General features: G+C 47.8%; 75 protein-coding genes, 1 tRNA gene and 1 rRNA gene (1 of these 77 running past the window's edge). 44 read left to right on the top strand and 33 right to left on the bottom strand.

The features are described from left to right. Positions 1-299: 299 nt before the first annotated feature. A 5S ribosomal RNA gene (rrf, locus tag BFC18_RS13740) occupies positions 300-415 on the top strand. 86 nt (positions 416-501) lie between these two features. Here rrf and BFC18_RS13735 read toward each other — a convergent pair. From BFC18_RS13735 to BFC18_RS13700, 8 genes are all read right to left on the bottom strand, one after another. Further along, positions 502-8,004 carry a choice-of-anchor L domain-containing protein gene (locus tag BFC18_RS13735; RefSeq protein ID WP_070126106.1) on the bottom strand — a complete coding sequence of 2,501 codons (7,503 nt, stop codon included), beginning with the start codon at positions 8,002-8,004 and terminating at the stop codon, positions 502-504. A 237-nt stretch (positions 8,005-8,241) separates the two neighbouring features. After that, a complete protein-coding gene (locus BFC18_RS13730; RefSeq protein ID WP_070126105.1) occupies positions 8,242-8,784 on the bottom strand; it encodes an acyloxyacyl hydrolase in 543 nt (180 codons plus the stop codon). Between the two features lie 162 nt (positions 8,785-8,946). Further along, complete coding sequence (locus tag BFC18_RS13725; RefSeq protein ID WP_070126147.1) at positions 8,947-12,021, bottom strand: error-prone DNA polymerase; 3,075 nt, start codon at positions 12,019-12,021, stop codon at positions 8,947-8,949. A 1-nt stretch (position 12,022) separates the two neighbouring features. Next, positions 12,023-13,423, bottom strand: a complete 1,401-nt coding sequence (locus BFC18_RS13720; protein WP_070126104.1) for a Y-family DNA polymerase — start codon at positions 13,421-13,423, stop codon at positions 12,023-12,025. Continuing rightward, positions 13,416-14,099, bottom strand: a complete 684-nt coding sequence (locus tag BFC18_RS13715) for a hypothetical protein (RefSeq protein ID WP_070126103.1) — start codon at positions 14,097-14,099, stop codon at positions 13,416-13,418. Before BFC18_RS13715 ends, BFC18_RS13720 begins: the two co-directional genes overlap by 8 nt. Positions 14,100-14,171: 72 nt before the next feature. Further along, positions 14,172-14,666: a hypothetical protein gene (locus BFC18_RS13710; protein ID WP_070126102.1), complete on the bottom strand. Its 495-nt coding sequence runs from the start codon at positions 14,664-14,666 to the stop codon at positions 14,172-14,174. Positions 14,667-14,694: 28 nt separating this feature from the next. Then, positions 14,695-15,021 (bottom strand): DUF1820 family protein, encoded by a 327-nt coding sequence (locus BFC18_RS13705; protein WP_070126101.1) that lies wholly within the window; start codon positions 15,019-15,021, stop codon positions 14,695-14,697. A gap of 48 nt (positions 15,022-15,069) precedes the next feature. Continuing rightward, positions 15,070-15,639, bottom strand: a complete 570-nt coding sequence (locus BFC18_RS13700) for a TetR/AcrR family transcriptional regulator (protein ID WP_070126100.1) — start codon at positions 15,637-15,639, stop codon at positions 15,070-15,072. 133 nt (positions 15,640-15,772) lie between these two features. Between BFC18_RS13700 and BFC18_RS13695 the strand changes: the two genes are divergently transcribed. Further along, on the top strand, positions 15,773-17,407 hold the full coding sequence (locus BFC18_RS13695) for a M28 family metallopeptidase (RefSeq protein WP_070126099.1): 1,635 nt from the start codon (positions 15,773-15,775) through the stop codon (positions 17,405-17,407). 86 nt (positions 17,408-17,493) lie between these two features. Here BFC18_RS13695 and slmA read toward each other — a convergent pair whose 3' ends face one another. After that, positions 17,494-18,081 carry a nucleoid occlusion factor SlmA gene (gene slmA, locus BFC18_RS13690; RefSeq protein ID WP_070126098.1) on the bottom strand — a complete coding sequence of 196 codons (588 nt, stop codon included), beginning with the start codon at positions 18,079-18,081 and terminating at the stop codon, positions 17,494-17,496. Between the two features lie 114 nt (positions 18,082-18,195). Beyond that, positions 18,196-19,401: a bifunctional phosphopantothenoylcysteine decarboxylase/phosphopantothenate--cysteine ligase CoaBC gene (gene coaBC, locus BFC18_RS13685; protein ID WP_070126097.1), complete on the bottom strand. Its 1,206-nt coding sequence runs from the start codon at positions 19,399-19,401 to the stop codon at positions 18,196-18,198. Positions 19,402-19,546: 145 nt separating this feature from the next. On the opposite strand from coaBC, the gene radC reads away from it, so the two are divergent. The 9 genes from radC (at position 19,547) to mutM (ending at position 26,772) form a co-directional block, all read left to right on the top strand. Further along, a complete protein-coding gene (radC, locus tag BFC18_RS13680) occupies positions 19,547-20,224 on the top strand; it encodes a RadC family protein (protein ID WP_070126096.1) in 678 nt (225 codons plus the stop codon). Positions 20,225-20,392: 168 nt separating this feature from the next. Continuing rightward, positions 20,393-20,746, top strand: coding sequence for a hypothetical protein (locus tag BFC18_RS13675; RefSeq protein ID WP_070126095.1), 354 nt, complete (start codon positions 20,393-20,395; stop codon positions 20,744-20,746). A gap of 123 nt (positions 20,747-20,869) precedes the next feature. After that, entirely contained in the window at positions 20,870-21,553 is a 684-nt protein-coding gene (locus BFC18_RS13670) for a YjbF family lipoprotein (RefSeq protein ID WP_070126094.1), read from the top strand. Further along, the gene (locus BFC18_RS13665) at positions 21,550-22,281 is read left to right on the top strand and encodes a capsule biosynthesis GfcC family protein (RefSeq protein WP_070126093.1); all 732 of its coding nucleotides are present in this window, start codon (positions 21,550-21,552) and stop codon (positions 22,279-22,281) included. Before BFC18_RS13670 ends, BFC18_RS13665 begins: the two co-directional genes overlap by 4 nt. Beyond that, a complete protein-coding gene (locus tag BFC18_RS13660) occupies positions 22,278-24,383 on the top strand; it encodes a YjbH domain-containing protein (protein WP_083273088.1) in 2,106 nt (701 codons plus the stop codon). Before BFC18_RS13665 ends, BFC18_RS13660 begins: the two co-directional genes overlap by 4 nt. 297 nt (positions 24,384-24,680) lie before the next feature. Further along, positions 24,681-24,917 carry a 50S ribosomal protein L28 gene (rpmB, locus tag BFC18_RS13655; RefSeq protein ID WP_070126092.1) on the top strand — a complete coding sequence of 79 codons (237 nt, stop codon included), beginning with the start codon at positions 24,681-24,683 and terminating at the stop codon, positions 24,915-24,917. Positions 24,918-24,928: 11 nt separating this feature from the next. After that, positions 24,929-25,084, top strand: a complete 156-nt coding sequence (gene rpmG, locus BFC18_RS13650) for a 50S ribosomal protein L33 (protein WP_012516577.1) — start codon at positions 24,929-24,931, stop codon at positions 25,082-25,084. Positions 25,085-25,476: 392 nt separating this feature from the next. Further along, complete coding sequence (locus BFC18_RS13645) at positions 25,477-25,959, top strand: hypothetical protein (protein WP_070126091.1); 483 nt, start codon at positions 25,477-25,479, stop codon at positions 25,957-25,959. 3 nt (positions 25,960-25,962) lie between these two features. Beyond that, positions 25,963-26,772 carry a bifunctional DNA-formamidopyrimidine glycosylase/DNA-(apurinic or apyrimidinic site) lyase gene (mutM, locus tag BFC18_RS13640; protein WP_070126090.1) on the top strand — a complete coding sequence of 270 codons (810 nt, stop codon included), beginning with the start codon at positions 25,963-25,965 and terminating at the stop codon, positions 26,770-26,772. Between the two features lie 37 nt (positions 26,773-26,809). Here the strand turns inward: mutM and coaD are convergent, their stop codons facing one another. Next, entirely contained in the window at positions 26,810-27,295 is a 486-nt protein-coding gene (gene coaD, locus BFC18_RS13635; protein WP_070126089.1) for a pantetheine-phosphate adenylyltransferase, read from the bottom strand. 60 nt (positions 27,296-27,355) lie between these two features. After that, complete coding sequence (locus BFC18_RS13630) at positions 27,356-28,069, bottom strand: 3-deoxy-D-manno-octulosonic acid kinase (RefSeq protein WP_070126088.1); 714 nt, start codon at positions 28,067-28,069, stop codon at positions 27,356-27,358. Between the two features lie 93 nt (positions 28,070-28,162). Here BFC18_RS13630 and BFC18_RS13625 point away from each other — a divergent pair, with 93 nt between their 5' ends. From BFC18_RS13625 to glpG, 8 genes are all read left to right on the top strand, one after another. Further along, a complete protein-coding gene (locus tag BFC18_RS13625; protein WP_070126087.1) occupies positions 28,163-29,176 on the top strand; it encodes a glycosyltransferase family 9 protein in 1,014 nt (337 codons plus the stop codon). A gap of 179 nt (positions 29,177-29,355) precedes the next feature. Further along, positions 29,356-29,745, top strand: a complete 390-nt coding sequence (locus BFC18_RS13620) for a hypothetical protein (protein WP_083273087.1) — start codon at positions 29,356-29,358, stop codon at positions 29,743-29,745. Continuing rightward, complete coding sequence (locus tag BFC18_RS13615) at positions 29,742-30,929, top strand: hypothetical protein (RefSeq protein ID WP_083273086.1); 1,188 nt, start codon at positions 29,742-29,744, stop codon at positions 30,927-30,929. Before BFC18_RS13620 ends, BFC18_RS13615 begins: the two co-directional genes overlap by 4 nt. Before the next feature lie 2 nt (positions 30,930-30,931). Beyond that, positions 30,932-33,412, top strand: a complete 2,481-nt coding sequence (locus BFC18_RS13610) for a putative bifunctional diguanylate cyclase/phosphodiesterase (protein WP_070126143.1) — start codon at positions 30,932-30,934, stop codon at positions 33,410-33,412. Between the two features lie 144 nt (positions 33,413-33,556). Beyond that, positions 33,557-34,750, top strand: a complete 1,194-nt coding sequence (locus BFC18_RS13605; protein ID WP_070126086.1) for a glycine C-acetyltransferase — start codon at positions 33,557-33,559, stop codon at positions 34,748-34,750. Continuing rightward, complete coding sequence (tdh, locus tag BFC18_RS13600; RefSeq protein ID WP_070126085.1) at positions 34,751-35,773, top strand: L-threonine 3-dehydrogenase; 1,023 nt, start codon at positions 34,751-34,753, stop codon at positions 35,771-35,773. A gap of 5 nt (positions 35,774-35,778) precedes the next feature. Continuing rightward, on the top strand, positions 35,779-36,090 hold the full coding sequence (gene glpE / locus BFC18_RS13595; RefSeq protein ID WP_070126084.1) for a thiosulfate sulfurtransferase GlpE: 312 nt from the start codon (positions 35,779-35,781) through the stop codon (positions 36,088-36,090). A 2-nt stretch (positions 36,091-36,092) separates the two neighbouring features. Beyond that, on the top strand, positions 36,093-36,956 hold the full coding sequence (glpG, locus tag BFC18_RS13590) for a rhomboid family intramembrane serine protease GlpG (RefSeq protein ID WP_083273084.1): 864 nt from the start codon (positions 36,093-36,095) through the stop codon (positions 36,954-36,956). A 19-nt stretch (positions 36,957-36,975) separates the two neighbouring features. Here glpG and BFC18_RS13585 read toward each other — a convergent pair whose 3' ends face one another. Further along, positions 36,976-37,389: a flagellar basal body-associated protein FliL gene (locus tag BFC18_RS13585; RefSeq protein WP_070126082.1), complete on the bottom strand. Its 414-nt coding sequence runs from the start codon at positions 37,387-37,389 to the stop codon at positions 36,976-36,978. A 173-nt stretch (positions 37,390-37,562) separates the two neighbouring features. On the opposite strand from BFC18_RS13585, the gene BFC18_RS13580 reads away from it, so the two are divergent. Next, positions 37,563-38,102, top strand: coding sequence for a chorismate--pyruvate lyase family protein (locus tag BFC18_RS13580; protein WP_083273083.1), 540 nt, complete (start codon positions 37,563-37,565; stop codon positions 38,100-38,102). Positions 38,103-38,104: 2 nt separating this feature from the next. Beyond that, complete coding sequence (gene ubiA, locus BFC18_RS13575; protein WP_070126081.1) at positions 38,105-38,986, top strand: 4-hydroxybenzoate octaprenyltransferase; 882 nt, start codon at positions 38,105-38,107, stop codon at positions 38,984-38,986. Positions 38,987-39,055: 69 nt separating this feature from the next. Here the strand turns inward: ubiA and ubiK are convergent, their stop codons facing one another. Next, positions 39,056-39,316, bottom strand: coding sequence for a ubiquinone biosynthesis accessory factor UbiK (gene ubiK / locus BFC18_RS13570; RefSeq protein ID WP_070126080.1), 261 nt, complete (start codon positions 39,314-39,316; stop codon positions 39,056-39,058). Between the two features lie 119 nt (positions 39,317-39,435). Between ubiK and rep the strand changes: the two genes are divergently transcribed. Continuing rightward, positions 39,436-41,451 (top strand): DNA helicase Rep, encoded by a 2,016-nt coding sequence (rep, locus tag BFC18_RS13565; RefSeq protein ID WP_070126079.1) that lies wholly within the window; start codon positions 39,436-39,438, stop codon positions 41,449-41,451. Positions 41,452-41,471: 20 nt separating this feature from the next. Here rep and BFC18_RS22165 read toward each other — a convergent pair whose 3' ends face one another. From BFC18_RS22165 to BFC18_RS13550, 4 genes are all read right to left on the bottom strand, one after another. Continuing rightward, positions 41,472-41,771, bottom strand: coding sequence for a type II toxin-antitoxin system RelE/ParE family toxin (locus BFC18_RS22165; RefSeq protein WP_083273082.1), 300 nt, complete (start codon positions 41,769-41,771; stop codon positions 41,472-41,474). Continuing rightward, complete coding sequence (locus BFC18_RS13560; protein ID WP_070126078.1) at positions 41,768-41,971, bottom strand: addiction module protein; 204 nt, start codon at positions 41,969-41,971, stop codon at positions 41,768-41,770. Before BFC18_RS13560 ends, BFC18_RS22165 begins: the two co-directional genes overlap by 4 nt. An 86-nt stretch (positions 41,972-42,057) precedes the next feature. Then, on the bottom strand, positions 42,058-44,655 hold the full coding sequence (locus BFC18_RS13555) for a sensor domain-containing phosphodiesterase (protein WP_070126077.1): 2,598 nt from the start codon (positions 44,653-44,655) through the stop codon (positions 42,058-42,060). Positions 44,656-44,832: 177 nt separating this feature from the next. Continuing rightward, on the bottom strand, positions 44,833-45,231 hold the full coding sequence (locus BFC18_RS13550) for a c-type cytochrome (protein WP_070126076.1): 399 nt from the start codon (positions 45,229-45,231) through the stop codon (positions 44,833-44,835). Between the two features lie 355 nt (positions 45,232-45,586). Here BFC18_RS13550 and BFC18_RS13545 point away from each other — a divergent pair, with 355 nt between their 5' ends. The 6 genes from BFC18_RS13545 to BFC18_RS13520 are packed head-to-tail and all read left to right on the top strand — an operon-like array spanning position 45,587 to position 52,173. Beyond that, on the top strand, positions 45,587-46,951 hold the full coding sequence (locus BFC18_RS13545; protein WP_245680385.1) for an O-antigen ligase family protein: 1,365 nt from the start codon (positions 45,587-45,589) through the stop codon (positions 46,949-46,951). A 13-nt stretch (positions 46,952-46,964) separates the two neighbouring features. Beyond that, positions 46,965-47,894: a glycosyltransferase family 2 protein gene (locus BFC18_RS13540; RefSeq protein WP_070126075.1), complete on the top strand. Its 930-nt coding sequence runs from the start codon at positions 46,965-46,967 to the stop codon at positions 47,892-47,894. After that, a complete protein-coding gene (locus BFC18_RS13535) occupies positions 47,895-48,845 on the top strand; it encodes a sulfotransferase family protein (protein WP_070126074.1) in 951 nt (316 codons plus the stop codon). A gap of 7 nt (positions 48,846-48,852) precedes the next feature. Next, positions 48,853-49,779: a glycosyltransferase family 2 protein gene (locus BFC18_RS13530; protein WP_070126073.1), complete on the top strand. Its 927-nt coding sequence runs from the start codon at positions 48,853-48,855 to the stop codon at positions 49,777-49,779. A 53-nt stretch (positions 49,780-49,832) separates the two neighbouring features. Next, positions 49,833-50,678, top strand: a complete 846-nt coding sequence (locus tag BFC18_RS13525; RefSeq protein ID WP_070126072.1) for a sulfotransferase domain-containing protein — start codon at positions 49,833-49,835, stop codon at positions 50,676-50,678. A 19-nt stretch (positions 50,679-50,697) separates the two neighbouring features. Next, the gene (locus BFC18_RS13520) at positions 50,698-52,173 is read left to right on the top strand and encodes a lipopolysaccharide biosynthesis protein (protein ID WP_070126071.1); all 1,476 of its coding nucleotides are present in this window, start codon (positions 50,698-50,700) and stop codon (positions 52,171-52,173) included. 8 nt (positions 52,174-52,181) lie between these two features. Here BFC18_RS13520 and BFC18_RS13515 read toward each other — a convergent pair whose 3' ends face one another. From BFC18_RS13515 to BFC18_RS22045, 4 genes are all read right to left on the bottom strand, one after another. After that, positions 52,182-52,973 carry a hypothetical protein gene (locus BFC18_RS13515; protein ID WP_070126070.1) on the bottom strand — a complete coding sequence of 264 codons (792 nt, stop codon included), beginning with the start codon at positions 52,971-52,973 and terminating at the stop codon, positions 52,182-52,184. After that, positions 52,970-53,932 carry a hypothetical protein gene (locus tag BFC18_RS13510; protein WP_070126069.1) on the bottom strand — a complete coding sequence of 321 codons (963 nt, stop codon included), beginning with the start codon at positions 53,930-53,932 and terminating at the stop codon, positions 52,970-52,972. Before BFC18_RS13510 ends, BFC18_RS13515 begins: the two co-directional genes overlap by 4 nt. A 104-nt stretch (positions 53,933-54,036) precedes the next feature. Next, positions 54,037-55,650: a right-handed parallel beta-helix repeat-containing protein gene (locus BFC18_RS13505; RefSeq protein WP_070126068.1), complete on the bottom strand. Its 1,614-nt coding sequence runs from the start codon at positions 55,648-55,650 to the stop codon at positions 54,037-54,039. A 78-nt stretch (positions 55,651-55,728) separates the two neighbouring features. Next, the gene (locus BFC18_RS22045) at positions 55,729-56,265 is read right to left on the bottom strand and encodes an acyltransferase (protein ID WP_070126067.1); all 537 of its coding nucleotides are present in this window, start codon (positions 56,263-56,265) and stop codon (positions 55,729-55,731) included. Positions 56,266-56,502: 237 nt separating this feature from the next. Between BFC18_RS22045 and BFC18_RS13495 the strand changes: the two genes are divergently transcribed. Beyond that, a tRNA-Arg gene (locus tag BFC18_RS13495) sits at positions 56,503-56,579 on the top strand. Between the two features lie 76 nt (positions 56,580-56,655). On the opposite strand, the gene BFC18_RS13490 is transcribed toward BFC18_RS13495, so the two are convergent. The 4 genes from BFC18_RS13490 to BFC18_RS21725 form a co-directional block, all read right to left on the bottom strand. Further along, entirely contained in the window at positions 56,656-57,315 is a 660-nt protein-coding gene (locus BFC18_RS13490; RefSeq protein ID WP_070126066.1) for a hypothetical protein, read from the bottom strand. After that, entirely contained in the window at positions 57,308-57,733 is a 426-nt protein-coding gene (locus BFC18_RS13485) for a hypothetical protein (RefSeq protein ID WP_070126065.1), read from the bottom strand. The genes BFC18_RS13490 and BFC18_RS13485 overlap by 8 nt, the downstream gene beginning before the upstream one ends. Positions 57,734-57,740: 7 nt before the next feature. Then, the gene (locus BFC18_RS13480) at positions 57,741-58,820 is read right to left on the bottom strand and encodes a hypothetical protein (RefSeq protein WP_139139015.1); all 1,080 of its coding nucleotides are present in this window, start codon (positions 58,818-58,820) and stop codon (positions 57,741-57,743) included. 328 nt (positions 58,821-59,148) lie between these two features. Continuing rightward, positions 59,149-59,304, bottom strand: coding sequence for a hypothetical protein (locus BFC18_RS21725; protein ID WP_170826606.1), 156 nt, complete (start codon positions 59,302-59,304; stop codon positions 59,149-59,151). A gap of 119 nt (positions 59,305-59,423) precedes the next feature. Here BFC18_RS21725 and BFC18_RS13470 point away from each other — a divergent pair, with 119 nt between their 5' ends. Continuing rightward, positions 59,424-60,554: an HNH endonuclease gene (locus tag BFC18_RS13470; RefSeq protein ID WP_070126062.1), complete on the top strand. Its 1,131-nt coding sequence runs from the start codon at positions 59,424-59,426 to the stop codon at positions 60,552-60,554. Here BFC18_RS13470 and BFC18_RS13465 read toward each other — a convergent pair whose 3' ends face one another. Continuing rightward, positions 60,555-61,160, bottom strand: a complete 606-nt coding sequence (locus BFC18_RS13465; protein ID WP_070126061.1) for a class I SAM-dependent methyltransferase — start codon at positions 61,158-61,160, stop codon at positions 60,555-60,557. It abuts the gene before it with no gap. A gap of 198 nt (positions 61,161-61,358) precedes the next feature. On the opposite strand from BFC18_RS13465, the gene BFC18_RS13460 reads away from it, so the two are divergent. Then, positions 61,359-61,787 (top strand): DUF3010 family protein, encoded by a 429-nt coding sequence (locus BFC18_RS13460; protein ID WP_070126060.1) that lies wholly within the window; start codon positions 61,359-61,361, stop codon positions 61,785-61,787. A gap of 892 nt (positions 61,788-62,679) precedes the next feature. Then, positions 62,680-63,522, top strand: coding sequence for a DNA ligase (locus BFC18_RS13450; protein ID WP_070126058.1), 843 nt, complete (start codon positions 62,680-62,682; stop codon positions 63,520-63,522). A 73-nt stretch (positions 63,523-63,595) separates the two neighbouring features. Here BFC18_RS13450 and BFC18_RS13445 read toward each other — a convergent pair whose 3' ends face one another. Then, complete coding sequence (locus BFC18_RS13445; protein WP_070126057.1) at positions 63,596-63,847, bottom strand: hypothetical protein; 252 nt, start codon at positions 63,845-63,847, stop codon at positions 63,596-63,598. Next, positions 63,841-65,574 (bottom strand): SulP family inorganic anion transporter, encoded by a 1,734-nt coding sequence (locus BFC18_RS13440; RefSeq protein ID WP_211481030.1) that lies wholly within the window; start codon positions 65,572-65,574, stop codon positions 63,841-63,843. Before BFC18_RS13440 ends, BFC18_RS13445 begins: the two co-directional genes overlap by 7 nt. A gap of 244 nt (positions 65,575-65,818) precedes the next feature. Between BFC18_RS13440 and BFC18_RS13435 the strand changes: the two genes are divergently transcribed. From BFC18_RS13435 to BFC18_RS13405, 7 genes are all read left to right on the top strand, one after another. Then, positions 65,819-66,718: a LysR family transcriptional regulator gene (locus BFC18_RS13435; protein WP_070126055.1), complete on the top strand. Its 900-nt coding sequence runs from the start codon at positions 65,819-65,821 to the stop codon at positions 66,716-66,718. Positions 66,719-66,809: 91 nt separating this feature from the next. Beyond that, a complete protein-coding gene (locus tag BFC18_RS13430; RefSeq protein ID WP_070126054.1) occupies positions 66,810-68,039 on the top strand; it encodes an amidohydrolase family protein in 1,230 nt (409 codons plus the stop codon). 22 nt (positions 68,040-68,061) lie between these two features. After that, the gene (gene mhpA, locus BFC18_RS13425) at positions 68,062-69,639 is read left to right on the top strand and encodes a bifunctional 3-(3-hydroxy-phenyl)propionate/3-hydroxycinnamic acid hydroxylase MhpA (RefSeq protein ID WP_070126053.1); all 1,578 of its coding nucleotides are present in this window, start codon (positions 68,062-68,064) and stop codon (positions 69,637-69,639) included. Next, positions 69,636-70,064, top strand: a complete 429-nt coding sequence (locus BFC18_RS13420) for a GlcG/HbpS family heme-binding protein (RefSeq protein ID WP_070126052.1) — start codon at positions 69,636-69,638, stop codon at positions 70,062-70,064. Before mhpA ends, BFC18_RS13420 begins: the two co-directional genes overlap by 4 nt. Next, positions 70,065-70,952: a VOC family protein gene (locus BFC18_RS13415; RefSeq protein ID WP_070126051.1), complete on the top strand. Its 888-nt coding sequence runs from the start codon at positions 70,065-70,067 to the stop codon at positions 70,950-70,952. It begins immediately after the preceding gene. Positions 70,953-70,974: 22 nt separating this feature from the next. Continuing rightward, positions 70,975-71,799 (top strand): fumarylacetoacetate hydrolase family protein, encoded by an 825-nt coding sequence (locus tag BFC18_RS13410; RefSeq protein ID WP_070126050.1) that lies wholly within the window; start codon positions 70,975-70,977, stop codon positions 71,797-71,799. 18 nt (positions 71,800-71,817) lie between these two features. Next, positions 71,818-72,678, top strand: a complete 861-nt coding sequence (locus BFC18_RS13405) for an alpha/beta hydrolase (RefSeq protein WP_070126049.1) — start codon at positions 71,818-71,820, stop codon at positions 72,676-72,678. A 108-nt stretch (positions 72,679-72,786) separates the two neighbouring features. Here BFC18_RS13405 and BFC18_RS13400 read toward each other — a convergent pair whose 3' ends face one another. Beyond that, positions 72,787-73,401, bottom strand: a complete 615-nt coding sequence (locus BFC18_RS13400) for a glutathione S-transferase family protein (RefSeq protein WP_083273080.1) — start codon at positions 73,399-73,401, stop codon at positions 72,787-72,789. A gap of 6 nt (positions 73,402-73,407) precedes the next feature. Continuing rightward, positions 73,408-74,724, bottom strand: coding sequence for a glycoside hydrolase family 1 protein (locus BFC18_RS13395; protein ID WP_070126047.1), 1,317 nt, complete (start codon positions 74,722-74,724; stop codon positions 73,408-73,410). A 258-nt stretch (positions 74,725-74,982) separates the two neighbouring features. On the opposite strand from BFC18_RS13395, the gene BFC18_RS13390 reads away from it, so the two are divergent. The 5 genes from BFC18_RS13390 to BFC18_RS13370 all read left to right on the top strand — a co-directional run bounded on the left by BFC18_RS13390 (position 74,983) and on the right by BFC18_RS13370 (position 79,990). After that, positions 74,983-75,471 (top strand): hypothetical protein, encoded by a 489-nt coding sequence (locus BFC18_RS13390; RefSeq protein WP_070126046.1) that lies wholly within the window; start codon positions 74,983-74,985, stop codon positions 75,469-75,471. 89 nt (positions 75,472-75,560) lie between these two features. Next, positions 75,561-76,721, top strand: a complete 1,161-nt coding sequence (locus tag BFC18_RS13385; protein WP_070126045.1) for a ThuA domain-containing protein — start codon at positions 75,561-75,563, stop codon at positions 76,719-76,721. A gap of 1 nt (position 76,722) precedes the next feature. Beyond that, on the top strand, positions 76,723-77,289 hold the full coding sequence (locus BFC18_RS13380; RefSeq protein ID WP_070126044.1) for a gluconate 2-dehydrogenase subunit 3 family protein: 567 nt from the start codon (positions 76,723-76,725) through the stop codon (positions 77,287-77,289). Between the two features lie 11 nt (positions 77,290-77,300). Then, positions 77,301-78,995: a GMC oxidoreductase gene (locus tag BFC18_RS13375; protein WP_211481029.1), complete on the top strand. Its 1,695-nt coding sequence runs from the start codon at positions 77,301-77,303 to the stop codon at positions 78,993-78,995. 71 nt (positions 78,996-79,066) lie between these two features. Continuing rightward, entirely contained in the window at positions 79,067-79,990 is a 924-nt protein-coding gene (locus tag BFC18_RS13370; protein WP_070126042.1) for an alpha/beta hydrolase, read from the top strand. A 121-nt stretch (positions 79,991-80,111) separates the two neighbouring features. On the opposite strand, the gene BFC18_RS13365 is transcribed toward BFC18_RS13370, so the two are convergent. Then, the gene (locus BFC18_RS13365; protein WP_083273078.1) at positions 80,112-83,450 is read right to left on the bottom strand and encodes a glycosyl hydrolase; all 3,339 of its coding nucleotides are present in this window, start codon (positions 83,448-83,450) and stop codon (positions 80,112-80,114) included. A gap of 69 nt (positions 83,451-83,519) precedes the next feature. Further along, a protein-coding gene (locus tag BFC18_RS13360; RefSeq protein ID WP_170826605.1) for a TonB-dependent receptor plug domain-containing protein crosses the window boundary here: on the bottom strand, positions 83,520-85,546 show its 3' portion. 583 nt of this gene lie beyond the right edge of the window; only the last 2,027 of its 2,610 coding nucleotides appear in the window; the start codon falls outside the window, past its right edge; it ends in the stop codon at positions 83,520-83,522.

Below are 85,546 nucleotides of genomic sequence, written 5' to 3'. Positions count from 1 at the left end.
GTTGCAAGGCATTAAGCTAACCTGTACTAATTGCCCGTGAGGCTTAACCATACAACGCCTAAATGGCTTTATCATTTAGAAGTTGATGGTCATGACTGACTAATTAAGAAGTTAGAGTAGCGTTACTTAAGATTGATGAAAATATCGTTTTCCAGAATTGTTAATTCATTGATGACTACATCAGTGAAATTAAGATTCAGCTTAAAAGTTTATAAAGGCTGATAGACATACTCCGGAGAGTACTGTTTGTCCTCCTTGCGCAAAAGCCGAGAAAAAGCATTCGGTTTTGCACGACTTTGCCTGACGGCAATAGCGACGTGGTCCCACCTGATCCCATTCCGAACTCAGAAGTGAAACGCGTTAGCGGCGATGGTAGTGTGGGGTTTCCCCATGTGAGAGTAGCACACCGTCAGGCTCCCAATTACGAAAAAGCCCGCTCATCTGAGCGGGCTTTTTTCGTTTTGTCCTTTAGCTTAACGTGTTAAGTCATTCCGTTATGAACTAATTATCATCGGTAAAGCGATAGACGACTTGTAGGCTTCCTATTCTTGCGTCTTCATCGTAACTGACTAGATCTAAACGAATGCCCCATTCATCATTTATTTGCCAGTGTGCTCCCACACCAATTTTGAGCTGTACCTGCTCAACTTGCCGGTGATGTTGCTCCAAGTTTCCTTTTGTTGTGAGGAGTCCCGCACCGCCCTTTATGTATACATTCCATCTACTTTGCGGCTTCTTAAGCCAATAAAGAATATCAGCTGACAACCCTTTGTAATCGATCAACAAGTCATCTGTTATTGAAGGATTTAAGCTCGACAGCTTTGCTTCTCCTAAAATGGCGTAGTTGACTTCGATTGACCACTTTGGTTTTAACATGTAGCCAACGCCAGCCAGCGCTGATGAATTACTATCATCATAGACACGCCAGATTGTTCCGTTATTATCTGGGTAAAGTCTGCTCACACCATAACCGCCGAACACGTAAAAGTGACTCTTTTCCAATTGAGGGCTTAATGCTGAATCGCTCTCGCTCTCTGCTTTACTGCATAAGGAGAAAAGCGAAATCATGCACAGTAAAAGTACTTTCTTCCGTCGCACCAATGCGATTGCAAATCCTAGTATTAGTAAAGTCGCAGACATACTTCCTGATCCTGTATAAGTTGATTCCACTTTGTCGTGAGCCTGTAAACGGTCGTTTATGCCATCCTGATTAAAGTCTCCATTCTCCTTATCATCATCGATACCATCATTATCACTATCTTTCTCAAGATAATTGGGAATGCCGTCTCCATCGGTATCTGTCGTTCTTTCGATATTATCGGGAATGCCGTCACCATCAGAGTCTAAGTCCAGTCTATTAGGTATGCCGTCGCCGTCTGTGTCTATATCGCCTTCCTCAATGTCCGGTATCCCATCGTTATCGGAGTCAGTATCTGCATAATCAGGAATACCGTCGCCGTCGCTATCACTTCTTCCTTCCTTCGCATCTTCGATGCCATCGCCGTCGCTATCGTTATCCCGATAATTGAGTAAGCCGTCGCCATCAAAATCGCTCGTACTGACCAAATTGTCATCCACGCCGTCGTTATTGCTGTCTGTGCCAAAGGTGTATGTAACATCGATCGCATCGTCAATGCCGTCGTTATCTCTGTCTACACCACTAAGAGGCACGAGAGATTGTTCTTCTGCGTCAGTTAGCCCGTCATTATCACTATCGGTATCTAGGTAATCAGGAATACCATCACCATCTGTATCTGGGATTACAAATTGATCATCGACACCGTCGTTGTCTGCATCAATACCTCCGGTACTGTCGACATCATAAGCGTTATCTATTCCGTCGAAGTCATCATCAATCCCAGTGGCAGCCGGTCTATCCGTTTCCACAACATCAGGAATACCATCATTGTCACTATCGGCATCGCGACTATCAATAATGCCGTCACCGTCGGAGTCAATGGTCCCTTCTGTAATATCTGCTAGGCCATCATTATCATCATCATTATCTACAGCATTGGCTGCACCATCGAAATCGATGTCGTTGTTTCCACCGGCACCTTTGATGGTGAGATCGCTATCCACAGCATCGTCGATGCCGTCGCCATCTATATCGCCGGTAAGATCAATACGTCCGTCTCCATTATTATCAAACCGCGACTCAGGGGTTCCATCAATGTCGTAATTACCGTCGTTATTCGAATCGAGGTCTCGGAAGTCAGGAATACCGTCGCCGTCCGAATCAACGGGGTTAGTAATTATTGATACAGGACTGTCGGCAATACCATCTCGGTCAGCATCGGTACTGCTTGCTTCGAGTGAATCGAACCGTCCATCGTTATCACTGTCCAAGTCGAACATGTCGATAATACCGTCGCCATCTGTGTCTATCGTAACGCCGCCATCTGCGTAGCCGTCTCCGTCAGTGTCGATGCCCGTATAGTCACTGTCAAAAGCGTCATCAATCCCATCTCCGTCATTATCGAATCCAGTTGCGTTTGCTTCGACACCATCGGAGATACTGTCATTATCACTGTCTGCATCAAGGTGATCCGGGAGTTGGTCGCCATCGTGGTCAGGCACGACGAGAGCGAGGTCATTTATTCCATCGCCATTGGCGTCAGGCCCCGAGTTAAAGTCGGCATCAAATTGATCATCAATACCGTCGGCGTCTTCATCAACACCGCCTGTGCTATCCACATCATAGACATCGGGAATGCCATCTTGGTCTGAGTCGATGAAAGACGACGCTATTTCAACTCGGTCGGGCACGCCATCTCCATCTGCATCAACCGATTGATAGTCAGCTACGCCATCACCATCGGTATCTATACCGCTCACACTGTCGTCAATACCATCATTGTTTGTATCTTGACCGCCAGTGCTATCTGCATCAAGATAATCGTCTATGCCATCGCCGTCACTGTCTGCGCCTGTTAGACCAAATTCATAACCGTCCGGTAATCCATCGTTGTCAGAGTCAGCATCGAGGTAGTCTGGTGTGCCGTCACCGTCGGTATCGTTTGTTCCCTCAACGATGTCTGGCACTCCGTCGTTGTCTTCATCAATGCTGGTATCTAGATAGTCTGGTGTACCGTCTAAATCTGAGTCAGATGTTCCTTCCAGCGCATCACTGATACCATCATTATCTGAATCTGTATCAAGGTAGTCCGCTGTTCCGTCTCCATCGCTATCAATCTGGCCTTCTACTGAGTCGGGAATACCGTCGCCGTCGCTATCTGTGTCGGCGTAATTAGGTATTCCGTCTACATCAATATCGCCATTGCCTTCATCTACGTCAGATAAGCCGTCGCCGTCTGTATCTACCTGGTTGTCGAGATAGTCTGGAGTACCATTTTCATTGCTGTCGGTTAGCGTAACATTGTCATCGACGCCGTCGTTGTTGGCATCGGTGCCACCAGTCTGGTCAACATCAAAAGCATCGTCGATACCGTCTCCGTCGGAATCAATACCGCTAATCATTGCTTCAGTAGAGTCAGGGATCCCATCATTGTCGCTGTCAGCGTCGCGATAATCCGCTGTGCCGTCATTATCAGTCTGCGACGTTCCCTCAACAGCATCCGGTACACCATCTCCGTCTGCATCGCGATCAAGATAATCTGGCGCACCATCGCCATCGGTGTCGGTGGGAATGTAATTGTCATCTACGCCATCATTATTGGTATCGGGGCCGCCCGTCTGATCGACGTCCAGGCTGTCTGGAATGCCGTCACCATCGGTATCCGGGCCGCTAACGTTGGCTTCTTCACCGTCACTGATGCCGTCGTTATCACTGTCGCTGTCGAGGAAGTCGGGCACACCGTCATTGTCGAAATCGAGAGCGTAAGGGTTGGTGTTATCATCAATGCCGTCTCCATTGGCATCAGTACCGCCCGTCTGATCAACATCAAAAGCGTCATCAATACCATCGGCGTCGGAATCGGAGCCACTGGATTGCATTTCTACGCTGTCTGGAAGGCCGTCACCATCACTGTCTTTATCACGATAGTCCGCAATGCCGTCGTTATCGGTATCAGGTATAGCGGTTATAGCATTATCATCAATGCCATCACCGTTAGCGTCGGCGCCACCAGTCTGATCAACATCAAAAGTATCGGCTATTCCATCCCCATCAGTATCTGTGGTGGTTGCCTGTGCTTCGAAGGTGTCAGGTAATCCATCATTGTCGGCATCTTTGTCCTGAAAATCTGGCGTGCTATCACCATCTGCATCGGAAGCGACGACTGTGTCATCGAACCCGTCATTATTAGCATCAGGCCCACCGGTAAAATCAGCATCAATGTAATTGTCGATTCCGTCGCTATCGCTGTCAGCGAAAACCGCTCCAGATTCAACATAGTCAGGAAGTCCATCACCGTCAGCATCCAGTGACAAGTAATCAGCACTGCCTGTTCCTGTCGTATTGGTTGCTTCGGCGTTGTCATCTACACCGTCATTATTCGCATCAGGGCCACCTGTCACAGATGCATCAATATCATCCGGAATACCATCATTATCCGCATCGATACCGCTACTGTTTGTTTCAAGGCGATCGGGAATATTGTCAGCATCACTATCACTGTCGAGGTAATCAGGTGTTCCATCTCCATCAGAATCTGTTGGATTGGTTTGTGGGTTGCCGTCGGCATCACTATTCGCGTCTTCTAGTGCGGTGGCTATCCCATCGTTATCATCATCAGGGTCGAGCGCATCGATTATGCCGTCGTTATCTGTGTCGGTGGGGTTACCGGGGTCGCTTACTTCGACATTGTCAGGAATACCATCGCCGTCTGTATCCGGATTATTAGGGTCGGTCCCTAGCGCGGCTTCAACGTTATTTGTCAGGCCATCATTATCGCTGTCGTAGCTGACGAACGCGCTGTTGCCGATATTATTATTGGCTGCTACATCAGTCGCCACATCATCCGGAACGGTTATCGTAATATTACCGCCTCCGTCCGGGGTGACGGTTACCTGATAAGACGAACTGCTGTTAGTGGTAAAGGACGATAGCGTAGCATTGGTAACCTGGATATCGCTCAATGTGAAACCAGAAACAGCCTCGGTAAAGGTTAAATCAATGGTAAATGGACTGCCGTCAGCGATAACTGCAGGTACATTGCTGATTGCTACCTGAGGCGCCACTGTATCTTTATCACCTTCGGCTTGGGTTGCCACGCCGGTATTCCCTACAGCATCGGTTTGGCTCGCATTGATAATGACCGTATCGTTGCCATCTGTAATATTCTGACTATCTACCGTGGCACTCCATGCCCCCGCATTACATGCAACGGTTTGTGTTTCAGGAGTGCCATCTGTTACTGTCACCTCAACGTCGCCATCGCCGGAAGTACATGTCCCTGAAACTGGATAGCTGGTTTGATTCTGTATATTGGACCATCCCGGTGAGTCAATCGTAACGACAGGAGGGGTTGTATCTTTCGTAACCGGGACCGGGCCAGCTGACGCCTGATTCCCTGCATTGTCAGTATGTGTTGTGCTAACTGTGAAAGCAGGATCTCCGTCAGGAATGGATGAAACATCAAATGTCGTAGACCATACTCCACTGGCACAGTTTAGTGTTTGACTTGCACCATTTGATAAATTCACGACAACGTTATTTGTGCCGTCGACTTCACAGGTGCCTGATACTGGCCATGAAGTTTGATTCGCAGGAGTAACGGTAGGTGCGCTTACAATGGCTACCAGGGGTTGAACGGTATCTTTATCCCGTTGTACTTGCGTAGCGTTTGTGACGTTGTTAGCCGGATCGGTGTGCGTTGCATCTATGACTATTTGGCTTGTCCCGTCGGAAATGCTGCTCACATCAAAGGTTGCAGTCCAACTTCCACCACTACAATCCACATCCTGATCGGATGGCGATGCGCCACTTATTGCCACATTGACATTGTCAGTCCCATCGTCCGAGCAGCTGCCAGATACCACATAATTGGTACGATTACTGATATTGGCCGTGGGTGCGGTATCGATGGAAACAGTGGGTGCTGAAGTATCTTTGTCAGCCTGTTTCTGAGAAGCATTTCCTGTATAGCCGTTCACATCGGTTTGTTCAGCATCGATAGAGATGACATTGCTGCCATCCGAAATACCAGTAACATCAAATGTGGTACTCCAGGTACCGCCCGCAGAACATGACGCTAAAGTTTGATTCCCACCATTGAGGCTTACAGTAACGTCGCCGTCTCCGGCCGTACACGTACCTGTTACCGGATAGCTTGCCGAGTTGCCGACATTTGCTGTTGGTAGATTATCAATAGTCACCACAGGATCGGTTGTATCTTTATCTGCGGAAACTGGCGTGGCGTTTCCTTGGTTGCCACTAAAATCTGTTTGACTCGCTGTTGTGACTACCTGATTGCTGCCATCGGCCACACCGCTCACGTCGAAGTTGGCAGTCCAGGTACCATTTGATAAACATGATACATCTTGAGAAGAAGGGGAAGCGCCGGAAATACCTACCGTAACGTCACCATCACCTACTTCACAAGTTCCGGTTACGGGATAATTATTTTGGTTGGACTTTATGGCTTTTGGGGTCGGGTCAATTACAACAACGGGAGGGGTTGTATCAGTTCCGCCAGAAATATTAAACCGATAATCTTCTACTTCACCCGAGCTAAAACTCCCGGCGCTGTCGGTATTCGTAATTGATTCGCTACTTTCAACTATTCTGAAGCGCGCATAAGTTGTTCCGTCTGTCACGTTAGGACCGGTTGTATTCAGATTACTCCAGGTCAGCGTGGTGATTGTCTCGTACGTGCCATCCGGAATGGTGACCTGCGCCGCTTCGTCAGCATCAAATTGTCCGTTATGGTCAAAATCTATCCAGCCAATTAATGTAGAATTCTGTCCAGTAATTGCGGTTGTTTCGACATCTACAGAATAGCTGCCGCCAATGGTACTGGCGTTCAACTGAGGAAACTGTTCCACACCATCGTCGTCATCGTCTAGTGCAGCGCCTGCGCTATCGTCGACTCCGTCTTTGAATCCATCTACTTCACCACTTACCTGTTTCCCCAGGTAGACACCTTCTTTAATGGTGTGAACTGCACCGCCGGAAGCATTTAATGTGAAGTATGTATCTGGCGCATCACCCCAGTCACCGCCGGGTTCAGCTCTTAAACTTTGTGCTTTAAAGAATGCCCAGGAGTCGTAACTGGCATCTCCTTTGTCGGCAATACCTACTAATACAGGTGTTGTTGTTTCTGGCGTAATTGGGGCTCTACATGTGAGTCTTTTGGTGTAACCATCCATCTGAGTCGCAGCGCCAATTCCGCCATCGTCGGTGTCATTATTGATGAACAAGAAGCTATTGGAAGTGCTGTTTACTGTATTGACGTTCAATAGCTGGCCATCTGGTGTTTGAACACAATTCACACCAGGGCTGTTACCTACAATGATGACCATAGCATCTGCGAATGTTCCGCCAGCAAATTCCGTGTATTCATCAGAGCCGAAGATAAAATCAATAATTAAAGTATCATTCCCGGCTTCTGCAAACGCGTCGAAAGTGAGCTCTACGCGATCATATGCTTCATCGTCAGGTGATGAGCCATACTTAGGGTCAGTGACACTGCCTCCTGAAAACTCATCAGTGGTATTCGTTCTGTCATCGTCGTCGTTCAAACCGGTTTGCGAAACAACACCCAATACCCCCCTGGTTCGACCGGTTGTCATAATGGCACCAGAGCCAAAATTATTGCCAAATAAAAACTCGTATCCGGTGAAAAGACCTAACTGTTGATATTTATCAACAGAGCCATCAGTAACGGCTGAAAATTGTGGATTGGTGAGGGTAAATCCATTCCCTTTAATTTCGTTGATGATGTCGTTAACGGTGACATTGGAGTTGTCGAACTCGGTAACAACCTCATTGTTAAATCCAGTGACGGATTCCTGGGCGTTCGTATAGCCAGATATACTGGCAAGAATGGTTAGGGTAAGCAGGGAAGCACGAGGATGGCGCGTCGATCCAAGTAGGGGCATTCTGACACCTATTAACGAAAGATGAATGAGTGGCGTTATATAGGTATAGGAGAGCGTAGAAATATTGCCAAATGCTAATGGTCAATATTCTTAATATTGATAGCTCTAAAAAAGGCATGAGGTCGTCGAGTGAATGGAAATCTCTGTTTATTTAGAGAAGGCAAGTACACTCATTTGTGTATGAGTCAATATACTTGCCAACGTTGTATCGTGGGCCTGTGCGACTAGATGAGTCGTTTAAAAATGATAAGAATAAGACACGTTCAGAAAATCGAGTCCTGGATTATCGCTGTTTAAACCACCATTTGAGTAATGCATATAGCGTAATGCTATCTGGTTATTCTCTTGTTCATCAAGACTCAGCAAAAAGCCTAAACGATCCTCAAACTGATAATGTGAACCAATATTTTTTCCTGCAAAGTGTCTGTCGTTGACTAAACTGGCGCCAATGCCTGCTTCAAGGTAAAGAGGATACTTGTCATACACGGATGTAAGTTGTTTTACGATAACAGGGGAAATGGCGACGGCAAGGTTGGTGGCATGACTGTTATCTTCACCATACTCCCAAATATTAAAGCTGGCTTCCCAATAAAGTTTAATATCGCCAAACCAATCAGTGTAAAGGTCGTAGGATAACGGGCGATAGGCAAGTCGAACTCCGTCAATGTTGTCTGAGCCGTGCAAGTAATCGACAGCGACAGCTTGCCTGCCGGCATGGGCACTTAGTGAAAAGGCTGTGAGTATGATTGCGATGAATAAGTTTCGACGAACAAAAAGCATGATTCCTCCTCAGGTATTTCCATACAAAAGGCAAAATACAGACCAGAGGAACGTGCATTTAAAATCAATAACTTAATGTTACGCTAGTACATTAACATTCGTTAGTGTTTGTAAATTTGGGTAAAGATCAGAAAATATTTCATTGCCTAGTCAACTTAAAGATTAGTGAAAGTCTCTTGATCGAACGTTAATAGAGTCCAACCAATCTGTTCGATCAGTAAGTTTGCCGGCAATAATATGAATAACGCCTTCTGGCGAACGTTCGAGAATGCCATCTACCTGCAACAGTTGGGCTTTCAGGTAGGCTTGTTGTTGATGTCTGGCTGTGTTTTGCCACACCACAATATTCATATTGCCGGTATGGTCTTCCAAAGTGAAAAATGTCGCGCCTGAGGCCGTACCGGGTGACTGCCTACACGTTACGCAGCCAATAACATGTATAACCGAACGGTTGTCACATTCATTAAGTTGATTAGCCAGACGAAGATTTTTTATTGTATATTTTCTCAGTACTACCTCTATTGGGTGATGTTTCAGTGATAATGATGTAGATGCATAATCTTCAAGCAAAGAATCGGTGTCATTTGGCAAAAAGTCGAAAGGCAATTGTTCGGCACTATTACTGAACAAAGGTAGGGAAGTGTGTCTGTCCATCATTTGCCATCTTGCCTGATAACGGTTCCCTGCAATAGAAGAGAAAGCATCTGCACTGGCAAGTGCTGATAAATCTTTTTCAGATACGGCCTGCTGTTTAATGTGATCGAGGGTTTTAAATCCTACAGAAGGCCTGTTCGTCAAAAGTGTTTGTATTGCTTCGGAGGATAAGTTCTTTACCAGGTTCATGCCCAGCCTTATTGCTTTGTCCCCATTATTAAATACTAAGGTATGCTCTGCTTCAGATGCATTTATACATACCGGTAGCACGGGGATATGGTGTCGCCTGGCATCTTGAATCAGTTGGCTGGCAGAATAAAATCCCATGGGAAGACTATTCAGCAGCGAAATATAAAATTCAGCTGGGAAGTAATGCTTCAACCAACAGGACACGTAAGCAAGCACTGCAAATGACGCGGAATGTGACTCGGGAAAGCCATACCCACCAAACCCTTTGATTTGCTCAAATAGTTGTTCGGCAAAACTTTCAGAGTAACCTCTACCTGTCATGCCTTTTATAAGTCTGTCTCGAAACTCATAAATACGACCGTCTTTTTTCCAGCTTGCCATTGCACGGCGAAGCTGGTCGGCTTCACCCCCAGAGAAACCAGCGGCAACCATGGCGAGTTGTATTACCTGTTCTTGAAATATCGGCACGCCCATGGTTCTTGAAAGCACACTTTTTACTTCCTCTGAAGGATAAGACACGCTTTCTCTGCCGTGTCTACGTAGCAAGTAAGGATGCACCATGTCTCCCTGAATAGGGCCAGGCCTTACGATAGCTATTTGAACAACTAAATCATAATAGCAGCGTGGCTTAAGTCGGGGCAGCATGGTCATTTGTGCCCGTGACTCAATCTGAAAGGTACCCACGGTGTCGGCTTCGCAGATCATATCGTATACCTGTTGGTCGTCACCTAATCGCGTAATAAAAGGAATGGATACTTCCTGAGGATATTGTTCATTTATCAGGGCAAACGCTTTGCGAATAGCGGTAAGCATACCAAGGGCGAGCACATCGACTTTCAAAAGCCCGAGGGTTTCAAGATCATCTTTATCCCATTGAATTACTGTTCGCTCAGACATCGCCGCATTTTCCACGGGCACCAGTTCATAAAGTGGTCCGGCTGAAATGACAAAGCCGCCAACATGCTGAGAAAGATGACGGGGGAACCCGACAATTTGTTCCACTAAACTGATTAATTGCTTAACCTTGCTGTTAGCGGACGACAGGCCGCAGTTTTCAATTTGCGTTTGCCAGGGAACCGTACGGTCACGGCGATTGATGTTTTTAATCACATAATCGAGCTGCGACTCAGCAAAGCCTAGAGCTTTACCCACTTCACGGAAGGCGCTTTTAAAACGAAAGGAAATCACGGTGGCAGCAAGGGCGGTTCGCTCCCTGCCGTACTTACTGTAAATATATTGAATGACTTCTTCGCGGCGACTGTGCTCAAAGTCTACATCTATATCGGGTGGCTCATCCCTTTCTTTGGAAATGAAGCGTTCAAACAATACGTTTATTTGCCGGGGATCGACGGCAGTAATCTCCAAGCAATAACACACCACTGAATTGGCCGCTGAACCGCGCCCTTGATACAAAATGCGGTTATCTCGGGCGAACTGAACAATATCGAAAATCGTCAGGAAGAAGTATTCGTACTGTTGTTCTTCAATGAGTTGTAGTTCTTTTTCAATGGTGGCGCGGATTGCGGGTGAAATCCCTTCAGGAAAGCGACGAAGAATACCTGCCTCAACACACTCTCGCAGGTAAGAGATTGCGGTGTAGCCATCAGGGACTAATTCCGATGGATACTGATAACGAAGCTCATCTAAGTTGAATGTGCATAGTGAAGCAATTCGCACACTTTCTGCCAGCCACTTTGAAGGCAGCAGTTTTTTTAACTTGATCAGTGGTCTTAAGCTTTGTTCAGCATTGGAAATCGCACTTTGTCCTAGCTTTTCTACTGTGGTGTTTTTTCGAATGGCGTGCATAACCTGCTGCAAAGCCAGCCGATCATTGTGATGGAATAAAGCATGACTGCACGCGGTGATGGGCAGCGCATAGTCTGTATGTAAACGCTCGTATTCAGCAAACCGGGTGTGATCATAACCATCCAGGCGTCGCTGCACGCCAATCCAAACTCTTGATTGATGATGCCTCAGTAGCCACTTAGCCCAGTGGTTATTCAATTCAGGATCTTTATCAGGAAGCCAGATGATGAGGCAGTGTTGAATGGTTTTTAAATCCCATTCAGCCAGTTGGTACTCGCCCTTTGGGCTTCGTCTTCTCGCATTTGTAATGATGCGGCACAGTTCGCTATAGGCCGCTTTAGTTGGACAAAGTAATACACAGGTTAATGTGTCGCTAAGGGTAAATAAACTGCCCGTTATTAACTTAACCGGCAAATTGTGGCGTTTAATTTCACTATGCGCTCTAACAACGCCCGCCACGGAACATTCGTCGGTTATAGCCAATGCTTCGTAGCCGATAAACGATGCGGTTGTTACCAGTTCTTCCGGGCTGGATGCGCCGGTAAGAAAACTGAAATTACTTTGGCAAACCAGTTCCGCGTATCGCATGTCAGGCATACCAGCCATTTAAGAACCAGTTACCATTTTCCCTGAAGATTTGAATGCGCTGACCGTGTTGATTTCTGCCGATGAAGTAGTCACGTTTTTCTTTGTTTCCATCCCACCAACCTGACTCAATTCTGACTGGCCCAAATTCAATCTTTGGAGAATCGGTAAGCGGCTGCGGGTGTTTCAGCAAGTAGGTTGGGGTAAATTCTTCGAGATTGTCCTGCGTATTATCGGACTCACTTTCAACACCCGATGTAAAACGGTGATCCTGTAATGTGTGAGGTACCGATATCGCGTCTTCGCCCAGTCTTGCTGCCAGTCGACCGAATAGAAGTTGGCGGGCAAAAAGATGTTTTCTTGAATTGAAAAAATCAGCGGTGTCTGCCGCATAAGATCGTGGCTTTTCACTGCTAAATTCAAAATGCGTAACGGGTGCCGGTAGCTCCAGGGTTTCAAGCTTGAGTTTTATAAGTTGCTGCCACTCTGAAAAACTAAAACGGACATCAGATTTGCGGACTGATATTGGCATTTCAGGCGCTTCGCGAAAATACAGAGTAATGTTAATCGCCTGGCTACCGGCATTCCGCAGGCGCAAAAATAATTCCATATCTCTGAGGCATTGGTCGAGGTATCGCTGCAAACGTGTGGCATCTTCTACTTCGTAAGTTAAGAGTACTGAATGAGAAAAGTTTGCGGGCGGATGATAGAACAATCGCTGAGGCTGACTTTCACCGCGTAGCGCAAAAAGGTATTTCAGCAGCTCGCTATCGAAACGCTTACCTAACTCGGTAGGAGGCAATTTCAATAGCTCTCCTGCATGACGAATTCCGGCTCGTTGAAGGGCGTTGGCGTGTTTATCTGCGATGGACAAGGCTTGTACAGGTAATGCAGCTAATATGTTCTCTATTTTCTTATCGCATAAGAGAAAAGAACTCTGCCCCCTTTTTGCAAGTGCTTCAGCGTTCTCCGGGCTCCAGCCACAAGCAAAAACGAAGTTAACTTCTCTGTGATGCAACGTATTCTTTATTGCTAGCCAGATTTGTTGATAATCGCCGTAATACCGGACTAAATTATCAATACGAATAAAAAGACGACAGGGTGGCTGCAAGGAAATTTCAGCCGCGCATTGATAGAGACTTGCTGCCAGAAGCCGAAGTTGTGAATGTTCTATCTCTTCGGCATAGTCGATGACAGTGAGGTTTTCACATAATGCCGCAGCATGGGCTAGCCCCATACCGACTTCAATACCCACTTTACGGGCACAGCTATTTACCTGCAGCACATTGTTGCTAGCCTGATGGTAAGCCACTGCTGGTTGTTGATCAGGCACACTGCCATTCGCCTTGGCGTTATCAAGGGTTAACCGAAAGAAATGCAGGCACAGCCATCGTTGCCTAGCCATGAAGGGCATCGTCTTCTGCATGCATGGAATACTTACGCATCAGGCTATTGATTGTGGTGTTATTTGGCGTGAAGCTGACAGGCACGACAATATTTTGCTTCGGCCAGCCGCCCTGAAGCTTGCGTATATCGACCTGCAGACCTTGGTCTATAGCCGTAATAGTCAAATCCAGCGGTACCGGCAGAGCTGCGGATCGTTGATTTTCGGGTTCAAAAATGACCACCAGACACTCATGCTGTACAGCGGCCACTTGTAGGCGTCTAGCCTGGGCTGCGTTGATATGTTCGCACCAAAGCAGTAATACCGAGCATGAAGCTGATTTTATGGCCTCTTCAGCCGCCCAGAGGCTTAATTCAGAGGAGGTCGACACCACATGCACATTTTCCGGCACGACATTTACCCTGCGTAGACTATTTGTAATCAAAACCCCCGGAGGATTTACAAACAGGTAAAAAGCATTTTCGCTTGTTTGGGTAAACACGTTTTTTAGCAACGAAAGCTCGCCAATGCCGGTGCGCCCACTTATACGCACAACGCCGTATTCAGGGAAGCCTCCAAGAATAACTTCATCCAGCGACAAGTATCCCGTGGCCAGCCTGCGAGACTGACCGATAGGAGCTTGATTTCCACGCCATATAGCGGGGTGCTTTTCAACTAAAGAAAGGAGACTTGCCATATAAATTACCTGTATGCATATACAGTATTATAGGCAGAAGAATGGATTGATCAATACGTGTCTGATGGGAATTTATTCTTGTGGGCTAGATGCCCGAGGCGTCATTAAAGACAGGGTCATGATATCGCAGGCTTTTATAAAGCCATCAGCATGATTTTGTACCCAACTTATGCGCACATCATTTGGTTGCTCCTGCATCATGGCTTTAATATCATCCATGCTGACTTCTGAGTCTCTGATTGCAACGGTGAGTGCTTGTTCAATAGAAAGGCCCTTTTCACAGGCATCAAATATTATTTTGGCTGATGAGCTCGTGATGAGCATCATAACCTCGTAATTTTTGCCGCTTATCAACCCCTTCTTGCTGGCCTGTTCAACTCGCTCGGTGAAGATTTTCTGTAGTGTTCTGGCTGTGATGCTAAGCACCGAATAAGCGGTGTTGGCTTTTTCAGCGTTTTGCCTGGCAATACCACGGTTTGCAATGATTTGTTTATGCAGACTTTGTACTTTAAAAACAAAAAAAATCAGGATCAGAACTAACACGGCGATAATGCTGAATGCTAACAATGAACTGCCTCCTGATTCGTTGTAATGATTAATCTTTCCCTGGCGTGTAAATAGGGCCTGGGAATGCGGTTACCTTATCGGAAAGTTGGGTTATCTTAGCAGTTCCCTGCTTTTTAACCGTATCTATGCGAAGAACATTGTGCATAGGAATATAAGTTCTTTCGACGTCGGAGAATTCTGATTTCAGTTTTTCATGACTGGTATCTACCACCAGGCTTGTGTGGTTGTCCCAGACAAAATTTCCAATTTCGACAAAGCCAAAAAGACTACCCTGGCTAAGTTCTCGAACATACAGTTCGTAACGTTCGCCATTGCTGATGAACTGAATGCGATAAATAGGTTCATTACTGCTCATGTTGAAAAACCTGATGTGACAACGGGAGCATGATTTTACGATAAATAACTAAAGCTGCAATGGGGTTAATAAGGCTTCAGTGGCAATGACCATCTCTTCTTTATTTTCAGCAAGAATGCCATTCACGGCAAAACCCTGCACATAACTGGTAAGTTGCAGCGCCGCAGACTCTATATTGATTTCCACTTTGATTTCACCGTTAAGACGCGCCTTTTCAAGACAACCGATGAAGTCCAGTTGAAGCCTGTCGAGATAATGTCTGCCCATTTCCCTTACCGTAGCGTCTTGTTTGCCGAGTTCGCATACACAATTTATTAGCAGGCAACCACGGCTGTAAACCAAAGGAATGTAACGCAGAAAGAATGTATTGATCGCGGTGATGCCTTGGTGTGTCTCAAGTTCACTGACAACAGGCATCAATTGCGTGGTTTGATAGTGCTCAAGTACCTTATAAAGAAACTGTTGTTTAGAGCCGAATTCAAGATAAAACCCCCGCCGATTGAACGAGGTTCGGGCAATGATTTCATCCATGATCGCACCATGAAAGCTATACTCGAGGAATATGTCCACGGCTTGCTGGAGAATTTCTTCTATGTCGTACTGTGCGCTTCTTGGCATAAGGTATATTTCTGTCAGTCCCTCTATTCAGCGTAGCGTAAACCATAGAACTATCAAGGGATATCGTTATTCACCTTGCTTATATTAGTCTCTAGGTTAACATGCTCGTGGTTTAAGCAGTTTGAAGACTATTATGATTAAAAAAATCCTTCTGGGCAGTTTGGTTGCGTTATCGTCGCTGGCCGCTAGCGCACAAGATAATGCACCGGAGAGCCATTTCTCTCCAGATACGAACAGAATTAAATCTCACCTTTATTTCCTGGCAGATGATCTACTGGAAGGGCGAGATACCGGCTCCCGGGGCCACAACATCGCGGCACTTTACATTGCCACTGAATTTGCCAAATACGGATTGAAGCCAGCAGGAACAGAAGGTTTTATGCAGCCTGTTCCGTTCCGTAAAGCGAACTTAGTACAAGAGTCTCCGTCATTTAATTTTGAAAGTGAGAGCGGTAGCTTTTCATTGTCTTATCCGAAGGACTTTATTACGGGCCCTGATTTGCTGTCTTTGGAATCCAACGTAAAAGGTGAGTTGGTATTTGTGGGCTATGGGATTGTGGCGGAAGAGTTAAATCATAATGACTATGCCGATCTCGACGTAGACGGCAAAATTGTTGTTGTGTTATCGGGTAAACCGGCTTCTTTTCCTAGTGAAGAAGGGGCGCACTTTGGTTCTGGATACCAAAAGCAAAGCTATGCCGCTGAGCGTGGTGCCATTGGCATGATTACCTTATCTACACCCATTGCTGAAAAAGTACGCCCTTATCAGAGCCAGCTTAATTACATTCATACGCCGAGAATGGCGTGGCTTAATGATGAAGGTGTACCAGCCAATACGTTCGAACAATTAAAAGGCAGTGCATTTTTGAGTATGCCAGCCGCTGAGCAGCTTTTTGCTAACGCTCCGGTATCACTGAATGATATCTATGCGGCTCTCGAAGAAGATGAGTCACCGAAAGGATTTGCTATTCCGGGACAGGTTTCGCTTTCGAAGAAGAGCCTGCATTCGCAGATTGTCAGTCCTAATGTGGTTGGCGTGGTAGAAGGCAGCGATCCTGAACTGAAAAATGAATATGTAGTTTTCTCTGCGCACTCTGATCATATTGGTTTCGCGCAGACGGTGAAAAAAGACAACATCAACAATGGTGCCATGGATAACGCGTCTGGTACTGCGGTTATGTTAGAGACTGCCCGTTTATTTAGTAATCTGGAACAGAAACCTAAGCGTTCAATTCTGTTTGTTTCGGTAACCGGTGAAGAGAAAGGCTTGCTGGGAGCGGATTACTTTGCCCGCAACCCGACCGTACCTGTTACCTCGATGGTTGCCGATGTGAATCTGGATATGCCTATCCTGACTTACCCGTTTGCTGACGTTATTGCTTTTGGTGCAAGTCACAGTGATATGAAAAAGTCGGTAGAAGAAGCGGCAGGTAACGCCGGCATTACGTTAAGTGATGATCCTTGGCCGCAACAAGCACTGTTTACTCGCTCTGATCATTACGCATTTGTGAAGCAGGGCGTGCCTTCAGTATTTATGGTGCCAGGGTTACAGTCGAAAGATCCCGATGTCGACGGCAGTAAGATATTTGGTGAGTTTTTATCGACCCATTATCACAAGCCAAGTGATGATGTGAATCAGCCTTTCAACTGGGACGCAGCGAAGACCTTTACACAGGTAAACGCTGAGATTGGTCTCACTTTGGCTACTCAAGCTCAGCGACCTCAGTGGAACGAAGGGGACTTCTTCGGAAATACTTTTGGGCAGTAATCGTTTAGTGATTACTGCTATAGAGTGTTAGGAAAGCTAAAACAAAAAGAGCGCTTTGATTAAATGTCTCGGCGCTCTTTTTTTATTTAGATAAAGACCTGTTTAAACATTTGCCACTGTTCGGAGAACTGTTCTGTTGGTTTCCGGGTGAAGCCGCTGCGGATAAACTGGTTAATGCGCCCGTCGACGTAGCAAATCATCATGTTTGCCACCACGCCTTCCTCTGCTGCTAACGTGCGACCTTCACGGAGCTTTCGCTCTCGAAGAATTTGCTTGAGTTGAGTTTCCAGTCTTTCGAACAGTTTCGCGATGCGAGCTCGCAGTCGATCTTGTTCTCCCATCAGCGCATCACCGTTCAGAATACGGGTAATGCCGGGGTTTTTTTCTGCAAAACCCAGCAGGAGGTGCAGGATTAACTGACAACGGGCAGCTGAATCTTTTTCTTCGTTAAGAATCTTGTTGATACGTGAGAATAACGTTTCTTCTATAAATTCTATCAACCCTTCAAACATGCGGGCTTTACTTGGAAAATGACGGTACAACGCTGCTTCTGATACACCGACTTTTTCGGCGAGTTTAGCTGTTGTAATACGCTGGCCCTGATTGGTTTCCAGCATACCGGCAAGGGCTTGCAGGATCTGAGCTCGGCGATTAGGTTTCTTTACCGCAGGCATAAGGCGAGTGTTTCCTCTGCTACCGGACCCGAAATACGCGGGTCCATGTTCCATTTTAAGTGGTTTGTTTTTATTTATTTGGTCACGCAGAAAACGTTATCGACCAGCAAACCATTATTTTGATTGTTTATTATTATATTGTTTTGTAATCAGGCCAATTAGCTGTTCGGCTAGTGTGGTCTTGGGGGCTGGTGGTAGTTTTTTATCTCCATCCTGCCAAATTACATGTAGCGCATTTTTATCGCTGTTAAAGCCGAGACCTTCAACGGTGATGTCGTTAGCGGCAATCATGTCGAGGTTTTTCTTTTCCAGCTTTCCTCTGGCATATTCTTCCACATTTTGACTTTCCGCTGCAAAGCCAACGGTAAAGGGGGCGGGTGAAAGCGCTGCCACAGTTTTAAGAATATCAGGGTTTTTAACAAAAGTAAGTGTTAACTCATCATCGGATTTCTTTATCTTATTGGCGGCTTGATGGGCTATGCGATAGTCGGCTACCGCTGCAGCTGCAATAAAGATATCGGTATCACGCATTTCTGCCTGCACCGCTTTTAGCATGTCTTCAGCCGAGCTTACATTTACCCGCTTTACGGCGGGTGGCGTAGCTAAAGAAACGGGTCCTGAAACCAGAACAACGTTAGCACCTTGTTCGGCTGCCGCTTGTGCGACAGCGTATCCCATTTTGCCGCTGCTATGATTTGAAATGTAGCGCACCGGATCGATAGGTTCCCGGGTGGGACCGGCGGTAATAACGACCTTTTTTCCTGCTAAAAGGTGACCTGATGATGCAGCGATAAGTGCTGAAACAATGTCTTCTGGCTCAGCCATTCTGCCAGGACCGACATCTCCGCACGCTTGCTCGCCTGCCGCGGGGCCAATGAAGTTGATTGCCTGGAGTTGAAGCTTGTGAAAATTGTCCTGAGTTGAACGCGCTCGCCACATCTGTTGGTTCATCGCCGGTGCAATAAATACTTTTGCTGTAGTAGCGAGATAGAGGGTAGAGAGTAAGTCGTCGGCTAGTCCGTGCGCCAGTTTAGCCATACAGTGCGCGGTAGCTGGAGCTACCAGCAATATATCCGCCCATTTAGCCAGTTCAATATGACCCATGCCTGCCTCAGCTTGTTCATCTAGCAACTGGCTGTGCACCTGATTTCCAGAGACGGCTTGCAAGGAAAGGGCGCTAACAAACTCTGCAGCGCCTTTCGTGAGGACAACCCTGACATCGGCACCTTCTGCCTTCAATTTTCTAACTAGATCCGGCGTTTTATAAGCGGCAATGCCGCCGGTTACACCCACTAAAATCTTTTTATTGAACAATTGCATAGTACAGTATTTAACCAGTTAGATTAAAACAAGACTACCAGATGTTTGCCGCTCACGACAATGTGCATGAGATCTGTCATTTCAGACAGTAGTGAGTTTACCGAACCGGCGATAGGCTATGAGCATATTGAAGAGAGGTTAAATCATGCTAGATATTCGCTCCTGGCCACTCATGGAAAGGCCCAGAGAAAAACTATTTATTAAAGGTGCATCTTCGTTGAGTGATGCTGAAATACTCGCTGTGTTATTTGGCAGCGGTATTGGCGGGCAAGGGGCGCTTTGCATTGCCCACGAGCTACTCGAACAACTCGGTTCCTTGCGTAGTATCGTACATGCAAGCAAAACCGAGCTTTGCAATATCAAAGGCGTTGGAGAAATGAAGGTTGCCCAGTTAACAGCAGTAAAAGAAATTTCGCGACGAGTATTAGAGTCGACCTTACAAGAACGTCCGGTTTTTAATCAGGTGAGTGACGTAGAAGATTTCTTGCTAACAACCCTACGGCACGAGCAAAAAGAGCATTTCGGTATACTTTGCTTGAACAGTCAGCATCACCTCATTGCGTTTAGAAACCTATTTTCAGGCACACTCAATGCGGCTGCTGTGTATCCCAGAGAGATAGTGCGTCAGGTAATCGAAGATAACGCCGCCGCAGTAATTTTGGTCCATAATCATCCTTCCGGCGTACCAGATCCGAGCGATGCAGATATAAGATTAACCCGCGATGTGAAACATGCTTTAAATCTTATAGACGTCAATGTGTTAGATCACTTTATCGTGGGTGACGCCACAATATGTTCATTGGCGCAGAAAGGATTGATGTAATTTTGATCCTTGCTATACTGAAGGCTGCGATCCTGTCAGATCGTCGGCGATCCATGCGACGAGCATGTGAAACGTATATTTTTTACGACCAAACTATGTTTAAAGAGTGGTCAGCTCTTGATTAATACTTTAGCATAGGGCGTCGGTGGATTATAAATAAGGACAATTATGAAACAGTCATTAATTTCATTAGCTCTTGGTGCGACCATGGCTTTTGGTGCAGTAGCACAAGACGACGGAGCTGAAGGTAGTATCGCAACTGGTTCAGTTGCTACTGGTGTTGCTGTAGCTGGCGTTCTTGCAGCTGTAGTAAGTAACAACCGTGGTTCAGCAGATATCATCGATGATGGTGATAACGGTACTGACCCAACTTGTAACGACGGTGACGACCTGGTTGACGGTTCTTGCGTAGGTTCTACTACTACTCTGACTGAAACTGTTACTGTATCTGGTACACAAACTGTAACAATCACAGTTCCTGTATCAGTTAGCTATACATACGCACCTTCTTCTGCGCAGTAATTGCTAAATGCTTTTCGAAAGCCGCCCTATTTTGGAGCGGCTTTTTTATTTCCAATCATTAAGTCCGTCATCCGCGTGCTAATCATCGAATGCTAATTTTCAAATATAGTGACGTCTAGGAATATGTTCCGAAGGATTCTTCTACTACTCTCGTTCTGCACTTTTCTCGCAGGGTGTTCAAATACAAACAGAGCTTATTTCGATTCGATCAAGCTCGCTTTTCAACAACAAGACATCACCGCATCATCTGAAAAAATCAGAAATAACAAAAAGGATTTGATTGCTGTTAAGCATGGTGAGCGATATCAAGTCATCATGGCGCTTTCTTTCTCTGAAAGCGGTATTGATACATGGCGCTCTGCGGATAATGCCCTCTTTTTCATGCAAAACGACGTTATTGTTCAAACACATGGCTTAAATAATGATTTGGTGTACCAGTCAAATTTAAATGCAAACCCATTAGCGGCGGATAGCGCCACACAAACAGACTGGCATTACATCACCGACATTGAAGGCTACGGGTACGGCCTTGATGTAGAGACAAGTTGGCGTCGAGCCGGTGAGGAATCGCTAAAGGTGCTTTCAAATGACTTCAATACCAACCTTATTGAGCAGCACGTGAAGTACACCGGGGCAAAGCCTTTTTATGAGTCTGAACTGTCATGGATTAACCGGTACTGGTTTGATAAATCAAGCGGTGAATTGCTGAAGTCTGAGCAAAAGATTTCGCCTGCGAACGACTGGATCCGCATCACTTTCCTAAGTCGGGCGCAACGTCTTATCGATGCCGGGAGCGAAACAAAATGAAACGACTTATCACGCTCTTTTTATTCGCAATCGTGTCAGCAAAAGCGTTGGCTGTGGTTGATATCGATTTAAACGGGCAGCATTACCGTTATCTTAATCCGGTACGCCTGTCACTTATTCTGCAGGTAAACGCGAAAAATGGTGATTGGTATTGGCCCGCCAGTGCAATCTACAAAATTGACCAGGAATATACCGAGTCGCTGCGTCAGGACGTGCTGCAATCTATTGATTCATTAGCGGTTGATTTAAGTGTCAACGACGATAAAGCCATAGCGCTGAATGCACTGCGTCAGCAGGTTCAGCAATGGACATTGGCTAAGCGATTGCCGGTAATAGTAAACAAAAACGCCGCACGGGTTGATCCCAGTCTGAATCCTATGTTTCAGGATGGTAACTACATTATGCGCCTAAGTGGCAGGCCAACTGCGGTGTGGATGAGCGGTATGGTGTCGACACCGGGATCTTACGAATACCGTAATCAGCATACTGCGGCAGATTATGCCGAAGGCGTAAAATTACGAAACTATGCTGACCCCGATTTTGTGTACGTGATTTCACCTCGTGGAGAGGTGAGCAAATTGAATGTGGCATATTGGGGAGAATCCTATTCCCAACTCATGCCGGGAAGTCAGATCTTTGTACCATTATTCAGTTGGTTATTGTCGCCAGCCGTTGAAGAGTTAAATGAGAAAGTTGCGGCGCTAGCCGTGCACAGGGTGTTGCAATGAAGTTGTTTAAAGGAATGCCCTCGCGGTGCGCAATTGCTGTAGCGACGGCTTGTGTCAGTCAATCTGCGTTCAGTGATGACGCGGTTTCACTGCAGGTGAAGCCTTCTCAAATGGTTCAAGGGGGCACTGGGCTCATTCAAACACCAACATCCAGAATGGGTGAGGTGGGCGATTTGTACATGAACTACACCGACAACAACGAGTATCGTTTCTGGTCGGTTAACCTGCAACTGTTCGACTGGATGCAAGCGACCGCGCGCTATACCGACGTACGAACGCGTCTTTACAGCGATGTACCAAGTTTCAGCGGCGACCAAACCTTAAAAGACAAAGGTCTGGATGTGAAATTCAGACTACTTGAAGAAGGTTACTATTTCCCCGAAGTCTCGTTAGGTTTTCGTGATTTTGGTGGTACAGGCTTTTTTGAAAGTGAATACGTAACCGCTTCTAAAGCTTATGGTCCTTTCGACTTTCACCTTGGTCTCGGTTGGGGGTACATGGGTACCGCCGACGATATTACCAATCCGTTTTGTAAGATCCGCGACAGTTATTGCGACCGTCCGTCAGGCTTTTCCGGGCGTGGTGGTAAAATTGATTACGATCAGTTTTTTAAAGGCCCCATGGCAGTATTTGGTGGCGTAGAATACCAAACGCCCTGGGAGCCTCTGCGCCTGAAGCTTGAGTTCGAGGGGAATAACTACCAGTACGACCGCGCCGGCGCGTTAGAACAGGATTCCCGTTGGAATCTGGGGGCTGTGTATCGTTGGAACAATTTTGATTTCACCGCCAACTATCAGCGGGGCAATACGTTTGGCTTCGGTGTCACTTATCATTTCAACATGAACACAGCGAAACAGGTGAAGTTTGACGATCCTCCTCGCGAAATCGTTGACGCGAAACCTGCGGCCTCACTGGCAGAGCTGAATAAGTCCCGTTTATATCGTTCTTTAGCGTACGACGGCGGTTTTATTCTTACTGACGCGTCGGTAGAAGAAGACGAGGCAATCTTTTACGGAAATCAGATTGCTTATCGCAATAAAGCGGAAGCGGTGAATCGTATTGGTCGCATCGCGGCTTCTGAATTGCCTGAATCTGTGAAGTCTTATCATATTGTCGAAAATGCAGGCCGTCTGCCTATGGTAGACACTGTAATAGATGCCGATGCCTTCAAAGTTGCCGCTAAGTATGAAGATATCGAAGCTGATATCACACAAACTTACACGCGCGTTGCGCCATCTGAAGACGTGCTTGAGAAATACGAGCCGAACCGTACCAATGGCTTTTTTAAAGGTGTGGACTTCTTTTACACCCAGAGCTTTGGTAACCCGGAAGATTTCTATTTATACCAAGGCGGTTTAATCTTCTCCGGCGGTTATGCTTTCAATGAAAACTGGGCGGCTGTCTCGAGCGTACGAGCTACCTTGTTAGATAACTTCGACAAGTTCAGTTTCCGCATCGACCAGGATACTTCTACGTTGCCTCGAGTGCGCACCATGGTGCGGGAATACGTGAGCAACGACCTATGGCTAGATACCGCTATTCTGCAGTGGAATGACCGCTTAAGCGATAATGTATTTGCACAGGCTTATGGCGGCTATCTGGAAACCATGTTCGGTGGTATTGGTGGTGAAGTGTTGTGGCAGCCAGTAGACAGCCGTATCGCGTTTGGGGTTGATGTAAACTATGCCAAACAGCGTGACTACGATGAGCCCTTTGATTTCTTCGATTACGATGTGATTACCGGTCATGTCAGCGCGTACTGGCAGCCTGAGTTCCTGCCCGACACCATGCTAACCGTTAGCGCGGGTCAGTTCCTGGCAAAAGATAAGGGTGTGAACATCGATTTCGCCAAGCGTTTCGATAGTGGCATCATTGTAGGCGCTTATGCGGCAATCACGAATGTGTCATCAGAAGAGTATGGTGAAGGTAGCTTTACTAAGGGCTTCTATATTTCAGTGCCCCTCGATCTGTTCACGCTGATGCCGTCGAAAGGACGGGGCTCGTTCCCGTGGGTACCGATCTCACGAGATGGTGGCCAGATGCTTAAGCGTCCTGGCAGACTAATTGATTTCACCGGGCCGCGATCATCATTCTTTGATTGATCTGATCATTGTTTGAAAGATCTACGATCAGATCGTTACAGGATCGTTTTTAGGTGGTATGATGCGCCCCCAATTGTGCACGATGGATGAGAAATCATGGTGTGTGCACAGCCTGAGAAGGCGAAAAAGTAAAAATATGTGCCGATTGGAAGGTTTTTAGCCTTTTTTATTGAAATGCACATATTTTTGCTGTATAAAATGCGCCCTCTTATTTATCGTAATATCGTCAACTGACCCAGAAGACTTTTAGGTGGGATCGATTGGCGCGACAGTTTTGTAGTTCTGGAGACAAATACAATGTCAAGAGTATGCCAAGTTACTGGTAAGCGTCCAGCGGTTGGTAATAACCGTTCGCACGCACGCAATGCGACTCGTCGTCGCTTTTTGCCAAATCTTCAAACTCACCGTTTTTGGGTTGAGAGCGAAAATCGTTTTGTTAAACTGCGTCTGTCTGCTAAAGGCATGCGTATCATCGATAAAAAGGGTATCGATTCAGTTCTGACTGACATGCGTGCCCGTGGTGAGAAAATCTAAGGAAGCCGACAATGCGTGATAAAATTAAATTAGTTTCTTCAGCAGGTACAGGTTTCTTCTACACCACTGACAAGAACAAGCGTAACATGCCAGGCAAAATGGAGATCAAAAAATACGATCCCGTTGTGCGTAAGCACGTTATGTTCAAAGAGGCAAAAATCAAGTAATAAAACTTGCTTTTGTCTCCACGAAAACCCGGCTCTTGCCGGGTTTTTTGCGTTTGGAGACCAGTCAGTTTATCTTAAGCGGCATAGGTGTTGGACCTACTGAATATGTTTAAGCGGATCGAATTCAGTTCCAGCGTTGTGTGGACGTTCAGAAACGAAATGGCGGTACACAAGAGTTGATGGGCTTCAGAAACGAAAATAGCTACCTGTGTCACTGGGCGTTCAGAAACACGGCGTAAACCCATCCATGGGGCCTCGGCTGCCGCATCCCTGCGGCAGACGGTTTCTGAACGCCCACTGACTCCGGTTTTACGCTATTTTCGTTTCTGAATTTGCGTAGACTCTGGTATTGACCATTACCCAAATAAAAGTAACTTCAAAACTGAGAAAATATGGCCTTTCTGTCTCAGCGCGGTATGAACAATGTGGTGATTTTTGCCATGCTGATTATGATCGCACTGTTTAATTTAGACACCTTTCTACCGTCAGCGAAAGCGCCTGCGGCTATGCCTCTGATCCCAGAAGAGGCTTATGTGCTGAAAATTGAGCAGGGAATGAATCAACTGGTACGTAACGGTCAGGGCTGGCGACAGATCACTGAAGGTCCTGCGCCGTCTGTGTCGCCAGAGCAGCAAATTTCCGCCTGGCGTGAGGCGATGATGCACAGTCAGGCTGATCCTGTGGATATTGCCGGTGAACCGATAATTGCGGTTGTCTGGCTGGCAGGGCAATCCGATGGTCTGGTTTTCGCGTTTTACCCTGATGAACTTTCTGCTGATGGAGACGGGACCTTGCTGAAATATCAGAATCAATGGTTTCGCCTGACCGATGCATCACTAGCCACGTTACTACCCTGGCAACAACCGGAGCTGTAATCCATGCCTGAATTACCTGAAGTCGAGGTAAGCCGTCTCGGCATTTCGCCCTGGCTCCTCAATCAGACTATCAACAAGATCATTGTGCGCGACAAGCGTCTGCGCTGGCCGGTGCCGGATGAAATTTTTCTGGCAGAAGGTAAAACCATTGTAAATATCCGTCGCCGGGCAAAATATTTGCTTATCGATGTGGGCGACGGAGAAATCATTCTGCATTTGGGCATGTCTGGAAAATTGCGTGTTATCGATGCCGATTTTCCAACTATCAAACATGACCATATTGATATTGTACTTGGTAGCGGTAAATGCCTGCGCTTTAACGACCCACGACGCTTTGGCGCGTGCCTGTGGCAGCCGAAGGGGGCAACGCATACGCTACTGAGCAAATTAGGACCAGAGCCGCTCACAGACGATTTTGATACAGATAGGCTGGTGGCATTATCGAAAGGCAAAAAGAGCCCGGTGAAGACCTTCATCATGGATAACGATGTGGTCGTTGGCGTTGGTAATATTTATGCAAACGAAGCGCTGTTTATGTCAGGCATCGATCCACGTCGTGCTGCAGGCAGAGTGAGCGCAAAGCGTTATGCGTTGCTAACAGCCGCGATAAAAGAAGTGCTGGCTAAAGCCATAGAGCAGGGCGGCACCACACTAAAAGATTTCGCCCAGAGCGATGGCAATCCCGGTTACTTCGCCCAGCATTTGCGGGTGTATGGCCGGGCAGGCCAGGAATGCGAAATCTGTAGCACCGAAATTAAAAGCGTAGTAATAGGCCAGCGCAACACCTTCTACTGCCCCAACTGCCAGAAATAACGCTGGGCGAAGTTGTGGCGTTCCGATACTACAGGCTTCACTTCCCGTGAAAACGTTCCTGCAGGGCTTTTACTACAACCGGGTGGCAGAAGTCGTCGACTTTACCCTTGTGTAGCGCAACTTCTTTTACCAGCGTTGACGAGATAAACGAGTTTTCTTCGGCTGGGGTAAGAAAGACACTTTCCAACTTGGGATTCAGGCGACGATTCATATTCGCTAACTGAAATTCGTATTCAAAGTCGGAAACCGCGCGTAGTCCGCGGATCAAAATGGTGGCATTAATTTCGTCTGCAAACCCTGCCAATAAACCGGTAAAGCCCCTGACTTCCACATTCGGTAAGTCTTTGGTGACTTCCTTAATCATTTCTACCCGTTCTTCCAGTGTAAACAATGGTTTCTTGCTCGGATTGGAAGCGATTCCTACGATAACGCGGGAAAACATTTGTGATGCACGCTCTATAAGGTCGGCGTGTCCGTTTGTGATCGGATCAAAAGTACCCGGATAAATGGCTCGTGTGTGCATAGTAATTAACTTTTATGTTGTCCCGTTTGAAACATTACCGATTAACGCAAAGACATGCAATCAGGCTGACATCAGGCCATCAATAAACGCATCCCAATCGGTTTTCTGCCAATGAAACTGCTTATTCTTGTTTTTCTCTTTCTCCAGCGAGCGCAGGAATCGAGCAATATTTTGCGATTTCCAGCTGTCGCCGTCACGAAATTCACAGCGGTCAAAATCGATGATCCATACCGTATCAGAGCTATCTACCATCACGTTGCGAACATTCAAGTCGTGATGATACACCCCGGCGCGATGCATCTTGGCTACCGCGACGCCTATGTCGTGCCACAGAGCCGGGGAGATCGGTGCGCGGCAGAGCATAGCATGCAAATCGTCGCTGCCAGGAATCATCGCTGTGATCAGGTCTCCACGATATACCAGTCCGCTCTGCACGGCTCTGGCAGCAACGGGCTCTGGAACGTTCAGCCCCATTTCACGCATAGCCGACAGCAGCCTGAACTCACAGAACGGGCGGGTTTTTTCCACGCCAGAATACAGGTATTGATCAGACAGAATTTTGCCTGGCAAGCCACCTCGTCGGTAATGGCGTAACACCCAGTCCTGTCCGTCGACTTGCAAAAATAACGTGGTACCGCGACCCTTGGCCTGACCTGTAATGGCATTTCGCTGGCGCCAGAAATCAGCCTCAAAGCTGTCGAAGCTGAGGGCACCTTCATACTGACTGTCGACCAGCATGTGCTGGTGGCCGCTGGAAACGTGTTTTATCGCCATGCTTTATTATTAATATGGTAAATTGGCCATTGTAATGAAAATTCCGCAGTTTTCAGCTGTAGAGGTGATTCCTTGAAGAAAAAGATTTGTTTGATGAGGTTGTCGGCCATCGGTGATGTTTGCCATGCCGCGGCGTTGGTTCATCGGATAAAAACACACTGGCCAGAAGCAGAGCTCACCTGGGTCATTGGAAAAATTGAATACCAGTTGATGAAAACCCTACCCGATGTGCGCTTTATTGTGTTCGATAAAAAGCAGGGCAAGCAGGCGGTAGCTGATCTAAAAGCCGCGGTGCAAGGAGAGCAATTCGATGCGCTGCTAATGATGCAGGTGGCGATGCGGGCAAACCTTGCATCGCGGGTGATTAAAGCAAAGCAGCGTATTGGTTTCGACTGGGCCAGGAGTAAAGAGCTGCACTGGCTATTTGCAAATAAAAGGGTCAAAGCGCATGAGCACGCCCATGTGCTAGACGGCTTTATGGATTTCGGTGATGCACTGGGTCTGCCTGAAGATCCAAAACCCCAGTGGAACATTCCTGTACCTGATTCCTCTCAGCGCTACGCCAGTGCATTGGCCGAAGAAATGGGTCGCTTTGCGGTTATCAGTCCGGCGGCAAGTAAGGAAGAGCGTAACTGGCTGCCAGAGCGCTACGCCGAGGCTGCCGAATATCTTAAAAGCAAAGGCCTGGCAGTGGTGCTTTGTGGTGGACCGGGTCCGGTAGATCGTAAACTGGCAGATGCCATCAAATCGCACACTGATGCCATTAGCAAAGATATTGTGGGTGAAACCTCGCTCCACGATATGCTCATGGTACTCAAGCAGGCTGAACTGGTTATTGCCCCCGATACCGGCCCGGCACACATGGCAACCACGGTGGGTACGCCGGTCATTGGTTTGTATGCACACTCTAACCCTCGCCGCACAGGCCCGTATAACAGTTTAGAGTTTGTGGTATCGGTATACGACGAGTGCATCAAAGAGCAAACCGGCAAGTCCTGGAAGCAACTTCCCTGGGGCAAAAGGGCAAAAGGAACGTCGCTGATGAGCAGAATCAACACTAATGCGGTAACAGAAATGATTAATCGGGTGCTTACCGACACTAAATAACCGCCGTCAGTCAATTAATTCAGTCACGTACGGGCAATCTGGCTAAAACCCTCTACACTTTAAATTAACGTCTGAAGACGTTTTCTTTAAGGATGAGGTGCCAATTGTCCGCGCTTTCCAAAATAGGGTTTTGTTTTTGTAACAAGTGCTTTTCTATACGGGTTATTGCCGTATGCCTTTTGCTGTGTGTTTGTTTACCCGTCAAAGCCATTGAATCGACTGTCATCATTAATAACGGTGTAGAAAAACGGCAATTTTCACGCACCGATATCCGCAATATCTTCTCCGCTCGAACCCAATACTGGTCTGATGGCGCAAAAATAACAGTTTATGTGCTTGATGCGCAGACCGAGGCACACAAAGATTTCTGCAGAGAAATGCTGAAGATGTTCCCGTATCAGCTTGAACGCATGTGGAACCAGATCACCTACTCCGGTCAGGGCGAACGTCCGCAAACGGTAGCAACCGAGGCCGAACTTATTGAGGCGGTAAAGAATACTCCGGGAGCAATTGGGTATGCCTACCACACCTCAGCACTGGAAAATGTCAGGGAGGTAGCCATTCCATGAAATTCCATACACGGTGGTTACTTGGTATATCGCTTTTAGGGGGGCTTCAGTGTTTCCCGGCTTCGGCTGAGTCTGCCTTTAGCTGGCATGGGTTTTTATCTCAAGGGGTGAGCCAGTCAGTACACAGTGATTTTGTTTCCGATAACGGAGACGTGAGTTTTAATCTCACCGAGTTGGGTATCAACATGCGTTACGATGTGAATGCGTCTTTGGCGTTTGTAGGCCAAGCGGTGTATCTCGACGGCGGTAACCGGTTCGAGCAAGGTGGCAGACTCGATTATTTGTATCTGGATTGGCGTTTGCCAGAGTTCAGCAATGCCACGCTGAATGTCAATGTGGGTAGATTCAAAAATCCGCACTGGCTCTATTCTGCAACCCGCGATGTACCGCAAACCCGCGCCACCATCATACTTCCGCAGTCTTTGTATTTCGATAATTTTCGCGACGTGGCTTTAGGTAGCGATGGCGTGCTGTTGCGCTATTACCACGCGGCTGAAGAAGGCAGTTTCAGAGTGAACTGGAGCTATGGCAAGTCGCCCATGAGTACTTTTCAAACCAAAGCGTTGCTCGGAGAATTTGCTCAAGGTGAACTGGAGCAAGATTTTGCCCATCAATTTAGTGCTTATTGGCAGTCTGCCTCTCTCAGTTGGCAGATTGGCGTGAGCTATCTCGACTCCGATTTTACTTACAACCCCGCAGCCGTTGACTTTTACGTAGCTGCTGAAAGGGAAGTGCAGCTTTACACAATTTCCGTTGCGTACTTTGCTGAGAATTGGGAGTTTGCGACGGAACTGCAACGCAACCACAGAATAGACCAAGGTGGATACGCACCTGACTACATGGTGAACCAGCAGGGAGAAGGCGGTTATGTACAACTGCGTTATCGGATTGCGCCTTCGTACACTGTAACAACCAGCTACGACATGTATATCTCTGACCGGGAAGACCGGGATGGTGAAGTCCTCGAGGCGATGACAGGAGGCATGGTACCTGCGTACTACGGGTTTGAGAAAACCATCGCGGTTGGACTTCAGTGGGACCCAGCGCCACATTGGCGAGTTCAGGCTGAGCATCATTGGGTGCACGGCGCTGGGCGACTTACTAGCCTGCCATCGTCGCAGAATACCCCTGAAACCAAAGAGCACTGGCGTATGTGGGCAATGCAAGTGATGTACTGGTTCTGAATATGAAGGTACGCGTTTCCGTTACAACGAAGTTGCTCAGCATCGTCGTGGCGATGATGCTTACTGTACTGGTTTCCATTTCAGCGATGCTCATTGCTCAGTCTCATGCAGAGGTTGAACAGCAGCACCGGGCTTTTCAACTGAAGAATCAGAAACAACTGGCGCTGATTGACGAGCTGTTCGCTTTACGCCTTCTCGTTTGGATCGAAACCTTCTCGCAATGGGGGCAAACAGAAACGTTACTCGAAGACCAATTGGCGAAAGTTTTGGCCGATTCCTCCGATGCGCTTGGTGTCAGTTTGCACGTTAGCGAACTATGGCTGTTTAATCCGCAAAATACCCTCTTACTTGGCAATGAAGCGATGATGCCCGCGAGTATACTTACTATGGTCCGTAACACCCGCGACCAGATGCGACCTCAGAATGCCTTTCTCTGCCGTGAATCCTGCTACCGGTTTGTCTCAGCACCCATAATGATTAAGAACGAACAAGTGGCGGTTATCGTTATGAATGCCAGTTTCAGTGAAATGCTGGCCACGCTATCGCAGTTCACCAGCGCGTATAAAATTGCAGTAGTGAAACAAGCCAACCAAGAAAATGATTCGTCCTCACTTTTGACTCCGGTAAGTCGCCTTTCTGCGTCTAACTTGAAGGTGATTCAGGATGTTATTAGCACCCTTCCAGCAGACACTACAATTCAAAACATGGAAGAGAGCGGGGTGATGGTAACCGCGGATAACAAACGCTTACTGGTGTCTCTGCTACCGCTTACTGACTCCGACTATTTCATTTTGTTCGTGCGCGATATATCGGCCATGATCAGCGCTGTAAACGACTACCAGAACCGGGTTATTGGCACCGCCGTGTTGTTGTTTATCGTTTTCACCGCCATCTTGCTGATGATGATTCAGCAATACCGGATTAAATTGCTCAAACTGGCAGACCGGTTACCGCTGCTAGCAGAACATCGGTACGACGAGTTTGCGATGCGCAGCAGCCACCAAAAGCGATGGGAAAAGAAAATACTCCCTGATGAACTGGACTTACTGGAAGCCACAGCAAGTAATCTCGCCAGACAGCTTGAAGAGCAAGAGTCTAAACTCGCAGCGTCATCACAACAGCTGGAAAATATGGCTATGTTCGATAGCCTCACCGGCCTGCCTAACCGCACAATGATGACCTTTCAGATTGAAAAGCAAATTGTTACCGCGACCCGCGAACTTAAAATGGCAGCCTTGCTGTTTCTCGATTTAGACGACTTCAAAAAAGTAAACGATAGTCACGGTCATAATGTGGGTGATCAGTTAATTATTGCTGCCGCTGAAAGAATCGTAGAGGCAGTAGACGATGCAGGCTTTGTCGGACGGTTCGGCGGTGACGAATTTGTTATTTTGTTAAACGGCGTTACCGCAAAGTCGAAGGTGGAATCTTTCGCGCATACGGTGCTGGAAAAATTTGAGACGCCTATTCAGGTAAACGACTTACAGTTCTATGTTTCCGCCAGCATAGGTGCAGCTACAACCACCCAGTCAGACATGTCGGCGATGGAATTATTCCGGCACGCAGACATCGCCATGTATGAAGCGAAGGCGAAAAATGGCGGTGGCTTTAAGCTTTATGATTCGTCGATGAACGCTAAAGTCATGCGCAAGGTAGAACTGGAGCGGGAAGCCCGGGAGGCTCTGCGAGAGCATCATTTCAGTTTGGCTTTACAGCCACAAATCGACATCGAAACCCATCGGCTGAGAGGATTTGAAGCACTGATCCGATGGTCTCATCCCATAAAAGGCGCCATTTCTCCTGGCGAATTTATTCCGATGTTGGAGAGTACGCCGTTTATGCTGGAACTCGATTATTGGGTTCTTAATCGTTCTTTGCGTATTCTAAGCGAATTGCGTATGGCGGGATATCCCGACCTTAAAATAGCCATCAATATGTCTGCGGCCCAGTTTACCGATAACTCCTTGCCAGAATATCTCAAAGAACAATTAGACACCTTCGAGATCCCGCCAGATATGGTGGAGCTGGAACTCACAGAAACAGCGTTAGTCTCTGATATGGACCTGGCGGTTAACGTGTGTCAGTCGCTGCAGGAAATGGGCTGTCTTGTGGCCATGGATGATTTTGGCACCGGCTATTCCTCACTGAGCTACCTCAAAGAATTGCCCGTGAATGTGGTAAAAATTGACCAGGGTTTCATACGCGGCATGTTGGATAACCCCGAAGATGCCAATATCGTCGAATCGACTATTGCATTAGTGCGAAGTTTAGGTAGAACGGTCATCGCTGAAGGGGTGGAAACACATGAGCAGTTTTCCATGCTTGGGCAGTTTCAGTGTCATCAGGCGCAAGGTTACCTGATTAGCCGACCCATTCCCGAAAATCAGCTGTGGGAACGGTTGAATGAAGCGGTAAGCGATGGGGTTTGGATTGGCGCATTAGATAGCCAAACACTGACGCCACAGCATCAGTTTGTGTTTTGATATTCAGCAGATAAATTTCATTCCCGCCCAGGTGTGGCGATATCTTTACATTGCCAGGTAAAGCCGGTGAACCCTTATAAACCAAAGGCTGTACCCAACATATCCCATTCATTAGAATACGTGTTTTCGACGACGGAGAGAAACATGACACAGGCGTTTATCACGCATTTGCAACAGCAGATCGAAGAAGTAAAACAAGAAGGTCTGTACAAAAGTGAGCGAGTAATCACTTCGCAGCAACAGGCCGATATTGCTGTAGATGATGGCAGTGAGGTTATCAACTTCTGTGCGAACAATTACCTCGGACTGGCGAATCATGACGACCTGATCGCAGCGGCGAAAGAAGGCCTCGACAGTCACGGTTTTGGTATGGCCTCAGTGCGTTTTATCTGTGGTACCCAAGATATTCACAAACAACTTGAAACTAAAATCAGTGATTTTCTCGGTACCGAAGACACCATTTTGTACCCGTCGTGCTTCGATGCCAATGGCGGTTTGTTTGAAACCTTATTAGGCCCGGAAGATGCCATCATTTCTGATGCATTGAACCACGCCAGCATTATCGACGGTGTTCGACTGTCAAAAGCGAAGCGCTATCGGTATGCCAATAACGACATGGAAGCGCTGGAAGAACAGCTTAAACAAGCCGTAGCCGATGGTGTAAGATTCAAAATCATCGCCACCGACGGTGTGTTTTCCATGGATGGCGTAATCGCAAACCTCAAAGGTGTGTGTGATCTGGCTGACAAATACGACGCCATGGTGATGGTGGATGACTGCCACGCTACCGGCTTCCTGGGTGAAAATGGCCGTGGTAGCCATGAGTACTGCGACGTAATGGGTCGCGTAGACATCATCACCGGTACGTTAGGTAAAGCCCTGGGCGGTGCTTCAGGCGGCTACACCTCAGGTAAAAAAGAAATTGTTGAGTGGCTGCGTCAGCGTTCGCGCCCTTATCTGTTCTCTAATTCCGTTGCGCCACCCATTGTGTCTGCCTCGCTGAAAGTGTTCGACATGATGGCCGATGGTCACGCATTGCGTGAGCAACTGTGGAAAAACGCCGTACATTTCCGCACTCGCATGGAAGAAGCCGGATTTACCCTGGCAGGGAAAGATCACGCGATTATTCCTGTGATGCTGGGCGATGCCCGGTTAGCGAGCGAAATGGCCGATAAGATGTTGAAGAAAGGCATTTATGTGGTTGGTTTTTCTTATCCGGTGGTGCCGAAAGGACAAGCGCGTATCCGTACGCAGATGTCTGCCGGTCACACCATTGCGCACGTAGATAAAGCAGTAGATGCCTTTATCGAAGTGGGCAAAGAGCTTGGAGTTATTTAAATGAAGTCACTGGTTAAAGCGCACCGCGAACCGGGGATCTGGCTGCAGGACACCCCTGAGCCGGAAGTGGGTCACAACGACCTGCTGATTAAAATTCGTAAAACCGCTATTTGCGGTACCGACATGCACATCTACAACTGGGACGAATGGTCGCAAAAAACCATTCCAGTTCCCATGGTGGTTGGCCACGAGTACGTAGGCGAGGTCGTGGGTATGGGCCAGGAAGTTGCCGGGTTTAAAATTGGCGATCGTGTATCTGGTGAAGGTCATATTACTTGTGGTCATTGCCGTAACTGTCGTGCCGGTCGTCGTCACCTGTGTCGCAACACCGAAGGCGTGGGCGTAAACCGCGCGGGTGCATTTGCTGAATATCTGGTGATCCCGGCGTTCAATGCGTTTCGTATTCCAGATAATATCAGCGATGATATGGCGTCTATCTTCGACCCGTTTGGTAATGCCGTACACACTGCGCTGTCTTTTGATTTGGTTGGTGAAGATGTGCTGATCACCGGTGCTGGCCCTATTGGTATTATGGCGGCTGCTGTGGCGAAACACGTTGGTGCACGTCATGTGGTGATCACCGATCTCAACCCGTACCGTCTGGCGCTGGCTGAGAAAATGGGAGCTACCCGAGCGGTGAACGTCGGCACAACGTCATTGTCTGATGTTATGAAAGAGCTGGGCATGACCGAAGGCTTCGATGTGGGTCTGGAAATGTCTGGTGTACCGGTGGCCTTCCGCGACATGCTCGACAAGATGAATAATGGTGGAAAGGTTGCTATGCTGGGCATTCCGCCAACCGATGTGGCGGTAGACTGGAACCAGGTGATCTTTAAAGGTCTGACGATCAAGGGTATTTATGGTCGTGAGATGTTCGAAACCTGGTACAAAATGGCCAGTCTGTTACAAAGTGGCCTGGATATTTCGCCCATTATTACGCATCAGTTTGGTATCGATGAATTTCAGCAAGGATTCGACACCATGGGCTCCGGGCAATCAGGAAAAGTTATTCTTAATTGGTAATTAGCATGTCAGATTTTCAGCATATCAGTATTCAGGATGCGGCGGACAAACTCGAAGAGTTTGCTGTCGTTGATATTCGCGACCCGCAATCTTTCTCTATGGGCCATATGCCCGGTGCGTTGCATCTGAGTAACGATAACTTCGCTGAATTTCTTAATAACACCGCCGAAGAAAAACCGGTGCTGGTGGTGTGCTATCACGGTGTAAGTAGCCAGCAGGCGGCCACCGTGATCGCCCAGCAGGGTTTTAAAAATGTTTACAGCATGGACGGTGGCTTCGAAAGCTGGAAACTGTCTCAACAGGTGGTGACAGAATAAGCGTGAGCACTCCATTAATCGCCATCAACAACGAAAGTTATGCTCACCTTCTTGCCAATTACCTCACTAGTCAGCAATTAATTGCTCACGTACTGCCCTCTCAAAAAGAGGGGGAGTACGTAATCGTGCTGGAAGACGATGCAAAGGTGGAAGACGCAAAGGCAATTTGCGAGGAATTCCTTCGTCAGCCGCGTCATCCTAAGTACCAACAGGCGGCCTGGGAAAGTGGTGAGCAAGTCGCACTGCATCCATCCCACACGAATAATCTCAAAATTGGCAACTTGATGAACTGGGCAAAAGAAGCTCCTCTTGCGGCTTCCGTACTGTTCATCTGTACACTGGTTTATGCCCTTTCCTGGCTCGGCTTTTTTGGTTACGTCGAGCAATATCTGAAGATGCAGCCTTTTGGCCAGTTGCAACAAACCCATGAATACTGGCGTTTGATTACGCCCGCGTTTATTCACTTTTCCGCGATACACTTTATTTTTAATGTGCTGTGGTGGAGCATGATAGGCAGCCAGATCGAGCGCATATTTGGCTTTACTATGTTGCTGGTGGTTTTCCTGGTATCGGCCGTAGCGTCTAATCTCGCTCAAGCGATTGTAAGTGGTCCTGCATTCGGTGGGTTGTCGGGTGTGGTGTATGCCGTGCTGGGGTTTGCCTGGTGGATTGGCTGGCTGAAGCCGAGCTGGGGGTTATACATTCCCAAATCCATCGTGATTTTCATGCTGATATGGTTAGTGCTGGGTTATACCGACGTACTGTGGGTAAATATGGCGAACACGGCGCACACCGTGGGGCTGATAAGTGGCTGCTTAATTGCCGCGGTTTTAGCGCTTGGCGCAGGCAGACGTAAACCTGCCTGAGCCGTTGCTCATAGTCGTATTAGCTGTGATACAGATACTTGGTGAAGATAACGTCTTTCACAATGGGCGCGCCGGTTTCTTTACGCATGTGATCTTGTAATGCTTTTAAAATTGCCTGCCGGATATCTTCACGTCCGGTAAGCGATTTCACTTTATCTTCAGGTTGCTGACCAAAAATTTCTATGGTGGTGGCGCGCAATAGCGGCAAGTGATGTTCAGCTATTTCCAGTACATCAACGCTATCTATCATCAATTCTACGGTTACACGAACAAAGCCCAGTTTCTTCGACGATGTGCCAATGTAATTGGTAATGATATCCGGCTCTAAGCTCAGGTAACCAAAGTTTGGTGCGTCTTGTGCGTGAGAAGAAAAACTGAGCAGGCTACACAGAAGTGATATCGTAGCTAACAATCGCAGTGATAATTTTTTCATAAGATTCAATATCGTACCGATAGATGGCGTTGTTTAAGTCTTATTTAGTGTAGCAAAAGGCGGAAAATAAACACTCAATAAAAAGGCTACAATAAGTATCTTTGTGAGAGGTTTTGGGCTATCGGATATACCAATGCTAAGATACGGCCTTCCGATTTTCAGGTGAACAGGCATTGCAACAGGGTTTTTCGTTTCCAATTGGGCTGGATGTAGTCTGGGAACCACTTTCACGTTATCCCCACTTACCCAGTCATATTCGCAGCTGGCTGCAGGATAGCGGTTCACTGACTGATCGCATTGAAAGTGCGTGTAGCGTTTTTAATTTAACGCTTATTGGTGAAGGTGAGGCGCAATTACATGCATGTGAACGTCAAAGCCTTCACATTAACGCCACCGACAATCATACGGTTCGCGAGGTGTTGCTTTGTGGCGATGAACGTCCGTGGGTGTTCGCGCGCTCGGTTATTCCTCCTGAGCTCATGTCTTCTGAGTTTAACCAACTGGGTGAAGAGCCCCTGGGGCGCCGACTGTTTAACGATGCCCGATTCAGACGCGGCGAGTTCGAGGTTTGCCGCATTCGACATACTGCCTTCACACCTGAAATAGAATTGCCGCTGTGGGGGCGTCGGTCAGTTTTTTATTTTCAGCAGCACGCTTTATTGGTGGCAGAGTTGTTTCTTCCTGCATCGCCTTTGTATCAAACGGGTAGTTAATTATGTCTCTCGAGTTGTCATTCAGTAATTGGCGCGCCTACATGCAGCTAACCCGCCTGGATAAACCCATCGGCATTTATTTGCTGCTGTGGCCGACGATCTGGGCGTTAGTCATCGCCGCAGACGGTTTACCCAGTTTGGGCATTACGCTGATATTTATTGCCGGTGTGGTGCTAATGCGCTCTGCAGGATGCGTCATTAACGACTACGCCGACAGAAAAGTGGATGGCAGTGTAAAACGCACAAACGCACGGCCATTGGTGTCGGGCACGGTAACTGAACGGGAGGCGCTGCAATTGTTCGCCTTGCTGGTGGGCTTATCGTTTATTCTGGTGCTCATGTTGAATTGGCAGACCATTGCCTTGTCGGTTGTGGCGCTATTTCTGGCGGCCAGTTATCCGTTTATGAAGCGATATACGCACATGCCGCAAGCGGTATTGGGAGCTGCGTTTGGCTGGGCGATCCCCATGGCGTTTGCCGCCATTCAGGGCTCAGTGCCGCTGGAAGGTTGGTTGCTGTTTATTGCAAACCTTACCTGGACCATTGCGTACGACACGTATTACGCCATGGTCGACCGCGATGACGACCTAATCGTAGGCATAAAATCATCGGCTATCTTATTTGGTCAGTACGACAGATTGATCATTGGCGTGCTGCAGGGGATCACACTGATATTGCTGTTCACCATTGCCCAGTGTTTAGCATACGGTTGGCCGGTGTACTTTGCGCTGGTGGCGTGCGCGCTGCTGTTTATCTTTCAGTCTTACGAAACCCGTGAACGGGAGCGCATGGCCTGCTTCAAAGCCTTCTTAGATAACCATTACGTAGGATTGGTTTTCGCGGTGGGGTTATTGATGGACAGAATTGCATTGGCAGTGATGTAAGCCAAAACGCTGAAGACGATTGATAGCGCTGTTACCGGTTCGTCCGTTTCGGCAGCAGCGCTCGGAGTCTTATTCTTTCGGCAACGCGCTTTGCTTTTCTTCCAAGGCCGCTAATCGCGCTTCCATCGCTTCTAGCTTTTCACGCGTTCGGATCAGCACCTGACTTTGAATGTCGAACTCTTCCCGGGTAACCAGGTCCAGTTTGCTCAGTTGCGCCTGCAAAACCTGCTTAACACGGGCCTCGGCACCTTCTGCCATATTGCGTACGCCCGGCGGCACAGCATCAGAAATTTGTTTGGCGATTTCTTCGAGTTTTTTCGGATCAAGCATAGTATTTCCTTTATAATGCGCATCATCGCGACTTTGTGTTTCATATTCTAAATAGATGCGACACACATGCAATTAAAAAACCGTCATTCTCTCAACCCCGTAGCTCGCTCCCACTGAATATGAAGTTAAACGACGCTCAACAATCTGCCGTGACGTATGTTTCCGGACCTTGTCTGGTTCTGGCGGGTGCCGGTAGTGGTAAAACCCGCGTAATCACCAATAAAATTGCCCATCTGGTGCGCGAGTGCGACTTGCCTGCCCGGCAAATCGCAGCGGTAACCTTTACCAACAAAGCTGCCCGGGAAATGAAGGAGCGGGTGGGGCAAACCCTGGGTAAGCAGGAAGCCCGCGGTCTGAAAGTGTGTACGTTTCACACCCTCGGTCTAACCATTATTAAAGCGCACGTTAAAGAGCTTGGCCTGAAACCAGGCTTCTCGCTTTTTGACGACAAAGACTCGACTGCGCTGCTGAAAGACCTCACCGAAGATACGATTGACGGCGACAAAGACCAGTTGAGCATGCTGCAAAGCTGCATTTCCAACTGGAAAAACGATCTGCTTCTGCCCGATGCGCTGGCGAAGAAAGCCACCAGTGCCGGTGAACGGGAATTTGCCGAAGCGTACCGCCACTATCAGAATCACCTGCGGGCCTATAACGCATTGGATTTTGATGATCTCATTTTGCTGCCAACCTTGTTGCTGAAAACAAACGAGAGCGTACGACTGAAATGGCAGAGCAAAATTCGCTATTTGCTGGTGGACGAATATCAGGATACCAACACCAGCCAGTATGAACTGGTGAAGCTGCTTGTAGGCGAACGGGCACGGTTTACCGTGGTTGGCGACGACGACCAGTCGATATATTCCTGGCGAGGTGCCAGACCACAGAACCTGCATTTACTACAAGAAGATTTCCCCAAACTGAATGTTATTAAGCTGCAGCAAAACTACCGTTCATCCGGCCGTATTCTGCATTGCGCCAACATACTCATTCAGAACAATCCCCATTTATTCGATAAAACCCTGTTTTCAGAAATGGGCTACGGTGAACCGCTCCGCGTGTTGTCGGCAAAGAACGAAGAACACGAAGCCGAGCGAGTTGTGGCTGAGCTTATCGCACATAAATTCATGAACCGTACGTCGTTCAAAGACTACGCCATTCTGTATCGGGGTAATCACCAGAGCCGCTTGTTTGAAAAGTTACTGATGAGTAACCGTATTCCTTATCGCATCAACGGTGGGATGTCGTTCTTTGGCCGCACCGAAGTAAAAGACATCATGGCGTACCTGCGCCTGCTGGTGAATCAGGATGACGACAATGCCTTTTTGCGCGTGGTAAATACGCCTAATCGGGGTATTGGTCGTGCCACGTTAGAAAAGCTGGGTAACTTTGCTAATCAGGTGGGCATTTCGTTGTTTGCCGCTACTACCCATTCCGGGCTATCTGGCGTGTTAGGTGAGTCTGCCTATCAGCGCGTTGCCGGTTTTGGACGCTGGGTTGTGGAAACCTCTGATAACGTCGTGCGTGGCGACAGTAAAGCCGTATTGCGAGACATGATTCGCTCTATGCAGTACGAAGAGTTCCTTTACGAACACAGCCCCAGCCCGAAAGCGGCTGAAATGGCTATGGCCAACGTAAGTACCTTATTCGGCTGGGTTACCGACATGCTGGAAGGAAACGACCTCGATGCGCCTATGACTATGCAGGAAGTGGTGAACCGCCTTATCTTGCGTGACATGATGGAGCGAGGCGAAGAAGACAGCGAAGCCGATCAAGTTCAGCTTATGACACTGCACGCCTCGAAAGGTCTGGAATTTCCGATTGTGTTTCTGGTGGGTATGGAAGAAGGTTTACTGCCGCACCAAAGCAGCATTGATGAAGATAACGTGGAAGAAGAACGTCGCCTCGCTTACGTGGGCATCACCCGTGCTCAGCGCGAACTGATTTTCAGCCTGGCAAAGGAACGCCGACAGTTTGGCGAAGTCATCAATCCCGAGCCAAGCCGTTTTCTCTATGAATTACCCGTAGACGACGTGGTATGGGAAGAGAAAAAGGCGAAACCCACCGCCGATCAGCAAAAGAAAACCAACGAAGCCGGATTGGCCAGTTTAAAAGCCATGTTGGGGAAGAAGTAGTTTCAGGCTAATGTTGAAAGTCAGGTTCGTTTTTTCCATAAAGAGTCCGATCTAGAGCAATGAAGCACCGCTAACACGGTAATTTTATCTGCGGAAGGTAAATAGTAAACGCAAAAGGGAAATCGTCTGACTAGCATCCTTCGGACGCTTTTATGAACTCTCGGGTAGTGAAAAGGGTTATGTTGGAGTTTAGATAATGCTTGTTCCACGCTGAGAATGTAGTCATCGCCTAAGCCTTTCTGGCAATGCTCGAAATACGAAAACGCATCGGAAATATCGTACTCGACTTCCGGAGCAAAACGCAGCGGTAGCAGGCTCAAATATCTGTGGCGCGGGCTTTAATCGTTGACCAATCCAGTTCAGATGACGGATTAGTTTTCAGCTTAGACAGGCGTGCATCTAATTCTTTCTGATGCTCTGAAGAGATTTCTATTTCAGATGAGTCGTCTTGCGCAACGGAATCCCAAATCTGTTGCACCAACGCTACTTTTTCGCTGGTAGATAATTTGCCGAATTTCACTCTGATAACTCCCGTTGCTGAATGATATCAGTATATACCCAGATGCCTTTGTTTAAAAACTGACCTTTCGGGACGTTAATTAAAACTTACGCACTTTTTTGTCGTGACACCTGTTGTGGCGAAGACAGGATCTTCCCTTGCGCATAATGACATTCAATTTCATTGAGCGCGTTGAGCTGCGCTTTGGCATTCACACCTTCAGCGATAACATCGAACTTAAGGTGTTCTGATATCAGCATGACCGACTGAATTAACTTAAGGTTGCGCTGAGAGCGGGGCAGAGACTTAACGAAACGGTGGTCTATTTTGATAAAGTCGAAGGGATAGGCAAACAAATAACTTAGCGACGCTAAACCGCTGCCGAAGTTATCCAATACGAGTGTTACACCTGCACGTTTGAGCTTCTTGATTGCAGGCAGAATGTATTGCGAACGGCGATTCAAATCATTTTCGTCGAATTCAAAAACCAAGCGGCCGGGCTCAATACCCCATTGTGTTACCAGATCTAAGATTTTATTCACCAGTGAAGCCTGAAGCAGGTGATTTATCGAAACATTCACCGCAATCTTTCCAATTTCACCGGCCTGTTTAGCATCGTGTCTGATCAGCGAGCAGGCCTTATTCAACTGGTATAAATCGAGATCCAGGGTTAATCCACTGTGTTCAGCCACCCGTCTGAAGTTTTCTCTGTCTACCTTTCCATGTACCGGATGCACCCAACGAACATACATTTCGTGGTACAGCACGGAATTGGCGCGAAGGTCGATGACAGGCTGCATATAACATTCGAATTCTTCATCGCGTAATGCACGGCGAAACTCGTTTTCGAGTTCAAGCTCTTCTATTAGCCGGTCGCGCATAGACTTATCAAACATCACAAAGCGACCGCGACCAATGGTTTTCGCTTGATACATAGCTGCATCGGCATCGCGAAGGACTTCATCGGCGGTGCGATAGTAGGTTTCCAGATGGGCAATACCGATACTGGCCCCGCTGTACATCTCTTTACCATCAAGTACAAAGGGTTGAGAAATGGCTTCGATTATCCGCGAAGCAACGTCTTCAACTACCTCGGCTTCCTCAAAGTTGTCCAGCAGCACAACAAACTCATCGCCGCCCAGGCGTGCAAGCAGATCATGGCCCCGAATACACAGAGAAATACGGTGCGCTACCTCTATGAGGAATTCATCACCCGCGTGGTGACCCAATGTGTCGTTGATGGTTTTAAAACGGTCGAGGTCGATAAACAACACTGCGAACAAGTTATCCGGATAGCGCTGTTTGTTGGCAACGGCAAGCTCTAAACGACTAGCAAACATGGCGCGGTTTGGCAGGTCCGTAAGGCTGTCGTGATGCGCATCGTGAATGAGCTTTAACTCAATAACCTTACGCTCTTCAATCTGCTGCTTCAGATAAGAGTTCGTGGCGTCTAACTCTCTTGTGCGCTCTGCTACTTTTTCTTCTAGTAACGCATTGTATTGCTGAATCGCGTCGGTACTGCGTTTTCGGCCTATTGCCGCTGCAATGTGATGAGAAACGAAGCGCAGTAGCTCGAGATCTTTGCCTGTGTATTTGGCCAACTTACCGTAGGTCTGAATACCAATCACACCTGAAATTTTGCCATCAACAATGAGCGGCGAACCCAGCCAGGAGTTGGCACTTTTTAGCATTTTCTGAGCAGTGGATACATCCAACTCACCGCTTTCTGCCAGTTCGAGTACTCGGGGTGGATTAATCAGTTCGGTTTGCCCACTACGCAGTACAAATTCAGTAAGACCTAATCCTAACGGACGACGAGACACCGATTCGTTCATGGTGTCGCTGAAATACGGGAAGTCGAGGTGATTGCCCGATTCATCAAGAATAGCGATGTAGCAGTTCGGTGCGCTAATCAAGCGCGCCAGAATATTATGAATGCTGGCGTAGAAGGCATCCATATCGCCTTCAAGATTGGCCGCAAGTTCGGATATCTCGTACAACGCCTGTTGTAGTGTTTCTATCCGTTGGCGCTCTAATATTTCTTCTTGAAGCTCATCGTTAATTGTACGAAGTTGTCGGGTTCTTTCGCGAATGGTGCGCTCTGTGAGCTCGCGGTTTTTCACTCGGTCTACCGTGGTCACAATGTGTTGCGATACAAACAAGAGTACTTCGAGATCTTCATCAGAGTAACTCACAGAACTATCGTAAGTTTGTACCACCATGGCACCAATAACCTGTGAACCCCGTTTCAGTGGAACACCGAGGAATTGATGAGGCGTAGCGCCTACCATGGAAACGCCAGTTTCGGCGGCGAAAGCAGCTTGATTTTCGCTTTCTAGAAATACGTGTTTGCCGGTGCGAAGAATATGGCCGGTAATCCCGTCCATCAGGGATTCAGCAGGAATTTGTTTGATTGTCTGTTCGTCGAACTCGTCAACAAAGTAAGCAAAATCAATAAGGTTTGCTTCTTTTTCGTAAAACGCAACGAAGAAGTTATCTGCGATCATAAAGTCGCCGATAATTTCGTGAATGGCTGGATAAAGGCGACTAAGATTACTTACCGAACTGGCTAGTTCAGCAATATCGAATAGTGCTTTTTGTACTCGTTCCGCACGTTTGTACTTATCAGTGAGTTGCTGTAACTGCGGAATAAGTTCCCGAAGCTCCTCTTCTGACAACTCATACTGCGTTGACTTTGAAGACATCAGATTTGTGTCGCTTTATTATAGATTTTTTATTTTCGACAATAAATTAACCGATTTGTATTAAAAACGCTACTTAATGAGACAAAATTGCGGTGAACGGGCTAGAAATGCCGTGTTCAGGTATGCTAAGAAATACCCGACAGCCTGTGGTGAAAACTGTCGGGGCTTTAGAAGGTGTTAAATGCCTTCAATCATGTATTCGATGGTCGCTTTGATGTCGTCATCGCTACAATCTGTACACGTGCCTCTTGGTGGCATGGCGTTAATGCCATTAAGTGCATTTTGCCAAACACCGTCCAGACCACGCTCGTCTAAACGAGGCTGCCAGTCTGCGGCGTTATTAGCGCGCGGCGCACCCATCAAACCCGATGCGTGACACATTGCACACGCGCCGTTAAAAATTTCTTCCGGAGTACGTGCCTTTGCTGTGGTTGCTGCTGCAGTTTGTGCACCCGCAACATTTAATTCGCCATAGGGTTTTGTTCTTTCTTTAATCGCTTCATCTGACATTTCCTGTGCATGAGCAGCGCTCAAACCCAGCGAAACAGCCATAGCTATCAATGCTTTAACTTTCACTTTTGTCTCCAGGCAACGGTCTTAAAGTCTGTAATTGACTGATTATAGCGGTTAAAAAGTCTCCGACAACATTTTGAACATAAATACCTACAAAAATTGTGTGAAATAGCGTTAATAATGATTGATGTCATAAATTATCACGATCTTTATGCTACAGATATCGTATAGCATACGATGGTGTTAATAAGGGCGCGTGCTTTAGTTGAATACGGTGTGAATACTGTTTATTCTGCCTGCTTTAAGCGCTAAATGTTGTATAACCCGGTACTGGAAGTGATGAATTATTGTTCGAAATGCATGGATGCTAAATGCAGCTCTACCTTGGCGCGTGTTAGTGCATTAAGGGACTGTTGTTGTGAGTGAACAGCAAATAGCGCCCAACCGGCCTACCGCACACAAGTTTAAGCCCACTAATACCGAAGCTACTTCGCCATTCGGCTTCTTCTTGCTTTGTGTTTATACCGCGCTGGTATTTATTCGCCCCCATGAATGGCCGATATTTGAAACGGAACTGCCAATCCTGCGTACGTTCCTCATCATTACGTTTATCTTCTACGTCACAACGCTAAGTCCGAAGAAGTGGAACTGGCAAGCCACCATAATGGTGGTAATGTTCTTCTTCATGCTGTTATCGGAAATGAGGGCGAGGCGATTCTTCAGTGATCTTACCTTCGTTACCGAGTGGGTAACCTCAGACATACTGCCGTTTATTCTGTTCCTGGGCTTTCTTGTGTCGCTCAGAAGGCAACGGATTATTCTGTTTATCTCGTTAATGGCCTGCGTCATCATGGTCCATCAGGCGTGGTTCCAGATTGGCGATCCGCTGGGTATGGGATGGGCGGAGAATGCAATATTCCGGGGTTCCGGTAACGACGCCATGATGCAGGTGCGTTACGTGGGTATTTTCCACGACCCTAACGATATGGGCATGTTCTTGGTAATGAACATTCCTATTGCCATGTATTTTCTGGTTAACACCAAGAGCTTTATGATTCGCATGCTGTCGTTAGGCATCATGGCGGCGCTATTTGTTGGTATATATTGGACCGGAAGTCGAGGCTCTTTGGTTGGGTCGTTAGCGGTGATCGCCGCGTACATTTTCGTGCGCTTCGGCCGGGTGAAGTTCATGATCCTCACGGCGCTTTCACTGCCGATAGTTGGGGTGGCATTGGCCTCGTTCCGTACCATCGGTTTAGAAGACAAAAGTGTACAAGACCGTCTGACAGCCTGGTATGAAGGTATTCAAATGGTGAAATACCGCCCACTATTTGGCTTCGGTAAAGATCGCTTTTTGGAATATCACTCCAAAGTAGCCCATAACAGTTTCGTTACGGTGATGTCAGAACTCGGCGCCATCGGTTATACCTTGTGGATGACGTTCATTATGTTGATTTTTGTGATGGCGTACCGCATCGCAAAATTGCCAGCCATCGAAGGGCCAAAAGGCGACGCTTTGCGCCAAGAGCAATCGCTAAATATTTACCTTTCAATTGCAATGATTGGCTATTGCTCCACCGCATTCTTTATTAGTCGAAGCTATATTCTCTATTTCTACGTATTCGCCGCATTCGTAGCTGCGTCGTACATGCGGGTGCAAAAATCTTACCCTCAGTTCGACCTCAAAATCACAGCGGCAACAGTGGCCCGGGTTGCGGTGTGCAGCGCCGGAAGTCTGATCGTTCTGTATCTGATCATCAGATTCCTGCTCACAATTCGGTAAGAGGTTATTAAGTTTGAGTAATTTAAAAGCAAGCATCATTGTTGCCGTTTATAACGGCGCTAAAACGCTGGAGGCGTGCATCAATAGTTTGCTTGCGCAGACCTACAGCAACTTTGAAATCTTGCTGGTGGACGACGGCTCTTCCGATAATTCTTATGAAGTAATTCAGGCGTTTGAAAGCGATCCGCGAGTCCGTTACTTCAAAAAGGAAAACGGTGGGGTGGCCTCTGCCCGAAATTACGGTATCGGTGTTTCTGAAGGCGATGTCATTGGGTTCTGTGACCAGGACGACCAATGGAAGCCAACAAAGCTAGAAAAGCAACTTCCACGATTCGACGACCCCGACGTTGGCCTGGTGTACAGCTGGGTTGAAATTCAGCGCATGGGCGAAACCGATTACAGTAAACCGGAAATAGAAGGGCGCTGCTTTCACGAATTATTAGATGTGAATTTCATTTCCTGCTGCACCGCACTGGTTAGAAAGTCCATTTTAAAAGATATCGGCGGTTTCGATGATAGCCGCGAACTGCACGGTGTAGACGACCGACATGTATGGCTGCGTGTAGCGCGTATCTCAAAACTCGCGGTGGTAAAAGAGCCATTGGCGGTGTACTACATTCATGGCGAAAACTACTCCATGAATCAAATGAAAATGTTGATAGCCGATTTGGTATGCGTGAGAAAAATTGCCGCAATGCCTGAGGTGAGTGAAGCTGAGCGCGAAGAATGTCGCCAAGCAGAGCACAAAATCTACCTACACTATGCCGGAAACCTGTTTTATCAGAACAAACCGGACCTTGCCGGGCAGTGTTATCTCGATGCCTGGAAAATCAAACCGTTAAAAGTTCAGCTACTGGTCAAAGGGATTGGTCTGAAACTTATGCCTGCGTCATTGCTGAAAAAAGCAAAAGCCGCTCGTAAATCAGTAAAAAGAGCAGCCTGAATGCAACAAAAAGCCATTATCGTTATAGGAATGCATCGCAGCGGCACGTCGGCCATTTCGGGCCTGTTAGCTGAGTTGGGTGTATTTATGGGGTCGTCGCTGTTCGCGCCGCAAAAAGGCGTGAATGAGAAAGGGTTTTACGAAAACTCCCTGGTTGTCGAAATGAACGAGCGCCTGTTCGATGAGAAATGCTGGTCGTGGGATGATCCACTCGCCCATGCGTTTGCCGACAACAACGACAGCGCCATTCAAAAAGCACTTCCTCATGCGGCAGATATGCTGAAAACCGACTATGGCAATAAGCCGTTATGGGGCATGAAAGATCCGCGCACTACCTTGCTCATGCCATTCTGGAAACAGGTTTTTAATAAGCTTAATGTTAAAACCACATACGTGTTAATGGTGCGTCCGCCGGTAGAAGTGTGTGGCTCTCTGACCAAGCGAAATGGCTTTTCGTTAGATAAATCGCTAATGCTGTGGCTGAACCACACATTTACGGGTTACTTCTGCTGTGACGAGCAGGAACGCTGCATTGTGACTTACCCTGACTTACTCGAGCAGCCCAAAGCCATGGCGCGCAGAATTGCAGAGTGCGCCGCGCTTGATATCGATATAGACAGTATGGATCTGAATTTTGTAGATAAAAGTATGCAAAATCAGAAGCAGAAAACCATGCCAGCTGGCGAGTTGTCTGATATTGCTGTCGACCTCTATACCGCGCTTTCACAGCCTGAAGTGAATGACGACGATGTACGCGCAGTGAAAGCGCGCTACGAACAATACCTAAGTCGCATGAACCCGGTGTTGGTAGAGCATTTACGTTCAGTAAAGCAAGAAGAAGTGTATTTCCGTCACCTCTTTGTAAACGCATACCGTTCTGTATGGTGGAAGCTAAGTTGGCCACTGAAGAAAATAGAAATGTCGTTGCGCAAAAAGAAATGGCAATGGTAAGCGTGCTATGAAAAACGTATTCATTTGTGTCATTACCTGCAGAAGGCCGCAATGGTTGGCTCGTTTACTCGATGGCCTGCTGGCCCAGCAAATTGATGAGAACATCAAGGCCAGCGTGCTGGTGGTAGATAACGCACAAGATGCGGCTACCAAACAAGTAGTAGAAGACAAAGCGGCAACCAGTGCGATACCGGTTATTTATGATGTAGAACCCCAGCCGGGCATCGTGTTTGCCCGTAACCGCTGTGCGCAGCGATTCTTGGAAGAGCAGGGCGATTATCTGGTATTTATCGACGACGATGAATGGCCGCAGTCGCCAGACTGGCTGAATCGATTATGCGAAGGGTCTGATAAATATCAGGCCGATGTAGTAACCAGCCATGTGATTTCTGTGGGCGAGCCGGGTACTCCTGAATGGTCTGTCGATTTAATCTACGGTAATAATCCGTTTACGGAAGGGCAGTTCATTGATGTGTTTTACACCAATAATGTGCTTATTAGCCGTAACGTTATCGCCTCGCTTAACCCCTGCTTCGATGAGCGTTTCGCCATGACCGGCGCCAGCGATTATCATTTTGCTTTGCGCGCAAAGCACGCCGGCTACCGTTGTGTGTATATCGATGCACCGGTAGTGGAAGAATTCCCCAAGAGTCGCGCAACTATAAAGTGGTTCTGCCGTCGGGGCTATCGTTCAGGCATTGGTTATACCCGTTCGCACATATTCGAAGAATCATTTGGTAAGGCCCTGGCACGTTGTGCGGTGTTAAGTGGTGTCAGAGTGCTGCGTGGTTTAGGCAAGCTTATCGTAGGCGCGGTAACTGGAAATAAAACCAAATACGTCGATGGTCTGTTTCGACTGTGTTCTGCCTGGGGAACCATTGTAGGTTTCTTTGGCGTGAAGCACGAAGAGTACAAAGTCATTCACGGAAAATAGCGCTCGCATTAAGCAACGAGCGCATAAACAGTTTATTAAAGAGACAAATTCAGATGCAAAACACACCCCAGCAATACGCCTTTCTGGTAGGTTCGGCGAAGTCAGGTACGACTAAACTGGCTGACTTGCTTGATTTGCATCCTGAAATCAGTGTGTCGTCGGACAAAGAGCCAGACACCTTTGCCCGCAACGACGTTTCAGCGGCGGTGATGGCAGAATACGATACGCTCTTTGAACCGAATAGCACCATTCGTATCGATGCTTCCACGTCGTATTCTGAAGGCACCGATAGCCTGCAGATTGCCAAGCGGCTGGCAGAGGTCGACCCAAACGCAAAAATTCTGTATCTGGTGAGAAACCCGGCTAAACGTGCTTGGTCGTCTTATTGGCACTATGTACGAAACGGTACCGAAAAGCGCGAACCAATGGCAGCCATTACCAACCAGACATCACCACATTTCGTTGGTTCTTGTTTTAACCTGCACGTGGCGAACTATGTGTCTGTGTTTGGTCGCGACAATGTGCGGGTTATCCAGTTCGAAGACTTCATCAAACAAGCCGACGATATTTATCAGCAGATCATCACTTTCCTCGGGCTGGAAAACGTAACGTTAGAGCAGGATGAGTCGACAAAAACTAAGAATAAATCTTATCAGTGGCGCGGTCCGGCCGCATTCCTGAAGCACGTGAATCCCAAATACATTCAGAAAACCACTAAAGTGCTGAAAAGCCTGCTGCCTGAATCGGCGCTGGAAAAGCTCAGAAACTCAGCCACCAAGCCCGTACCAGATCTAAACGATGCAGACTACGCCACATTGGCTGCGCTTTTTGAAGCTGACCACCAGTCGCTTCAACAAGATTACGCTGACCTGTTTATCAAACCTACATCGTCTAAATAAGCAGAAGTCAGCCTAAAAAATGAAGAAAAAACTCGCCAGCGCGGCGCTCTTTTCACTGGTTTCAAAAGGGCTCAACATTGTTTCGATGTTGTTGCTCACGCCTGTTATCTTAGATGTGATTGGCAAAGAACAATACGGTCTTTGGATCCTCATTCTTTCCATCATTGCCTGGTTTAACGTATTTGAACTGGGCTTTCCTGCAGCCATATATCGCTTTGCCACCCTTTTTCTTGAGCAGAAAAAGTATGATCAGTTAAATCGCTATTTGGCTACTTTCCTGGTGGTGTTTGGCGGGCTGGGGCTTATTGCTGTTCTGGTGCTGGTTTTATTCGGGTTTTTCCCTCACTGGTTTGATGTGGGCGACGACAACGCCGGGCTATTCTCTTTCACCATATTCCTGTTCACCATCAAGGTAATCGTCGACTTTCTCTCGCACATTCCGAATAGTATCTTCGTGGCCAACCTGCGCATTGATATCGACGAGAAAGTCACCGCGTTTAGCCTGCTCATTAAGTTAATAGCGATTTACTTGCTGATCGACGACTTCGGTATTCTTACCTTAATTGGGGTAACGCTGGTAACCGAAATTGGCGCAAACCTGCTTAAAGTCGTTCTGGCTTACCGGTTGCTGCCATCACTTAAGTTAGATTTGCGTTTCTTCTCGATGGACGTTTTCAGAGAGATTTTTTCTTTCTCTAAACACGTGTTTATTCTGGGGATCGCCCGGGTACTTAACGACCGTATCGACCCGTTTATCATCGTTAAATTCCTCGACCTGAAAAGCGTTGCCATCTTCAACATCGCGAATAACCTGATCACTCAGCTTAATCTGCTGATCATTTCATTCTTTAAGTTTCAGGGGGCCATTTTCACCAAAAAAATAGCCGCTAAGCAGTCAGCTGAAAACCTCTACAATACCATTTGTACCGCCAATACTTACGTGGGACTGGTGTTTGCAAGCTGTGTTGTCATTCTTGCCGACCCGTTCGTGCATTTGTGGTTAGGCGAAGAGTTTGAAGCCTCGGTAGGTCTGCTGTACGTGCTGGCGTTTGGTGTGGTTATTCGCCCCATCACTGCCACGTCTAATCAGCTGTTGTTGGCGATGGCCACGCATAAATTGTTGGCCGTGGTGCAGTTCGTCTGTGCCCTGGTAAACATTGGGCTTTCCATCGTGTTAATTGGCGATTACGGGCTGGTGGGTGTTGCCTTCTCTACAGTGTTCTCAAACCTGCTGTCGAACGTTATTTTGGTGAACGTGTTGCTACCTCGTTATACCGATTACAAGCTCACCGCGCTGCGTATGCGGATGATTTATTCGGTGGCGAATCTCGGCGTGGTAACGTATTTCTTTGCTGGTACTAACGTAATGGCGTTCGTAGACTCTTGGCTGATGCTGTTTGTGGCTGCTGCCGGCGTGTTTGCGGTAGTAAGTGTGCTAAACCTGACTATCTTCGTTGGTCAGTTTGGTGCATTGCGAAGCATAATTAAACGCTGAGAATTTTCTCAGCGTTCAGTCATACTGGCTTTCGACAGTTCAATCATCTTGTTGCGAACATCGGTGTAATACGCCACAAGTTCTGCCATCCCATCTTCTGGAATGTCGATATCTGAATAGTTTGATTTCTGCTTGGTGATCACGCCTTTATTCAGATTCCCTGAGTGATCGCCGCCCGAGCCAGAACCCGTGAGTGTTTGCTTCTTAAATTCCGGTTTTAATGGCTCTGAAAGACCCAGTTCTGTTTGTAGGAACACTAATGATGCTTCGGTGTTATCACGCAGAGCATCGGCATCTAAGTACAGAAATTTGCCCGGCAGCGCGCTGGCGTAGCTTAGTAGGGTATTCAAACGTTGAATGTAGTAATCGCGGGCACCTTCAAAAGTAGCGCGTTCATGATTGTCTACCCGTTTGCCAACCTGGCTCATAATACTGGGAATGGTATTTTGCGGTGAGCGCAGCGAAATAATGAACTGGCAGTCGTCTCGCTTGAGAATAGCAGGGTGCACTTCGTATTCGTTGTGCAGTAACTTATCGAAAATGAAGCGGCTGCCTGGCTTGAAGCGGTGATGATTCGCATGTTCAATTCGCTGATTCAGAAAAGCAAACTGTTTGCTGCCGTAGCCGATGTGCTTTTCGTAGTAGCCGTTAATCTCGTCGCTAGAACCAAAAATATGGCCTAATAAGCTCGTATTCGCGCGCATATGGCTTAATAGAAAGATATGGCGATAGCTGTCTTTGGCATGTTTATCGAGAGCGAACTTCGCGAGCTTTTTTATCAGCGGGGTTTTCTTTTTCACTGCTGCTTCCTCGCTTTATAAATTTTTGCCAGGCGCTCAACGTTCTCTTTGCTCATTTCCAGCTCTTTTGGCATTTTCTTCTTTTTGAAAATGTTGCGTTTCACTTCCAGTTTTTCTTCAATCACTTTCGGACGGCTATAAATGCCTGCCCAACAATCTATTAAGGCGCCGACATCCAGGGCGATACCGCCTTTAGCCTTAATTACTTCACAATAACCTTTACCAATTAAACCGGCACCGACAATAAACGGCATACCCGGATAATCTACCTGTATGGCATCGCAGATCTCGTTGTAAGCTTCAGGGAAATGGGCAGCTTTCTGCTTGCCTTGTCGCGCGCTTTTGTCTGGTACCTGATACAGCGAAACCGACTTGCCGGTGGCTTTCTCAATATTCTTCGCAACACTCGCCCGGGCCGTTACTAAGCCAACTTTATCGGCGTTCAGCATCAGCTGCGTCATGCCGCCATTTAAGAAGTAATCGAAGGAAATCCATTGGCTGCAAAGGGTTTGCTTTGCCATTTGCATTTCATTGAACTGCTTGTACAACTTCGCTACGCGAATGGCGTCGAACGCCGAAATGTCCTGCTCGGTTTTGCGCAGGTGAAACTGCTTTCTGAACGTTTCCAAAAAACTGTCGCTGTAGCGTTCATTCATCAGCGCGCAATCGAAATCCACATTCACGATATCGTTCCGAACGCCCAGAATATCGGCATTACGCGTGGCGCTAACCAGGTTTTGTTTGGCCTGATAAAGCTGTTCAATTGAAACCGTGCGCCCAAAATGCTCATTCAAATAAAGAATGTCATCAATCAGAGATTGTTCATCGAAATCGAGCAGAGCGCCTTCGCCGTCGCCCAAGCGCAAAAACATAAATGGTTTTCCGTCTTGTTGTGCTTGCTCTAGCTGCGTTTCAAACTGGATTTCGTCAATTAAAGTAATGTTGTCTCGGGTGTCCATTTACTGCCTACTATGGTAATTGCCCACGTTCCCGGAATGCGTATGATTATTAAGAGATAACGTGCGAATTTTCCAGTTTTTTATAGATACATGCCTATGCTTTCTTATAAGTCTGGCCAATCAGGTAACTGAATATAACCGTCTTGTTCCGGGCGCATTTTATCCAGCGTGTCGCGCTGCAGGCGGCCGAAGCCTGAGGTGTCGTTGTCTTTTACGGCGATTTGCGGCTTTCCGCTCATAACGGCACCTTGCGCAGTGCGCTCCAGTAGCTTCGTGGTACCGGTTACACGATTTCCTGAAACCGTGATCACAGGCGTGCCCTGTTCCCACCCTGCATCTTTCACTTCGTCGGTTACCAGCGTGGTCTTTGTTGGCGACGCTAAATAGACTAACCGGTTATCTGTTACCTCCAGGCTATTTAAGCCCTGAAAAGTACGCACCATAGAGCGATTGTAGTTACCGTCTATCACAAAGTAATTGCGCGCGAATACCGTATCGCCCCGTGACGGGCTTTTGCCATCACCACCGGCCCGCGAACCTAATCCCGGCATACGATGCACCAGCATATTGTCGGTCACTTCATGGTGCTGACCATCAAAATCGTATTGACCGTCGTAACCAATCACTTCAACCAAATAACGGGATTGCTTCTCAGCACCGTTTTCAATCCAATTATGGCGAATTACCGAATTCTCAAAACGGGATTTAACCGCATTGCCGCGCAAATCGTGCAGGTAGCTGTTCTCAAGGGTGAACGTGGCGCCGGGAAAGGTATGTTGATCGCTTGCCACGTAGATGCCGTGATTCCACGGGCGGCCTTTTTCTTTTCCGCCGGCATCATATATTTCAACAGCATCGAGAGTTAGGTCGCCTGAATCAAAGTCTGTAGACAGTACTCCGGTTTTACAGTGTCTAATGAGTACATTGCGTAACGTGGTATTGTCGGATGCATGGCGAACACACAAACCGCCGCCCTGCAAAATGACGTTTTCTACAACCCAGTTGTGTGAGCTAGTAAGCCCCATTGTCCAGTTAAATCGTTTAGTGCCACCTTCGATAACAGCCCGTTTAGACGCGTCTGTGGCATTGCTTTTAAGCGTTATTGGCTGCGCACGGGTGCCGGAAATTTCTTTTGCTTCGAATGCCTGATAAGTGGCACCGGGCTCAAGAATAATGGTATCGCCGGCTGAAAGCAGCTTAAGCACATCCTTCACTTCGCGATAGGTGGGAGACGAGGGGCCGACATGCCAGGTTTTAGGTGCGCGACTATCGTTACGGGTTTGCACCGGCCAGCGCAAACGAAATACATCGCGACGTCTGTCAGGGTCGGTTTCGTTGAAAACCAGGCGATAGGTTTTGCCAACGCCATTGCCTACCGGGGCTTGCACGCGCAGGCGAAGCGTATCGCCTTCTTTTATGGTGAATTCTCCGCCCGCTTTAAAGCTGTCGCTGTTGTGAGCAATCTCAATATCACGGGAGGTTAATTTAAGTGGGTGAGGGCCAACACCTTTCAGGCGTATACATTGTTCAAGCAGCGTGCCTGGCTCCTGTTCAATTTGGGCCGGCAAACCACCACGATGTCGCAGCTTCCACTGGTAGTCTGAAATGTCGCGCTCCATACAATTATCGTTGGCCGACGCGATACCAGAAAAAGAAATCAATACACCGAAAAGTAGCGTTTCAACATACATCGCGACAATCGCGTACCCTTTCTTCATTACAATCCTTCATCGTTAGAAATACACTGCGCCGCCACAACATTGCGCATGTTAACCCGCATGGTCATGCTCGGCGGTTTACACCACGTATCCTACGCCTTTATCCATTTTTGCGTTCATTTCCACTTTCATTTCTTCTGAAATGCCGTGGTCGACAGAGTAGGATTCATCGAATACCGGGCTGTTTTCCATTTCTTCCCGGCGCTTATCAATATATTCATCATACGAGCAGATAAAGCGGGCCGGAATGCCGCCATAAACGCTGCCCGAGGGAATATCAGACGTAACAACGCTCCCCGCGCCCACGATAACTTTATCGCCAATGGTTACACCTGGTAGCACAATGGTTCCTGCACCCAGAAATACGCGATCGCCAATGGCTACCTTTGCAAGACGCGTATAGCCAAGCGCATGTTTGGTGCTGGCATCGTGAGCAAGAATATGAACGCGAGGGGCAAGGGTAACGTAGTTGCCAATGGTAATATGCCAGGCGTGATCGGGGTCGATAATGGCGCCGCTCAGCATATTAAAGTTAGTACCAATTGTTGCGCCGTTCTCACGCGCCTGAGCCGCCGGGCTCTTACGATTGAGTCGACGTAAAATCCGTTTAATCATGCCTGCACCACTGAAATTCTCACCGTTTGTTTACTGCCGGTATTTGTACCACGATTACGCACGCATATACACTGTGCTCACGCAGTAAACAGCCCCAGCAGCCAATAAACGACAAGACAAACAATTCAACGGCCGAACACGCCGATTTTAAAAAGAAAACGGTTGAAGCAGGGCGACGGCAACAGTATCATTGCGCCCCTGTTCTCGATTCGTGCACTTCTTCGCACATCGACGAATGCACCCGTAGCTCAGCTGGATAGAGCGTTGCCCTCCGGAGGCAAAGGTCAGAGGTTCGAATCCTCTCGGGTGCGCCATTTTTAAAGGGCTGTAGCCCGATTCTCTTCTTATAAAAATTCCCTTTTTGAAATGTGTAGCAAATGTGTAGCAGTTTTACTTACGATTTTTTTTTGACCGTCTAGCAGACTTATCTATTGGGTCATGGTGGAGAAATATAGGGATGTGGCGAACATTATATTTTATGCCTGAGCTGTGGTGGGTGTGCGACGATAGAAAACAAAAAGTATTCTTGCGGCAATCAGATAACTCAAGGTCGCTGTAAGTCTCCAAGCCTATTAATTTTTGCTCACGAAGCCTTTTTCGCCATTCATTCGAGATGCCCGCTCCTTTTGCTTCATGGATGTAGATTATGAGACCTCCATGATTTGCAGACGGGGTTGATAAACTATACCGAGTACTAAGCTGATGCATTCCGTCGGCTAAATATTGATAGTCTCCTGAATGTTTCTTCGCCTCTCCAAGCCACATAAAATTTTTGCGCTTCACGCACATATCAGCATTACCACTTTTGTTTTCAGGTTCTGCGCTATAGCCTAATGTTCTGAGGTTGGCAAGAATGTGATTAGTTAAATTATCTTCTAAGGTATCTTTCGGATGATTTTCTCGATGACGCTGCATATCTTCGACAATATTATCGATGTCTGAAGATAGTCTTTCTATGAAATCATCATAGCTACTAATACTATTTCGAATTAGCTCTTCTATATGCAATTCGTCGCCGAGTAAGGCTTTTAATGCAGCGATTTTATCCATCAATATGCTTCTTCAAATAAATACTTGGAACAAAAAACATATGAATTGATTGCTCTGGATTGGAAATTCTATATCCATATTCTGGATGATAATATTCGCCCGTTTTGATAGCTGTAATTGCATCGCTTACAGATACTTCGTAGCAAGTGTCCTCATGATCTATGAATTCAAATTTTGTAGATAGTAAAGCTACTCTTTCACCGCAAAAATATTGTGAAATTGTAAATATGTCAGATTGTGAAAAATCTGCTCCAAACTTTAGCTCAACCACTCTCATGAGTCGGCTTAATGGTAGGAATCTAAGTTCTGATTTTTTTAATGCAAATAGAAAGTTGAGGATATGCTCCGCTGCTGGATAGAAAGACTTGCTACCCAGATCTTGTCGCAATATTTGTAAGCAATCCTCTCTTGTCTGCATGTAGTTCTCAGAAAAAGGCATCTTCTAAAATGTTAGTTAAGTATGCGAGGGTTGGGCAGTCTTTAACACTGAACTCACGGAGGGGATCAGCGTTGTGCAGGCATTTTTTGTTACCATTTAGCGTGATTGTAGGTGATATCATTCGGGTATGCTCGCTAAAAATGTAGTCCCAAGCCTTTTGAATTTTGAATTTTTCAAGAGCATCAACTTCCAGTTCCCCTGCTTTATGATAAGAGTCGTTACGAACATCTCTATCTCCTTGCTTAATCGCCAAAGAGTTTACACTATCGCTAGGGGTTATAAACTCTACCTTTAAAATCCTTCCAGTTTTTTTCTGATAGAGTTCTTCTATCTTAGGAAACAGGTTTTTCGGAGTAGGTAAACTAACTCCGGAAAGCTTTTTAAAATCACTTTTTAATCTAGCCAAAGCACCGACTTGATCAGCAGCAGAGCTCAGCTCACTCGTGTCTGCCCCAAGTAAAAGGTAGCCTTTATTTTTATTAAAAACTACAGAATTGAACAGCTGGGTGTTGAGTTTCGATGTAATTTTAATCGATTCTACTTCGCCCTCATCATATCTACTCCGCGCATCATCAGTTAGCTCATTCAAGCCTACTTCATGAGTCTTTCTGTAGGTAGCCTTGGCACAAAACTGCATTGTCATTAGTGTGCTACCTTTTACTTCATAGGTGAGTTTACTAATAATCTGATTGGTACGAGGAGCAGTAGCCAAATCTTGGTCATTTGTAAGAAATGGGTAACTAGCTAAGAATATAGAATCTTCCGATTTTGCACTCTTAAGAAATTTCTCTATTTTCTTGGATTGAGTTGAATCAAGTTCATATAGAAAGAAAATTTTAGCTCCGACTATGAGTATTTGCTGAAAGACATCATTAAGCTCAGGGAGGTGAGAAGGTGGAGTCCCCGATGCTGCAGCTATAAGGTTCTCCCAACTATTGCCTGTAACCCCACATACCCCAAATAACACATTTCTAGCGAAATTGATGCTATAGCCCATATCCTGAAGGCACGATGCTATCTCTTCTGCTTTGTGTAATTTATCAGGTGTAACTCGGCTCATCGTCACAATGCGTCCTCTCAGACAAAAAATAAAAGAATATATGTTTTTTTATTGAAATTAAACCTAGTACACTTATTTACAGAACTCCAAGTAAAAGCAGAAGAGCCGTTATGCGGCTCTTTTGGCCTGATGTTCAATGCGCCATTCGTGCGGGTGATGATTTCTCTATCTGCATGTTGCACACCTTTTAATGCGAGGGTGATCACCCCGTCAAAGTAACTTTGCTTTATTTCACCGGTTTCTTCGTTATAGAACGTCAACTATCTTGAGCGGTCCGGTCTGGCGTCAATTAACTTGACCGGATGTCGCTCAACCGTCCAAGTTTATTGTCGCTCTATACTTCGTTAACCTTCTCTTGATAAAGCGGTCTGATTGGCTGTTCGTCGCGTTTGCAAAATACGCCGCCCATTAGCTCTACAAACTTAGCCCAGTCGCCACTGTCGGCTGCTTCGTATATGGCGTCAAATACCCCAACAACTCGCCTAAGCATCTACTCGTTTAGATGCGTTTCATCGCGTAGAGATAAGAGATCATCATGTTATTTCTTGATTAATAGTTAAAAAACTTAGAGTCTGGGTATGAAGTTCTTGAACAAGGATAAGTTGTAGAATGTTTGAAGTATATCTGGATGAATTTAAGAAATTGAACGTGGACAGGTCGTCTGGTCGGGCTAAGCCTCATAAAGTTTGCTTGCTATTCGCAGTGTTTGACCTGATTGAAGACAGGCATATCGTTAACAATGAAATTTTCTACGATCAAGCCCTAAAGGAACGATTCACTTATCATTTTGAGAAGTTCCGTGCTGATGCCGACAAAAATAGTCCTTTTCTACCTTTTTATCATCTTCGAAGCGCTAGCTTTTGGCATCATAAGCTGAAGTCTGGATCTACAAATAAGAAATTTTCAGTTAGTGATAAATCAATAGGTACGTATATCGAATATGCTTATTTAAACGATGACCTTTTTGCACTTCTTCAGGATGAAAAAAACCGGAATACTCTGCGTCAGTGCTTGAGTCAAAATTTTTCTGAATTAGGCGAACAGTTCCAACGCTGGGCGGTTGAAATTGGAAAAAGCAACGAAACTGCACAAAACTTTACCACGGCATTAAAAATCACGATGCCAAATTGGTTGAATACGTTAGGCCGAGGAGCAAATTCGCTATTTGAAATAAGCTCTGTTCGAGAACTGAAGCGTATGGAACTGATGTTGTGTGAAACCGAGATATTTAAGGAGCGTGATTTCATAGAGCAAAGAATGTACTCATCTGCTCTCAAAGCCTATGAAGACTTTTTGCTCGATACCACTCAAGTGCAGCTACAGGATGACATTGAAAATATACTTCAAGACGATACCAAAACTCCGACAGAGAAAGCTGTTTTGGTAAAGACCCGAATCGGGCAGGGTAAGTATAGACAAGACCTCATTGATTTGTGGGGGAAATGTGCACTAACAGGAATTGAAAATAGAGATTTCTTAATTGCCTCGCACATAAAACCTTGGCGTGATTCATCTGAAGAAGAAAAGCTTGATAAGTATAATGGCCTTTTGTTAGTGGCTAACGTCGACAAAGCCTTTGATAAGGCCTATATAACGTTCGCTGACAGCGGAGAAATCATGATCTCTGATGAGTTAGAGGAATATACAAGACTGGGTATAGAGGCAACGGGCAAACTTAAAGTTAATGCAAACAGTCGCGAGTACCTTGCGTACCACCGAGAAATATTATTTCGAGGCTAATTATGCATGTTTACTAATTTTTATAGTTTGCCAGGTGATCGTATCTCGCCCAAGATCATCTTGAACATTAGTTCGTGTTATGGATTCAGTTACAGTATCAGTGGCGCCAGATAGACGCTGAATTTCATCTACGCTTACCTCATACATAGGTCTTTGAGGATCATCAGGGCCGTAGCGTAGGCTTATAATTATAAGACCATCTCTGGAAAGTAACTCTACTAAGCGAGTAAAAGTTTTACACCGTAAAGATGGTGGAATATGCATCCACACGGCAGAAAGAAGTATGAGATCGAACGAAGTAGCTCCGTATGGCAGCTCTACAAGATCGGGTAAACATGCTGGACTCCATTCAATGTTATGACAAGCAGCAATGCTTGCCCGATTTCGTAACTCCTCCGCCGGCTCAACTGCCACAACCTTCCAGCCTAGCGATGCAAGCCATCTTGCGTCACGTCCACTTCCGGCACCTACATCCAATGCAACTCCGGGTTCTTTTTCTTTGAGAATGTGGCTCCAGCTTGCGTGCACGCTCTCGGCTTCAACAGAATCATAAAGTTGTTGAAAGTGCTCTGCGTTCTGGCTGTAGTATGAAATCGTTTCGTCCATGAATAGAAATACCGTAATGCTTTAACTTTCATACTAAAGCATTTCTTCATTGCTGTTTATGCTATTCACCCTGTCTACAATCATTACTAGCTCAGCTGGTCAAACGAGGTAAAAAGACAGGCCCCAAACCAGAAAAACCAGCCCCAAACCAGCAAATCCGATATACTCTAAGCTCTAATTTAATAGCGGAGCTTTTTAATGCGTGTATGTGGTGTAGAACTGTCGGCAAATGATGCAAATATCGTCCTGCTAAATCTGGATAATGGCATGTTTCGCCTGCCTGAATGCCGCACCCGTAAAGTGAGCCTGCAAAAAGCGGCTACCGCCCATGAACTGAAGTATTTTCAGAAAACTTTCGCTCAACTGGTGCAGGATTATAAAATCGAAATCATCGTTATCCGCCAGCGCCCGATGAAGGGTAAGTTTGCTGGTGGCGCCATCGGTTTCAAATTAGAAGCTGCGCTTGAGCTATTAACGGGTGTAGAAGTTATCGTGATGCCGCCAACTGAGATAAAAACGGCATTAAAAGAGAGTCGCACCTATATCGATTTTAACGATACCGGGTTAAAGGTATTCCAGAAACCGGCTTTTGAGACTGCGCTAGCCTACATCAATCAACACATGTAGCGCTTGGTTGTTGTTCTTATCGTGAGGCCATTCTCTGGCCTCATTTTGATGACTACCACACTCAATAGATACTGCATAAAAGACTTCCAGCAACTGGAAGAATGGTAAGTTTCTATAATAGTTATTTTTTCTCAGCTTCATGGAGCTCCCTTTTTTATAAACCAAAGCCAGACGATCTGTTATTCAGCGACTACAGAGAAAATTGCGCCAATCAACAAACACTCCCTGAGTGCAGTTTGCAAACGAATGCTTATCGGTAAACTCGATCTTGCCTTCATGAGAAGGAATTTGAAAATAAGATAAGGAACGTTATGAAAACTTTAGATACGAATGAAGTCAATCAGGTATCAGGTGGTGATGCTTGCACGAATGCCTTTGAACTAAGCTATGTTATGAAAATCGATTCTCCAAATGGATTGCTTTGAGCAAAAAGGTTGCATCCTTTCTCATGCATAGCTTCGCGTTTATAAAGTGAAACACTTTCGTTTTGGAGCTTAACATTGTGCTTATAAGAAAATATCTGGTTTGCTCTTACGTTCTTTTGCTAGCACTCATCATCAAGACCGTCAGCATTCTCATAGATAATCAACCAATGACTGAGTTTCAATTTGTATTGTTGTTGTCGCTGTTTTTCCTGTGGTTATTAAGAGCGCGAATTTCTATTCAGAACGGTGAATTAATTGATTACAGAGTATTCTCTGCACGGCAACATGTGAAGCTTAATGAGGTCTCTGATATAGAGCAGACCAATAGTTTTGGCTTCGTTCTGAGGCTGCGTACGGGCGAATGTATCAAAATTCACTGCGAGCGCTTTCAGGTGAATAAGATGCGTCGCGCTATATCAGGGCAAGCTGGCCCGAGCTCGATATAAGCACGACTCCGGAGCCAAAAAATGCTCACTATTTTTTTTACTATATTACTGGCATTAACTTTACCCGCGGAGCTTGCCGCAGCTCCTCTCCAACTCCCCAAAACCTATAACCAACACGACAATCTAAACATCTCCAACTACCTCATAAGCGAAAAGCTCGACGGCATTCGTGCTCGCTGGACGGGCTCTGAATTGCTTACTCGTAACGGCAACCGTATTCACGCGCCTGTGTGGTTCACTCAGAACTGGCCTGCTGAACCGCTCGATGGCGAACTGTGGACGAAGCGAAACGACTTTCAGCGAATTGCGTCGATAGTGCTGAGCGAAACGCCGGATGCGCGTTGGCGGGATGTGCGGCTGATGGTATTCGATTCACCGGCATCGAATGCACCGTTTGCGAAGCGCGTGGAGCAGATGAAGCGGATCATCAATAAAACAGAATCCCAAACGCTGCAGCTCATTCCACAATTCACGGTGTCGTCGGAAGCGGAGTTTGAGCAGCGGCTAGATGAGGTGGTTAAAGCGGGCGGGGAAGGGCTGATGTTACATCATCGCGAGGCACGTTATCAGGATGGCCGCAGCGAATACTTGCTGAAGGCAAAGCGCTTTGAAGATGATGAGGCGCGGGTGATTGAGTATTTGCCGGGCAAAGGCAAGTACGCGGGCATGATGGGATCCTTGCTGGTGGAGGGGCGTAGCGGTCTGCAATTTAAAATTGGCAGCGGGTTCACTAATGCAGAGCGGTTGAATCCGCCACCAATCGGCAGTTGGGTAACCTATAAGTTTTATGGCAAAACGAAGAAAGGCTTACCCCGTTTTGCCAGCTTTATGCATGTGCGACCGGCGGCAGACAGGCCGCAGTGACTTTGTCACTTCGATATGCGTGGTTTAATTCATCAGGCCTTATGGCACTTTTCCGGGATTGGAGGCGTAGCTGCTATCTGAACCAAACAAAGAACACGCCAACACCTAAAGCCGCTAAAAACAAATACGGTATCGGTGAAGCAATCATTTTCAGCGGAGTCTGAGAAGATAATTGCACTTCCTCTCGACTACCGTAGCTGATGGGGAAGAAGAACACTGCCACCGTTATCATCGCTGTGATTACGGCAAAATAGCCCGGAAAGGGCGTAGCAAAAATGGCTATAAAGCTGATGAGCCAGAATACTGCGATTAAAATCCTTAGCATGCTCCCTCCTGAATAAACGTGGATTTACCGGATCTAAGCACTGTCATGGCCTCATCTGCAGTATAGAACATTTGTCCGGGCTTAAGCTTTTCTTCTATATCCGTGAACTTCAATCTGTCTTGAACCATGCCCTTCACATCGGATAGGTGCAGGGTAATGCCGGCGTTTTTCAGGTTAATCAACAGCCGCTCCAGGCTTTCCAGTGCACTTTCATCCACAAAGCTAACCGAACTGAAAATCAGTACCAGGTGCTCAAGCTTGTCGCTTTTCGCGCAGCGTTTCATTATCGCACTCTCTACGTATTGTACGTTGGCAAAGTACAGGCTCTCATCAATGCGCAGAAAAATGGTGTTTGGCAGGGTTTCTACGTCTAGTCGGTTAATGTTTCTAAAATACCCGTTTTTGGCCCTGCCTACCTCGGCAATATGTGGCTGACTGGCCCGTTGTAACAGCAGAATGATGGAACAGGCGATACCAGCCCAGATACCGAGCTCTACACCTAGCAACAAGGTGGCGAAAAAGGTGACCAGCAAACTGATGGCATCTGCTTTATTAAACTGCCAGCGCTGACGCAGATTATTCAGCGCTATCATTGGCAGTACCGACATGATCACAATAGCGCCAAGCACCGCTTGGGGAAGGTAGTAGAACCACGGCGTAAGAAACAAAATGGTAATTAGCACTACAAAGGCTGAAACCACATTGGCAATTTGCGTGGCGGCACCGGCGGAGTAGTTCACCATGGATCGACTCACGCTACCGGCCAAGGCAAAACTGCCGGTAAGTGCAGAGCTCAGGTTCGTTACGCCTAGGGCCAGTAGCTCCTGATTTGCATTTACCCGTTCATGATCTTTACTGGCCAGGGTAGAGCCGGTGGAAATACTGGTGAGAAAGCAAATTAAAGCAATGGAAAATGCCGGCAGTGCGAGCTCTCGCCACAGGCTAAACTCAATTAGCGCCCAGCTCAGTGACGGCAGGCTGTCTGGAATGGCACCGAGCACGGCAACCTGTTGCGTGGTATTGAGTGACCACAACGCAACCACCAGAGTACCGGCAATCACGGCGAAAATCGGTCCAGATTTATTCAGTGCAATCGCGGCTGTATCGGGCAGGTTAAGCTTATTGGCGAGTACCGGTAACAGCGATTTCCCAGCCCACAATATGACAAACGCCATCGCGCTTAACAACACAACAGAAAGGTTCGAAGATGTCAGAGAAGCGGGCATTCGGGAAATGGTATCGATAAACGTTGCGCCTTTTTCATCTTCAATACCGAGTACCAAGTTAAGTTGGCTGGCAGCAATGATTAACGCCGACGCACTGGTAAAACCGGTGATCACCGGGCTACTGATCAGCTTGGCAAAACTCCCCAATCGCAGGGCGCTCATGGCCATCAGAATAAGCCCAACGAGCATGGCCAGGTTCACGGAAATTTGCATGTAGGCTTCTGGCGAAGCAGGCGCAATCTGACCAATGGCGGAAGCAATCATCAGGCTAATTAACGCAGCGGGGCCAACCACTAACGTTCGGCTGCTACCGAACAGCGCATAGCAAATCAGTGGTAATAGCGAGCTGTAAAGGCCATATTCGGCGGGCAGTCCGGCAAGTTGCGCGTAGGCCATGGTTTGCGGTACGGCAATGAATGCGGTCACGCAGCCGGCCACCAAATCACTCACGAAATGGGAACGGCTATAACCTTTCAGCGCTTGAACAAGAGGTACTGGCAACACATCTTCCTTATTGCATGCGAGTAGGAACGCCGGGTAATTCACAGCATTATTCAGGTAATTCAGTATACACCATTCGCTTTGCGAGTGAGCCTTACGGTGCAAGGCCGTCTTTACGTAACTTATACGCAGTGCAACTGAGGTTGAGGTTGTATTTTTTTAATAATTATTTAACACTTCGGCCATTCAAATATTTGTGCATCTTTTAAAGAAGCATAAGCAGAGTTAATGGTAGGAGTGATAAATGCGCATCGATCCCCGAACGCTTCGTTTATTTCTCGCGGTTTGTCGCGAGGGAACCATCAGTGGTGCTGCCAGAGCAGAACACCTTTCTCAGCCATCGGTTTCCGTGGCGATTAATCAGCTTGAACGGGTGCTGGCAACCAAACTGTTTGAACGAAACCGCCAAGGTATTCAACTCACGCCTGCCGGCGAAGCATTGAAGATTAAAGCGCAGGCTGTCGACAGTTTGCTGCTCTCTGCTCAGGAAGAAATTAAGCTGCTGGAAGATGACGTAGGCGGGCCGCTGAATATCGGTGGAACGCCGGGTGCGCTGGCATCGGTGATGGGCAAGGTGATTAGCAGTTTCAGCAAAGAATATCCTCGCTTTAATCTGCGGATAACCGAATGCCATGATGCAAAAGCCCATCAAATGCTGAAAAATTATGAGCTCGACCTGGCTATTCTCACCTCAGGCATGACAAGCTCTTCCGACAGTTTCTGCGAGTTACCGGTGTTCAGCGACCCGTTCTCTATTGTGGTGGGCGAAGCTAACTATCACTTACCTGAAAAGCTAAATTTGCGGCAGCTGGCCAGCGCCCGTTGGGTACTGCCCGATAAAGTGGGAGGGTTTCGTCGTCAAATCGATGCACTTTTTATCAGTAGCGACGCTGCCATTCCCAACAACGTGATCTCTTCTGATTCATTATTGAGCACAAAGTACATTGTGCGCGCGTCAGATTACATCACAATCTTGCCTCGGGAAGTGGTGAAATCAGAACTGGAAAATGGCAGTTTGCGCGCCATCGAGATTGATGGAATTAACTTTAAACGCAAGGTGGGTCTGCTCTGGCTAGCCGAACGTAAATTGCCGGCAATCGCGCAGGCGTTCATCGACCACACGGTGCAATGTCTCGATGTATAGTTTTTACCTATATTTAACAAAAAAATAAATATTTGAACAAATATAGGATGATGCCAACATAAGCTAAAACCAAGAACAACAGGTGGCGCTTATGCGTACAATTATTAACAATGCCAATATTTTCGACGGAACCGGTAGTGCCTTAAAGTCCGGTTCAGTCGCTGTTGAAGATAAACATATTGTTCTCATCAGCGAGCAACCTATTGAAGCCCAACCGGGTGATCGGGTTATTAATGCCGATGGAAAAACGCTGATGCCGGGGATGGTTGAAGCCCACGCGCATCTTACCTGGCCAACGTCGGTAGAAAAATTCGTTCCGGGCATGTCGCTGCCACCTGAAGAGTTGGCATTAACCGCTGCTCGCAATGCTCGTATTCTGCTCGACCACGGTTTCACCAGTGCCTATTCAGCTGGCGCGTTGAGTAAAACGCTGGAAATCTCGCTGAATGCGCATCTTAAAGATGGCGGCATGCCAGGCCCTCGCCTTATTCCTTCTTCTGTTGAACGTGAGCCGCCTAACGATTCGGAGCTCGATCCCGGTCACGTTGAGCTGCACGCACGCGGCCCGGAAGGTGTGAAAGAGTTTGTAAAAGAGTGCGCCGATATTGGTGCCAAAGCGATTAAATTTTTGATTTCGGGCGAAAGTGCGCTGAAGCCTGGTGCATCGCTGGAGCTACTGTATACCGAAGAAGAATTGTTGGCGGCAGGCGAGCAAGCTCGCGAAAGTGATGTGTGGCTTACCGGCCATGCCCACGCCTGCGATGCCGTTAAATTCGGCATTAAAGCCGGCTTCCGTATTCTTTATCACTGTACCTACGCCGACGAGGAAGCCATCGAAATGCTGGTGGCTAAGAAGGACGAAATGTTCGTGGCACCAACAATCGGCATTATTCAGGCCACACTGGATGCAAATCCGCCTCCGCATATGGATATGACCCATATGAAAGAAGATGCGGCCATTGTGATGTCACGACTAAAAGCATTGGTACCTAAGCTCAAAGAGAAAGGCGTACGCATTCTCCCCGGCGGTGACTACGGCTTCCCGTTCAACCCTAACGGACGCAACGCCCGCGATTTAGAACTGTGGGTTGAGCACTTTGGCTACACCCCTGCTGAAACCCTGCATGCTGCCACTCAACTTGGTGGTCAACTGATGGGGATGGGTGAAGAGCTTGGTTTGGTGAAAGAGGGCTATTTGGCCGATCTGTTGTTGATAGACGGCGACCCCACACAGAATGTTTCCATTATTCAGAATAAGCAGAATATCACCATGATTATGCAGGAAGGACGCCTCTATAAAGCGCCTTTAAGCATGAGCTAGCCCGCCAGAAGGAATACCCAAGATGTTTGATATTGCAATTATTGGCTGCGGGCCGGTAGGGGCGCTTGCGGCCAATTTACTGGGAAAACGGGGCTTAAGCGTGGTGGTTTTAGAGAAAGAAGCCAACCCGTATCCGCTTCCCCGCGCCGTTCACCTCGATCACGAAATGGTGCGTTTGTTTCAGTCTATCGGTCTGCACGACACCATTTTAAAAGACATGCGCGACACCGATGGTCACCTGCACATTGGTGCCGACCACGGCGTTATTCGCTACATGGGCACGGTGGGTAAACCGCGTCCTTACGGCTGGTCTAACGATTACTTTTTTTATCAGCCTGAGCTGGAAGAGCATCTTCGCGATGCGCTTACCCGTTTCGATAATGTTTCTGTCAGGCTTGGTACACAGTGCACGGCACTCACCCAGCAAAACAACGCGGTGGACATTACCACGTTATGTAACGGCGAGACTGACACCGTGCGTGCCCGCTGGGTAATAGCCTGTGACGGTGCTCGTAGCGTGATCAGAAAGTCACTGGACGTGAAGCTCGATGATCTTCAGTTTGAAGAGCCCTGGCTGGTGGTTGATGCCGAAGTTGACGGTGCAATCCGTTTTCCGGCGCTCACCGGCTTACCAACGGATGCCGACATCCAGCAATTATCGGTGATGATGTGCGATCCGAAACGTCCCGCCACTGTGGTACCGGGTAGAGGTAATCACCGCCGCTGGGAACTGATGCTACTGCCGGGCGAAGACGATCAGGAAATGATGAAGCCGGAGAACGTGGCAGCGTTGCTCGCGCCCTATCTCGATGGTGTGCCGCATAACATCGTGCGTGCAGCAACCTATCGCTTCCACGGCTTACTAGCCGAACAGTGGAAAGTGGGCAATGTGTTTCTTGCCGGTGATGCCGCGCACCAAACACCGCCGTTCTTTGGTCAGGGTATGTGTCATGGCTTCCGCGATGTGGCAAACCTGGCGTGGAAACTCGACCTGGTTGCCAATGGCAAAGCGAATGAATCCTTGCTGGACACTTACCAGCCGGAGCGAGATCCCCATGTGCGGGCCGTCATATCTGCAGCGGTAGGCGCAGGGCGTTATATCTGCATGCTTGACCAGGAAAAAGCGGCTGCCCGTGATGAAGAAATTCGTGAAAAAGTCCGCAAAGGCGAATTGCCTGCCACCGCGGCACACCTTATTCCACCGGTAACGGCTGGCATTGTTGCTAGCAACACGGCTGAAGCAGGGCGTCGTTTCATTCAGCCTCGCATTTCCGTAAATGGCAAAGCCCAACTGCTAGACGAACTGGCAACGGGCGACTGGCGCTTGTTAGTTACCAGCGCATCGCTGGCTGCGGAAGCAACACAACATATCGCCAGCATTCTGCCGACGCTGAATATTGAAGTAACCAATATTGCTGCCTGGCAAGACCCACAGCTGAATGCGTGGATCGAAGAAGCGGGTGTAGACGCGGTACTGCTGCGCCCGGATTTCTATGTCTATGGCACGGCAAACAACCAGGTAGCGCCATTGCTCGAACAGTTGAAAGCCCAGTTAGGCGACGCCACGAGTAAGCCGCTACAACAGGAACAAATAGCATGACACTAACACTCGCATTAGCTGAAAAAATTATCGACGGTACGCGACTTTACGCAGCCGAAAACAACATTAAGCCTTTGGCAGTGGTGGTGCTGGACGCCGGCGCGCATCCGGTGGCATTCAAGCGAGAAGACAAGGCAAGCTTGTACCGTTTCGACATTGCCATGGCGAAAGCCAAAGGGGCGCTGGGCATGGGTTTTAATACCCGTGACATTGCTGAGAAAGCAAAGAACAACCCGGTATTTTTCGCCAGCGTAACGGCTATCAACGGTATTGAGCTGGCGCTGTCGCCGGGTGGAAACCTGATCAAAGACGCCAACGGTAACATTCTCGGTGCTATCGGCATCAGTGGCGACACCGGTGATAACGATGAATTATGTGCGCAGGCGGGTATCGATGCCGTTGCCGCGCAGTTGGAGAACCTGTAAATGAAATTACGTAGTATCGAAATGGTGCTGCCCGATGCCGCCGACGCCGCAGATTTTCTGGTGAACGTGTGGAAAACCAACCTGGCAGCGGTACAAAACAACACCCATTACATTCGTGGTTCTGGCGCATTCCCGTACCTTGTCGCACTGGAAGAAGGCGACAGCAAATACGTGCGCAGCGTCACCTTTGTTTGTGATAACGACGAGCTTTCTGCCCTAAAAGACCGTGTGACTCAGTCCGGCTTCCCTTGTCGGCCTGAAGTCTGCACGGATCTGGGTGGCGGGGAAGGCATTGTTGTTGAACTGCCAGAAGGCGAGTTGCTGCGTTTTCTGGTTAACACCGAAGAAGCGCAAACCATCGACGATGATGACTTGCCGGTAAAACTCACCCACGTTGTGTTCAATGCCACCGACGCTGAGCGTACCGCCGATATTGTGGAAGAAGTGCTGAATTTCCGTGTATCCGATCGCACCAAAGGCATGGTTTTCGTGCGTTGTAACGATTCCCATCACAGCACGGCGTTTGCCCGTGCCGGCTTCAGTTCACTGAACCACATTGCCTTTGAAATGAAAGATACCGATGCCGTTATGCGTGGTGTTGGCCGTCTGCGCGATCACGAGCGTACGCCCGCCTGGGGACCTGGCCGACACGGCCCCGGCGATAACGTGTTTGCTTATTACATTGCGCCATTTGGTGCGGTTGTGGAGTTTTCAACGGCAGTAGAGAAAGTGCCAGAAGACTACAAAGTGGGCGCACCGGAAGACTGGACCTGGCCAGAAAACCGCATCGACCAATGGGGCATGTCAGACAAAGATTTTGCTGGCCTGAAAGTGGCTGAAGAAACTTTCCGTTTTCATCGCACCTGGCAACCCGAGCCGCTGAATTAATCGTTTTTAGGAAGAACATATTATGAAATACGTAAGCTTTACGACTGCCGATGGCAAAGCGGGTTTCGGTCGACTGAATGGCGAAACCATTACCGACTTAACGGCTACCGCTGCCGATTTAAAAACAGCTATCAACGACGGCACACTGGCATCGCTGGAAAGCGATGCAACGCTGGCTTTGAGTGATGTTACATTAGCCCCGGTGATCCCTAATCCGGGCAAAGTATTCTGTGTGGGTCACAATTACGAAAGCCATCGTCAGGAAACCGGGCGTGCGGCTACCGATCACCCTTCTATTTTCGTGCGTTTTGCCGATTCTCTGTCTGCCCATGAACAACCGATCGTGATGCCGAAAGTGTCTACCCAGCTCGACTTCGAAGGCGAACTGGCGGTGATTATTGGTAAAGGCGGACGTTACATCTCAGAAGATGATGCCATGTCGCACGTAGCCGGTTATGCCTGCTTCAACGATGCGTCAGTACGCGACTGGCAGTGGCACAGCCGTCAGTTTACGCCGGGTAAAAACTTCCCAACCACCGGCCCGTTCGGCCCTTACATGGTAACGCCGGACGAGGCAGGTGATCTTTCAGAAGTGAACGTAACGACTCGCCTGAACGATAATATCGTGCAACAACAACCTATTGGTGACATGATTTTCCCTATCGCCACGGTGATTGCGTATATTTCCAGCTTCACTCCGCTGAAATCAGGTGACGTGATTGCCAGTGGTACGCCGGGCGGCGTTGGCGCAAAACGTAACCCACCTCTGTGGATGAAACCTGGCGACACGGTAACGGTAGAAATCGGCCCTATGGGCACACTGGTAAATACCATTTCTGCAGAATAATCAGAACAGGAGCTCACCATGCAGGACCCGGTTGTGCGACAACAAATTGCAGCCCTTGGGCGGGAGCTTGGCCCCGCTATGATGCAGGGCATGCAACAGGCTTTCGATAAAGAGCAGCGCGCACTGGTGCAGCGCCAGCCCGCTACGGCCACCGATGTACCCTACGGCGAGCACGAAAGGCAAGTGCTGGATATTTACGGGGGCGAGCCCGACGCTGCCACCCGAAAACCGGTATTTGTTTTCGTGCATGGTGGCGGCTTTCTGAAAGGTGACAAAGGCGACGACGAACGCTGGTATAACGCCTGCGTAGGCCGCATGGCGGCAGAACAGGGTTGGCTGGGCGTAGTAATAAACTACCGCTTGGCTCCGGAATTCGTATGGCCAACCGGCGGTGAAGATCTTGGGCTGGTGGTGCAATGGCTGAAAATCAATGTTGCTGCACACGGAGGCGATGCAGACAAAATCGTATTATGCGGTACGTCTGCAGGCGCCTGCCACGTTGCCACCTATTTACAACTTCATGCAGATAAGACGGATGTACGCGGCGCGGTGTTACTGTCGGGCCTCTACGGTGCCACGCCCCTGGACGAACGGGATACCCAATATTACGGCGAATCTGCATTGTATTCAGAGCGCATGCCGTTACCGGCTTTAACCGCTTCACCGATACCTTTGATGGTGGTGTGCACAGAGTTCGATCCGCCCCGATTCCAACAGGAGTATCTGGGCTTGTTACAGTTCCGCCTGGAAGCCAATCAGCAACTCGATCAAAGTATGGTGCTGTCTGGCCATAATCACTACTCAGTAGCTGGGCATTTAGGAACGTCTGATACCCGTTTGCGAGACGAAATTGCGGTGTTTGTTTCGAAAGTGATTTAACCGCATGCGCTCAATATGAGCACTGCGCCGGTTCGCAAAACCAAAAAAAGCAGCCTTTCAGCATTAGCAGATTGGCTGCTTTTTTTTATGTCGTGCTTTTAAAACGGCTCACAACGCCCGTTCTTTATTCAGCGCCCGTTTAATCACGGGGTCAGAGAGCAAGCGTTGATAATGTTGTATTACCGTATCGGCGTAGGCGAATGAAAATCCGGCGCGTTTGAGTCGGTTTACCGTCCAGAACAGGTAAATATCCAGGGCATCCCAGCTGTTGCCATACCAGAATGGTTGGGTAGAAAGGCGTTCCTCAATGCTTCGGTAGGCGGCCAGCAGTTGCTTCTCAGCATTGGCTTTCACTGCAGCAATATCATGACTCACACCCAATAGCTCGGGCTTACAATACCGTGTAATAAGCGGGTGAATGGTACTGGCAAACCAGCTCAGGTCGCTTACCGCTTCAACGGTACTTATCTGGGAAGACAATATTCCTGCGTGTTGAAACTGCCCGTGCAGAAACAGCAAAATCGCCGGGGTTTCTGTAATCACGCCTGTATCTGTCAGCAGAGCTGGCACTTTCCCTTTGGGATTTACAAACAAATATTCCGTGGTTTTGTGTTCGCCCTTAGCAAGGTGTACGGCGCGCAGGGCATAATTTACCTGCGCTTTTTCCAGCATAATAATTGAGATTTGCGAACAGGCGCCTGGCGAGGCGCACAAGGTTACCATGGTGAATTACACACGGTTTTGTTTGAGAATTTTCGAATAAGCCAGCGCGCTTGGCTTGGGCTTCCGCTCAAAGGTTTGTCTGTCTACGGTGTGTAAACCAAACTTTGGCTCATAGCCTGATATCCATTCGAAGTTGTCCAGCAGCGTCCAGTGAATATAACCTTTCACCGGCACGCCTTTATCAATTACACTCTGTAAATGCGTCAGCGAGTTTTTGATGAAGCGCTCACGTTGGCTGTCGTCTTCGGTACCAATACCGTGCTCTGTCACAAGAATTGGCTTGCCGGTTTCTGCGTAGGTGTAGGTTACGCAGTTTGCCAGTGAGGAAGCCTCTATCCAGCTACCTGAATGATTTCTCTCTGCATCTTCTGGCGTGGGAACATGACCATTCTTATCCCACACGACTTTTTCGTAGTTTTGTACGCCAATAAAATCGGTTTCTGCTACCTTCAGCCAGTCACCGTAGTTGTACTGACGCATTTCATTACGAACAGAACCCGGGCCGGCTTCCTGATCATCCAGCATTGCCAGGGTAAAGCCGACATCAAGATTACTGCGCTCGGCTTTAATGGCCTGACGGGCCGCTTTGTGGCCTTCTATCAGAATGGGATTCATTACATCTAAATCCTGCATGCGCGCGGCATTTAGGCCGGTAAAGTGCTCAGACTGCGTGGCTCGACCTGCGGCTGCCAGCATTTTCTCCTGCATGTCCCATACAAACGGCGGTACGCCGAGCACTTTTAGCAAGCGAAGCAAGTTAGGTTCGTTGAAGGTAACCGCGTAACCAATACCATCAGCCAGCTGTAGGGCAACTTTACTGCAATAGTTGGCGAACAGGGCTGGCGCTTCCGGGTTGGTCCAGCCGCCACGGGCAGCAAACCATACCGGGCTGGCAAAGTGATTAAAGCTCACCAGAGGTACCATGTTACGCTTGTGGCAGCCGTCGATAATGCGTTTGTAATGGTCAATCATTGCCTGGCTGAACAGGCCCGGTTCAGGCTCGATGCGTGCCCATTCAATGGAAAAGCGGTAAGCACTGAATCCCAGATTGCTGCACAAATCCAGATCGGTTTCCCACAACTCAAAACTGTTACAGGCATCACCGGACTGCTCCTTAAAAAGCGTGGGTTTTACGTTCTCCAGTAACCAGATATCTGAATTAACGTTATTACCTTCAACCTGATGGCCCGCACTGGCTGCACCCCATAGAAAATTGTCGGGAAACTGACCGCCAGCCGGTAAAGATGAAGAGGCGGCTTTGGCAAAAAGCGGTGCGCTCATAGTGGCAGAGGCCATAGCAAGGAATTGTCTGCGGTTGATCATGGTACGTCCTGATGTCAAAAATTAATTTCTTAACTGTAAAAATAACGTGAATTAACCGTCAGGAATAATAATCATTTTTGGCGGTTGTATAGTTTGAGTTAATGGTTAAACCTGACACAACCCGTAAGCAGGGCGAACGGTTCGGGATTTTTTATCTATAGTTTTTATCAATACATGGCATCAAATAAATAATTTGTTCGTATTGAAGAAATTACGTAAGTTACATTTTGTTAAAAACTTGAAAAGGATAATAACAAAATGAGTGATATGACCCTGAACCGCTACAAAAGCGTTGAAACCGTGGTAGGAGCGGTCATCAACGGCTTATTCAGTTTGTTTTTTGTTTTCCTGATCTTTGGCGGGCTGGACGTGGTGCCTATGCAGGGCGACAGCGGTCTGTTTATTGACAGCATTCCTCAGGGGCTGGCAATCGGCTTTATGGGCGCTTTCTTTCCCTCGTTTCTTACCCGCAAGCGTATCCGCAACGGCCAGTTGCACATCAACGGAGAATCCGGTCACACATCCTGGCTTCCGTCCCATCCGGTGCTTCGCGCACTGGTGTTTGCTGTATTTGGTGCGGCCCTGTCATTAAGCTTTTTTGCGTTGCTCACTTTTGCTGTAAATATCGAAGCCCTCGCGTTCAGTACAGCCGCTGTAGTGAAAACAATCTGGGGAATTTGTCTGGGTGGGCTTGTCGCTGCCATTACCATCCGCCTCGCGCTGAACGATTACGCACATAAAGTTTAAATACGTCTTTGCACCCATGTGTCAGTGGTGTTGCCCCGGTGAAGGCCGGGGCTTTTTATTATCACGTAAAGGCATTATCAGGAGATAGAATGAAACATTTAGTCCCGTTCATATGCATATTATTTTTGTGCGTCTCACCGTCTTATGCTGCACAAGATGTCTCGCTGGATGACTGTCCCGCAGCCCGTGCTCACTACACATTGGATATGCCGCTATCTGACGTAGTCAGAAACAAAGTGTTATTAACTGAACTCGCAGCGATTTCGCCAATTACGGCAAAAAAATTCGCGCAGCCGTTCGGTGATTTTCCGCTGGATGAACGTTTCGGCAATATCATCTCTCCGGCTTTCCTTTTTCAACAGCACATCATCCATGTGGATGAAAAAACAAAGTCTGAAATTACACGTCTTTTAGAAAGCACATTGATGACTGACGCGGCCAAGACAGCGAGTTGTGCCCGTTACGACAACATTCGCCCTGATATACCGGCAGCAGAGAACAGCAAACGCATTTTGGTGTTTGGAAAAGTGAATGGCTTCGTTCACAGTGAAGCCATAACAGCGTCTGTCCCCGCCTTCAAAGAGTTAGCCGCCAAGAACAGTATGGATATCTTTTTCACTGACAAAGCGGGCGTATTTAATGCAGACGATCTGTCGCAGTTTAATGTCATTGTCTGGAATAACATCAGCGGTGATGCACTGACTTTCTCTCAAAGAGATGCATTAAAGGCGTTCATTGAAAGCGGGGGCGGGTTTGTTGCCGTACATGGTGCCGGTGGCGATTTGCAATATTTCTGGGACTGGTATGCCGATGAACTTATATCAGCCCGTTTCAGCGGTCATCCTATGTCTCCCCAATTTCAGCCAGCCAGATTGATTACAGAGAGTAACAATCCCGTTCTGACGAAAGATTTGCCAGCTTCCTTTGAGATGAGCGAAGAGTGGTATTCCTTTGAACAGTCTCCCCGCAGCAAGGATGTACAAGTGATTGTTACTATCGATGAAAGCAGCTACGAGCCACTGGGTTTTGGCGGTCAATCTCTGGCGATGGGCGATCATCCGATTGTGTGGGCAAAGTGCGCGGGTCAGGGCAGAGTGTTCTATACCGCTATCGGTCACAGAGCTGAGTCTTTTTCAGATGCATATGCCATCAGACTGCTGGAAAACGGATTAATCTGGGCGTCATCAGGCAAGGAAAGCGGGCAATGTACAGATGATTTGGCCACTAACAACGCGGGAGGAGAAAAATAGCATGAATTCACTAAAGCGAAGAGAGTTCCTGAAGTTGAGTGGAGCGATTGGTCTGGCAACATTAAATACGCGGTTGGCAACTGCTGCTGAGTCGGCTACCTCTTCCGGCACGTTTGCCGGTAAGTACTTCACTATGTTCAAAGTGCTGTCACACCAGATAATCCCCGATACTGATACGCCGGGGGCACTGGCCTGTCAGGTTCCAGAGCAAATGAAGGCATTTGTCCTCAAAGTGTACGGCGAGCAACATATCGCTGATTATTCTCGAAAACTGGATGCTTTAGATAACTGGCTGAAATCAAATTTCGGTGAGAGCTGGCATTCCGGAGACGATAAAAAACATCATGGGATAGTCTCTGCCCTTGAGGATTATAGCTACGACGAATTACCGGATTCCGAGGTTGCCGCAGGCTATAGAGAAACCAAAGAGCTCATCGTTTTTCATTACTACACCTCGCAACAGGGAGCCACTAAAACACTGCATTACGACCCTGTTCCCGGCATGTACAAAGGCTGTGAAGACCTATCTGTCATCGGTAAAACCTGGGCAACGCCAAACGCTTATTAATGGACTACAACATGAAAAACACATCATTCGAAGCCATTGTTATTGGTTCAGGCATTTCTGGTGGCTGGGCAGCAAAAGAGCTGTGTGAGAAAGGCATTAAAACCTTAATGCTTGAACGCGGAAAAGACATTAAACACCGGGAAGACTATCATTCCGATTTCACCCAGCCTTGGGAAACTATCGGCAAAGGTAAACTTAACGAAGATATTCTGAACAGGGACTATCCTGTTCAGCAGAAGTCTCATGTTATTAATGAATACAGCCACGACCGATTTATTAAAGATCCGGATAATCCGTATATTCAAACCTCGCCGTTTGCCTGGATCCGAGGCCATCATACCGGCGGTAAGTCCATCATGTGGGGTCGGCAGTCTTACCGTTTGTCAGAATTAAATTTGTCAGAGAATCAGCGTGATGGTCATGGTTCGCCTTGGCCAGTGCGCTATTCTGACCTTGATCCCTGGTATAGCTATGTGGAAGAGTTTGCGGGGATTAGCGGCAATAATGACGGCATTGATGTTCTGCCTGACGGTAATTTTCTCAAACCGATGGAAATGAATTGTCTCGAAAAACACGTATCCGGTTCGATCACAGAAAATTTCCCCGACCGCAGAATGATCATCGGCAGGGCGGCACACCTAACCGAAACCAAACCAGTGCATGAAGCGCTGGGCCGTAGCAATTGTATGTACCGGAATCAGTGTGTCAGAGGGTGTTCATTCGGCGGCTATTTCAGTACCCAGAGTGCCACGTTACCCGCAGCCCGCAATACCGGTAATCTCACTCTGATGAATAACAAAGTTGTGCTGCGGATCTTACATGACGAAGCCAGCGGCCGGGCGACCGGGGTTGAAGTTGTTGATCAACTGACAATGGAAAAAACGCAGTATTTTGCCCGCGTTGTTTTTGTTTGTGCATCTACGCTTGGCTCAACGCAAATACTGCTTAATTCCGCTTCATCTGCCTTTCCGCAAGGATTAGGTAACAGCAGTGGCGTTCTGGGTCACTATCTGATGGATCACAACATCGGTGCCATTGTGGTGGGTAAGTACAGCGGGTTTGAAGATAAGTATTACAAAGGCAGACGTCCCAATGGCATTTACGTTCCCCGTTTCCAGAATATTGGTGATGACAAACGTGATTTCCTCAGGGGATATGGCTTTCAAGGCGGAGCATCGCGCACCGACTGGGCAAAGCAGGCCCAGGAGAAAGGATTCGGTAAAACACTGAAAGAAAAAGTCAGTACGCCGGGTGACTGGAGTATGGTGCTGGTTGGCTTTGGTGAGATGCTGCCAGATTTTAACAATAAAGTGACGCTGGACACTACGCAAAAAGACAAGTGGGGTATGCCGCTACTTAATGTGGATGCAAAGTGGGGAGAGAACGAGCACAAAATGACGGATGACATGATTGTGTCCGGTAAAGAAATGCTCGAAGCAGCCGAGCTGACACAAGTTTTCGGGTTTAAAACAGGCAGCGAACCCGGTACAGGTATTCACGAAATGGGCACCGCAAGAATGGGAGATGATCCCACACAGTCTGTTCTGAATAAATTTAACCAGATGCATGACGTGAAGAATGTGTTTGTTACCGATGGCTCAGCCATGGCTTCTACGGCGTGTCAGAATCCATCACTCACTTACATGGCAATGACAGCCCGTGCAGTGGATTATGCCGTAAAGGAAATGCAGGCTGGCAGAATTTAGTTCTGCTGCAGCTTACTTGTTTAATCGTGTTCTCCCGCGCTGCGCGGGATTTTATGTCAGGAATGTAATTAATGAAAAAACTTACTCTGCTTTTGATTTTTATATCGGCAAGTTTGCAGACCTTTGCTCAAAACATGCCTGTGGTGACCAATAAAAACATTGAAGCGCAATCGTTTCTCGGGGAGCCCATCAGGCTTTATCCCGACGATAAGGCCATGCAGGAAAACGATAAAGAGATGTGGGGGCAGGTGTCTTTGACGATGCCAAACGGATTTAAACTGGAGCAGTATTTGATCCGCAACGTAACTAACCCTTCTTTATATGCTTTTTTACCTCCTGCTGATAAGGCCACGGGCACGGCGGTTATAGTTGCTCCGGGAGGTGCATTTCTGTCTTTGTCAGTTGAAGAGGAAGGCCGCAAAGTCGCTCAGAAACTGAATGAGCAGGGTATTGCTGCATTTGTACTGACTTATACGCTGAATCCTACGCCACTTGATGTCAATGAATACGGCGCTTATGTTGGCAGTGTGTTCGCAGCAAAAGCGAGAGGTGAAGACCCGGATATTTTTGTGCCTCAGGCGCCGTTAGATGCACTGAAGGCGTTGTCTTATGTAAAAGATAATGCGGGTAAGTGGCATATTGACCCGGCGAAGGTGGGCTTTATCGGTTTCTCAGCCGGAGCAATGACCAGCTTATCAGCTTCCATTGCAGACACCGCAAACCGTCCGGCTTTTCTTGGCTACATTTACGGCCCCATGAAAGCCGTTACTGTACCTGAAAATGCGCCCCCAATGTTCGCCGCTATTGCATTGGATGATGGCCTGTTTGGCAGGGACGGGTTCGGTATTGTGAGCGCATGGCAACAGCAAGACGTGCCGGTAGAACTGCACGCTTATGAAAAAGGTGATCACGGATTTGGTACAGGCCGCCCCGGCACCACCACAACCGGGGTGATGCCGCAGTTTATTGCGTGGTTAAAAATGAAAGGATTTTAAGGTATTGCGTGCAGTGGTGTATTCGCTGCACGCACCGTGCTGTTTAGCTGTAACCTGATTTTCTAATTTCACCACATTAACCGAATCAGGCGGCAGGATGATGAACATCCTGCCGTTTTACTTACCACTTCAGCGACACATCGCCCAACAGACCAGAAGGTCGAAGCGGTGCATCCGGCACGTAGGCGGGCAGGGTAGTGAAGGTGTACTTCTGCTTCACATCCGGCTGCGCGTCACCGATTAAGCGGTTCACCCACAGGTTCGTGATATTCAGCGTTACCGTATTCTCACCGGCTTTCAGATAGTCCGATACGTCTACGTCGAAGGGCGGCTTCCATAGCGTGTTCACTACCTGTCCGTTCACAACCACTTCCACCACATCCCGCACATCTTCAATATGCAGCTGTACAGGTTTGCCCTGCATCGCTTTGTCGATGTTGAAAGATTGGGTGTAGCTGGCGGTGCCGGAGAAATAACGGATACCGGTATCGTCAGACTCTGCCCAGTTTCCGGCTGACAAGGTCGCTTTGGCTGGGGCGCCGCGATCTTTCTGGAAGGTTACCTGCCATTCGTCTTTCAGCGTTTTTGACTTGCTGAACGTGGAAGCAACAGAACTCACTTTTGCCGGTGAGTCACCGAATACCACGTAACCTGATTCGTACGGTGCCATGGTCTTTTCAATTACGGTGAGCCCGTCTTTTACTTTGCTGTTCAAGGCAGTCACGGCACCGGTAACCGCGTTGTAGTGATACGGCTTCTTGCCAGACACATTGAAAGACAAGGTCACCGGTTCTTCACGGTTTTTACGGTTGGTGTAGTAGTAAATCTCTTCGCTGTTTGTCTGACGGTGAACGAAGAACAAGGTGGTGTCGTCATGCTTGCCTGCATAGCGGAAATCCGGTATGACACCGGCTTCTTTAATTCCGCTCTCTACGTTGTCAGCGTCGATAACACGGCCTTTACCGGTTTTACCGCTCCACAGCTCATTGGCAAGTTCGGTAAACCGGGCGGCATCGTCTGCCAGCGACGGGCTGGCCAGTGGCTTTTTACCAATCACCGTTGCACCGCCTGAAACCAATTGAGCAATACGCTGCAACACGGGCAGCGTCATGTATTGCGAGGTGCCGCCAAGATACAGCACGGCATAGCGCTGGCCAGACTCTGTGCATAAATCCTTACCGCAGTTTTCGAGCAGTTCAGTAATGATGTCGTTGTTCACATAGTCATATGCATTTTCCAGCGGTACATCTTCCGACGGCTTGTCGTTATACAGCGCGGTGGGCGGTGTGTCTTCGCCGTAGAAGTAAGCTACATCCGCCTTGAAGTGACCTTGCTGCAGCATGTAAGCGTTACGGCTGATGTAGGTTACCCAGGGTTTGGCATATTCTGCCCAGGTTTCAAGACGGTTAAAGTACTGACCAAATACAAATAAACTCAGGCCGGGGCCTTCGTCGTTGGGTTGGTGAACCGATGTATGAATGATGGGGCGGTTAACACCCAGCGCAAATTCCATGTCGATCATGGGCTGCAAATCTCGGGGCGAGAAGGCCCAGGGCGAAGACGCCGACGTCAGCGATTCTGCCGCTACCAGGTTTTGCCCGTAAATGTGCGCCACAGAAGCCGCCTCGCGGATATCTGCCCAGTACTGCGGCTGCGGCCCAACCTGATTTTGGGTATCGAAGGCCCACATGGCGGCCATAGGCACATCGGCATTACTGCGAATACGCATGCCGTCACCCAGAGTAGGGCGACCGTTCTCCAGCGCTTCAGAGTAGTGCTTCAGGCCCGCTTCTTTTACCCGCTTGCTGATCACTGCGTAGTGATTATCTGCAAGCATTTCGCCCAAGGTTAAGCGGTAGTCGTAGAGAAATTTATCGGTTTGTACCGCATCACCAATGATCACGCCAACCAGGGCCGGTAACCAGGGCGTTAAGTCGTAACCTCGACGCTGCTTGAATTCCGCAAACATATTCGGCGTCCAGTTCGATGCGCCCACTTCAATACTGTCGTTGAGCAACGCTTTTACGCCTTCTCCTAACGCGTACTCACCACTGGCGTCTTTATACATGTTGAGGTAGTGGTCGATGTACGCATTAACCGCATCGGCGTCGTACTTGTCGACTTCCAGCCCGGTGGCTGCCACCGTCGCCGGGTGGTTTTCTTTACCGGTTAAGCTGTAGCCCAGGCGGATAATTTTCCATTGCCCTTTTTCCGGGTGCCAGTTCAGCGAGCCGTCTGCATTGAGTTTGTCGGTGATATCAATAACGGCGTCTTTGGCGATGCCCTGTTCATCGTGTTGATACGACAACGGATAGTAGTCTTCAACAATGCCGAAACCGGCTTTATCTTCGAAGCGGTGCACTTTTGCCTGCGGGTAAAAAGCCACTTCCAGCAGGTTTACCGGCTCTTGTTTCTTCTCACCCGTAGGTAACTGAAAGCCCGGAGGCGGCGCAGCACCCGGTGCGGACGAAGACGGCAAAGCAAACTTACCGTTCGGGTTTGCGGTCATCACAATACGCATATATTGCGCTTTAACCGCCGGAAAACTGATGGTGGTTTGGGTGGTTGAACCTACCGGAATGGTGGTGACATTTTCGAAGTTTTTACCATCAACACTGGCTTGCAGGGTGGGTAAAAAGGCGGCCGGGATAAACATGCCCGGTGGTGGCATGGCAAAAGATAAACTGCTCACCGTTTTGCTTTCACCGAAATCGAAGGTGATTTCCAGCGGGGCATCCGGGTGTGACGTACTGTTTGTGGATGCGCTGAAAGAGCTGTCACTTAATACCGCTAATTCCAGTTTATCATCATTGTTGGTGCTTACCGAAACCGGCTGAATGCGTTGGTCGTGTACCGGTACAGCCAGCACGGCGATGTCTTCGTAATGCACGGGCAAAGTTTTGTGCCCATGGGCCGGATCAGCAAAGATTTCGTCCGAGCCATAAAAATCCTGAAAAACGCCGGTATTGGTGGGCGGTTGGGGTACCCGAACGGCTTTTTTCTGTCTGGCGTCGATGGTAATTTCGCTCCACGCCAGCTTTTTCATGCCTTGTTCCGGCTTCACCCAAGGCCCACCGGTTTCACTCCAGCCCGGCGATGCGGCGATACCAAATTCAAAATTATGTTTATTCGCTTCACCCAGCGCATATTCAAAGGTGTCTTTCCAGGCCGGTGTCATGTATTCCAGTGTGGTATCGACAATTTTGGGTGTCATTAACTGGGCATCAAAATTCTGCACGCCGCCAATGCCTACTTTGTTCATCCAGGCGAGATCTTTTTCTATCCCTTCACGGGTAACGTTACCGTTCATCCAATGCCACCACACTAAAGGTTTGGCAGATTGAGGCGGGGTGACGAAATCGTCTTCGAGTGTGCTTGCAGCGCTGTTAAATGAAAGCAGAGAAAGGCTCAGCGCTACTTTGGATAACGTGAATAGAAACGGTTTTACGGGTTTGGTCATAAACTTGCCCCTTAAAAATGATAATGAGGGCTGGCACTTTCGTGGCAGCCCTCCGTTTAGGAAGAGTAATTAAAAACGGGTTTTAATGCCTACAGACATGAAACGTCCCATGCTTTTGAAAGCAACGCCTTCTTCAATATTTCTAAAAGGTGGATCTTCGTCTGTTACGTTATCAATGTTGAACGTCAACTGTGTATCCATGCTGAAGTCGTAGCTGGCGAACAGTGACAAGGTGGTGTAAGAATCGATATGTTCCTCAGCCACATCAGCGCTGCCCCGGTAAAAAACGGTACCGGAGAAGTACCAGTCGTCACGACGCAAGCCTAGCGTTGCCACGCTGTTGAAGGCTGAAATGGCTTCGTTGAGATCACCATCTGCCAGTGTGTCAACAAAGCCGCCTCCCGCAACAAATTCTTTATCCCGGTTAAGCACATAGGTACCGCTCAGGGAGAAGTCCAGCTCACCTAAATCAATGTCATGAAAATACTGCAGAGAGTAATCCAGCCCGTCAAACTCCGATGCGCCCATATTGGCTTTACGTTGGTCACTGACCACATAAGGCGAACCGAAAATAGCAAACATAGTTTCAAGACTGTCGAACCCCTGAGTTGGGAAGTCGCCAAATTTAGCAATAACTTCTTCAGCGGAGGTAGGATTCACAATGTAGTAGTCTTCATTCACTTCTTCATCATAGTAAGCTGGTCCGAAGAAGAACCCTGCGTTCTGATCAAGGCGGTCTTCGTACTTGATACTCCAGTAGGTCAGAGACACTTTCAGCGAGTCTGTCACATACCAATCAGAGCCTAGTGACATGGTTTCTGCGGTTTCTGGTCTGATGCCTTCTGAAGCGCCGCCTAGCGTAAAGGAGGGTTTAAAGAAATCAGGTACGAAAGGACTGTCTGATGCGCGCAGTGGACTGAACGGCAGGAACAGTTCATATGTTAGCGGAGCTGCTAGATCTGCCAATGCCGGAGCATGGAACGATGTGCCCCAGGTACCGCGAACCGTAAGATCTTCGGTTGGGTTCCAGGTAACAGCAATCTTGGGGTTGGACGTTGATCCAACATCGTTGTACTTGTCGTAACGGCCAGAGATCGACACGTCCAAGTGCTGAATGCCGGGCATCATGTTGCTATCGCCGATAATCGGGATATAAATCTCACCGAAAATCGATTTAACATTGCGGTCGATGTCGCGTAATGAGGAAGTTGAAGGGTTGCTTAACTCTCCGGCCGTGACCGTTTGATAAAACGATTCTTCACGGTACTCTGTTCCCACCGCTGCGCGCATCATACCACCGGCAATTTCGAACAAATCACCATTGGCAATCAGCTTAAATTCCGTTAAATCCTGATCGGTACTGGTGTCTTCGAGCCAATTATTGATACCTGACAACACAGACGCACTGGTTTGCGACACATCGTATGGATTTAGTGCCGTTTCAGTAGTACTGGCGGCAAGGGCAGCTAACTGGGCATCTGCATTGATTTTGTAATCGTGGTAATAAGACGTACTTTTACCGTAGTTAACAGTACCTTTTAATTTCCAGGTGTCGGTTAGCTGATAAGTCAGGGTGGGCGTAATTTGCCATTGCTCATACATTGACGGGTTCGCGCCGGCATTGCCCCATACATCTGCATACGAGAACGATACGGTATTAGACGTTTCATCACCCACCGCCACAAAATACGGGTTATCAGAGGTGATCGTCGCAGACGCTCTAACATCATTAGGGTCATAGTCGGTCGCTTCACGGCGGGAGTAGTACGCCAGTACATCTAAGCTCAACCGATCAGTCAGTTCCTGAGTCAGGTTGGCAAACAGTGAATAACGTTCTTCTTCCGGATAATAAGACTGGTCGTCATAAGAAGAGCAGTAGTTCGGTGAGGATGCATCCACACCCGGCAAGCCATAAAGTGTATCGTTCAGCAGGATGTTACCCGGCGTACAAGACGTAGAACGATAGTCGGCACCGCCAACATCGGTGAGATCTTCTTTAATGAAGTCCTGATCTTTACCGTACATTGGTGAGCGGTCACCGTAGGAGAACGCCGTCACTAAGGTGCCTTTATCCCAGCTGGTACCGAAACCGCCAG

Source organism: Alteromonas confluentis (assembly GCF_001757105.1).
Lineage (GTDB): Bacteria > Pseudomonadota > Gammaproteobacteria > Enterobacterales > Alteromonadaceae > Alteromonas > Alteromonas confluentis.
The sequence above is the reverse complement of the archived record's forward strand: the minus strand, read 5'-3'. Positions and strand labels throughout refer to the sequence as shown.

Excerpts from the sequence above, each read along its gene's own strand:
- BFC18_RS13735 (WP_070126106.1), bottom strand. The coding sequence starts at position 8,004 with ATGCCCCTACTTGGATCGACGCGCCATCCTCGTGCTTCCCTGCTTACC.
- BFC18_RS13535 (WP_070126074.1), top strand. The coding sequence starts at position 47,895 with ATGCAACAAAAAGCCATTATCGTTATAGGAATGCATCGCAGCGGCACG.
- BFC18_RS13725 (WP_070126147.1), bottom strand. The coding sequence starts at position 12,021 with ATGCGATACGCGGAACTGGTTTGCCAAAGTAATTTCAGTTTTCTTACC.
- BFC18_RS13555 (WP_070126077.1), bottom strand. The coding sequence starts at position 44,655 with ATGTCTTCAAAGTCAACGCAGTATGAGTTGTCAGAAGAGGAGCTTCGG.
- BFC18_RS13675 (WP_070126095.1), top strand. The coding sequence starts at position 20,393 with ATGAAACAGTCATTAATTTCATTAGCTCTTGGTGCGACCATGGCTTTT.
- BFC18_RS13370 (WP_070126042.1), top strand. The coding sequence starts at position 79,067 with ATGAAAAAACTTACTCTGCTTTTGATTTTTATATCGGCAAGTTTGCAG.
- BFC18_RS13420 (WP_070126052.1), top strand. The coding sequence starts at position 69,636 with ATGACACTAACACTCGCATTAGCTGAAAAAATTATCGACGGTACGCGA.
- BFC18_RS13465 (WP_070126061.1), bottom strand. The coding sequence starts at position 61,160 with ATGGACGAAACGATTTCATACTACAGCCAGAACGCAGAGCACTTTCAA.
- BFC18_RS13380 (WP_070126044.1), top strand. The coding sequence starts at position 76,723 with ATGAATTCACTAAAGCGAAGAGAGTTCCTGAAGTTGAGTGGAGCGATT.
- BFC18_RS13470 (WP_070126062.1), top strand. The coding sequence starts at position 59,424 with ATGTTTGAAGTATATCTGGATGAATTTAAGAAATTGAACGTGGACAGG.
- BFC18_RS13395 (WP_070126047.1), bottom strand. The coding sequence starts at position 74,724 with ATGATCAACCGCAGACAATTCCTTGCTATGGCCTCTGCCACTATGAGC.
- BFC18_RS13410 (WP_070126050.1), top strand. The coding sequence starts at position 70,975 with ATGAAATACGTAAGCTTTACGACTGCCGATGGCAAAGCGGGTTTCGGT.
- BFC18_RS13525 (WP_070126072.1), top strand. The coding sequence starts at position 49,833 with ATGCAAAACACACCCCAGCAATACGCCTTTCTGGTAGGTTCGGCGAAG.
- BFC18_RS13460 (WP_070126060.1), top strand. The coding sequence starts at position 61,359 with ATGCGTGTATGTGGTGTAGAACTGTCGGCAAATGATGCAAATATCGTC.
- BFC18_RS13430 (WP_070126054.1), top strand. The coding sequence starts at position 66,810 with ATGCGTACAATTATTAACAATGCCAATATTTTCGACGGAACCGGTAGT.
- rpmG (WP_012516577.1), top strand. The coding sequence starts at position 24,929 with ATGCGTGATAAAATTAAATTAGTTTCTTCAGCAGGTACAGGTTTCTTC.
- BFC18_RS13400 (WP_083273080.1), bottom strand. The coding sequence starts at position 73,401 with ATGGTAACCTTGTGCGCCTCGCCAGGCGCCTGTTCGCAAATCTCAATT.
- BFC18_RS13520 (WP_070126071.1), top strand. The coding sequence starts at position 50,698 with ATGAAGAAAAAACTCGCCAGCGCGGCGCTCTTTTCACTGGTTTCAAAA.
- BFC18_RS13695 (WP_070126099.1), top strand. The coding sequence starts at position 15,773 with ATGATTAAAAAAATCCTTCTGGGCAGTTTGGTTGCGTTATCGTCGCTG.
- BFC18_RS13435 (WP_070126055.1), top strand. The coding sequence starts at position 65,819 with ATGCGCATCGATCCCCGAACGCTTCGTTTATTTCTCGCGGTTTGTCGC.
- BFC18_RS13510 (WP_070126069.1), bottom strand. The coding sequence starts at position 53,932 with ATGGACACCCGAGACAACATTACTTTAATTGACGAAATCCAGTTTGAA.
- radC (WP_070126096.1), top strand. The coding sequence starts at position 19,547 with ATGCTAGATATTCGCTCCTGGCCACTCATGGAAAGGCCCAGAGAAAAA.
- BFC18_RS13490 (WP_070126066.1), bottom strand. The coding sequence starts at position 57,315 with ATGGATAAAATCGCTGCATTAAAAGCCTTACTCGGCGACGAATTGCAT.
- tdh (WP_070126085.1), top strand. The coding sequence starts at position 34,751 with ATGAAGTCACTGGTTAAAGCGCACCGCGAACCGGGGATCTGGCTGCAG.
- BFC18_RS13390 (WP_070126046.1), top strand. The coding sequence starts at position 74,983 with ATGAGTGATATGACCCTGAACCGCTACAAAAGCGTTGAAACCGTGGTA.
- rpmB (WP_070126092.1), top strand. The coding sequence starts at position 24,681 with ATGTCAAGAGTATGCCAAGTTACTGGTAAGCGTCCAGCGGTTGGTAAT.
- rep (WP_070126079.1), top strand. The coding sequence starts at position 39,436 with ATGAAGTTAAACGACGCTCAACAATCTGCCGTGACGTATGTTTCCGGA.
- ubiK (WP_070126080.1), bottom strand. The coding sequence starts at position 39,316 with ATGCTTGATCCGAAAAAACTCGAAGAAATCGCCAAACAAATTTCTGAT.
- BFC18_RS21725 (WP_170826606.1), bottom strand. The coding sequence starts at position 59,304 with ATGCTTAGGCGAGTTGTTGGGGTATTTGACGCCATATACGAAGCAGCC.
- BFC18_RS13705 (WP_070126101.1), bottom strand. The coding sequence starts at position 15,021 with ATGAGCAGTAATGAACCTATTTATCGCATTCAGTTCATCAGCAATGGC.
- mhpA (WP_070126053.1), top strand. The coding sequence starts at position 68,062 with ATGTTTGATATTGCAATTATTGGCTGCGGGCCGGTAGGGGCGCTTGCG.
- BFC18_RS13730 (WP_070126105.1), bottom strand. The coding sequence starts at position 8,784 with ATGCTTTTTGTTCGTCGAAACTTATTCATCGCAATCATACTCACAGCC.
- BFC18_RS13610 (WP_070126143.1), top strand. The coding sequence starts at position 30,932 with ATGAAGGTACGCGTTTCCGTTACAACGAAGTTGCTCAGCATCGTCGTG.
- BFC18_RS13715 (WP_070126103.1), bottom strand. The coding sequence starts at position 14,099 with ATGGCAAGTCTCCTTTCTTTAGTTGAAAAGCACCCCGCTATATGGCGT.
- BFC18_RS13670 (WP_070126094.1), top strand. The coding sequence starts at position 20,870 with ATGTTCCGAAGGATTCTTCTACTACTCTCGTTCTGCACTTTTCTCGCA.
- BFC18_RS13645 (WP_070126091.1), top strand. The coding sequence starts at position 25,477 with ATGGCCTTTCTGTCTCAGCGCGGTATGAACAATGTGGTGATTTTTGCC.
- BFC18_RS13585 (WP_070126082.1), bottom strand. The coding sequence starts at position 37,389 with ATGAAAAAATTATCACTGCGATTGTTAGCTACGATATCACTTCTGTGT.
- BFC18_RS13530 (WP_070126073.1), top strand. The coding sequence starts at position 48,853 with ATGAAAAACGTATTCATTTGTGTCATTACCTGCAGAAGGCCGCAATGG.
- BFC18_RS13365 (WP_083273078.1), bottom strand. The coding sequence starts at position 83,450 with ATGACCAAACCCGTAAAACCGTTTCTATTCACGTTATCCAAAGTAGCG.
- BFC18_RS22045 (WP_070126067.1), bottom strand. The coding sequence starts at position 56,265 with ATGATTAAACGGATTTTACGTCGACTCAATCGTAAGAGCCCGGCGGCT.
- BFC18_RS13615 (WP_083273086.1), top strand. The coding sequence starts at position 29,742 with ATGAAATTCCATACACGGTGGTTACTTGGTATATCGCTTTTAGGGGGG.
- coaD (WP_070126089.1), bottom strand. The coding sequence starts at position 27,295 with ATGCACACACGAGCCATTTATCCGGGTACTTTTGATCCGATCACAAAC.
- BFC18_RS13385 (WP_070126045.1), top strand. The coding sequence starts at position 75,561 with ATGAAACATTTAGTCCCGTTCATATGCATATTATTTTTGTGCGTCTCA.
- ubiA (WP_070126081.1), top strand. The coding sequence starts at position 38,105 with ATGTCTCTCGAGTTGTCATTCAGTAATTGGCGCGCCTACATGCAGCTA.
- BFC18_RS13720 (WP_070126104.1), bottom strand. The coding sequence starts at position 13,423 with ATGGCTAGGCAACGATGGCTGTGCCTGCATTTCTTTCGGTTAACCCTT.
- BFC18_RS13505 (WP_070126068.1), bottom strand. The coding sequence starts at position 55,650 with ATGAAGAAAGGGTACGCGATTGTCGCGATGTATGTTGAAACGCTACTT.
- coaBC (WP_070126097.1), bottom strand. The coding sequence starts at position 19,401 with ATGCAATTGTTCAATAAAAAGATTTTAGTGGGTGTAACCGGCGGCATT.
- BFC18_RS13630 (WP_070126088.1), bottom strand. The coding sequence starts at position 28,069 with ATGGCGATAAAACACGTTTCCAGCGGCCACCAGCACATGCTGGTCGAC.
- BFC18_RS13450 (WP_070126058.1), top strand. The coding sequence starts at position 62,680 with ATGCTCACTATTTTTTTTACTATATTACTGGCATTAACTTTACCCGCG.
- BFC18_RS13625 (WP_070126087.1), top strand. The coding sequence starts at position 28,163 with ATGAGGTTGTCGGCCATCGGTGATGTTTGCCATGCCGCGGCGTTGGTT.
- glpE (WP_070126084.1), top strand. The coding sequence starts at position 35,779 with ATGTCAGATTTTCAGCATATCAGTATTCAGGATGCGGCGGACAAACTC.
- slmA (WP_070126098.1), bottom strand. The coding sequence starts at position 18,081 with ATGCCTGCGGTAAAGAAACCTAATCGCCGAGCTCAGATCCTGCAAGCC.
- BFC18_RS13415 (WP_070126051.1), top strand. The coding sequence starts at position 70,065 with ATGAAATTACGTAGTATCGAAATGGTGCTGCCCGATGCCGCCGACGCC.
- BFC18_RS13405 (WP_070126049.1), top strand. The coding sequence starts at position 71,818 with ATGCAGGACCCGGTTGTGCGACAACAAATTGCAGCCCTTGGGCGGGAG.
- BFC18_RS13605 (WP_070126086.1), top strand. The coding sequence starts at position 33,557 with ATGACACAGGCGTTTATCACGCATTTGCAACAGCAGATCGAAGAAGTA.
- BFC18_RS13375 (WP_211481029.1), top strand. The coding sequence starts at position 77,301 with ATGAAAAACACATCATTCGAAGCCATTGTTATTGGTTCAGGCATTTCT.
- BFC18_RS13700 (WP_070126100.1), bottom strand. The coding sequence starts at position 15,639 with ATGCCAAGAAGCGCACAGTACGACATAGAAGAAATTCTCCAGCAAGCC.
- BFC18_RS13660 (WP_083273088.1), top strand. The coding sequence starts at position 22,278 with ATGAAGTTGTTTAAAGGAATGCCCTCGCGGTGCGCAATTGCTGTAGCG.
- BFC18_RS13445 (WP_070126057.1), bottom strand. The coding sequence starts at position 63,847 with ATGCTAAGGATTTTAATCGCAGTATTCTGGCTCATCAGCTTTATAGCC.
- BFC18_RS13665 (WP_070126093.1), top strand. The coding sequence starts at position 21,550 with ATGAAACGACTTATCACGCTCTTTTTATTCGCAATCGTGTCAGCAAAA.
- mutM (WP_070126090.1), top strand. The coding sequence starts at position 25,963 with ATGCCTGAATTACCTGAAGTCGAGGTAAGCCGTCTCGGCATTTCGCCC.
- BFC18_RS13485 (WP_070126065.1), bottom strand. The coding sequence starts at position 57,733 with ATGCAGACAAGAGAGGATTGCTTACAAATATTGCGACAAGATCTGGGT.